This window comes from Arthrobacter sp. YA7-1 (genome assembly GCF_025960325.1).
GTDB lineage: Bacteria > Actinomycetota > Actinomycetes > Actinomycetales > Micrococcaceae > Arthrobacter > Arthrobacter bambusae_A.
This window is the reverse complement of sequence record NZ_CP110114.1, coordinates 3,545,875-3,658,643: the sequence shown is the minus strand read 5'-3', so window position 1 is coordinate 3,658,643 and position 112,769 is coordinate 3,545,875. Positions and strand designations below refer to the sequence as shown.

Here is a 112,769-nt window from a genome sequence, read left to right as displayed (position 1 = left end):
GTGGTGGCGAGCGACCGAATCAGCGCCTACGACCACGTCTTGAGCAGCGAGATCCCGGACAAGGGCCGGGTACTCACCCAGCTGAGCCTGTGGTGGTTCGAACAGCTTGGCGTGGAGCACCACGTCCTGGCGTCCACGGCCGCCGAGGGAGTGCCCACGGAAGTCGAGGGCCGCGCGATGATCTGCAAACGGTTGGAGATGTTCCCCGTGGAATGCATCGCGCGCGGGTACCTCACTGGCTCAGGCCTGGCCGAGTACCGCCAATCGGGCACGGTCTGCGACATCCCCCTCCCGGAAGGCCTGGTTGACGGCTCGCGCCTTGATCACGCCATCTTCACGCCTTCTGCCAAGGCTGAAGTCGGCGAGCACGACGAGAACATCACCTACGACGACGTCGTCGCGATGGTGGGCGACGATATCGCCGCGCGCCTGAGCGAACTCACTTTGAAGATCTACACCCGAGCGGAAGAGATCGCCCGGGGCCGAGGCATCATCCTGGCCGACACGAAGGTTGAGTTCGGCATCGACGTCACCACGGGCGTCATCACCCTGGGCGATGAGGTCCTCACGCCGGATTCCTCACGTTTCTGGGACGCGTCCACGTACGAGCCAGGCAAGGCGCAGCCGTCGTTCGACAAGCAGTTTGTGCGTGACTGGCTGACTTCCGCTGAATCGGGCTGGGACCGCTCAAGTGACGCCCCGCCGCCCGCGCTGCCGGCCGACGTCGTCGAGAAGACGCGTGCCCGCTATGTCGAGGCCTACGAAAAGCTGACCGGGCGGACTTTCGTCTGACTGGCAGTTGTTGTCGTTTAGACGCGTCTAAACGACAACAACTGCGAGGTAGTTGGGTTCGCTAGCTTGCGCGGGAAGACTGCGCGCTGCCGCCATGGCCCGACGCCGCCCGACGTTCCGCGAGCCGGATCTCCAGCACGGAGTCCATGGCCTGCTGGACGCGGTCTGCCGCTCCGGCAGCAGTGAAGTCGCGTTGGGCTTCTTCGAGATGGACCAGTGCGTCGGTGTTTTCACCGGCGGCCTTGAGGGCCTTGCCGAGGAGGAAAGCGACTTCGCCTGCAGTGTGCCGGGCGAGGACGTCGCGGTCCGCGTGGATTTCACGCAACTTGGTGATGGCGGCAGGGATGTCGCCCGTCAGGTAGAGCCAGCGGGCGCGGATGAAGGCGACTTCCAGCTGGTCGGTCTTGTTTCCGCCAACAATCGACAGGGCGAGTTCGGCACGTTCGATGGCCGAGAGCGTCTCCGGCTCCACGATTCCCGAGGAGAGCCGGACTGCCGCCGATGCCTTGTTGAAGCGCGCCCACAGCTCAATATCATTGGCGGGGGAGAGCAGCTTCGCGGCACGCTCGTGATGCTTGATGCCTTCCACGTAGTCGTGCCGCATGAAGGCCACGTTTCCCACCACCCAGGCCACTTCTCCTGCGAGCTGCGACATCGAATGGTCGTCCATCTGGTTGTTCATTGCCTGGCAATACGTCCAGGCCTCGTCCAACCTGCCGCTCTCGGCCAATGCTCCGATCAGCGCCCGGTGCGCACCGATGATCAACGTTGAGCCTTTGGGCAGCTGCTCGGACAACCTCACGGCTTCCTTGGCGTGCTCGACGGCGGTGGCCAGCTGCCCTTGTCCGTGGCAGACAGCGGCAAGCATCTGCCGGGCACGGACGCCCAGGCCGGCGGATTCCGTAGCCATGGGATGTTCCAGGAGATGCTGGATGATCTGCTGGCATTCCTTCAACTGCCCTTGCTTCATGAGGCATTCCGCCTGCATGTAGGTCATGTTCCACCAGGCGCTGGTGTTCTTTGCCTCGAGCGCGATTTGGGCGGCGGTTGAGGCATGGCTTGCTGCAAGCGGGTAGTCCCTGAGGTCCCAGGCTTGCCGGGCGTACAGCCCCGCGAGCACGTATTCGGCGTCACTGACGGATACGGGCTGGCTCCAGGCTTCCAGGGCTTTTGGTGCCAGTTCCAGGCGGCGGGCGAGTTCTTCAATGACTTCGGCCGTGGGCTCCCGCCGGCCGGTTTCGAGAAGTGAAATGTAGCTGGGTGAGTAAAGGTCCCTGCCCAATTCAGCCTGGGTCAGCCCACGTTCGAGCCGTTCGGCACGGAGCTTTTCTCCGAATCCGTTCCCCACAGGTTCCTCCTAGAGGCTTGTCTTTGCGCTGTCTTTACGCCTAAAGCTTGACAGTCGCTGTGGAAAACATTTTACAATGAATGTCAACAGGGACCGCGTAATTTCCGTAACGAATCCGACTCGCATTGAGGAAAAATTATGTTGAAGAAGATTGCTGCAGCAGTGGCCTTGGCCGGCGCTCTTGCATTCTCCGCCGCGGCGCCAGCCGTGGTTTCCGCAGCCCCTGTGGCAGACACCGTCAGCACGGTGCTCAGCATTGGTAACTGGCCTGACCCGATGAGGGTCTCGCAGGCTATCGGTAACTGGCCGGACCCGATGGGCGTGGTCTCCCAAGCTATCGGTAACTGGCCCGATCCCATGCGGGTCTCGCAGGCTATCGGTAACTGGCCCGATCCCGTGTAGGTGAGGCTCGACGGCGGCTCCCGGAGGTCCTGGTAGCCGCTGGATAATTCAAATGAAGTGAAGAAGTCCCCGGTTGTCAGAAATCGACACACCGGGGATTTCTTTTGCGCGACGAGCCGCCCGGGCCGTGATATATCCCCCGAGTCATTGTGTCGGGGTTGTTAACAACACTTGTCTCTAAACCCTGGGCAGCTGAGGAAAACCGGTCAGGGGAATGTTTTTTGAGATTTTCGGGAGGACGGAAAGGCTCGTTAAATAAAGTAGAAGGCCTTCCGAGTGGAAGGCCTTCTACCATTTGGTCGGGATGACAGGATTTGAACCTGCGACCTCTTCGTCCCGAACGAAGCGCGCTACCAAGCTGCGCTACATCCCGATCCGCTGCGAAAGCAACTGTTCAAGAATAGCCGATCCCTCCCCGGATGCGAAATCGAGAGGCGCCCCTGAGGGAACGGCAGCGTCAGACCAGCGAGTCCTTCCAGGCGCCGTGCAAGCGGGCGAAACGTCCGCCGCCGCCGATGAGCTCGGCCGGCGTGCCGTCCTCCACGATGAGTCCCTCGTGCACCACCAGCACCCGGTCCGCGGTCTCCACCGTGGACAGCCGGTGGGCGATGATGATGGCGGTCCGCTCGGAGTCCGTGCCGGACAACAAGCTGCTCAGGCCGGCCTGCACCAGCCGTTCGGACGGGATATCAAGCGATGATGTCGCCTCGTCGAGGATGAGTACTGCCGGTGCCGCGATGAACGCCCGGGCGAAGCCGATCAATTGTCGTTGCCCGGCTGAGACCCGGCCACCGCGCTTGTTGACGTCGGTGTCGTATCCGTCCGGCAGTGCCGAGATGAAGTCGTGTGCGCCCACTGCCCTGGCAGCTTCTTCAATCTCCGCACGGGTGGCTCCAGGCCGTCCCAAGGCGATGTTGTCCGCGACCGAGCCGCTAAAGAGGAAGGCCTCCTGGGTGACCATCACGACGGCGCGGCGCAGGTCCGCCGTCGAGAGCTCCCTGAGGTCGACGCCGTCGAGGGTCAAGGATCCTTCGGTGACGTCGTAGAAGCGGGCGATGAGCTTGGCGAAGGTCGATTTGCCTGCGCCGGTCTGTCCGACAAGCGCTATGGTCTGTCCGGCGGGAATGTGAAGGTCAAGTTTGGGAACAACCACCTTGCCGTTGCCGTAGCCGAACTCCACGCCGCGGAAGTCGATGTCGCCGCGGGCATGGGGCAAGGGCACGGGGTTCTTGGGCGGCCGGACGGTGGGGACTTCTTCGAGCAGGCCCGAGACCTTCTCCAGCGCAGCCTGGGCGCTCTGGAAGGAGTTGTAGAACATGGCCATCTGGTCCACGGGCTGGAAGAAGCGCTTCGTTGAAAGGATCAGTGCCAGGAGCACGCCCACTGCCAAGTCTCCAGAGAGTACCCGGAAGCCGCCGAACAACAGGACCACTGCCACGCACACGTTGCCGATCAGGACCAGGCCCGGTTGGAAGATGCCATTGAGGTTGATGGAGCGGACCGTGACTTTTCGGTAGTCCTCGGAGAGTTCGGCGTAGCGTTGGGCGTTCTCGGGTTCCTTGCGGAATGCCTTGATGGCCCGGATGCCGGTCATGGTCTCCACAAAGTGCACAATCAGCCTCGCCGATACCACCCGCGATTCGCGGAAGGCGATCTGCGAGTGCTTCTGGTACCAACGGGCCAGGAAGTATGCGGGTACGCCCGTGGCGAGCATGAGCAGCCCGCTGCGCCAGTCGAGCGCAAATACCGTAAATGCCGTGAAGAGCATGAACAGGATCCCGGAAGCCAGGGAGCTGACGCCCGAATCGAGGAGTTCACGCAGCGCTTCAAGGTCCGAGGTCTGGCGTGCGATGATCCGGCCCGAGGTGTACTTCTCGTGGAACTCCAGGCTGAGCCGTTGGGTGTGCCGGAAGACCCGCAGCCGAAGATCAAGCAGCATGGATTGGCTCAGCTTCGCCGTGGAAGTCACGTACAGGGCCGTCAACACCGCCGTGGCGACAGCCGCCGTCAGATACAGGACACCGGCTTGGACCACCGGCATGTTGTTCCCGGCGAGCAGCGCGGGCAGTGCGTGGTCAATGCCGAAAGCGATGATTGCAGGCCCGGCCACCCGCGTGGCCTGCGAAAGCACCACCATGCCGAGCGTGAGCCAGAACCGCAACCGCACCGGGCGGATGAGGGACCCCAGCAAGACGACCGACCGCCGTCGTACTGCTTTGCTGTCGCTGCGGCTCAGGTGGGCGTTGTCTTCATTGGCGGTTCCGAACGTGCTCATCGGCGTCCCTCCCCGGCTTGGTCCATGTGCTGTTCCGAATCCAACTCGTGTTCCAGCTCGTCGAGTTCAAGGTCGAGGTCCTTCGGACCAGCGTCGAGGCTCGCGATCACATAGCGGTAGTGTGCGTTGTTGGCCAACAGTTCCGTATGGGTCCCGACGGCGGTGATGCTTCCGTTTTCGAGCAGCGCCACGCGGTCGGCCAGGGCAACGGTCGACGGCCTGTGCGCGACGATCAGCGTGGTGGTGTCCCGGAGAACTTCGCGGAGCCTGGCCGTCACGAGTTCCTCGGTGTTCACATCCAGGGCCGAGAGCGGATCATCCAGCACGAGGATCTTGGGCTTGGCTGCGATGGCCCGGGCAAGCGCGATCCGCTGCCGCTGACCGCCGGAAAGGCTCAGGCCTTCCTCTCCGATGAGGGTCCCGACGCCGTCGGGCAGCGAATAGGCGAAATGCGCCTGTGCGACGTCGAGCGCTTCTTCAAGGGCTTCCTCGGACGTGTCGGGGGCGCCGAGCAGCACGTTGTCCCGCACTGAGCTGGAAAACAGGGTGGTGTCCTCGAAGGCGACCGCCACGACGGACCTCAGCTGCTCGACGCTGAAGTCGCGGACATCCACGCCGTCGATGGTCACTGCCCCTTCGCTCACGTCATAGAGCCGGGGGACCAGCTGGAGCAGGGCGCTCTTTCCGCTGCCGGTAATGCCCACGAGGGCCATGGTTTCGCCGGGCCTGATGTCCAGGGTGATGTCGTGCAGGAGCCGTGAGCCGTCGTCGAAACCGAACGCGGCGCCCTTGAAGCTCAATGCCCCGCGCAGTTCCTTGGGTGTCCTGGGGTTCGCCGGACTGGTGATCGTATTGGGCGTGTCCATGACCTCGAAGTGGCGGTCGAGGGCGGTCTTTGCGGTCAAGGCCATGGCCAGGAGGGTCCCCGAGAATTCAACCGGTGCCGCCACAACCGCCGCGGTGCCGAAGAACGCTACGAGGGAACCGATGCTGAGTTGGCCCGTGGAGACGAGCAGGACGCCCGCCACGAGCCCGACGCCGAGCGCCAGCTCGGGCAGCAGCGTCACCACCAGCGTGAAGGTGGCTTGGTGCTTGGCCTTGGCGATCTCGGTCTGCCTCAGCTCCTCGGCCTGCTCGTTGAAGTTCTCCAGCGCTTCGCGGCTGCGGCCGAACGCCTTGAGTACGCGGATGCCGTGAACGGACTCCTCAACCGTGGTGGCGAGGTCGCCGGCCTGGTCCTGGCTCAGCCGGGTGACCTGGCTGAAGCGGCGGCGGAAGCGGAAGGAATAGATCATGATGGGCACGGCGGCGGCGAGGAAGATCAAAGCCAGCTGCCAGCTCATCGCGAACATCACCCCGACGCCGATCACCACCGTCAAGGTAGTCACCACCAGCATGATCGCGCCGAACGCCATCCAACGCCGGAGGAAGTTCAAGTCCGTCATGGCGCGGGACAGGAGCTGCCCGGAACCCCAACGGTCGTGGAAGGAAACGGTGAGATCCTGCAGATGCCCGTAGAGGGACACCCGCATCCTCGATTCCACGGTGGTTGCGGGATTGATGACGAACTGCCGCCGCAGCGCCACAAGCCCGGCTTCTGCGATGCCGAGTGCCAGAACCACGGCCGCGGCGATCCAGACGGCGTTGGTGGGGCCGCCGGGGTGGAGGGAACCGTTGATCAGTACCCGCAGCACCTGCGGGATGGCAAGCGCCATGATGCTGGCCAGCAACGCGCTGACCAACCCCATGAAAAGCCTGGGGAGGATCGGTTTGACGTGTGGGTAGAGACGTTTGATCGAGGTGAAGAATGAAGTCTGTTTGGCCATGCCCGCTTCTCAACAGCTTTGTCCCGGCGTTCCGCGCCTTCCCGGCGCGACGCACGGAGGTAGTTTCCTGTAGCAACTACCCTATGTCATCGCGTAACGGGATTCACAGCACCATTGCGTTCCGTGATAGGAGGCATTGGGAACGGCTCCGCGCCGGACATGCCCGGCTTTCGAGTGCCTGCCCGCCCCCGGACATGCCCAGCTTTGAAAGCCAAGGGTGGACATAATGCTGTTATGTCCACCCTTGGCGCGAAGCGTTGCGCATGCTCATTGGTGCCGGGCGGACATGTCCGTCCTTGGCGCGAAGCGTTGCGCATGCTCGGTGGTGGGCGATGGCTAGCGGCGGGCCGTGAGTGTCAGCAGTACCGCCTCAGGCTTGCACGCTATGCGGACCGGGGCGAAGCGTGAGGTGCCGATGCCGCCTGAGACGTTGACCGGCGTCGTGCGTCCGTCGTTTTCCCAGTCGTGCAGGCCCTTGGCGCGCCAGGTGGGGAGATCGCAATTGGCAACCACGGCGCCGTAACCGGGGATGCAGATCTGGCCGCCGTGGGTGTGTCCGGCGAGGATGAGGTCTGCTGAGTCGTTCGTGAAGTGGTCCAGGACCCGTTGGTAGGGCGCGTGGATCACGGCAACGCGCAGGTGCGGGCGGGAGTCCTGTCCGGCAGTGCCGCGTGGCCAGCCGGCGTAGCGCTCCCGGTTCAGATGGGGGTCGTCGACTCCGGAGAAATCGAAGCGGATCCCGTTGATGGGCAGGGACTGGTGCCTGTTGGTGAGGTCGATCCAGCCGGACATCCCGAATCCCGAACGAAGCCGCGGCCAGTCAAGCTCCACCGGGTTGTTCTTGACGCGCGAGGGTCCGAGGAAGTACGCGGTCGGGTTCTTGAACCGGGGGGCGTAGTAGTCGTTGGAGCCGGGGACAAAGACACCGGGGAACTTCAACAGTGGCCGCAACGCATCCAGCAGCGGCACGACGGCGTGCGGGTGGCTGAGATTGTCACCCGTGTTCACCACGAGGTCAGGTTCAAGCGCAGCGAGCGAACGCAGCCATTCGGCCTTCTTGCGTTGGCTCGGGACGAAATGGATGTCGCTTATGTGCAACACCCGGAGGGGAGCCGAGCCTGCCGGCAGGATGGGAAGGGTTTCCTCCCGGAGAACGAACTGGTTCTTCTCCCAGAGGCCATAGGCAAAGCCCGCTACGCCGGCGGTTGCACCCGCCCCTGCGGCGACGGCAAAGCCGCGTCCGATGCTTCGGACGCGGCTTGCCAGCGATGCAATGACGGGCTTGGAGCCGTTAGCCATTCTTTTTTCCATTGCCGTTTCCGTTGCTGCTCGGCTGGGTGGTCGGAGTCGTGTTCCCCGGAATGGTGTTGTTCGGAGTGGTGTTGCTCGGGGTCGACGTCCGGTACCCGGGTGGATCCGTCAAGTTCGACGGCGGAGCCGGGAACGGATTGGTGCCATAGGCGGGTGCAATCTGGGACATGTAATTGGAGAACTGCGGCCCGGCGAGCATGTAACCGTCAACGCCCTTGTAGAACTTTCCGTTGATGGTGACATTCTGACCTGGCCGTTGCTGGTTGCCCAGCGGATCGCCGAACCATGTCGCGGTCGCAAGGCCAGAGGTGTAACCGACGACCCAGGTGGAGCTGTTGGTGTCATTCGTGCCGGTCTTGGCCGCGACGGGAAACGTAGTCTTGGTGGAGATTCGGGGCTGGATCAGCGAACCGGAACCCTTGTTAAGTACCTCTTGCATCGCAAGGGCCACCCCGTGGGCCACCTCAGGGGTGACCGCGCTCTTGCAGCTCGTGGACTGGGCCGGCAGCTTGGCGCCCGTCTGGTCGGTTACCGAAGTGATGGCGATCGGCTCGCAGTACTGGCCGTTGTTGGCAAACGTGGCGAAGGCGCTGGCCATCGTCAAGGGCGCGGTCTGGGTGGAACCGATCAGGTTACCCAGCGTGGTCATGGGAACCTTGGGATTCGGGTCGCCAGTACTTGCGTTGGGGAGGCCACCGTGGATGCCAACAGCATCGACGATCTTCTGGATGCCGCACAGGTCAACCCTTGCCGCCGTAGCAAATGTGATCGTGTTGATGGAGTTGGCCAACCCATCCTCCACGGTCATAGGTTTGTAGTAGCCGCCTTCGTCGTTCTGAAGATCATAGGTTCCGTTGGTGCTGTCGTACCAACCGACTGTTGGAGCGGGGCAGGTGTTTTTCCACGGGAAGTTCTGCGGGTACCGCCGGACGGTGCCGTCCAGCACGGTGTTCATGGACTTGCCCTCGTTCAACCATTCGGCGAAGGTAAAGGGCTTCATGGTGGAACCGGGCTGGAAACCACCCAAGCCGTTGAGGTCGTTGCCGTTGGCATCGAGCTTGTCCACGTTGAAGTTCTGCTCGGCCTGGAATTTCCCATCAGCCGGTAGCCACACCGTGTTTTGGGCCATGGAAACGATCTTGCCGCTGCCCGGTTGAACCGAAACCAAGGAAGCGCCCCACTTGTCCGGGTTGGCACCAGCGGATGCATCAACCGCGGCTTGGGCGACGTTCTGGGCCTTGGGATCGAGAGTGGTCTGGATGGTGAGGCCGCCGCGTGCGACGCGGTTTTCGCGTTCGTCCGGAGTCGCGCCGTAGGCCGGGTTGTTGTAGAGCAAGTGCAACACGTAGTCGCAGAAATACGGTGCCATAGCCGCGTACGCGCAGCCTTGGCGAGGCTGCGTGACCTTGGTGGTTACCGGCGTCGCGATCGCGGCGTCGTAGTCAGCTTTCTTGATCTTTCCCTGGTCAAGCATGAGGCCCAGCACCAAGTCGCGACGCTGTTTCGCGTGGTCCGGGTTGGTGACCGGGTCGTAGTAGGACGGGCTGTTGACGACGCCGGCCAGCAAGGCGGCCTGCGGCAACGTGAGGTCCTTGGCGCTGGTGCTGAAGAAGAGCCTTGAGGCGGCCTCGATGCCGTAGGCATCCTTGTTGAAGAAGACGATGTTGAGGTAGCCCTCAAGGATCTGCTGCTTGGAGAACTTCTTCTCCAGGGCGATGGCCAGCTTCATTTCCCGGAGCTTGTCGCCGACGCCTTTGTTGACGCCATTGAGCTTGACATCGGCCGACTGGCCCTGGGACACGAGGGATTCGTTAATGACGTTGTTCACGTACTGCTGGGTGATGGTGGAAGCGCCCTGCTTCTGGCCGCGCGCTGTGCTGACAATGGCGCGCATGATGCCGGTGGCGTCGATGCCGCCGTGCTCATAGAAGCGGCTGTCCTCGACCGACACGATCGCGTCTTTGATGAAGGGGCTCATCTGGTCGAGCGAGACCCGTGTGCGGTTCTCAGAGTAGACCGAGGCGATCTGGCTGCCATCCGCGGCCAGGATGGTGGTCGCCTGGCTGGGCGGGTTCACGGTAAGTTCCGCCGGCAGTGTATCGAAGAACTGGATGGACCCACTCGCCGCACTGCCTGAGACCGCGGCCGCGGGGACGAGCAAGCCCGCCACCAGGACACCACAAATAGCGCTCACACCGAGGAATCCGAGGATCTTTCCAAGAGTGGTGGCAGTGTCGAATAGAGGGTTCCTACGAGTCACCATGTTCACCACTTTACCGGCAAGGGCTAGTCTTTCTTTCATGACCAAATGGGAGTACGCGACGATTCCGCTCATCATTCACGCTACAAAGCAGATCCTGGACCAGTGGGGAGAGGACGGCTGGGAGCTCGTCCAGGTTGTCCCCGGACCCGATGGAAACGGACTTGTTGCATACTTGAAGAGGGAGAAGCAGTAACAATGACAACCCCCGCAGAAGCCACAGTTGGCGCGGATTCCACAGCTCCGGCATCCGCCGTCGAGCAGCGCCTTGCCGAACTGGGACTGACCCTGCCGGCTGTAGCCGCTCCAGTGGCCGCCTACGTTCCGGCCATCGTCTCCGGCAACCACGTCTACACTTCCGGACAACTGCCCTTCATTAACGGCAAACTCGAAGCTACGGGCAAAGTCTCCAGCGGCGAGGAAGGCCTTTCGGAAGAGCCCACGGTGTCTCCGGAAGACGCGCAGATGTATGCAGGCGTTTGCGCGGTCAATGCCTTGGCTGCCGTCAAGAGCGTCATCGGAGACCTCGACCGCATCACGCGCATCGTGAAGGTCGTCGGCTTCGTGGCCTCCGATGCCTCCTTCACCGGCCAGCCCGGTGTTATCAATGGTGCATCCGAGCTCCTCGGGCGTGTCTTCGGCGACAAAGGGCAGCACGCGCGTTCCGCCGTCGGCGTTGCAGTCCTTCCGCTCGACTCTCCCGTCGAGGTCGAGTTGATCGCTGAATTCAGCTAAGGAACCGGTTCACTCAATTGCCACAACTTGCCCGACGCCTGTTTGCGTTACCCCCTGAATTAGAAGGGGCAGCACGGAACTGGCTTGAGCTCGGCGAACGGGCCCCCCGCGCCGCGCGCTTCGCATCATCTGTTGTCCTGCTCCGCGATTCGCCTACCGGCCTGGAAACGTGGATGGGTTACCGTCCCGGTTCCTCGCCGTTGGGTGTTGTCGCGTTTCCCGGCGGATCGCTGGAACCCAGCGACGACGACGCCCTCGGCTGGCTCGGCCCCTCGCCCCAGCATTGGGCTGACGCGCTGGGAACCGCCGACGTCGGACTTGCCCGCCGCCACGTGGTGGGCGCCATCCGCGAGCTGTTCGAGGAAACCGGCGTGTTGCTGGCCGGTCCCGACTTGTCCTCCACGGTCGAGGCAACCTCGACTCCCGAGTGGATGAAGGCGCGCGAGGCCGTAGCTGCCCAGGACAAGTCGTTCACGGATGTCCTGGCCAAGCGTGGCTTGTCGCTCCGGACGGACCTGCTCAAGCCGCTCGTCAACTGGCTCAGCCCGGACTTTGCGCATCGGCGCTTCAACACGCGATACTTCGCAGCGACTCTTCCTGTGAACCAACAGCCTTCGCTGCTGGCGAGCAAAGGTGTCTGGGGGCGCTGGGTATGCGTTTCCAAACTCATGGCCGATCGCGAGACCACTGAGCTTGGGGACGAAGTCGGCCAGGAAAACACGGTCGGTTTGTCATTGGGCCAATTGCTGGTGCCCGGCTCGGAGATCATTCTCGAAAAGATGGCTGCCGCCCAAGGCTGCATCGCGTACCTCAGCTACAAACGCAAGCCGCATATGTACCAGCCGCGGCTCATTGAAGAGGATGGCGCGCTCATGCTCGAAGTCGAAGCCGCCCGCACGGTTTCAGGGGAGCCGCAGCGGGAGCGCTGACGACGACGACCTGCGACGCTGGCGATACGAAAAATGCCTGGCGACTCCGGAATTCCGGAGTCGCCAGGCATTTTCTGTGTCGCTAGAAATTACCGGGAGCGCTGGCGGAGGCGCTGCATGTCCAGGATGACTACCGCGCGGGCTTCCAGGCGGAGCCAACCGCGCTGGACGAACTCGGCGAGGGCCTTGTTGACCGTCTCGCGGGAAGCTCCGACCAACTGGGCCAGTTCTTCCTGGGTGAGTTCGTGGGCCACCAGGACGCCGTCGGTCGCGGGCCGGCCGAAGCGGTCGGCGAGATCCAGCAGGGCCTTGGCGACGCGGCCCGGGACGTCCGAGAACACGAGGTCGGACAGGGAGTCGTTGGTGCGGCGCAGGCGTCGGGCGAGTGCCTGCAGCAACTGCGCGGAAACCTCGGGACGAGTGCGCAGCAGGGCGTTGAGGCTTTCGTTCTTCAGGCCGGCCAGTCGCGTCTCGGAAACGGCCGTAGCCGTTGCGGTGCGCGGGCTCGGGTCGAACAGGGCCATTTCGCCGAAGAGCTCGCCCGGGCCCAGGATGGCCAGCAGGGATTCGCGGCCATCCGGAGAGGTGCGGCCGAGCTTAACCTTGCCGGACACGATGAAGTACAGCTGGTCACCCTGATCTCCCTCGCGGAAGACAGACGCTCCGCGTGAAAGGTCCACCTCTGTGAGTTCGTCCGTCAGCAGACGGAAAGCGTCGTCGTCAAGGGTGGCGAAGAGGGGTGCGCGGCGCAATACCTCGATATCCATGAAATCTCCTGAGTAAAAGTTCGGCTGGGGCGCTTCAGCCATTGTTTCAGAATTTTGTCGCGTCTGTGACGTACTTGGCAGCCGAAACGCCCGAAATCACGCGGAACAGGCTCAAAATCGGGCCCCAACCCTCTGGGACTGCTCCGCTGGGCGGGGGCTTCGCCACCTGGACGACCGCCTGCTTCCGAAGGGAAGCTGTCAGTCTGTGCAACTACAATTGGGGCTTACTCGGCTGTGAGGAGCATTGGTGTTCGGCTTGACCATCTTGGACCTGGCGTTGATTTTGACGCTTCTTTCCTACCTGATCTACGGACTGCGCAACGGCTTCTTCGTGACGCTCGGTGGAATCGCAGGCTTCGCCGTGGGCGCAATGGCTGCCTTTATCGCGGTTCCGCTCGTCGGCGACTGGGTAAAGGACAGCGGTTGGAGGCTGACCGCCATTATCGGCTCGGCTGTGGTGCTCATTGTCCTGGGGCACGGGCTTGGCACCTGGATCGGTCAAAAGGTCCGCAAGGCCGTGCGCATCCAGCCCTTGCACGCACTCGACCGTCTGCTGGGTGGTTTTGTCAGCCTGGTTGTCGCGGCACTGGTCATGTCCCTGTTGGCGTTCAGCATCGGTTCCCTGGGTGTGCCCTTCGTTTCGCAGCAGCTGGCAGGTTCCAAGGTGATCCGCTTCATCGACACCATGACGCCAACGCCCGTCAAGGCAAGCGTCGCGCAACTGCGTTCCACGGTCATGGGCAACGGGATTCCGCAGCTCATCGAGGGCATCGGCCCCGTGGCGCCCGTCCCGATTCCGAACACCAGCACGGACACTCCCGCACTCAACAATGCGGCCCATTCCGTGCTGAAGATTGCCGGTACGGCCTACCAATGCGGTCAAAACCAGACGGGCTCCGGCTTCGTCGTCTCCCCTGGCCGTGTGGTGACCAACGCGCATGTCGTGGCTGGTGTGTCGCAGCCCGTGGTGGAAATCCCCGACGGCGGTGCGTTGCCAGGCCGTGTGGTCTACTTCGACAGCCAGCGCGACCTGGCCGTAGTCGCCGTCGACGGGCTCCCGACGGCGCCTCTCCAGTTGATCGCCGACCTTCCGGCCGGTTCGCCCGCGGCCTTCGCCGGCTACCCCCACGGTGGTCCGTTCCAGTCCAAACCGGCTGCGGTGGAGGGAATCTCGACCCTGCTGGTCCCGGACATCTATGGCAACAACCCGTCCCCGGAACAGGTCTACAAGATTGCGGGAGACGTGCAGCCGGGCAACTCGGGCGGTCCGCTGCTGACGACCCAGGGGCAGGTTGCCGGCGTGGTCTTCGCCAAGACCACTTCGGATGTGGCAGTGGGCTACGCCCTCACCATGGACGAGCTCTCGCCGGTGGCCCAGCAAGCATCATCCCTGAGCGCGGCAGTGTCTTCGGGGCAGTGCACCAAGAAGTAGCCCTGCCCACCAAGGGACATGCTCTGCGTTTGATTTGAGCATTGGACATATTGCGTTTATGTCCAGTGCTGGCCGCGAAGAATGAGCATGTCCCCCGGGATGAGGCGGACATGTCCAGCCTTGGGCGTGAAGAGTGGGCATGTCCCGAGGGGAAGTGCGCACACAGGGTGCCCCCCCAAGCAACCCCGCTCCGTTCGAGGGACTAGACCGCGGTGGCGAGGTAGTCGATGGCCAGCTTGTAGCCCTGAACTCCTGCGCCGACGATCACCGCCGAGCACACCGGGGACAGGTAGGAGTGGTGCCGGAATTCCTCGCGCTGGTGCACGTTGGTGATGTGGACCTCGACGGCGGGAAGCTGCACTGCCGCAAGCGCGTCCCGCAGTGCCACGGAAGTGTGCGTGTATGCTCCCGCGTTGATGACGATCCCGACGGCGGTTCCGCGTGCGCCGTGGATGGCGTCCAGGAGGTCGCCCTCGTGGTTTGACTGGACGCAGTCCACGGTGAAGCCGTTGGCCTCCGCGGCTGCCATGGCGAGCTGTTCGACGTCGGCCAACGTGGAGGTGCCGTACTTTTCCGGCTCGCGCGTGCCCAGCAGGTTCAGGTTGGGGCCGTTCAGGACGAGGATGGTGCCGCGACCGGCTGCGGTGGCGGTGGGAGCTTCAGTCATAACTCCCAATCTATCGGTGCGCCGAGGCTGCTTGGCGTTTCTTACGCCGCCGGGCTTGCGCCGCCCGGCTTACGCCGCCGGGTTTACGCCGCCCGGCTGCGTCCCTCCCATATGCAGCGTAAGAAACACCAAACAGCAACTACACAGCCGTGATCCGGAGCAGCAGCGCGTGTTCCGGATTCAGGACCGGCATGGGAAGCCCCACCTCAGCAAGGAAGCGGCCACTTGCCTCAGCCCCGGACGGCAGCCATGCCGGCGGCCGCACCTGGGTGAACGTGCGGGCATAGTCGGCGTCGCCGGGGGCCGGGAAAATGGCCTGAACCATGTAGGAACGCTCGGGATCGAGGCCCGGAACGGCCACGCGCCCGGGTTGTTCGGCAAACGACGTCCGGGTGCTGACGACGGCGAACAGCGCGGAGCCGCCGTCGTCGGAGACCACGCCGTGCACCATCAGCGAGTCGTCCGGGACGTCTGCACGCACCATCCGCCCGCTGTGGACGAGCCCGCGGTGCTCCTTGTACAGGCCGATGAAGCGCTTGAGTTCCTCGCGTTCGGCGCCCTGGACCTGCCGGACATCCCATTCCATGCCGAAATGCCCGAACATCGCAGTGATGGCGCGGAAGGAGAGATCGTGCGTCCGGGCCGTGGTGTGCGAGGTGGTGGGTCCGATGTGCCCGCCCACCAGTTCCGGCGGAACCACGACGCCGGTCCAGCGCTGGATGGTCTGCCTCTCGAGGGCGTCGTTGCAGTCCGATCCCCAGATCCGGTCGGTCCGCTCAAGGATGCCGAGGTCCACCCGGGCACCGCCGGAAGAGCAGCTTTCGATTTCGACGCCGGGGTGGGCTTTGCGGAGCTCGTCGAAGAGCCGGTAGGCGGCCAGGGTTTGCCCATGTACGGAGGCCCGGCCTGCATGGCCGTGCTCGCTGAGGTCCCGGTTCTGGTCCCACTTGAGGTACTTGATGTTGTTTTCCCGAAGCAGCGCGTCGATCCGGTCGAAGACGTATCGCCAGGCTGCGGGGTTGACGAGGTCGATGATGTGCTGGTGCCGCCATTCCAGGGGAAGGCGGCCGCCGTCCTTGTGGGAGAGGGCTGCGGGGCCCACGATCCAGTCGGGGTGCGATCGTGCAACATCGGAATCCAGGTTGATCATTTCCGGTTCCACCCAGAGTCCGAACTCCATGCCCTGCGAATTCACGGCCTCGATGAGCGGCGTCAGCCCATCTGGCCAAAGGGTTCGGTCAACGTACCAGTCGCCCAGGCCCGCATGGTCGTCGCGGCGGCCGCGGAACCAGCCGTCGTCGAGCACGAAGCGCTCAACGCCCAGTTCCGCCGCGGACTCCGCGAGCTCCAGCAGGGTGTCCAGCCGGTGGTCGAAGTACACGGCCTCCCAGGTGTTGAGGACCACAGGGCGGGGCTTGCCGGCGGGGAGCCCCGTGGAAGCCGCGGGAACGACATGATGCGGGCGGGACCGGAACCAGCTGTAGAAAGCTTCGCTGATGCCGTCCAGTCCGCGGTCCGAGTAGGCGGCAAATAGTGCGGGCGTGGTGTAGCTTTCGCCGGGCTGGAGCACTATTTCGGCCGGGCCCAGGAGCTCGGAACCGCCGATCATGGTGCGGCCATCGGCCACGGTGTCGGCGAATTGTTCGTGGTTGCCGCTCCATGCCAAGTGCGTGGCCCAGACCTTCCCGTGGCGGTTCCCGAATCCGGCAGTACCCGCCGCGAAAAGCAGCGAGGAATCGTGCCCAGTGCGGCCATGGCGTCCCGTGCGCACCCACGTCCCTTGTTGGACGGGCCGGCGCTGCGGGTGCCGTTCGCGGCACCAGCGGCCGGTGAGGTCCAGGAGTTCGACGGCGTCCGGCCCCACCGGGAGGACGGTGGCCAGTTCGTCGAGCTGGAAAGGGGACGTGCCGTCGTTGACGGCGGTGTGGCGCAGTTCGAGAAGGCCTCCCGGGTGAAGGGTGAGGCCGGACGTCACGGTGATTCCGGCGTCGGGATCCTGCTGGACAATCACTGCAGAGGCGGCCGCGGCAGTGGCGACGGCGGTGCTGCTGTCAACCTGTACGTCCACCACGCGAAGCCGGAGCGAAAAGTCCAGTCCGGGGACGCCATCGGCGGTTCGCTGGCCGCGCAGGCCCGGGCGGCCTTGCCATGCTGAGGAAGCTTGGGGGAGGAGCGCGGCCGGGACAGTCACGTCGATGGCGGAGTGGGGGATGGGTCCGCCCAGGATGGCGAGGTCGGGGAGCGTGCTGCCGAGATCGGCACCCCAGTGGATGACTTCAGCCTCTCCGTCATCGAAACTGAGCACCAGGCTTGTGCCGGCGGAACGGAGGTGGAGCGGGTCCATGGGCTGTTCGCTTTCAGGGAGTCGTGTGTCGCGATGGAGGGGATGGAGAGTCCGGACGCCGCCGTCAAAGGAGTGAAAGCGGCGGCGCCCGGACTGCTTGGGGGGCTGCGGCGTTGCTGATCAGGATAGCGGGAGCCCGGCCGCTGATGGGCTCCCGCCAGGGGACTATTTCGAGAAGAGGGCGTTGACTTGGTCGTTCGCAGCTGAGAGGGAGCTTGCCGGTGCCTTGCCTGCGATGACGGCGTCCATGGCGGGCTTCATGATGCCCGCGACCTTGGCGGCGTTGTCCGTGATGGGAAGCAGGAAGGTGGACTTGTCCTTCACGTGCTGCGTGAAGGCAGTGACGTCGATACCCTTTGCCTTGAAGGCTGCGGCGGCTTTGTCGGTGGAGGACTTGATCGCGGGGAAGACAACGGCCTTGGCGGCTACGACGTCCTGGCAGGCAGAGGAGCCAAGGTACTCGACCCACTTGATGGAGGCGTCCTTCTTCTTGGTCCCGGCCCAGATGGAGTCGGCCAGGCCGTTGAACATGGAGGCGCTCTTGCCGTCAACTCCCGCGGGTGTGGGGGCGATGCCGAGGTCGATGCCCTTGTACCCCTTGTACTGGCCGATCATCCAGTCGCCGTTGGCGTTGATGGCGGCCTTGCCGGCGCCGAAGGCGTCGGGTGCGTTGGCGCCGACCGTGGTTTCGAGCTTGGGCATGTAGCCCTTCTGGGCAAGGGAAGCCCACCAAGCGATGGTGTCCTGGACGCGCTTGTCGTCGTAGTTGAAGTGCGAGCCCCAAGGGGTCTTGTCCGTGGCGCTCCAGCCCGTGGTGGCCGAGAGGAAGCTCCACTGGGTCTGTCCGGCGTTTTCGGCGTCGGAGCCCGGCAGGCCAAGTCCATACACCGCGACGTTGTTCTTGTCGAAGCCCGGTTCGTCGCCGCGCTTGCCGTTCTTGTCGACGGTGAGGTGGGCGATGGCCTTCTCATAGCTTCCGCCGTCCTGCGGGTTCCAGGTCAGGGCGGCCATCTGCTCAGGCGAGAGACCGGCGTCGGCGGCCATCTTCTTGTTGTAGAAGAGGCCAACGGTGTCCCAGTCCTTCGGAAGGCCGTAACGCTTGCCATCTTGGCCCACCCAGAGGTCCGCAAGGCCTGCGTTGTACTGGGTGAGGTCCACCTTGTCGTTGGACACTGCGTCATCGAGCGCGACGAGCTGTTTGGTCTTGATGAAGTCCGGGTACTTGGAAAGGTGGTCGGTGAAAACATCGGGGGCGGTGCCGGAGGCCATTCCGTTGGTGATCTTGCCCCAGTAGTCATCCCAGCCCGTCTGGGTGATCTTGACGGTGATATCCGGGTTGGTCTTGTGGAAGTCGTCTGCGCACTGCTGGTAGGCGGGAAGCTGGTTGGAGTCCCAGAGCCAGTAGCTGATCTCTCCCTTGGCGGAGTCGGCGCTGCTGGCTCCTCCGCTTCCGCAAGCGGAGAGGGCGAGGGTGGCCACAGCGGCAGCGGCGACGGCGCCGAGTACTTTCTTTTTCATGATGGGTCCTTTCGGGTGGGGAAGGGCGGGCGCACGGCATGGACCGGCCCCTGGTGGAGAGGTGATGGCGGGAAGGATTACTTGGTGCCGCTGAAGCCGATCGAGTTGACGATCTTCTTGCCGAAGATCGAGAACAGGATGAGCACTGGAAGGGCGGAGACGAGGGTCGCGGCCATGAGGCCGGACCAGTCCGGGGCGCCTTGCGGGGACTGTGATTTGAAGACGCCCAGTCCCACCGTGAGCACTCGTGATTCCTCGGAGGTCCCGACCAGGAGGGGCCAGAAATATTCGTTCCACTGGCCCATGAACGTGAGCAGGGCGAGTGTCGCGATGGGTGCGGCGGCGTTGGGCATGACGATTTGGAAGAAGATCCGCCAGTGCTTCGCGCCGTCGAGCATCGCGGCTTCCTCCACCTCCCGGGACATGTTGAGGAAGAACTGCCGCATGAAGAAAATCGCGAAGGGGGTCATGAACAGATAAGGCAGGACCAATCCGAGCATTGAGTTGAGGAGGCCGAGGTTTTTCACGAGGAGGAAGTTCGGCAGTGCCGTGAAGATCGGCGGGACCAGCATGGTGCCAAGGAAAAGGGTGAAGACGCCGTCGCGTCCCTTCCAACGCAACCGTGCGAAGGCATAGGCGGCCATTGAGCTGAAGAATACGGCGCCCGCGGTGGTGATGCTTGAGAACAGCAGTGAGTTCAACAGATATTGCCAAAAGTTGATGGAGGCCCCGGAGCCGCCCTCGGCGATGGCTTCGGAAGCGGTCTGGAGGCCGAAGACGCGCTTGAAGGCGCCAAGGCTGAAATCGGCGGGGAGGAGGCTTGCCGAGTTGGACGCAAGCGAGCCGTTGGTGGAGAAGGCGGTGCGGAGAACCCAGTAAAAGGGCAGCACGCTCACGGCAATGGCGATGGCAAGCAGCACCCAGGCGCTTGTGCGGCGCCAGTTGAACGGACGACGGCGGGCGGCTGCCTTGGGGGAGGAAAGGGTGGTCATGTTGTGTCCTTAGTCCAGGTCCGACTGGTTGCCGCGGAGGAACTTCATCTGGATGAAGGCCACGATTGCCAGGATGAGGAAGAGGATCACGGCGAGGGCCGAGCCATATCCGAAGTCTTGCTCGTTGAAGGCGCGCTGGTAGATGTAGTACTGCAGCACGCGGGTTGCGTTGACGGGGCCGCCCTGGGTGGTGACGGCAACGGTGTCAAAGACCTGGAAGGAACCGATGACGGTCACCACGAGCACCAGGACCAGAACGGGCCGCAGCAGCGGGAGGGTGATCCGCCAGAAGGTGCTGAACGCCTTGGACCCGTCGATGCTGGCGGCTTCGTACACCGTGTTGGGGATGGCTTGCAGTCCGGCGAAGATCAGCAGCGCGGTGTAACCCATATGGCGCCAGGTGTTGATGAGCGCCTGCGTGGGGATGGCCCATTCCTCACTGCCGAAGAAGGCAACGCGGGGCAGTCCGAACCACTCGATGAACTGGTTCACGATGCCGATCTGGTAGTCGAGCATCCAGAACCACAGAAGCGCGGCGATGACGTTCGCCATGAGGTACGGAAGCAGGAGCGCCCCGCGGATGAGGGTTGACTTGGCGACCCGGTGCATGAGGATTGCGAGGCCGAGGGCCAGGAGCGTCTGGAGCACGATATTGATGACGACGTATTCCGACGTGACCCCGAGGGCATTCCAGAAAAGAGGGTCCTTCGCGATCTGTTGGTAGTTCTTGACGCCGATCCATTCGGGGTCTCCGAGGATGCTGTACTCGGTGAAGCTCAGGTAGATGCCGCGGATGGTCGGCACCAGGTAGAAGAGCAGGAAGCCGACCATCGCCGGGGCGATGAACAGGAGCGCGATCTTGAGGTCCCCGATGCCGCGGAAGCCTGCAGCGGGCTTTCCCCTTTTATGCGGTTTCCGTGATTTCCGCGAGTTCCCGGGTTTTCCGGAAGCCGAAAGCTCCGGATCAGGATGTTTGGTGAGGGTGGTCATCTTCGACCCTTCGTGAGTGTGACATGGCTAACATCTGCCCTGAATCTACACGAGTAGATCTGAAGTGGTCAAGCAAGTCTGTGAAGTTTTGTTCGAATATTTTGGATTTATTGCGTTTTGTTGACTCGAGTAGATCCCAGTGATTCACTGGCCTGAGTCACTCGTCGAGCCCCTCCCGGCGCGGCGGGGGCATTCTGAAGCCACCTACATGAATCGAAGGGCTAACAATGACGTTTTCTATGGGAGTAGTAGGCCTTGGCCAGTTCGGCGGCCAATTTGCCCACCTCTTCAAGCTCCACCCCGGGGTTTCCGCGGTCTACGCCGTGGACGAACTCCCCGAACGGGCGTCGAAAGCTGTGGAACAGCTGGGGCTGGACGGCACCATGGCAAGTTTCGACGAATTGCTGGCCTCCGACGTCGACGCCGTCGCCATCTTCACGCAGCGCTGGACGCACGGGCCGTTGGTGATCAAGGCGCTGCGCGCCGGAAAACACGTCTATTCGGCTGTTCCGATGGCAATCTCCGAGGAGCAGATCGCCGGAATCATCGAAGCCGTGCGTGAGACCAAGCTTGTCTACGCCATGGGAGAGACCAGCTTCTACAACCCCGCCACCGTCTATGCCCGCAAGCAGCACGCCGCCGGCAAGTTCGGCCGCATCTTCTACACCGAAGGCGATTACGTCCACGACATGGACCTGGGCTTCTACGAGGCCTACCAGTACAGCGGCGGCGAAAACTGGAAAGCAACCGCCAGCTACCCGCCCATGCTGTACCCCACCCACGCGATCGGCGGCGTACTGGGCGCCATGCCGGGCCACGCCGTGAGCGTCAGCTGCATCGGCGTCAAGGACGATCGCGGCGACGGCGTCTTCGACAAGGGCGTCAGCATGTTCGACAATGACTTCTCCAACGCCACGGCGCTTTTCGAAATGAACGACGGCGGCGCGATGCGCACCAACGAGATGCGCCGCGTGGGCTACCCCTCGCATATCCGCGAATCGCGCTTCCGCTTCTTCGGCACCGAGGCAAGCTTCGAGCAGCTGGCCACCACGACGTTGTGGCAGGACAAGGAGGGGGTACTCGACATCTCGGACCAGGTGGAGACCAAGCCGAGCATGTCGCCCGATGACCCCTCGTTGGCGGACGTCGCGCCCGAACTTCGTGGCGCTTTCATCTCCGGCCTCGCTCCGGTGCACGACGCCGCCAGGCTGCCCGTTGAATTCGAGGGAGCTCCGAACGGGCACGAAGGCAGCCATCAGTTCCTGGTGGACGACTTCGTCACGGCCGTGAACAAGCGACGCCTTCCGCCTGTCAACGCGTGGGTGGCGGCCCGCTACACGCTCCCCGGCGTCGTGGCGCACGAATCGGCGCTCCGCGGCGGCGAACGGCTCCCCATCCGCGATTTCGGAGATGCTCCGGAGGCTTTGTAGCTAGCATGATCCAATGACTACTTCGGCAGTGCACACCCCGCGCGGACCGGTGACGCGCAAGGACGTGGCCCGGTACGCCGGGGTGAGCACCGCCGTGGTGAGCTATGTGGTGAACGGCGGCCCCAAGAAGGTGGCGCCCGCGACGGAAGCGAAAGTCCAGGAGGCCATCCGGATCCTGGGATACCGGCCGAATGCCGCCGCACGCGCGCTCAAAATGGGGTCCAGCCAAACCTTGGGCCTCGTGATCCCGGATTCCAGCAACCCGTTCTGGGCGCTGTTGGGACATGCGGTGGAAGTAGCTGCCGCCGGGCGCGGATATGCCTTGTTGCTGACGAATTCCGACAACCAGCTGGACTCAGAACGCCGCCACATCCGCAACCTCGCCGCCCGGCAGGTTGATGGAGTGGTCCTGGCCAGCGTCATGTTTGAACCCGACTTCGTGGAGCTTGTTGACGCGGAAATCCCCTCGGTCCTGCTGAACCACGCCTCGATCGCTCCTGGATTCAACAGCGTAGGCGTGGACCTTGAAGCCGGAGCCCGCCTGGCGGTGGAACATTTGATCGGCCATGGCCACACCAACATCGGACTCGCCATGGGGATCACGGCCGACGACGAGGCCGACGGGCGCGAGCAGGGTTGGCGGCGGGCGCTCGAAGCTGCCGGGCTCCCTGTCGGGCCGCTGGCACGTGGCGGGTTCGACCGGCCCGGGGGCTACGCTGCCGGACAACTCCTCCTGGCCGCGGACAAACGTCCGACGGCGATCTTCGCCAGCTCCGATATGCAGGCAATCGGGGTTCTGCGGGCAATCCGCGAGGCCGGGCTGTCCGTTCCCGACGATATTGCCGTGGCGTCCTTCGACGGTTCGGTGGAGGCCGAGTACAGCTGGCCGGCCCTGACCACTGTGGAGCAGCCGGTATGGGACATGGCGGAGGCCGCCGTGTCGGCGCTGGTGGGCGAGAACCGAAACGAACCGCCGCAGCACAGGGTCTTCCCCACGCAGTTGCGGATCCGGCAATCGTGCGGGTGCCCGTAGCCGGTTCCCAGCCCAACTGAGTCGCAGTTGTTGTCGTTTTGAGGGCTCATAACGACAACAACTGCGAGCTAGTTGGGTCTCCCACTGGCTAAGGTGCGGCGATCCGGAGCTTCCCCACGCCGTCGGCGAGGATGCGCCGGGCATCCTCGCCGAGCTGCGAGTCCGTCACAAGCACGTCGGCATCCTCCAGCTGGGCGATCGAGGCGATGCCAACGGTTCCCCACTTGCTGTGATCCGCCAGGACAACCACGTTGCGGGCCGCACTGATGAAGGCCCGGTTGGTTTCGGCTTCCTGCAGGTTCGGCGTGGTGAATCCGGCGTCCGCATCCATGCCGTGGACACCCAGGAACAGGGTGTCCAGGTGCAATTGCTTCAGCGCGGCCGTGGCGATGGGGCCTACCAAAGCGTCCGACGGCGTGCGCTCGCCGCCCGTCACGATGACCGGGAAACCCTCCCGGGAACCTGAGGCGTTGTGGAAGAGATCCGCGATCCTGATGGAGTTCGTCACCACCGTGATCCGCGGGCCTTCCAGCAGTACCTTGGCGAGTTCGTAGGTGGTGGTTCCGGCGCTCAGGCCCACGGCCATCCCCTCATGGACCAAGGTGGCCGCCTCGATCGCGATCGCGTGCTTCTCCTCGATCAACTGGGTGGATTTCAGCTCAAAGCCGGGTTCATGCGTCCGGGCATCGCCGGGTATCTTGGCGCCGCCGTGGATGCGCTCGACGAGTCCGGACTCCTCCAGCGACTCGATGTCGCGCCGAACGGTCATGGCCGAGACTCCCAGCAGTTGCGCGAGATCCGAGACGCGGACAACCCGTTCGCGCTGGACGGCGTCGACAATGGCGGTGTGGCGGGCTGCCTGAAGCATCGGAGCCTTTCTGGAGGGACGGCGGGTGGCTAGGCGGGAGTGGCGACGACGGCGACGCCCCCGGCAGTAAGGTTCAGCGTACCTCCGGTGGGCGTCCCGCTCAGGAGTTCGACGCCGTCGAGCGGCACCTGCGCGTCCTGTGCACTGTGGTTGATGACGAAGGTCCAGTCCTTGGTGCCGTTGCTCCTGCGGACGATTTCCACGTCTTCGGGAGGCCGGACGCCCAGGACCGGCTCCGCCCCGGCGTCCGAGCAAAGGAGCTGGACCAGTTCTGCCAGCCCCTCGCGGCCCAGGCTCGTGGCCACGTAGTAGGCGGCGCCGCGTCCGGTGGAACCCGCCCGGCGGGTCACCGCCGGAGAACCGTCGACGCCGGACCCGCCCGCGGCTGCACCGCCGTCGAACGTGGCAAGAACCTCCGCCCCGGTTGCCTTCCCCAGCTCGCTCCAGACCGTCCCGGCGCCGAAGCGGCTCAAGCCCACGGCATCGCCCGAGCGCAGGGGGAAGAATTCCTCCATGCTCACGCCCAACAGTTCGGAGAAGGCCCCTGGATAACCGCCGCCGTTGACCGGGTCCATCCGGATGTGGTCGTTCTCGTCGACGATTCCGGAGAAATAGGTGATCACGAGGGTTCCGCCGGCTTCGACATATTCGTGGAGCTTCGCGGCGGCCTCGTCCGTGACGAGGTAAAGCATGGGCGCGATCACCAATTTGTAGCCGGAAAGGTCGTCGGTGCTTTGCCGGATATCGGTGGTGACGCCTGCCCGGTAGAGGGCGTCATGCCAGCGCCGCGTTTCCGGGAGGTTCCGGGCGTCCTCGCTGGGGTGCGAGTCCAGTTCGCTGCCCCAGCGGGCGTCGGTGTCGTGGATGATGCAGGCGTCGGCCTGGACGGTGGAGCCGGCCACCTCGGAAATGCTCCCGAGCGCACGGCCCAGCTCCACCACTTCGCGCCACACTTTGCTGTCGCGGCCGGCATGGGGGACCAATCCGGAGTGGTACTTTTCGGCCCCGGCGCGGGAGGCGCGCCATTGGAAGAACAAGACTCCGTCGGTTCCGCGGGCCACGTGCTGCAGGGAGTTGCGCAGCATTTCTCCCGGCGCTTTCGCCACATTGCGGGGTTGCCAGTTGACTGCCGAGGTGGAGTGTTCCATCAGGAGCCAGGGTTTGCCCAGCGCCCACCCGCGGGTGAGGTCGGCCGTCATGGCCAGGTCCTGGAAGTTCCGTTCGTCGGCGGCAATCAGGTAATGGTCATTGGACACCACATCCATGTGCCCGGACCAGCGCCAGTAATCAACAGGAGCGTTCAGGCCCATGTTGAAGCCCATGAAATTGGTGGTCACGGGGTGCTTCGAATGCGCCCTGATGATGTCTGCCTCTGCGATGAAGCATTCAAGGAGGGCGTCGGAGGAGAACCTCGCGAAATCCAGTTGCTGCGTGGGGTTCACCCACGTTCCCGAGCGGCGCGGGGGCAGGATCTCGGCCCAGTCGTAGTAATGCTGGGACCAGAAGGCCGTGCCCCAGGCCTCGTTGAGCGCGTCAAGGCTGCCGTACCTGGCCTGGAGCCATTCCTGGAAGCCACGCTCCGCGTGGGGGCCGAAATCCGGCTGGTTGTGGCAGCCGTATTCGTTGTGGACATGCCACATCACGACGGCGGGGTGCCCGGCGTAGCGCTGCACGATCGCCGTCGTCAGGGCTGCTGCCGCCCGGCGATAGTCGGGTGAGCAGGCCGCGAAGGCTTGCCGCGAACCGTAACTTTGCCGGACGCCGTCGGCATCCACCGGGAGAGAATCGGGGTACTTGCGGCTGAACCACGGCGGGGGAGATGCGCTCGCGTTCGCGAGATCCACACTGATCCCGTTGCCGTGGAGCAGGTCCAGGATCCTGTCCAGCCAGCCGAATTCGTACCGGCCTTCTTCGGGCTCCAGAAGCGCCCAACTGAAGATGCCGACACTGACCAGGTTCACCCCCGCTTCCTTCATGAGGGCGACGTCGTGTTTCCAGACCTCTTCGGGCCATTGTTCGGGGTTGTAGTCGCCGCCGAACGCGATGCGGCCGCCCAGCTTGTCGACGATGTAGTCCATTGCCATACGTTTTATCCTTTGCTGGAACCGAGCGTGAGACCGGCCACGAATTGGCGCTGCAGCACGAGGTAGATGATCAGGGTGGGTATCACGGTGATGGTGGCGCCAGCCGCCAGCAGGTTGTAGTTGCTGAGGAACTCGCCCTGCAGGTTATTGATGGCGGTGGTGATCGGCAGCCGGTTTCCACTTTGGATGAAGAGCAGCGGCCAGAAGAAGTCGTTGTAGATGAAGATGACTTCCAGGGTTCCGAGCGCCGCGAGTGCGGGGCGGCACAGCGGCAGGATGATGTTCCAGTACTGCCTCCAGATCCCGGCGCCGTCCACCAGGGCGGCCTCGGTCAGGTCGGACGAGAGGGCCTTCATGTAGTTGGAGAGCACGAAAGTGCAGAAACCGATCTGGAACGCCGTGTCCACGGCAATCACCGAGATGTAGGTGTTGAGCAGGTTGCCGGAATCGCTGAAGGAGTAGGGCAGCGTGACATGTTTGAACATCTCGAACAACGGGGCCGCAAGGACCTGCGGGGGCAGCAGGTTGCCGGCCGTGAACATGATCAGGAGGGTGACGTTGAACTTCCAGCTCACCCGGGAAACGGCGAATGCCATCATCGAGGCGAAGAACAAGGTCAGGAGCACCGAGGGCACGGTGATGATCACCGAGTTCAGGAGGTACTTCGAGAATCCGCCTTGGGTCCATGCCGTGATGAAGTTGTCGAAATTGAAGGTGCCGCCAAGGCTGAAGTAGCCGTATTTGTCCGTATCCGCTTTGGGACGCAAGGCTGTGAACAAGGACCAACCCAACGGAATCAGCCACATGATTGCCATGACGGTCAGGAAGATATGTGTCCCGTAGTGGCGCTTGCCGGAATTCCGGCTTGTGCCTGAGGCTGCTGGTGTGCGCGGGATGGGATTGGCGAGGGTGCTCATGCCTTGCTCTCCTTGCCGAAGGTGCGGATGAGGTAGAAGACGATGGGGATCAGCGAGATGACCAGGAGAATCACCGCGAGGGACGAGCCCACTCCGATCACCTGGCCTTCGCCGATCAGGTTCTGGATCACCAGGGCGCTGATCAGTTCAAGGCCGTTGGTCCCTCGGTTGATCACGTACACAATGTCGAAGGCACGGAGCGACTCGATGATCGTGATGACCACGATCACGATGTTCACGGGGCGCATTGCCGGGAAGACGATGCGGAAGAACGTCTGCGCCGCATTGGCGCCGTCGATCGACGCGGCTTCCCGCAGCGAGGGGTCCACGCCCTTGAGCCCGGCCAAATACAGGATCATCACGTAGCCCGCGTGACGCCAGGTGGCCGCAATCATGGCCGCCCAGATATTGACATTGGAATCGCCGAACCAGTCCACGGCCTGAGGCGTGCCCGCCGTGCCCAGGAGGTAGTTCAGGAGTCCGCTGTCCCGGTTGTAGAACAGCTGCCAGATGATGCCGATGAGGGCCAGGGACAACATGACGGGTGTGAAGAAGATGCTCTGGTAGATCTTGCTGCCGCGGATCTTCTGGTCCAGGAGCACGGCCAGCAGCAGGCCAAGGGGTGTCGCGATCAGGGCCAGGAAGACGAGCCACAGGACGTTGTGCTGGATCGCGGGCCAGAACGGGGGATAGTCCTGGACCACATAGCGGTAGTTGTCGGCTCCTGCGGCCTTGATGTCCTTCAGGTCCAGGCCGTTCCAGCGGGTGAAGCTCAGCGCGATGGAGAAGAGCGTGGGCAGCCAGACCAGCAGCAGTTGGATCAGGGTTGGCAGGCCCACCATGATCGCGAGGATGAATTTGTCACGGCGGGTGAGGCGGCGGACTTTGCCCGCTTTGCCGGTCCGCCTGCCGGCGCCGGGCTGGCTTTTGCCGGCCATGGTTCGCCCGGCCGCGCCGGGCTCGCTGTCCGGGGCGGCCGGTTTCTCGGCGGTAGTACTCATGGGGATTCCTTCAGCTACTGGGCTGCGTAAAGGGTCTTGGCCTGCGCTTCAAGGTTCTTGACGTCCACGGTGCCGTCCTTGATGAAGGACTGCAGCGCGGGAATCATCACGTTGTTGGCCATGGCAGGGAGGGCGTCCCGGTCCAGGAATTGGCTGATGTACTTGGCATTGGCGATGGTGTCCGCGCACTTCTTGTTCAGCGGGGTGAACTTCGAGGTGTCGGCGCCCTTGACGGTGGCGATATTGGAGCCGTCCACGGCTGAGTAGGCGTTCTGGCCTTCGGCGGATCCCATGAACGCCAGGAAGTCGTGCGCCGCTTTGTTGTCGCCGCCCTTCTTGGAGAGGAGCAATCCGTCGATGGGGGCTTCGACTGCGTCGGTGCCTTCCACTGCGATTTCCGGGAAGGGGAAGAAATCGATGTCCGCCAGCACGGCGGGATCCGTGAATTGCTGGGTCACGAAGGAACCCAACAGGTACATGCCGGTCTTCTTGGCTTCGAGGGCCTTGGCCGCGTCCTGCCACGTCTGGCCGAGGGCTGCAGGATCCTGGAACGGGAGAAGGGCCTTCCACGTGTCGAAGACGTCGCTGACCTTCTTCTGGTCCCAGCTTTCCTTGTGGGCGGTCAAGTCCACGTGGAATTGGTAGCCATTGAGGCGCATGTTGATGTAGTCGAAGGTGCCCATGGCCGGCCAGCCGTCCTTGTCCGCGAAGCCGATGGGGATGATGCCGTCGGACTTCATCTTGGTGGCCAAGGTCTTCAGCTCATCGAACGTCTTGGGGACTGCGTAGCCCTTTTCTGCCCAGAAGCTCTTCCGGTAGAAGAAGCCCCACGGGTAGTTGTAGTTAGGGACGAGATACATCTTGCCGTCGGGCCCGGTGGAGGCCTTCTTCATCGCGTCGGAAAAGTTGCTGCCGATCGTTGCCCACACGTCGTCCACGGGAGCCAGGAGGCCCTTGCCCGCGTAGTACTGCATGCGGTAGCCGGCGAACCAAGTGAAGGCATCGTCGGGGCTGCCCTGGAGGTAGGAGTTGATCTTGTTCTGGAAGTCGTTGTGCGGGACGACGTTGGTGGCCACAGTGATGCCGGACTTCTTGGTGAAGGCATCGGTGACGGCTTTGTAGGCGGCCTTGGGAACATCGTCGGAAGAGCCCGAGCCGAAGGTCAGGCTGTTCGAGGAGGCTCCCGGAGCTGGGCCGGATCCGCCGGTGCAAGCGGCCAGCAGCGGAATGCCGGCGAGACCGGCAGCACCGATACCGAGCGTTTTCAGGATGGTGCGGCGTCCAGGGCCAGCATTGTGGGCCGACTGGAACGGGTCAAGATTCGCTGCCATGTTCTCTCCCTTGAAAGCGTGGTGCTTGTGAGTTTTCTCACGTAGAACTCGACTATAACCGCTCAAAAGAGAACATGAAAGAACTAAATATAACATTCTTGCGACAGGGGGTTTTAAGACAAAAGCGGCGGTCCTCGTGGGAGAGGACCGCCGCTTTTGCTTCGGGGCTCGGCGCCGGGTGGTTCGGCGCAGTGCCTACTTCTTCAGGGACTCGGCGATCTGGGTCATGATCGTCGGATCGGAGAGGGTGGTGGCGTCGCCGGCTTCGCGGCCTTCTGCGACGTCCTTGAGGAGGCGGCGCATGATCTTCCCGGACCTGGTTTTGGGCAGTTCGGGTACCACGAGGATGTGCCTGGGCTTGGCGATGGGGCCGATTTCCTTGCCTACGTGGTTGCGGAGCTCGGCGACGGTGGAGTCGCCGCTGTCCTGTCCCGACGGGGCGGACTCACGCAGGATCACGAACGCGACGACGGCTTGGCCGGTGGTTTCGTCGGAGGCTCCGACGACGGCGGCTTCGGCCACCCAGGGGTGCGAGACGAGGGCGGACTCGATTTCAGTGGTGGAGAGCCGGTGTCCGGAGACGTTCATCACGTCATCCACCCGGCCCAGGAGCCACACGTCGCCGTCGTCGTCCTTCTTGGCCCCGTCGCCGGCGAAGTACATGCCCTCGAAGCGGGACCAGTAGGTGTCCTTGAACCGTTCCGGATCGCCCCAGATGCCGCGCAGCATCGCGGGCCACGGTTCGCGGACCACGAGGTAGCCGCCGTGCCCGTCCGGGACGGACTCGCCGGACTCGTCCACGACGTCGATCGCGATGCCCGGCAGCGGGACTTGCGCGGAGCCCGGCTTGGTCGCGGTCACGCCCGGCAGGGGCGCGATCATCTGGGCGCCGGTTTCGGTCTGCCACCAGGTGTCCACGATCGGGGCGGGGTGTTCCTTCTTTTCGCCGTTCTTGCCGGCGTTGCCGCCGATGACGTCCCGGTACCACATCCAGGCCTCGGGGTTGATGGGCTCACCCACCGAGCCCAGGACCCGGATCGAGGACAGGTCGTACTTGCCCGGGATGTCCCGGCCCCACTTCATGAACGTCCGGATCGCCGTCGGGGCGGTGTAGAGGATGGAGACCTTGTACTTTTCCACGATTTCCCACCAGCGGCCCTGGTGCGGGGAGTCCGGGGTGCCTTCGTACATGACCTGGGTAGCGCCGTTGACCAGCGGTGCGTAGGCGACGTACGAGTGGCCGGTGACCCATCCGACGTCGGCGGTGCACCAGAACACATCCGTCTCGGGGTGCAGGTCGAAGACAGCCTTGTGGGTGTACGCGGTCTGGGTGAGGTAGCCGCCGGTGGTGTGCAGGATGCCCTTGGGCTTGCCCGTGGTCCCGGACGTGTAGAGGATGAACAGCGGGTGTTCGGCGTCATGCCCGACGGCGGTGTGCTCGCCGGAGGCGGCGCCGACCGTGTCCTCCCACCACTGGTCCCTACCCTCGTGCCAGTCCACCGGCTCGCCGTTGCGCTTGACCACCACGACGTTCCGGACCGAGTGGCCTTCTTTGGCGAGGGCCTGGTCCACGGCCGGCTTGAGCGGGCTGGGCTTGCCGCGCCGGTAGGTGCCGTCGGCGGTGACCACGAGCTTGGCCTCGGCGTCATCGATCCTGGAGCGCAAGGCATCGGCGGAGAAGCCGCCGAACACCACCGAGTGCACGGCCCCGATCCGGGCGCAGGCCAGCATCGTGATCACGGCTTCGGGGATCATCGGAAGGTACACGGCCACCCGGTCACCCTTGGCCAAGCCGAGGGACTCGAAGGCGTTCGCGGCCTTCTTCACCTCGTCGGTGAGCTGGGCGTAGGTGTAGGAACGGGTGTCGCCGGGTTCGCCTTCGAAGTGGATGGCCACCCGGTCCCCGAGCCCGTTCTCGACGTGCCGGTCCAGGGCGTTGTATGCGGCGTTGACCTGTCCGCCGACGAACCACTTCGCGAACGGCGGGTTGGACCAGTCCAGGGCTTCGGTGAAGTCCGTGTCCCAGTCCAGAAGTTCCCGGGCCTGCTTCGCCCAGAACGCGGGACGGTCCGCACTCGCTTCCTCATAGACTTCGGCCCGGACTACCGCGTTGGCCGCGAACTCAGGGGTGGGTGCGAACTTCCGGTTTTCGTGGAGAAGGTTTTCGAGGGCATCGCCGTTGCCTGCCTCGTCGGATCCGGTTGCAGCGGTGGTCGTCGATCCATTGGCGTCCTGGGACATGTGAACCTCTTCATTCATCGATCTCTGCCGCGCGGGTGTCCCGTGGCGAGGCCGACCCAATCGCGCCAAAAGTGCACGGCGTTGGGCTGCGGCGCCTCACGGGATTCCGCAAAGAGCTTTTCCGGAACCCACCTTAGCGTTTTGAGGCCACAACAAGTGTCTGCGGTCACATTCTGGACCGTGCGGGACATCGGATCCGCGCCGAACGGCGCCGAAGGCTCCAGGCCGGGCTCCCAACGCGGGCCAATATTACGGTGCGGCATCCCAGCCTCCGTCCCGCGCCAACTAGTGGACTGTCAGACGGGTGGCATAGGCTGAAGAAGTCTCGAGACGCGAAACTTGCCGCCCGGTCCGGCCCGGAAAATACCGGGTGCAGCCTTGGGCGGCAGCGTCCGGAACACCGCCGTACTAAGGAGATTTTGCACATGAACCAGACGAGCCAAGGTCCGAAAAGCGGTGCGCAAGCGCCCGGATCGGCCCCTGATGCAGCTGCTGGATCCGGGGCGCCAGTGCCCGGCAGCTTGACCTCCCCGAAGTACCAGGCCGTCCTGGGTCCGTTCACTATCCGGGACGTGACCGTTTTCGGTTCCGCCTTGCTCATGTTTGTGGGGTCCCTCCTGCCGATGTTTGGCGGGCGCTACAACCTGTGGAACTTGAACAACCTTTTCTTTCTGGCTCTGGGCATCCTTCTTCCCCTGGTTGTTGCCGCTTTGTTCGTTTCCCGGCGCCTGCAGCCGGGGAACGTTGTGCGAATCGGTTCCCTTTCTACTGACCAGTTCGCTTCCGTCGTGGCGTCGTTCGCCCTGACCCTGTTCTTCCTGTCCGCGGCAGGCGCGTTCACCGTGTTCGTGCTCGTCGGACTCATCGGCTCGGCAGGTCTTCTGGCTGCGACGGTCCTGGCTCCCCACTTGCCGCTCCTCCGCGACGACTTCAAGGACCGGGCCGAACAGCCCGCCCACGTTGTGGCCCGCGAATCGGCCATTCCAACGCGCAAGCCTGCCGTGCCGAAGCCGGCCAAGCCTGAACCGGCCAAGCCTGAACCGGCACCTGCCGGCCTGGCACCCGTTGAGGTCCCGGCCGTTGCACCCGCCGAGCCCGCCGCCACCGGGGCGGCCGCCGTCGTACGTCCAGAGCCCGCCGCCACCGAGGCGGCCGCCGTCGTACGTCCAGAGCCCGCCGAGCCCGCAGTTGCCGACGGCGGGCGGGATGCGCAGGCGTCCGCGCCCGAGGAACCCAAGCACCTGCCCGCTGCCACCATGGCGACGCCGATCGTCGGCGGCGCAGAGACGGGAGCCGGGGCTGCCACCCAGTACATCGGCACGGTCGATCAGCCCCGGAAACACGAGCCCATCGGCGCCACCGTTGATCCGGCCGCGCGAAGGGACGAATCCGAACACGACGCCCGGTACGAGGCATTCTGGTTCGCCGTGGCCCATCCCCGCGTCGTTGTCGACGAGCACACAGGAATCCCTGCCTTCACCATCGAACCGGGCGCGTGGGTATTGGCCCTCGAAGACCGCGGCCAGGAATTCCTCGTACAGGATACTGACGGCAAAGTGGGCGTTCTGCGCGACCTCAGCCACATCGAACGCGGCTAGCCGGGCCGGCCGTGGACACCGTCGTCGAAACCCCGCTGGCTTTGAAGCGGCGTGCGCGCAAAATCAACAAGGCGCTTGCTGAGCTTTATCCCTACGCCCACGCTGAGCTTGATTTCCGGAACCCGTTCGAGCTGGTCGTGGCTACGGTGCTGTCCGCCCAGACCACCGATGTGCTGGTCAACCAGGTAACGAAAATCCTGTTCGCACGCTATCCGGATGCCCGGAGCATGGCCGAGGCCGAGATTGCCGAGCTGGAAGCGATCCTGCAGCCCACCGGTTTCTTCCGTGCCAAGGCGAAGAACGTCCTGGCGCTCAGCACACGCTTGGTGGACGAGTTCGACGGCGAGGTTCCCGGACGGCTGGAAGATCTGGTGACGCTTCCCGGCGTCGGTCGCAAAACGGCGAACGTGGTGCTCGGCAACGCCTTCGGGGTTCCCGGAATCACTGTGGACACTCATTTCGGCAGGCTGGCGCGCAGGTTTGGCTGGACGGCGTCCGAGGATCCGGTGAAGATCGAGTTCGATGTCGCGGAGCTGTTCGAGCCCAGGGACTGGACCATGCTGTCCCACCGCGTCGTTTTCCATGGCCGGAGGGTTTGCCATGCGCGCCGGCCAGCGTGCGGAGCGTGTGCGGTGGCCAATTGGTGCCCGAGTTACGGCGAAGGCGAAAAGGATCCCGTCAAAGCCGCCAAGTTGCTCAAGTACGAACTGGCCCCGGGCAACGAAGCGCTTCTCGCGAAGCTGCTTGCCGAGACGCATCGCGCGGCGGAGATTCGGATGGAATCGCAAAGGAGACCTGCATGACCGCGCTCGAGGATCTCGTCAGCCTGATCACCAGGATTGATTCCGGCCTCCATCCTGGCCCGGATCCGCGGATTGCAGCTGCAACTGTCGATCCGGACAAGGCTCGGAAAGCGGCCGTGCTCATGCTCTTCGGAGTCCTGGACGACGTCCCCGCCCAATCCGGGAAGCCCGTGGCCCCGGCGGATCTGGACGTCTTGCTCCTGGAACGCGCCCACACCCTGGACGACCATCCGGGACAGGTGGCGTTCCCGGGCGGCAGCATCGACCCCGGCGATGAGTCGGCCGTGGCGGCGGCCCTCAGGGAAGCGGTGGAGGAGACCGGACTGGACAGCGGAGGCGTGCAGGTGCTCGGTGTCATGCCGGAACTTGGCCTGATCCGCAGCAATTTTGTGGTCACCCCGGTCCTGGCGTGGTGGGCGTCGCCCTCGCCCGTGAGGGTGGTGGACTACGGCGAGTCCGCCCAAGTGTTCCGAGTTCCGGTGCGCGATCTGCTCGATCCCGACAACCGATACACCGGAACGCTGACGAGGCTGGGCAGGACTTTCTCGAGCCCGGTGTTCCAAGTCAACGGAGTCGTGGTCTGGGGATTCACCGGGATGGTGCTCAGCGGCCTGTTTGACGCCTTGGGCTGGACTGTTCCGTGGGACCCGGAGCGCCTGCTCGAAATCGAGATCTAGTCTCCCGCCGTAGCAGGCAGGACGCCGAGTGGGGCCTCCGACCGCTGCGCCGGGGGGCTATGCCGCGCGTCGGGCTGTCTTGGAGTGATCCACAACGATGCCCGTGGCGGCATTCTCCCGAACGGCGTTGATGCCGGCCACTACGGCCTTCAGGTGTTTGAACCGCGGCGATTCCGCTACCAGGGTTCCATCGGCAGCCGTCAGCCGAAACCGGTAACCGTCCTCGCCGTCTTTGAGAATCTCGAATCGTCCAGCCATCGTTGCTGTTCCCCCTTGGATACTGCCTCGCATAGTGATCCGCACAGCACAGTGACCTGCGCAGCGGGTGCGTCTTTGCACTGTGGCACTTCTCACGTCGAACGCCACAAGGCGAGACTATCGAGAACAAAGGGGAGTGCTGAAGTTACTTTGGGGTACATTACTTGCCCGGGTCATGCCGGGTTCGTTTCCGCCATATGACTCGCTTTCGGGACCACCTGCGGTTATGGTTCCGGGCTTCAAAAGATCAGGGCACGCCTTGGCGCCGGCACCGGATACTCGGCGATCGCCATGCGGAACTCTTCCTCTGCGTTGAGCCGCCGCCGGACCTCCATCGATTCCAGCCTTTGGGCGTCTTCAGCGTCAATTCCCGGGCTTTTTGCCAGTTCCCTGATCCATTCGCCGGCCACGACGGCGTCATGCTGCTCGCCCAACAACCGCTGCAGACCGATGGCGGGCTGAATCACCCCTGAGGCGTGATGGCTGAAGGCGTCCGCGACTGCTTCCGCCGAGTAGCGGAGGCACTTGACGTCCTTGCGCGCCTGGTGGAGTGCTGCGTTGCGCACCTGCGCGTCGCTGTTGCCCTCCTGCTCCGCGAGGCTCTGCTGCAACCGCTCCCACCGGGCCTGGAGGCGCTCCGCGAGGTCCGCCGTCGGGTGCTTGTATTCCCTTGCCGTGGGCACTTCCAACAGCGCCGCCCTTGCGGCCCTCACGGTGCGTTTGCTGCGCTTGCGCCCGCCAAGGGAAGCAGCCAGCCGTGCGCTGGACGCTTCCAGTTCCTCCACGGCCAGGCGCACGGTCCCGGGGCTCTTCCACGAGTCCTTTGTGTCCAGGGACAGCCGTATTCTCTGTGCAAGGACATAGGCATCCCTGGACTCGCCGAGCGACGTTGCGAGCCAACTGACTTCCCCCCGGGCCGTCCGGGGGAGACGAGGGATCATGCCGCGATAGCAGCTGAGCACTGAACGGAGCCGGCGAAGGGCAAGCCTGGCGTTGTGTACGGCCTCCGGGTCGGCCGCTGCGATCAGCGGCAATTGTCCTTCCAGCTCTGTCAGTTGGAAGGCGATGTATGCAGCCAGCGGTGCCTGGCCTTTGTGTCCCACGGGGCAATCGTCCTCTGCTGCTGCGCCCGGGGCAATAGCGCCGATTACTTCGCTTTGTCGTAGGAATCGACGACGGCAACACTCACCGGAAATTCGACCGGAACCCGCCCGAACAGCAGTTCCTTCGCTGCGGCCGCGGCCTCTTCGATGGCCTTGATGCACGCTTCCACCGACTCCGTAGGCGCGTGGACCATGACCTCGTCATGCAGGAAGAACACGAGTTCCCCGGCAGGCAGGCCGCAGGCACGTGCGGTGCGCAGCCGCCGTCGAAGTTCGGCAAGCCAGCACGACGCCCAGTCCGCCGCGGAACCTTGCACCACGAAGTTCCTCGTGAAACGTCCCCGCGAGCGCGCGATGCTGTCCGCGCGCCGCTGCTCTTCCGCCGTCGTGGATTGCTGGCTGCGGACCCAGCGTTCCGACGGCGGCGGGCTGCTGCGTCCCAATCTTGAGGTCACGGTGCGGCCGCCTTCGCCGTCGCGGGCTGCCTGTTCGACGAAGCCGACTGCCCGGGGATACGTCCGGGTCAGCTGTGGCATGAGGCGTCCGGATTCGCCCGTGGTAGCGCCGTAAATTGCACCGAGCAGGGCGATCTTGGCCTTCGAGCGGTCGCCACCGAAACCCTGGGCGGCTATACCGGCGTACAAGTCCTTGTCCCGTGCGGCCTCGGCCATTTTCGAGTCCTGAGCAAGCGCCACCAGAACCCGGGGCTCGAGCTGGGAGGCGTCTGCGACGATCAATTTGTGCCCCGGGTCGGCGTGAACCGCACCCCGGATCTGGCGCGGAATCTGCAATGCCCCGCCGCCCCGGGACGCCCAACGACCGGAAACCACGCCCCCCACGACGTACTCGGGCCGGAACCGCCCTTCGCTCACCCAGGCGTCCAGCCATGACCAGCCGTTGGCAGCGAACAAGCGGGAGAGCTTCTTGTACTCCAGCAGCGGCTCGATGGCCGGATGCTTCGATTCCTTGAGCTCCCACTGGCGGGTGGTTTTTACTTCGATGCCGTTCCGGTGCAGGGCACGCATGAGGTCCTGCGGTGAATCCGGATTCAACTTCGGGGACTGGAGAATCCCGCGAAGCTCGTTGCAGAGCGCCTCCAGCCTGGCTGGCCGGTGCCCGGCGGGAGGCCGGGGACCCAGGTGGCGTTCAAGGATCTCTTCGTGCAGCGTCTCCTGCCACGGCACGCCCGTGAACTGCATTTCTGCGGCGATCATGGCGCCGGCGGATTCGGCCGCCAGCAGCAGTTTCAGTCGGTGCTGCCGGCCTTCTTCCTTGGAGGCCTGGCCGAGCGCATGTTGCTGGGCCGCGAATTCGGCACGGATCTCGTTCAGGCCTGGCTGGGTGCTGCGCGGGACCAGGTCGTCGAACAGCGCGTCCTGATCGGCGGGTGGCGGGGGTGGCTGGAGGATGCGCGGCGGAACCGGCATTTCGTCGTCTTGCGTGAGCTTTTCCGCGCTGCGGGCATAGTCCGTGTGGGCCGTGAACTCGGAGTGGACCAGGATGGCGCGGCAGAGTGTGAGGTCGTGGCAGCGCTCCAGTTCCACCCCGGCCTGGAGCATCGCCGGGTACCAATCCTGGGTCCGGTTCCAGACCCAGCGCGGACGACTTTTCTCCAACACGCTGACGACGTCGGCCAGATCGGCCTTTCGCACGACGCGCGGCTCTGTGACGGCTACTCCGGCCGCATCGCTTTCCTGAATGGCTGCGCCGTCTGGATGGGCGGCGAGCAGCAGGTACATGCTGACAATTCTGCCTTGTGATTCCGTGGAACCCTGCACTTTGCGGACAGTTGCCGTCCGCGATACTTCCGTCAGCGATACTTCTGTCCGGGGTGGCGGGGTGGCGGGGTGGCGGGGTGGCGGGGTGGCGGGGTGGCGGGGTGGCGGGGTGGCGGGGTGGCGGGGTGGCGGGGTTCGCGGTGGTGCGGTTCGAACGAGGACTCCTCGTCCACAGGCGTTGTTGCCGTTGCTTATCCACATAGGCCGATACGGGCCTTCACTGCCCGCGGCGAAACGGAGAGAGTGGCTTCATGAGCGGGCAACATCTGGAGCGGAACCACGGCACCAATCGCGGCTCGTCGGTGCTTCAACGCCGCGGCCCCGGATCCGGTGGATCCGGGGGTCGCGCCCGATCCGGGGGATCCGGTCCACCGCCAGGGCCGGAGCAAGGCCCGGCACCTGGCCCGTCTCATGGAGAGCCGTGGGTTCCTGCCGATTCCAGCGAAGTCCTTCTCGTGACAGGAAACGTCCGGCTTCAAGCTGAAACCGAAAGGATCGCTGCCGCTGTCGGTGCGAGTCTCCGGACAGTCGTCGATTTATCGGCCGCGCTGCCCATGTGGGACACCGCGGGAATGGTGCTTCTCGGCAGCGACGTCCGCGAGCTTCCGCCCCGTCGTCGTGCGCCTTCAGTCTTGCTGGGCCTCGACGGTGAAGGGGATTCTTTGTGGCAATTGGGGGCGGCGCTGGGGGCCGAACGCGTGGCAGTCTTGCCGGAAGCGGCAGCCTGGTTGGCCGAGCACCTCGGCCGGTCCCCTGACCCGGACCCCGGAGGATTGTTGCTCGGGGTGACAGGAGGGTGCGGCGGTGCGGGCGCGTCCACGGCTGCGGTGTGGCTGGCTCAGGAAGCGGCGGTCCATGGAATACGGACGCTGCTGGTCGATGGCGATCCCCGGGGAGGGGGGCTTGAGCTTTACCTGGCTGCCGAAGATGCGCCGGGACTGCGCTGGCCCGATCTTGCAGGTGCCAGCGGGAGCATCGGCACCGGGCAGCTAAGCGACTCCCTGCCTATAGCCGGAGGATTCTCCTTCTTGTCTTGGCCAGGCAGTCGCGACCGTTTCCTGGACGTGGAGCCCGGCGCTGTCGCGGCTGTCCTCGATGCGGCGAGACGCGGATTTGAATTGGTCATTGTCGACATCGGTCGCGGAACAGAATCGCTTGGCTGCTTCGCCTGGGAGTGCGACAGGATCCTTATGGTGGCACCGGCTCAACTCCGCGCAGCAGTCGCCGCTGCCAAGCTTCTCCAGGATCTGCCGCCTGTTGACACAGCCTTGGTGATCCGTGGAACGGCCGGTTCGGCCTTGGACGGACCCTTCGTAGCCGATTCGCTGGGTCTGCCCCTTAACGGCGTGCTCCCCGAACTCCGCGGTACGGCCGCGGCGGCGGAGCTCGGACGCCTTCTGGAATTCGGCAAACGGAAGGCCGTGCGTCGCTTTGCGGAATCCGTCCTTCACCTACTCGACGACGGAGCAGCATGAGTGCTTCTGCCTTCCCCAGCGGCGGGCGCTGGCGCAATACCAGGCTCTTGGACGCCGCGTTGCTTGAAACCGTGCGGGAAACCGTCATGGCCGACGCCGGACCGGTCACTCCGTCGCGAGTGGCCGCGGCCGTCCATGCGACGGGCCGGCTCCTCGGAACCGCAGGGGCGCTTGCCGCCGTTGAATCGATCAGCGCCGAATTGAGCGGACTTGGACCTCTCCAACAGCTTGCCCGCGATGCCTCAGTGACGGACATCTTCGTGAATGGCCCGGACTCGGTGTGGTTCGATCGCGGTAAGGGGCTGGAACGGGCCCACGTGCATTTCGACGGTGAACCCCAGATCCGTGCCTTGGCATCCCGGCTGGTGGCGGCCGGTGGGCGTCGTTTGGACGACGGTTCGCCCTGCGTTGACGTCCGTCTCGTCGGTGGATACCGGGTGCACGCCGTACTGCCTCCGATTTCCACTGAGGGAACTTTGTTGTCCGTGCGGATCCGGCGCGAGGAGGTCTTCTCCATGGACGAGCTGCGTACGGGAGGCATGTTCGCAGCACCGGTCCAGCAGGTGCTGCACGCGATGGTTGACCGCAGGTTGAGCTTCCTGATCAGCGGTGCCACGGGTTCCGGGAAGACCACGTTGCTGTCCACGATGCTCGGCTTGAGCAGCCCGCATGATCGGCTTGTCCTGCTTGAAGACGCTTCCGAGCTGAATCCCGTGCACCCGCACGTGGTTTCCCTTGAATCGAGGCACGGAAACCTTGAAGGCGGGGGCGCACTCGACCTCGGCGAACTCGTTCGGCAGGCGCTGCGGATGCGGCCGGACCGGTTGGTCGTGGGCGAGTGCCGCGGCGCTGAAGTACGTGAGCTGTTGACGGCACTCAATACCGGCCACACTGGCGGCGGTGGCACCATCCACGCAAACACTGCCGCAGCAGTCCCTGCCAGGCTCGTGGCGTTGGGCGCGCTCGCAGGCTTGAGCCGGGAAGCCGTTCAACTGCAGCTTTCAACGGCGTTGGATGCAGTAGTCCACGTCGAGCGGACGCCTGCCGGCCGGCGAGTTTCCTGTATTGGGGTGCTGTCGGAAAACGGGTCCGCCCCATCCGTGGTGCCTGCTGTTGAGCTGCGGGCGGGTGCTGCGGTTCCCGGTCCTGCGTGGCGGGATTTCGCGGCTCGCCTTGGCCTGGATCCCGGGCTCCTGCTTGCTTCCCAAGGACCGAATCCCCGCCCGGATCACCTGGGGGCGGAGCATCTTGGAGTGGATCACCTTGGAGGCGCCGCGTGAGCGGATTCCTGGTTCTCGTCCTGGCGGCCGCTTCTTGGGTGACCTTCCAACCGTCTTGGCGGCTTGGCAGACGGGTCCTGCGCGCTCTACCTCATGCTCCCTCGGTTGTGGCTGGGCCCAGGCCCGCGACGCGCACGCCCCGAGGACAGTCTCGCCCGGACACGTTGCCGCTCACGGTACTCGTGCAGCAGTTGGCCGCACTCCTCCGGGGAGGCCGTTCGACGTCGAGGCTCTGGGAGGAACTCTGGATGGTTCATGGGGACAGGGACCACCGCACTGGCTCGGGCGACCCCGGGGGTTTCAATGCGCGAGGAAAGGCGCGAGGAAAGGACCCGGGACTACCCAAGCTGTCGTCTGGGTCTCTTCAAGTTCTCGCGGCGGCGAGGGCGGCCTCGATGATCGGAACGTCGGTCGCCGAAGCCATACGAACGTCTGCAGCGAAGGATCTCAAGGGCGGGAATCCCGCGGAACGCCGAATCTGGGGAGAACTTGCCGCCTGCTTGGACGTTGCGGAGGCGAGCGGTTGTCCCTTGGCCGACGTGCTGACGCGATTTTCCGCCCAACTTGAGGCCGAGGACGACGCCGGTGATGCGCGCCAGACTGCCCTGGCCGGCCCGAAAGCCACCGTGCGCCTCCTGACATGGTTGCCGGTATTTGGCTTGGGGTTGGGCATGCTGCTCGGGACGGATCCAGTGGGGGTCCTGTTGGCCAACGGGGTCGGATTGGCGGCGCTGGCGGCTGGGGGCGTCCTGACCGTCGCCGGCAGAATATGGTCATCCCGGCTGGTGCATGCCGCGGTGGGCGGTAACTGATGGGCCTGGCTTTGCCTGCCATCGCAGTGGCCCTGCTATTGACCTTCGCGGCAATCCTTGGGCTGGCGGATCAGGGAAGAACCCGGCGGTGTGCAGCCTTGCGGATGCTTCGCGAATCATCAGGGAACAACGGCCCACTCAAGAACGCACGGAGAGGCGAGGCGTTGGGCCCGCACCCGAATCCCGAGGGCCAGGAAGGCTTGCGCAATGTGCCGATGATCCTTGAGCTCGTGGCCGCCATGCTCGACTCAGGGGCGGGGCTCGGACGGGCCCTTGACTTGATCGCCGCATGCGCGTCCCCGCAGCTCAGCCGCACGCTGAGCACGGTGGTTGCCGCCCTCGAGATCGGAACTGACTGGGAGACCGCGTGGCGGAGTTCGGGTCAGCAGTGCGCTGAAGCGCGCAAGCTCAAGGACGCGCTCGCCTTCGCCGCCTTGACTGGCGCGCCATCCTCGGCCATCCTCTATGCCCAGGCGGCACGACTGCGGCGTGAACAGTTCAGGATGGCGGAAAAGCGTGCTGCAGCGCTCGGGGTGAAACTCGTGATCCCCTTGGGTCTTTGTTCCCTGCCCGCCTTCATCTGCCTTGGCGTCGTCCCCGTGCTCTTGGCAATGCTTCCGTCAGGGGGCTAATCCGCGGCCCCTACCGCGCGCATGGTCAGCCCAGCATTGACGAGTTCGCGGGCCGCAAGCCGTAATTCTTCGGCTCGCGCTGTCAATGTGGTTTTAGGCATGCCACTATTCTCAGGCTCACCATGGCTGGTGTCGATCCATAGGGGTGGTCAGGCATTCCACAAGCGGTATAGCGCGAGCCCAGAGTCGCGTGAATGCGAATGTCGAAAGATTTACCCCTAGCGGTACTTGTTCGGCCACGGACAGGCTGGAAAGGTAGCAGTCCCGGCGTTGGTGTTGCAATGCCAGCATTCCATTTCCGGAAACGGTCGCCTTCGGGGGCGTCGGGGCGGCGAAGGTAACACTCAACCCGACCCTGCTCGGAAAGTTCACGCAGTCTCTTCTGTCGTCGCCGAGAGAGGATCAAATACATCATGCCCAGCATCACCACGTAGACGGCGGCGCTTAGTGCCGCCCCTTCCAACGCAAGCCCGGACAGAACTCCGATGAGAAAGTAACTGCTACCGCCGGCCACAAAGAAAAGCGCTACGTATCAACGGCGGCGCTTCTCGGCCATATCTGACTGTAAAGGACCACTAGCCCATACGAATAGGGGCGAGATGGTCGCTCCGCGCGAACGTTCATCAAGGGGGCTTCCCCTCCACAGAAAGGTCAGGAGCGAGTTTTCCACTTAGGAGAGTTGGGGCCTTTCGAAGCCGCGAGACGGACGGAAGAGTCGGAGTATGTCCGGCAGCCAAGCCGGCCCGCAGAAAGGAACCTGAAATGAACGCAACCATCAACACCGCCCGGCCCGGCAGGCCCCTCGCCCAGGCAATCCCTTTTCCGCCGGAGGCCGAGATCCTTGAACTGTTCCCGGGCTCGCCGGGACACAACCCCGTCCAGATGCCTACCCATCCGCGTTCCACCGCTGAAACAGACCGCGACGACTCTTCCGTTCCGAAACGGTCGAAGAAGCGGGTCGTGGGGTCCGAGCTTGGCATGGCAACGGCCGAGTATGCCATCGCCACGCTTGCTGCTGTGGGCTTCGCCGGGCTCTTGGTGGTCATCCTTCGCAGCGAGGAAGTACGTGGCTTCCTTCTGAACCTCATTCGTAGCGCGCTCTCCCTGCCATGACAAGGCAGCGGGGTTCAAGGCAATGCGCCGAGACTTCGATCAGACGGGCCGCTCCGGGGAAAAAGGTTGATGGCCGGGCGAGCCACCGTCGGAAAGAGGCCTTCCCTGAGGGGGACTACGGTGCGGTCACTGCGGAATTTGCCGTGGCGTTGCCTGCTGTCCTGCTTCTATTGGCCTTGCTTCTCGCAGGATCGGCCGCGGGAATTACCCAGCTGCGCCTGGAAGAAGCTGCCAGGGCGGGAGCGCGGGCCCTCGCCCGCGGAGATAGCCATGCCGCCGTGGACGGAATCGTTCGAAGACTGGCAGGAGATTCCGCGTCGGCCGCCGTTGCGGAAGACGGCAAATGGATCACGGTCACAGTATCTGCCCGCGTGGTCGGGCCTTTTGGCTCGCTCATCCCCTGGAGTCTTTCAGCGACTGCGTCGGCGAGGGGAGAGGCACCGCAACCATCAGCATCCACCGCGCCTCTCTTCAAGGTCGGAGACGGCGTTGTGGACTTCAGAGGTGCTGTGCCGATGGAGAGGCTCCAAACCGCTGTGGAAGAGGTCGCGGCGTGAGGGCAGGTAGTGCCCGCGTCGGCGATGGCGATCGCTTTGCGGAAAGCGGTTCGGGAACCATCCTGGCTGTTGCTCTGGGCCTCGTTGTGTTGGCCTGCCTGGCGGCGGCGTTGACCCTTTCCCATGCTATGACGATGGCCCACCGGGCAGCGTCTGCCGCCGATCTTGCTGCGCTCGCGGGAGCCGACGCCGCCCGCGGACTGACAGCCGGAGATCCTTGCGTGGTCGCCAGCGAAACGGCCGCGCGGCACGGAGCTTCGTTGTCGGCTTGCACAGTACTCGGAGGTGGGATCGTGGAAATCCGGACGAAGCTGGACCGCGGCGCAGTCTTCGGGACCGCGACAGGCCGCTCCCGGGCCGGGCCGCCGCCCTAGACCGCGTCCCGCAGCAGCACGTCGATCAGCGTGACCGCAGCGTCCTTGTCCAGGGGATTGTTCTTGTTGCCGCATTTGGGGGACTGGACGCAGGAAGGGCATCCGGAGTCACATTCGCAGGCTTTGATGGCGTCCCTTGTGGCGGTCAACCACACTTTGGCTTTCTCGAAGCCACGCTCGGCGAATCCGGCCCCGCCGGGATGGCCGTCGTAGACAAAGATCGTAGGGACTCCGGTGTCGGCGTGGAGCGCTGTTGAAACACCGCCGATATCCCAGCGGTCACTTGAAGCGACCAGCGGAAGGAGTCCGATGGCGGCGTGCTCGGCGGCGTGGAGCGCACCCGGGAACTGCGCCTCGATAAGGCCCGCGCCGGTCAGTGAACGGTTGTGAACCACAAACCATACCGCCTTGGTGAAGAGATCCCTGGCCCCGAGTTCCAGCGGTTCTTCCCCCAAAACCTCGTTGGAAATCAGTGCCTTACGTTGGAAGGAGACCACCTGTGTTGTTACCTTCACTTCGCCGAAGTGGACTGCGATATCCCCCCATTCCATGGTCCGGAGGGATTGCAGGACCTCGATCTGGGTCACATCGCGCGCGGTCGTGTAGTAGTCGGGGTTCGTTCGGCGAACCACCACGCAATGGTCTTCTTCGTTCAGTTCCTCGACCAGGTAACTGTCCCCTTGGTGCACATAGATCGCCCCTGTATGCGCCTGGTAATGCGTCTGTGGCGAGTCCATGGTGCCCAGCAGGGAGCCAGTGTCGGAGTCCACGATGCTCACGGGGCCACCGCCGTCTGCGCGGAGGTTCACCATGGCCGCTGCGCTCTCGGGATGGGTCCAGAACCAGCCCGCGGGCCGTTTCCTCAGGTAACCCTGCTCCACCAGCTGATTCAGGAGGGACTCGGATGTTGGCCCGAACAGGCCGAGTTCGGCCACGCCGATGGGGAGCTCAGCCGCTGCCGCACACAGATGGGGGCCGAGCACGTAAGGGTTTCCTGGATCGAAAACGGTGGCCTCGACCGACACATCAAAGATCGCCTCCGGATGGTTGACGAGGTAGGTGTCCAAGGGATCATCGCTGGCCACGAATGCGGCAATGGCGTCCTGGCCCGCTCGGCCGGCCCGTCCGATCTGTTGGAACAGGGAAGCCCTCGTCCCGGGCCAGCCGGCCACCAGCACTGCGTCCAGTCCGGATATGTCGATACCGAGCTCCAATGCGGACGTGCTGGAGACCCCAAGCAGCTCGCCGGAACGCAAGGCCTTCTCCAAAGCCCGTCTCTCCTCGGGAAGATAACCGGAGCGGTAGGCGGCAACCCGTTGCGGCAGGCTCGGGTCCACCTCATCGAGGAGGCGCTTGGTGATGGACGATATTGTTTCCGCGCCGCGCCTGGATTTGATGAAGGCGATGGTCCGCACACGGGAGGACACCAGATTGGCCAGCAAGTCCGCGGTCTCGGCCACAGCGGTCCTGCGGGAATTCGCCCCGTTTTCGCCCTTCAGGTCGGTCAGCGCAGGTTCCCAGAAAGCCACAGTGGTGGAGCCATGCGGTGAACAGTCCTCGGAAACTTCACGGACGGGAGTGCCGATGAGCCGGGAAAATGACGTCCCAGGGTCTGAAGCCGTCGCCGACGCCGCAATGAACACCGGTTCGGGAAAGGAGGTGCCGGCACCGTAGTAGGCGCAGATTCGCCGGAGCCTGCGCATGAGGTTGGCGACGTGCGACCCGAACACACCCCGGTAGCTGTGGGCCTCGTCCACGATGACGTATCGCAACCTGCGGAAGAAGCGGGCCCACCACGTGTGGTTGGGCAGGATCCCGAAGTGCAGCATGTCAGGGTTGGCGAGGATGAAGTTGGCATGATCGCGGATCCAGCGGCGCTGGGACTGGTCGGTATCGCCGTCGTACGTTTCCGCCCGGACGGTAGGGAGCCTGAGCGCGCGGATCGCTGCGAGCTGGTCGGCTGCAAGCGCTTTGGTGGGCGAGAGATACAAGGTGACGGCACCGTCGTCGTGGATCTTGCCCGGCTCGGACAGCACCCGCAGCTCGGAACGATGGATCGCGTCGAGGGCGGGGAGCTGGTAGGCAAGCGACTTCCCGGAGGCGGTCCCGGTGGCGATGACGACGTTCTGGCCCGAGTGGGCGAGCTCCGCTGCTTCGATCTGGTGCCGGTACGGTTCGTGGATGCCCAAGGTTCCGTAGGCGGCAACCACATCGGGATGAGCCCAGCCCGGCCATGCCTCATGGACAGCCTGGCGCGCCGGAATAGTGCGGACATGTCGCAACTGCTCCGGGTCCGGGCTCCTGCCCAGAAGGGAGATCATCGATTCAGTTGCGTTCACCTGAACATTCTGTCATCGGAACGGAACCCAACGGTTGCCGGTCCAGCCGCGGACCCGCTGCGGGCAGCTCCCGGCGCCGAAGGCCGGCTACGCGACGGACAGGTCGGTCTCGTCGACCGGCTTGGTGGACATCATGAGCACCTGGCTCACATGCTTCCAGCCAAGGTGGGAGTAGAGATGCTGTCCGTCCAGAGAAGCCAGGAGGAGGCCGCTTTCAACATCGTGTTGAAATGCCTGCGCGGCGAGGGCCTTCATGATGAAACTGCCCAGTCCCCGGCGCTGGTAATTGGGCTCGGTGACGATCTTGTCGAACACCGCCGTCTGCCTGACCACGAATACCTGGCCGCTGGCCGCGACCTCTTCACCGGCATGGACCACCGCATAGTGGACGCCCTTGCTCTCGGAAGTCGTGAGCTTCAGGTCGTCATCCGAGAGCCACGGATCTTCCGCATCCTGCGTCCCCATGTCCACGATCATCATGGTCTGGGAATCGGAGGTGATGTTCAGCCCGTTTTCGCGCGCCAACTGGGTATAGCGCGCGACGTCGTTCGTGAGGATCGTCAGGATACGGGTTTCCGCCTGGGCGGTCTTGGCAGCCAGCGCGGCGAACTCGGCGTCGGAGGGGTCGTGCGCAAAGAATTCCCAGTCGCCGGTTTTGTCCGCACGCAGTGCTGCCGGGAACCGGCCTTCCTTACGCGTTTCGTAGCTTCGGGACCCCGACCAGCCAGCCACCCAGACTTCGAGCAGCTCAGCGATGTCTTCAACCAAGGCGTCGTGACTCATGTAGAGAGACTATGCCAGAGGTCTGGGAATCAACAGGGCCGGTCAGTAACAGCTCCATTAACACTTTGGGCAGCCGGAAAGCGGCTCGGCGCACGGGTTTGGGGCCACCAAGTACCCTTAAATACGTGGCTTTGAACAGAATTGTGCTCTTCTATGGCTTTACCCCGATCGCGGACCCGGACGCCGTTCGGCTCTGGCAGCGTGCCCTGTGCGAGAAGCTCGGCCTGACCGGGCGCATCCTTATTTCGCGGGACGGCATCAACGCCACAGTCGGTGGGGAACTCAACAACGTCAAGCAGTATGTGAAGACCACCAAGGAATACAAGGGTTTCCACGATATCGACTTCAAATGGTCCGAAGGCGGAGCGGCCGACTTTCCGAGGCTCAGCGTCAAGGTGCGGGATGAAATCGTTTCCTTCGGTGCCCCCGGGGAACTGAAGGTTGATGCGAACGGCGTCGTCGGCGGTGGCACCCACCTTCAGCCTGAACAGCTCCATGCACTCCTGGAGGAAAAGAAGGCAAGTGGGCAGGAAGTAAAGTTCTTCGACGGGCGCAACGCCTTCGAAGCCCAGATCGGCAAGTTCAAGGACGCAATCGTCCCCGACGTCGCCACCACCCACGACTTCATCAAGGAACTCGACTCGGGTAAATACGACGACCTCAAGGACCAGCCTGTGGTCACCTACTGCACCGGCGGCATCCGTTGCGAAGTCCTGTCCAGCCTCATGGTGAACCGCGGCTTCAAGGAGGTTTACCAACTCGACGGCGGGATTGTCCGTTACGGCGAAACCTACAAGGACCAAGGGCTGTGGGAAGGCTCCCTGTACGTTTTCGACAAGCGCATGCACCTGGAATTCAGTGAGGAAGCCAAGACCATCGGCCAGTGCGTCCGCTGCCAGGCACCCACCAACAAGTTTGAGAACTGTTCCAACCTGAGCTGCCGCAACCTCACTCTGTATTGCGCGGAATGTGCGTCGAGCCCGGAAACGTTGCGTTGCCCGGAAGGCTGCGCCGCCTAGCTCCGGTCAGATCCGGCTCACCCGGTACGCGAAGTCCGCCGGAGAATGGGCGGTGATCGTCATTCCCAGGACGGCGTCCTTCTCCAGCTGCAGGACTTTGACCCGTGTGGTGCCGCACCGCAACATCACCCCGACGAGGACGTCGCTTCCGTTTCGAACGGTGAAATCGGCACTGCGGGCACCACGGCACGCCAGCGTCACCGCATACGTTCCCCCGGGAAGCCGTCCGGAAGGACATCCTGCGCCCACGACTTCAGGGCGCGCGCCCACCCCATAAGCCGACTCTACGCCAGGCCGAAACCTCGAACGAAGGGGGCAGCTACGAAGCCGGCACCAGTTGGTACGCGTAGATCACGGGAGCGTCCACGCTGCTTGCGCTGATGCTCACAGGACCGGTCGAGGGAATCTTGATACGGGACGTCTCGCGGCTGCCAAAGCAGGCTGCCCCGGCCTCGGTAATCCGGGTACCACCCGAGGAAACGTCGAAGAAGGCCTTGCCACCGCCGTCGCACGCAACAGTCAAAATGTAGCTTCCCGCAGCGACGCTGGCGAAGTTCTTGACCAAGGGATCGCGGTTCGGGATTTTTCCAGAGTCCTCCAAGACCACTCCGGCCACCGAGGGCATGGTGGTCGCCTTCCACGCGGGGACGTCGGCGTTGGAGACAGATCTCCCGGAGGAGCACGCCGTCACCGCAAGGATGCCTGCGCCAAGGACCAGAAATGCAGCGCGACGCCAAATGGAGGGGTGAAATGCCATGATTCAACGCTACCTGCTGGATCGGCTCCCCGCCGACGTCGCAGCCGACGCAGCCGCCGGACCGACGAATGCGCGCACGACGCCGCCCAGCCGCTGCCCCCAATAGACTTGCACGGTGACTGATCCCGCAACGCCCGCCACCTTTGGGACCGCCCCCACCACCCTCGACGCTCCCCGCAGCGACCTTCCCGCGCTGCTCACAGCGCTCGCCGAAGACCTGCGACACGTCGGCTACACCGTGGACGGAGTGGCAGGGCTGCTGGGACAGTCCGCCCACGCGGCCCTCGCCCGGGACCAGCTCATCCCCGCACTCATCGTCACCGAACCGGCTGACTCCGCCGGAAACCCGGCGACGGACCCGGCGAAAGCCGCGCTCGCCGTCGTCGTGCGCTTGTGGCTTCTCGCCGTCCCCCAAACCGAAGCCGAGCTCGACGCCGCCCTGCCGCGCGTCCGCACCTCGGGTTTGGTGGAGCTTGGTTTGGTGGAGAAGAACGACGGCGGTGCTGTCGCCGCCAAGGTGGATTTGCGGCCGTACGGTTGGGAGGGCGACTCCGGAGCAGACAACAGCGGAAGCGGCGGCGCTGAACTGTGGGTTTCCAGTGATCTCGCCGCCCACCAGCAGCCCGGTGTGCTTCGGCACGACCATGTGCTGGGCATCGGGCAGGCCTCCACCACCCTTGTCCAGACCACCATCCGGCGGCACTCGAAACGCGCCCTGGACCTCGGGACGGGTTGCGGAATCCAGACCTTCCACCTCCTGCACCACAGCGAGCACGTCACGGCGACGGACATCTCCGAGCGGGCCCTCGCGTTCACCCGTTTCAACCTGATGCTCAATGCCGAGGCCCTGCACCTTGACCCGGCCAATCTCGAGTCCCGCGTGAGCTTGCGGCTGGGTTCGCTCCTGGAACCCGTGGCAGGCGAGACTTTCGATCTAGTGGTGTCCAATCCGCCTTTCGTGATTACCCCGCGAAGTGTCGGCGAGCAATCTTCGGATCAGTTCACGTACCGCGACGGCGGCCTCCCCGGCGACGACATCGTCGCCAACCTCGTCCGCACGCTGCCCGACGTCCTCGCCCCCGGCGGCACGGCGCAGATGCTCGGCAATTGGGAGATCCCTGCGGGCAGCGGCTGGACCGAACGGCCTTCGTCGTGGCTCGCCGGGTCCGGCACCGAGGCGTGGTTCATCCAGAGGGAACAGGTGAGCCCCGAGCTGTACGCGGAGACCTGGCTGCAGGACGCCTCCGAGGGGCGCGACCGCGAGCTCTACCGTGCTGCCTATGCCGCCTACCTGGAGGATTTCGCCTCCCGCAATGTGGAGGCAATTGGCTTCGGAATGATCTGGCTGCGGCGGCCCGAGGCCCTGCGTCCGGGAGCTGCGCCCACCCGATTCGAAGAAATCACCTACCCCATCGAGCAACCGATCGGCCCGCACCTTGCCGCCGCCGTCGAACGCGCCGACTGGCTGGACGCCCACGAGCTCTCCGAGGCCCACCTGGTGGTGGCCGAGGACGTGACCGAGGAACGCCACCAGCGTCCCGGCGCCGAGCACCCCGGCGTCATCCTGTTGCGCCAAGGCGCGGGCCTCCGCAGGACGAACCTGTTGAGCACCGAGCTGGCCGGCTTCGTGTCGGCATGTGACGGCGAATTGTCCGTCCGCCAGCTGATCGGCGCCCTGGCCGCCCTGCTGGGTGGAGGGGAGGACTTCGACGACGACGCGTTCCGCACCGGGTTGCTCTCCGATGTGGGGAACCTGGTCCGCGACGGCTTCCTGCTCCCCGCGGCGTAGGGCGCTTGCGGCGGTACCGGCGGATAAACTGTTTCGGTGAATGAAGACAATGGGGTATCCACCGGGCTGGCATCCGCGAAGCGCCGGAAACGGCCCGGCAAGACGGTGGAGATCACCGACCCCAAAGCGATCCGTGCGCTGGCCCACGCGGCCCGGCTTGAGGTCATCTCGGAACTGTATTCCACGCAGTTGAGCCGTACGGCCACCGAGCTCGCCGCGCAGACCGGGCTCACGCCGAGCGCCATGAGCTACCACCTGCGGGCGCTCCAGAAGTGGGGGATCGTGACTGCCGCAGACAACGAAGGCGATGCCCGCGAACGCCGTTGGAAGGCTGCGGGTTCGGACTTCACCATCAAATCCGGCGGCAACGCTCCGAGCCCGGAGATCGCCGTCGTCGAACTTGAACTGGACGCCTTCCGGCGTCGGGCTACGGCCTTCACCCGGGCCCGTGGTGAGCGGCGCCTGCGCGGCGAGGCCGCGAACGAGGCAGCCGCCATGGTGCTGTCCAGCGATCTGCTGTACCTGACTCCCGACCAGCGGACGGATCTCAAGGCCAAGTTCCAAGACCTCATCAGGTCATATGACCTCGAAGATCCCACCCGGATTCCCGAAGGAGCGGTACGAATCGCTACGATGTGGTCAATGATTCCGGACGACCGGACCCCGACCTCAACCTAGCCCAAACCCACTGTTCCTCCACAGCACTTGTGCACATGGAAACGCACGATTCTGCAAAATATGGTGAACTAGGCCAATATGGGCACGAGCCCAAGCAATTCATTTTTCTGTAGGAGAACCGTGCCCAGCAAGGCAAAAACCGGCAAGAAACTCGTGATCGTGGAGTCTCCGGCCAAGAGCAAGACCATCGCCAAGTACCTGGGCGAGGGCTTCATTGTCGAGGCCTCGATCGGCCACATCCGCGACCTCCCGCAGCCCTCGGACCTCCCTGCAGAACTGAAGAAGACCTCGGTGGGCAAGTTCGCCGTCGACATCGAGAACGACTTCAAACCGTATTACGTGGTGTCCCCGGACAAGAAGAAAAAGGTTGCCGAACTCAAGGCCCAGCTGAAAGACGCTGACGCGCTCTATCTCGCAACCGATGGGGACCGCGAGGGCGAGGCCATCGCGTGGCACCTCCTGGAGGTCCTGAAGCCCAAGGTTCCCGTCTACCGCATGACGTTCGGTGAAATCACCAAGGAAGCCATCCACCGCGCCATGGACAACCTGCGCGACGTCGACAGCGCCCTCGTCGACGCCCAGGAAACGCGCCGCATCCTGGACCGTCTGTACGGTTACGAGATCTCCCCGGTGCTGTGGCGCAAGGTTGCCCGCGGACTGTCGGCCGGCCGCGTCCAGTCGGTCGTGACCCGCATGGTGGTTGACCGCGAACGCGAACGCATGGCGTTCAAATCCGCATCATACTGGGACCTGACCGGCCAGTTCGGTACCGGCTCCGCGACGTTCAAGGCCAAGCTCGCCGCCGTGGACGGCGCGAAGGTAGCCAGCGGCCGTGACTTCAACGACGACGGCGTCCTCACCTCCGCGAACGCAGTGCACCTCAACGAGGAACTCGCGACGTCGTTGGCCGCCGGGCTCGAGAACGCGGACTTCCGCGTCCGCTCGGTCGACACCAAGCCGTACACGCGCCGTCCCGCCGCGCCGTTCACGACGTCGACCCTTCAGCAGGAAGCCGGCCGCAAGCTGCGCTTCACCTCCAAGAGCACCATGCAGATCGCCCAGCGCCTGTATGAAAACGGCTACATCACCTATATGCGTACGGACTCGTCCGCCTTGAGCGACGAAGCCCTCACGGCCGCACGCCGCCAGGCCTCCGAACTGTACGGTCCCGAGTACGTGCCGCTGTCTCCGCGCGTCTACGCCAATAGGGCCGCAAACGCGCAGGAAGCCCACGAGGCGATCCGCCCCGCGGGTGACTCCTTCCGCACCCCGGCCCAGGTGGCCAACCACCTGACCGGAGACGCTTTCCGGCTCTACGAACTCATCTGGAAGCGCACCATCGCGTCCCAGATGGGCGACGCCAAGGGCTCCACCGCCACCATCCGCCTCGGCGCAGTGGCAAACGACGGACGCGACGCCGAATTCTCGGCCTCCGGCACTGTCATCACCTTCCCGGGCTTTCTGGCGGCCTACGAAGAAGGCAAGGACGAGAGCCGCGGCGACGACGACTCCGACGAAGCCCGGCGCCTTCCCAACGTGGCCAAAGATGATTCCCTCACGGCTTCGGACATCGTTGCTGTTGGCCACGACACCTCGCCACCGCCGCGGTACACGGAAGCCTCGCTGACTGCGGAGCTGGAAAAGCGCGGCATTGGCCGTCCTTCCACCTACGCATCCACGATCTCCACCATTCAGGACCGCGGCTACGTCCGGAAGCAGGGGTCTGCGCTGGTTCCCAGCTGGATCGCCTTCTCGGTGATCCGCCTGCTGGAGCAGCACTTCACCGACTACGTGGACTACGAATTCACGGCGGACATGGAAGGCGACCTGGACAAGATCGCCAACGGCCAGGCCGTCGGTGCAGCTTGGCTCAAGCACTTCTACTACGGTGAAGACGCCGATCCTGGCCTCCTGAGCATCGTCAACAACCTCGGTGAAATCGATGCTCGCGAGATCAACTCCGTGCCGATCGCCGAGGGCATTACGCTGCGCGTCGGCAAGTTCGGCCCGTACTTGGAAAGCTCGATCCCTACCGTCGACCCCAAGACCGGCGAAGTCGTGGAGTCTGCGCGAGCCAACGTCCCCGAGGACCTCGCGCCGGACGAGCTGACCGCGGCAAAGGCCGTAGAGCTCATGGAAACGGCTGCCCCTGAGGAACGTGTCCTGGGCGCGGATCCGCACACCGGGCACACCGTGGTAGCCAAGAACGGCCGCTACGGGGCCTATGTCACCGAGATCATCCCGGAAATGACCGAAGAGCAGCTGGCCAACCAGCCGGTGGAGTATTACAAGAACGGCAAACCGAAGCCGCCGAAGAAGCCCGTCAAGGCCAAGCCGCGCACGGGATCTCTGTTCAAGTCAATGACGGTTGACTCGATCTCGCTCGACGAAGCCCTGCAGCTCATGAGCCTGCCTCGTGTCCTCGGCGCAGACGCCGACGGCAACCCGATCACGGTGCAGAACGGCCGCTTCGGGCCGTACCTGAAGAAGGGCACGGACTCCCGTTCCATCGGATCCGAGGAAGAGATCTTCACGATCACCTTGGAACAGGCACTGGAAATCTACTCCCAGCCGAAGCAGCGTGGTGCGCGTGCTGCCGTGCCGCCGCTGGCCGAGTTCGGTCCGGACCCGGTTTCGGAGAAGAACATCGTGGTGAAGGAAGGCCGTTTCGGGCCGTACATCACCGACGGCGTCACCAACATCACCGTTCCGCGCGCCACGTCCTTGGAAGAGCTGACCCGGGAACAGGCAATCGAGCTCCTTGCCGAGAAGCGCGCCAAAGGCCCGGTCAAGCGGACCACCACGGCCCGGAAGGCGCCTGCGAAGAGGGCCACGGCGAAGAAGTAGTTCTGCTTGCCGAAATCGTGGGTGCGGGCCGAGGACTACGTTCCGGAACGCAGCGTACGGCCCGCACCCACGATCTCGCCACCGGACGGCGGCCCGGGCGGACCGGGAATTGCTTCCGGCAGGGGAACCGTGATCGAGTGGAACCATGACAGATCAGCCGGCAGCCCCGGAATCCTTGCCCTTGAACGACCTTGAGTCCAAGCTCGCAAAGTCCGGGCAGCCCGACGCAAACCCTGTGGACGTCATCCTGGCCTTCCTGAACAACGAGGTCTACATCCTGAGCACCGACTCCTTGGACAAGCCTGACGCCGCGGTGGAGCCGCTTGTCCTCGCCAACTCCGAGGGCCAGCCGGTCCTCGCCGTGTTCAGCCACCCGAGCCGGGTGGAATCGCACTTCCTTGAGGCCGCACCCAACGTCCTGGGCACCCACGGCTCGGCGATCCTGGACAGCATCGGCGACGAGCTGGGCCTGGTGATCAACCCCGGCAGCGAGCACGGCTTCGAGATGGGTCCGGAAGGCATCGCCAACGTCCGCCGCGACTTCACCCGCGCGGACGAAGCCGAGGAAGCAACGGGCGAAGCCACCGCCCCTGCCGCAGATGCACCCGTCGACGGACCCCGGGACTAATTGCCTAGCCGACGGCACGAATCGGCAGTCGTACTTGCTTCACACGCTTCGAATCGGGGAATAATGGCAGAATGCGTCTTGGCGTCCTAGACATCGGTTCCAACACCGTCCATTTGCTTTTGGTGGATGCGCATCCGGGAGCACGTCCGGTCGCATTTGCCTCCCACAAGCGACCGCTTTCGCTGGTTCAGTTCCTGGACGCCGACGGCAACATCAACGACGCCGGACAACACGAGTTGATCGAGTTCGTCCTCGAAGCCTGGGAGTTCGCAGCCCGCCACAAGGCCGAGGACCTCCTGGCTTTTTGTACCTCGGCCATCCGCGAAGCCACCAACGGCGTCGAGGTCCTCGCCCGGGTGAAGCACGAAACCACCGTGACCCTGCAGGAACTGACCGGCAGTGAAGAAGCCTCCATGACGTTCTTCGCGGTTCGACGCTGGTACGGTTGGGGCGCCGGACCGATCCTGGACCTCGACATCGGCGGTGGGTCCTTCGAAATGGCGTTCGGCCAGGATGAACTGCCCGAACTCGCGGTGTCAGTGCCGCTTGGCGCCAGCCGCTTGACGAGGGACTGGCTCCACAATGACCCGCCCACGGCCAAAAGCGTCAAAGAGCTGCGCAAGTACATCCGGCACACGCTCAAGCCGGTCGTGCGCGAGTTCAAGCAATTGGGCCGGGCCAACCTGGTGGCCGGAACCTCCAAGACCTTCCGTTCGCTTGCACGCATCGCAGGTGCGGCCCCCAGTGGCGCCGGGCCCTACGTCAAGCGCGAACTCCACGCCACGGACTTGGGGCTGTGGGCGCAGCGGATCTCGGCCATGACCGTCGAGGACCGGCTGTACCTCCCGGGCGTCTCGGATGCACGGGCGGCGCAGATCCTTGCGGGTGCCCTCGTCGCCGAGGCCGCATTGGAATTGTTCGAGTTTCCCAGCATGGAGATCTGCCCCTGGGCCTTGCGCGAGGGATTGATCCTCCGCCGGCTCGACCAGTTGATCTTCGATGGCCCGCTGGCCCCGGCCCCGCATGTCGGGCTCGGAGGCGCGGTACCCGTGCCACGCCTGGGCGCCAACACCGGAAAGGCCGCGCCCGCGGCAGTATCCATACCAATCCCCATCGCCGGGAGGCAGGCCAACTAACATGAGCACCGACGTCGAGCACTCCGAAGAAGACACGCCGAGGATCCCGGTGGCGCTATCCAGCGCTTCGGTCTATCCTCTCAGCGTCCATGACGCTTTTGCCGTGGCCCAGGACCTGGGGTACGACGGCGTCGAGGTGATGGTGACCAACAACGCCACCAGCCAGAACCCGGATGCCCTCATCCAGCTAAGCCATCGCTACGACCAGCAAATCGTCTCCATCCACGCGCCCACCCTGCTGCTGACCCAGCAGGTTTGGGGTCCGGCGTGGAACAAGATCGAGATGTCCTGCCAGATGGCGCGCGAAGTCGGCTGCAACACCGTGGTGGTCCACCCGCCGTTCCGGTGGCAGTCGAACTATGCGGAGAACTTCGCTGCCGGCGTGCGCGAAATCGCGGCGATGTACCAAGTGCACATCGCCGTAGAGAACATGTACCCGTGGCGTGTGCGCGGCCGGGAGGCGCTCGCTTACCTTCCGCACTGGGATCCGATGGGCCAGGATTACGACGACGTCACCTGGGACTTCTCGCACGCCGCCACCGCGGGTGCCAACAGCCTGGAGGCGATCCAGGCGCTCGGGAGCAAGCTGCGGCACGTCCACCTCACAGATGGTTCGGGCTCGGGCAAGGACGAGCACCTGATCCCCGGTTACGGCACCCAACAGTGCGCCGAGGCGCTGCAGTATCTCGCTTCCAGTGGATTCGAGGGCACCGTGGTTGCCGAGATTTCGACACGCAAGGCCAAGGCTGCCGGTGAACGCGAGGAGTGGCTTGCCGAGACGCTGCGCTTCGCCCGCCAGCACTTGGGGGCGCCGCTCGTGGGAGCCTTTGAGATCTAGGTTCCTTAAACGAGAAAGCACCGGCGGTCGATACGGGAAAATGGGGGGAAACCCGTTCGACCACCGGTGCTTGTGGCGGACATCCCCATGCCCGCCTCATCACTCGCACCCTCAATGAGGTAATTACTAAGCTACGGATCGATGTTGGGTGCAGCCTGCGATAACCTTGGGAACCAGCTGGGAATCCTGGCTTGTTCGAACAGCTTCCGAAATCCGTTCGGCAGCGGGGTGGCCGAACTGGCATCATGGAGCCATGAGCAACCGAATCGCATTCCTTGGCTGTGGGTCCATGAACGAGGCCATCCTGGGTGGCCTGCTGGCTGCCGGAACGGACCCGTCGGACGTCGTCGCCACTGTGCGTCGCGCAGAACGTGCGGCGGAACTAGCTGAGCGCCACCATGTCATGACGATTGCCGGAGCCGAGGAACCAGACAACAACAAGCTGGCCACGAAGGGCGCTTCGGTTGTCATCCTGGGCGTCAAGCCTGCGGGCATTGCCGATCTTGCCCGGGAAATCTCACCAGCGCTGGCCAAGAACACCATTGTGATCAGCGTTGCCGCAGCCGTGTCCATCGCCCAGCTGGAAGCTGCCCTGCCGGCGGGCCAGCCGGTCATCCGCACGATGCCCAACACGCCCGCCAAGCTCGGCCGCGGGGTAGTCTCTGTTTCGCCCGGAACCAACTGCACCCCCGCGCAGCTCCAGCAGGCCAAGGACATCCTCGCCGCCGCAGGCACCGTGGTGGAAATCCCCGAGGAACAGGTGGATGCCCTCTCCGCCATCAGCGGCTCCGGCCCCGCGTACGCGTTCTACCTCGCAGAAGCAATGGCTGCCGCCGGCGTCGAGCTTGGCCTGGATCCCGAGCTCTCCCTCAAGATTTCCCGCGAGACCGTGGCGGGCGCCGGTTTCATGCTCGCTGAGCCCGGAGCCGACCCCACCGCGCTGCGCATTGCCGTGACCAGCCCCAACGGCACCACCGAACGCGCCATCGCTGCGTTCAACGACGGCGGGATACCTGCGATCATCGCCGACGGAGCCCGCGCCGCGGCCGCCCGGGCAGCGGAAATCACACAGCAGCTCGCTTAGTCCTACTTACGGTGCTCACGAGGACGGTGGCTACGGCCGCGCCGCGAACCGTTCCAGCAGGTCCACGTGGCCGGACACAATCAGCATGTCGCGGCCGGAAACCTTCGTGTCCGGTCGGGCGTAGGTGAAGTCCTCGCCCGGGGATTTCACGCCAACAATGGTCACGCCGTATTTCGAACGGACCTTGGACTCATCCAGCGTGAAGCCCACCGTTTCCTTGGGCGGGTACATTTTCACGATGGCGAAATCGTCGTCGAACTCGATGAAGTCCAGCATGCGCCCGGAGACCAGGTGTGCCGCACGGACTCCGGCGTCGGCCTCGGGGTAGATGACATGGTTGGCGCCGATGCGGGTGAGGATCTTGCCGTGGGAGGCGGTGATCGCTTTCACCCAGAGGTGTTCGATTCCCAGGTCCACGAGGTTCACCGTGATGAGCACCGAGGATTCGATCGACGTTCCCACGCCCACCACGGCAGAGCTGAATTCCTGCGCGCCAAGCTGGCGGAGGGCATCGATGTTGGTGGCGTCCGCTTCGACCACATGCGTCAGCACCGAGGCCCAGTTCTGGACGAGCGTGCGGTCGCGCTCGATGGCCAGGACTTCGCGTCCTTGCTTGACGAGCTGCTCGGCAGTGGCCGCACCGAATCGGCCCAAGCCGATCACCAGCACGGGCGCGTTGTGCGCCGGCCGGTTGGGGACGCCTGATGAATTAGCCAATGATCGGCCTCTCTTCCGGATAGTGGAATAGCTGCCTGCGCTGGCGGAGGGCCAAGGCGGAGGCAAGGGTAATGGTGCCGATGCGGCCGGCGAACATGAGGGCGGCGAGGATGTAAACCCCCGACGGCGGGAGTTCGGCGCTGAGGTTCGTGCTGAGGCCTACGGTTGCAAAGGCTGAAATGGTTTCGAAGAGTACCCGGTCCAAACTGGCGCCGCTGATGGCCAGAAGCAAGAATGCGGCCGCGCACACCAAGGTGGCGCCGGCGACGATCACCGAGATAGCTACCCGCATGGTGCCCTCGGGAATCGTACGGCCATAGACCTTGACGTCCTGATCGCCCCGGGCCTCAGCGACGATGGCGAGGAACATGACCGCGACGGTGGTCACCTTGATGCCGCCCGCCGTCGATGCCGAACCGCCGCCGGCGAACATGAGCGCGTCCGACAGCAGCCTGGTGGTGGCGTCCATGTGGCTCTGGTCAACCAGGTTGAAGCCGCCGGAGCGCGTCATGACCGAGGCGAAAATGGAATGCGTGATCTTGTCGCCGACACTCATGTTGGCGATGGTGTTGGTGTTGTCCCACTCCATCAGGGCCCACAGGACTGCGCCGGCAATGAGGAGGATCAAGGAAACCTGGATGGTCAGCTTGGTGTGGAGGCTCCACTTCTTCCAATTGAGGCCGTGCCGCCGAAGCACCAGCATCACCGGGAAGCCGAGGCTGCCGAGGAACACTCCCAGCATGAGCGGCACAAGAATCCACAGATCGGTCTCGTACGGCACGATTCCGTCGGAATGGGGCGTGAACCCGGCATTGTTGAAGGAAGAAATCGAGTAGAAGATTCCGTGCCAGACTGCCTGCCAGAAGTCCTCTCCGAGTGTCAGGAACCGCGGAATCATCGCGATGGCCAGGATCGCCTCGATCGTCACGGACGTCGAGATGACGATCCGCAACAACGTACCCACTTCGCCCAGGCGTCCGGCGTTGTTCATGGCCTCCTGGGCGATGAGCTTGCCCCTCACACCCAGCCGTTTGCTGACCATGAGCGCCAGGAGCGATGCGAGTGTCAGGGTTCCCAACCCACCCACGAAGATGCCCACCAGAATCACGAGCTGGCCGAAGAACGTCCAGTGCGTCGCCGTCGACACAACCGTCAGACCGGTCACACAGACACTGGAAACAGCGGTGAACAAGGCCTGGTGGATGGGAGTGACCGAACCGTCCGCCGATGCCGCGGGCAGGGAAAGCAGGCCGGTGAACAGCAGAATCGCGAAGACATATGCCGTCAGCGCCAACCGGGCCGGTGAGGAGTTGGCGATGTTGTCGATGAAGTCGCGGATGCCCGTGAAAATCCACAGGCTTCCCCGCTCCGGCTGGACGGTTTGCCAGCTGGCCGGGTCTCGGGACCTCGACTGGCTCTGGGTCATGGCGGTGCTGTTCGCTTCTGGTCGATTGATTCTGCTTTCCTGAGTAGTAAACCACTAATCGCTCGCCGTCACGGGCAGTGCGCTCCCGCCGCTCGGGTAGCCTGTCATTGATGACTTCCTGGGCAGGCCTCCGTCCCTCCCCGCTGCCAACGACGGTGGCGTGGGATCCCGCCATGACCGCGTACAATTTCGGTCCCTCGCATCCGATGGCCCCCGAGCGGCTCGAACTCACGGCCAGGCTCGCCGCGGCACTCGGACTCTTCGACCTCGAGCATGTGTCCGTCCAAGCGCCCGGGGTCGCGTCCGACGTCGAACTCCTGGCTGTGCACAGTGCCGAATATGTCGCCGCGGTGCGGCGCGCAAGCGACGATCCAACGACGCCGGACCCGGAACGCGGGCTTGGCACCGACGATGATCCGGCCTTTGCCGGGATGCACGAAGCCAGCGCCCGGCTGGCCGGCGGATCGTTGCTCGCGGCCGAGGCGGTCCTGTCCGGTACAGCGGTCCGCGCCGTCAACTTCGGTGGCGGCATGCATCATGCGTCCCGTGAGCGGGCCAGCGGCTTCTGTATCTATAACGACGCCGCCCTCGCCGTGCAGAGGCTGCTCGACGGCGGTGTCCGCCGGGTCGCGTACATCGACGTCGATGCCCACCACGGCGACGGCACCCAGAGCATCTTCTGGAACGACCCCAGGGTCCTGACGATTTCCCTGCACGAGAGCGGGCTCTCGTTGTTCCCAGGAACGGGATTCGCCAACGAGATCGGCGGCCAGGACGCGCTGGGCACGGCCGTCAACGTGGCCTTGCCCGCATGGACCGGCGACGCCGGGTGGTTGCGCGCCTTCCATGCCGTAGTACCGCAACTTGTGCAGGCCTTCGAACCGGAAGTCATCGTGAGCCAGCATGGCTGCGACTCCCACAAACTCGATCCCCTCACCCACCTCAACCTCAGCGTGGACGGCCAACGCGAGGCGGCCACCGCCGTCGCGGGCCTTGCTGGCCGGTTTTGCGAGAACCGCTGGATCGCCACCGGGGGAGGAGGTTACGACATCACGGGAGTGGTGCCGCGCACGTGGAGCCATTTGATAGGCATCGTGGCCCAACACCCCGTCCGGCTCACGGCTCCGGTTCCGGAGGCTTTCCGGAGCTATGTCCAGGAAAAGTACGGCGAAGCGGTACCGGAATTCATGGGCGACGGCGTCGACACTTGGTGGCGTTCGTGGGAGGTCGGGTACGACCCCGCGGATGCCGTGGACCGCACGATCATCGCCACCCGCAAGGAGATTTTCCCGCTCTACGGACTGGATCCCTGGTTCGACTGATGCGTGTTCGACCAGCTGGCGTAAGACCGAGGGCAACGCCACGCGCATATGCGAAATAGTTGATGCCTTTTGGCGTATATGTCGCTAGGGTGGGAGGCATGGTGACTGACGACGTATTTGCCGTCATTGCTGAGGCAACCCGGCGTGACATTCTGGTTTCCCTCCGCTCTGGGGATAAGGCTGTGGGGGAACTGGTGGAGGAGCTCGCCGCGAGCCAGCCCACCATTTCAAAGCATTTGAAGGTACTCCGCGAGGCGGATCTCGTCAGCATGCGCGCACAGGGGCAAAAACGCTATTACGCGTTGAACCCGAAGCCGCTCGCAGGTGTTGCGAGCTGGCTGGAGACGTTCGACGTCGGTCCCGCGAAGCCCGCGGCCGAAGCCGCGACGCCGGCGCGCAGCCCCCGCCCACGTGCGGCGGGCCAGCCGGAAGCAGCGGGCCAGGGCACTGCGAAGAAGCAGCCCGACAGCGAGCCGCTGGGCACGTCTCCGGCGACCACCGACGTCGAGCGCTCGCCTGAAACCGTTCCCGCCTCGGGAGCTGTTGCCTCCGCCGCAGGAATCGACGACACCAGGCCGCAGCAGATCGGCCGTACGGTTGGCCGTGCCGCCACCAAGGCTGCGGACCTCTTGGCGAACCTGCCGAACCTGCCCAACCTGCCGAAGTTCGGGCGGAAGAAGTAGAAGCAAGCCGGGGTGATCGCGGTCAGGCCCTGGCCGATGTTTCCTGGAAACAGCGCTTTTCGCGGTCCTCTGCCCTCAGCGCTGCCCGGTCGTAATCGGTTCGGATGGAGACTGCCGCGCGACTAATGCGAGCATGACGGGATTGTATGCAGACCCGCCGCTCGGCGCAGAAGTTGTAGGGAGTCACATGGATTCGAGGCTGGAAGCAGTCCGGGACACCGTCTTGGCACGGAACCCGGGCGAGCTGGAATTTCACCAGGCCGTCACCGAGGTCTTTGAAAGCCTCGGCCCGGTACACGACAGGCACCCGGAATTCCTGGAGGGCGCCGTCCTTGAGCGCCTGTGCGAACCGGAACGCCAAATCATCTTCCGCGTCCCGTGGACCGACGACGCCGGACGCGTTCACGTCAACCGTGGTTTCCGCGTCGAGTTCAATTCAGCCTTGGGCCCCTACAAGGGCGGACTGCGCTTCCACCCCTCCGTCTACTTGGGGATCGTCAAGTTCCTCGGTTTCGAGCAAATCTTCAAGAATGCCCTGACAGGCATGCCTATCGGTGGCGGCAAGGGGGGCTCGGACTTCGATCCCCGAGGCCGCTCCGACGCCGAAATCATGCGCTTTTGCCAGTCCTTCATGACCGAGCTGTACCGCCACATCGGCGAATACACGGACGTTCCCGCCGGCGACATCGGCGTGGGAGGCCGCGAGATCGGCTATCTGTTCGGCCAGTACAAGCGCATCACCAACCGCTACGAGTCAGGGGTGCTGACGGGCAAGGGCATGTCGTGGGGCGGCTCCTTGGTCCGTCCGGAAGCGACTGGTTTCGGTACGGTCATCTTTGCGCAAGAGATGCTCAAGACCCGGGGCCAGTCCTTCGATGGCCAACGCGTCGTGGTCTCCGGTTCGGGCAACGTGGCCATCTACGCCATCGCCAAAGCCCAGGCACTTGGCGCCACGGTGGTCGCCTGTTCAGATTCCGCGGGCTACGTGGTTGACGAGGCCGGCATCGACGTCGCGCTGCTCCGCCAGATCAAGGAAGTCGAAAGGGGCCGCCTCACGGAATACGCGGAGCGCCGCCGGGGCGCAAATTATGTGGCCGACGGCTCGGTCTGGGACGTCAACGGCACCGTTGCGCTGCCGTGCGCGACGCAGAACGAGCTCGACGGCGACGCTGCAGCCAAGCTCGTCAGCAACGGTCTGCTGGCCGTCGCCGAAGGCGCCAACATGCCCTCCACCCGTGAAGCCGTTGCCGTCTTCCAGGACGCGGGCATCCTGTTTGCCCCGGGCAAGGCAGCCAACGCCGGCGGCGTGGCGACGTCGGCGTTGGAGATGCAGCAGAACGCCAGCCGCGATTCCTGGTCCTTCGAATACACCGAAGCACGCCTTACGGAAATCATGGTGGGCATCCACGATCGTTGTGCCGCAACCGCGGAGGAATATGGCGCGCCGGGCAACTATGTCCTGGGTGCCAACATCGGCGGCTTCGTGAAGGTCGCGGACGCCATGTTGGCACAGGGCCTCATCTAGCCCACCCACCCAACTAACTCGCATTTGTTGTCGTTTTGACGCCTCAAAACGACACTTACTGCGAGTTAGTTGGGGAGGGCCGCCCTAGGTTAGGTGCCCAGGAGGCGCACGTGGTCCGGGGTGAGTTCCGAGATCCTGGTGACTCCGAGCAGGGCCATGGTGCGGGCCATGTCCTTCTCCAGGATCTGGATGGTGCGGTCCACGCCGGCGCGCCCGCCGGCCATGAGCCCGTAGAGGTACGCCCGGCCGATCAACGTGAAGTCGGCGCCGAGGGCCAGGGCCGCCACGATGTCGGCGCCGCTCATGATGCCCGTGTCCAGGATGACGGCTGCGTCGCTGTTGTCCGCCTTCAGTGCTGCGGAGACCTCCGGAACGAGGTGCAGAGGAATCGGTGCCCGGTCCAGCTGGCGCCCGCCGTGGTTGGAGATCACGACGCCGTCCGCGCCGTGGTCCACCACCTTGCGGGCATCTTCCACCGTCTGAATGCCCTTGACCACGAGCTTGCCCTTCCAGGTTTCGCGCAGCCAGTCCAGGTCATCGAAGGTCAGGGTGGGGTCGAACATGGAGTTGATGAGCTCGGCCACGGTGCCCGTATAGCGGGAGAGCGAGGCGAAGGTCAGCGGCTCGTGCGTGAGGAAGTTGAACCACCAGGCGGGCCTGTACGAGGCATCCAGGACGGTTTTCACGGTGAGTGCCGGCGGAATGGTCATGCCGTTGCGGACGTCCCGCAGCCGGGCACCCGCGACGGCGGTGTCCACCGTGACCATGAGGGTATCGTTTCCGGCCTTTGCGGCGCGCTCGATCAGTTCCAGGGAACGGTCCCTGTTTGTCCACAGGTACAGCTGGAACCAGTTGCGGCCGTTCGGGGCCGCCGCGGCCACGTCCTCGATGGAGGCCGTGCCCATCGTGGAGAGGGTGTAGGGAATACCAGCGGCTTCGGCCGCCTGCGAACCCGCGTACTCACCTTCCGACTGCATCATGCGAGTGAACCCCGTGGGCGCGATGCCGAACGGAAGCCTGGATTCCTTGCCCAGGATCTTGGTCCTGAGATCAATCCTGGAGACGTCGCGCAGGATCCCCGGCCGGAACTCGATGTCCTGGAACGCCTGGCGGGCCCGGCGAAGGGTGATCTCCGCCTCCGCCGCACCGTCCGTGTAGTCGAACGGCGCCTGCGGAGTGCGGCGCTTGGCCATGTCCCGCAGTTCCCAAATGGTGGATGCGCGGCGCAACTTCGCAGCGCTGCTGAACTCTGGCTTCTTGAACTTCATGAGCGGCGCCAGGTCCGCGTACCTGGGAACCCGGCGCTTGAGTGCAGCGGGACGCCCGACGTCGGCGGGTGCGTTTGCGGGGACCCCAAAGGAAGGTGCGCTGCTCGGCTGGACGGTCTGCGTCATGGTGCTGTCTCCCGTGTGCTTGTGTGGTTAGACCACACTCTAGGCTATGTGGTCCAACCACATCAACTATTATTTATCCATGCGAACGCACGAGCTCGTCCTGAGTTGGATCGAAAAGCAATTGTCCGATGGGCACTTGGTCCTTGGTGGGCGGCTCCCCGCCGAGCGGGCGCTGGCCGAACAATTGGAAGTATCCCGGACCTCCGTCCGCGAAGCCATCCGGATCCTGGAGGCCATGGGCTTGGTACGGGCAGGTGTCGGTTCTGGCAAGGACGCAGGGACGGTGGTCATCGCGGAACCGGCCACGGCGCTCGGCTCCGCGCTACGCCTCCACGTGGCCACGCAGCATTTGCCGGTCGCTGACATCGTGGAAACCCGGGTCCTGCTCGAGTCGTGGGCGGTGTCCCGCGCCAAGGCCGACGCCCCGGAACTCGAGGAAGCAGCGAGGCTCCTGGACGAAATGGACGCAAGCCCCGCCGTCGACGATTTCCTCGCCTTGGATGTCGCCTTCCACTTGGCGCTGGCGGAAGCTGCGGGGAATACGGTGGTGAGCACCATCATGGGCTCGCTCCGCGAAGCGATCGAGGGATACGCCGCGGCGCTGACGGCGAACCTGCCGGATTGGGACAGCACCGCCCATCGCCTGCGGTCCGAGCACCGCGCCATTTTGGACGCGGTCAACGACGGCGACGGCGGCCGGGCGGCCACGCTCGTTGCCGCGCACATCGAGGGGTACTACAGGGAGGCGGGGCTGGGGAAGGCCCCGGTGGAAACTAGGCCTTGACAGGTCCGGTGCTTCCCCTGAGCTCAATCCGCGGCGGGAAGTAGTTCGTGGGGGAGACGGCGTCGTTGGTCTGGATCTGCTCGCGCATGCGGCGCCACGCAAGGTCGCCGAGGTCGGAGATCGGCACGGCGGCGGTAGTCAGCGGAGGCATGGTGTACCGGGCGAAGGGCATGTCGTCGAAGCCGGTGAGCGACAAGTCTTCCGGCACGCGGATCCCGCGCTGGCTCAGTCCGCTCAAGAGGCCCATCGCGGCGACGTCGTTGAAGACGAGGATTCCGGTGGCGCCGCACGAGGCGACGGCATCGCTCGACTCGAAACCGGCGTCGAACGTGTTGCCTCCAGGAATGAACTGCAATTCGACGTTCGGGAACTCGGCGGTGAACTTCTCGAGCCCGCGCAGGCGCTGCACGTTTGACGCGCTGCGGTCCGGTCCTGTCAGGTACGCCAGTTTGCGATGGCCCAGCTCAACCAAGTGGGCGGCAAGTTCCTGGATGCCTTGGCCGTAATCCACCACGAGGCTGGGAGTGGGTACAGACTCGGTGGTCCGGTTGATGAGGACGAGCGGATAGAGCGAGGGAGCGAGTTCTTCCAGTTCGGCGTCGCTCATGCGGGGGGCGCACAGAACGACGCCGTCGCATCGCCTCCGGGCTTCCCCGGCCAGGATCGCTTCTTCGCTGGAGACTTCGGACGAGTCCGCTATCAGCACGCGGTAGCCGTCGCGGGCGGCCGCAATGCTCAGCCCGCGGAGAATGGCCTGGAACGTGGGGTTGGACAGGTCCGGCACCACGATTCCGATAGTGTCCGTTTTTCCGAGGGCCAGGCTGCGGCCAACCGGGTTTGGCTTGTACTTCAGCTCCGAAGCGGCTGCGCGCACGCGGGCGGCAATGTCGGCGTCCACGGTGGTGTTACCGTTCATGACGCGGGAAACGGTGGCATGCGAAACGCCGGCCATGGATGCCACATCTGCGATGCCCACCCGCCGGGTGTTCCTTCTGCCTGGCATGGTTTCCTTCCTGGAGTTGGGGCCGCGCTGTTCCCAGCTCCCCGGGGACGTTTGTCCTGAGGTGAAGTTTATAGTGCGTGGGGAAACGGTTTCCCTTGATGTCGTTGCATTTCGATTTGCGGGCATCCGGAGCCTGGCGCTATGGTTTCGCTATGACTAACCGTTGGTATGCGTATTTTTCGTTGGCTCTGGAGGGGCCCGCGTCTAACTGACACGCATCCAACTTTCCTTCAGAGCCAACAGGGCAGAGATCATTCTCTGCCCTTCGCCATTTCCAGGCGGGCTCTGAGCAGGGTCCGCACCTCTTTCGGAACAGGACCCCTTTCATGACCAGCATCGCTGCAGAGCCCACCACAGTAAGTGCCGACGTCGAGAATACCGGCGCGCAGTCGACGTCGAACCTGCGCGTCAGCCGCTTCGAGCCGCTCCCCACGCCGCAGGAAATCATCACGGAACTGCCGCTTGACGCGAGGGCCTCCGCCGTCGTCGAGCGCGGACGCGATGGAGTCCGCGCCATCATGGACGGCGTGGACGATCGGCTCCTGGTGATTGTTGGCCCGTGCTCCATCCACGATCCGAAGGCGGGCCTGGAATACGCACGCAGGCTGGTCAGCCAGGCGGAGAAGCACAAGGAAGACCTGCTCATCGTCATGCGGGCGTACTTCGAGAAGCCGCGCACCACGGTGGGCTGGAAGGGCCTCATCAACGATCCCCACCTGGACGGCAGCCACGACATCGCGGCCGGGCTCCGGGCGGCACGTGGCTTCCTCCAGCAAGTCACAGCCTTGGGCCTGCCGACCGCCACCGAGTTCCTGGAACCCATCAGCCCGCAATACATGGCCGACCTCGTGGCGTGGGGCGCCATCGGTGCGAGGACCACCGAGAGCCAGATCCACCGTCAGCTCGCCTCCGGACTGTCCATGCCCATCGGCTTCAAGAACGGGACCGACGGCGACCTCCAAGTCGCGATCGATGCCTGCGGTGCTTCCGCGGCACCCCAGGCGTTCCTGGGGATCGACGGCGACGGTCGCGCCGCGCTGGTGGCGACGTCGGGCAACCCCGACGCGCATGTAATCCTGCGCGGTGGCCGCAAGGGTCCGAACTACGCCGCCGACCAGGTGGCTGCTGCCTCGAAGAAGCTCGCGGCGAAGGGGCTGAACCCGCGTCTGATCGTTGACGCGAGCCATGCCAACAGCGGCAAGAGCCACCATCGCCAGGCGGAAGTCGCGTTGGAGATCGGCGCGCAGGTGGAAAATGACGTTGCTTCGCCGATCGCAGGCGTCATGCTGGAAAGCTTCCTTGTCGGTGGGGCGCAGAACCTGGATGTGGAGCGGCAGTCGGCTGGGGAACAGGAGCTGGTGTACGGCCAGAGCGTCACCGATGCCTGCATGGAGTGGGACATCACGGTGTCCGTCCTGAACCAGCTGGCCGCCTCGGCGCGCAAGCGTCGGATGGCTGGTTCCAACTAGGGAGATCCTCGTCTCCAGTTCGCCGAAAGACTTTCACTTTGGTACCAGCAGCCTCTAGAGTATCTAGCACATGGTTGTTTGATGGCTCAGCATCGGCACACCAGGTAATGAATGCTGGGGTTCGCCGCTAACCGCTGAGAGCAAAGGAATATGGAGAAATGTCCGCAGAGACTAACTTCTCGAACGCGCGTTTCATGACCGTGGCTGAAGTTGCCGAAGTCCTCCGGGTTTCCAAAATGACCGTGTACCGTCTGGTTCACTCGGGAGAATTGCCGGCCGTCCGATTCGGACGATCATTCCGTGTCCCCGAGGAAGCTGTGAGCCAGTACCTCAAGGGCGCGGTTGTCGACGGACACTCGGAGACCGCTTGAGTCCTGCCTGGTTCCCGAAAGGGCCGGCGGTCATTGGGTGCCCCCGATAAGCGGTACCCTGTTAAGGAACGTTTTACGTCATTGTAAGAATCTGTCAGTTGTAAAGTCTGTTGCTCAGTTCAAGGACCTCACCCAGCAGACAGAGTCTCAATCTAGTTTGGTAAGGAACTTACGTGGGTTCAGTTATTAAGAAGCGCCGCAAGCGTATGGCCAAGAAGAAGCACCGCAAACTGCTTCGCAAGACCCGCCACCAGCGTCGCAATAAGAAGTAGAGATACTTCCTCCAGCGTGAATGCCCGTTGCCTCCCGAGGCGGCGGGCATTTTTGCGTCCACGCCCCGGTAACGCCCGCTCACGTATGTGAGCGGGGGTTGCCGGGGAGGCGGGTATATGTGAGCGGGGGTTAGCCCCGCGGGCCGCGGAACTTGGAGAAACCCCGCCACAAACCGTAGACGGCGCCTCCGACAGTCGCGGCCTTGAGGCCGAGCGTCGCTGCCCGACGGCCGGAACGGAAGTCATAAACAGGCCAGTTGTTCTCCCGCGCGTGGCGGCGCAACCGGGAATCTGGATTGATGCACACCGGGTGGCCCACCAAAGTGAGGAGCGGGATGTCGTTATGTGAATCGCTGTAGGCCCAGCATCGCTTCAGGTCCAGGCCTTCTTCGTCCGCTACGCGCCGCACAGCCACGGCTTTGGCAGGCCCGTGGAGGATCTCGCCCACCAACCTGCCCGTATAGGCACCGTCTTCAACCTCGCCCACGGTACCCAGGGCGCCGGTCAGGCCGAGCCGCGTGGAGATGACGGTGGCAACCTCGATGGGCGTCGCGGTCACGAGCCAGACCTTCCGGCCAACCCGCAGGTGCTGTTCCGCCAAGGCCTTGGTACCCGGCCAGATCCGCGACTCGATCATCTCGTCATAGACCTCTTCGCCCAGCTCCCTGATGTCGGACACCTTGATGCCGGCGGCGAGGACCAACGCGGAATCCCGGACGGAATGGACATCCTCCATTTTTTCGCCCCGCAGCACGAACTTGAACTGCTTCCAGGCAAAACCCGCGGCCTGGGAGAGCGTGAAGGCCTTGCGTTCGTACATTTTGCGGGCGACATGGAAGAGGCTGGCACCCTTCATGAGGGTGTTGTCGACGTCGAAGAATGCGGCTTCGCCGTGTTGCTGCGTTGCAGCCGGCGCGGTGGCCACAACGGCGTTCTTCTCGACGGGCATGCCATGAGTCTAGTCAATCGCCCGGCCTCCTGCCGTTCGCGACGGCTCCGTCGACGCGGAAGCGATACCGTTGAACCATGCCAAATCCCGACGTCGTACTCCTCACCAAAGCTGACTGCCACCTTTGCGCCGAGGCGCGTGACGCCGTCGAACGCGTGACCTCAAGCCTCGGGCTCACGTGGACGGAACAATCGATCGACACCGACCCGGTACTGCGCGAGCGCTACGCCGAGGAGATCCCCGTGCTCTTCGTGGACGGAATCCAGCGGGATTTCTGGAAAATCGATGAGGCACGGTTGGTACGGCTCCTGAAGAAGGCCATCGCAGCCTGAACATGCGTGCGGTGCTTTGTTGGCAATAGAGTGGGAAAACAAAGCGACGCAATGGAGAAGAACGTGACTGCGCTGGAACCGTCCGCCGAAGCTGTTCCCGGGGACAAGGACTCTGCGGCGAAGCAGATACCGCCCGCGGCTGTGGCCCGGATGACGCTTTACCTGCGCGCCCTGAACTCCCTGCTGGGCGAAGGCGTGGAGCGGGTTTCTTCCGAAGCGTTGGCCGAGGCGTCGGGAGTCAGCTCGTCCACTTTGCGCAAGGACCTCTCCTATGTCGGCTCCTATGGAACGCGTGGCGTGGGATACGAGGTCCAGTACCTGAGCCGTCACATCGCTGCGGCGCTCGGCCTGACCCACGACTGGAAAGTGGCCATTGTGGGCGCCGGCAACCTCGGCAAGGCCTTGGCACGATACGGCGGATTCGAGTCCCGAGGTTTCGACGTCGTGGCAATCCTCGACGCCGATCCCATGGTCATCGGGAACGAAGTCGGCTGGCTGCGGGTCAGCGACGCCGCCAATCTTGAAGCGGTCCTTCAGCGGACCGGCACCAACATGGTTGTCCTGGCCCTTCCCGCCGCGGTGGCACAGGACGTCTGCGACCGGGTGATCAGCGCGGGCATCCGCAGCATCCTGAGCTTTGCTCCGGTGCTGCTGCAGGTGCCGCCTTACGTGAACCTGCGCAAAGTGGACATGGCCACTGAGCTTCAGATCCTGGCGTACCACGCACAACGGGCACAGACCCCGGGCCAGGCCATTTAGGCCGAGCCGGGTCTGCGCCCGTTGTTGGTTTCTTAGCTATAGGCCTATCGGCCGTACGGCGCTGTGCTTATCGGCCGTACGGCGGCTGGCCGTAGGGGTTGGCGAACGGCTGGGCCTTCCGGAAATAGGGTGCCGAAGCCGGCAAATACAGCAGCACGATCGCGGCGATGCCCAGGAGGATGGTGATGGTGCCCATGCCGAGCTGGGTCAGCCCGAACAGGGAAATTGCGGCAAAGACCGTGCCCAGGATGCGGGCCCAGTTCTTGCCTTTGCGGACCTTGAACGCAACCAGCGCGTAGAGCCCGGCAAAGACCACCGAGAAAATAACCAGGAAGGTGATCGCAATGCTGATGAAGGTGCTCGTGTCGACGCCGGAAGCGTTGTTTCCCTGCGCCGCCAAGGCCTGATCGAACATGCTCCTGCCTGCAGGCGAGTTCAGCGTCGCGATAGTGAAGGGAATGCCGATCAAGGTCAGTACACCGGCGGCAATCATGAGCCAGAAGGAGATGTTGACCAACTGGGGGACTCCGGAGGTCGCAGCAGGCTGCTGGCTCGGCCACGTGGTGGGGCCGCCCTGCCCGTACTGCGGGACGGGAGACTGGCCGTACTGCGGATGCTGAGGTGCCTGCTGCCCGTACTGCGGAGCCTGCTGCCCATACTGGGGCGCGGAAGGCTGGCCGTACTGGGGCGCGGAAGGCTGGCCGTACTGCGGTGCGGAGGGTTGGCCGTAAGGGGGCTGCTGACCCTGCTGCGGTGACTGCTGGCCGTATTGCGGCGTCTGCTGGCCGTACTGCGGAGCTTGCTGCCCGTATTGCGGCTGCTGACCCGGCTGGGGTGCCTGTTGCCCGTATTTCGGCTGCTCAGGTGTGGGATTTTCGCCCGGAGTGGACGGCGGGTACGGAGGGGTGCTCATGGCATTCCTTTGCGTGTCGACTGCAGATACGGCTGCCGGGTGCATCGTGCCCTGCCCCCAGCTCGGCTTAATCCCACCGTACCCCGACGGCGCGGCGCTGATGAGGATTCGTGCCAAGAATTCTGGCTTGACGCGGTCCGGCGGATCTCCCGCGAATCCTAGGGGGACAAAGGGAAGGCCGCGGGGTCCTCCGAGGACCTGCCGCGGCCTTCAGCCGTGGTTCTGCGGTGTTGTTAGACGAAATGCTTCCGGGACTCCGGAAGCCACATCAGGACGGCGGCCGCGACGGCTACTGCCGATCCGATGAAGTTGAGGTTGAGGGTAACCACTTGGAGCAAAAGGGAAATTACCGCAAACGCTCCCAGGATGGTCAGGACCAGTCGCGCCCAGCGCGAGCCTTCCTTGAGCCGAATGGCAATGAAGACGTAAAGGGCTGCGAAGACCAGGCTGAAAATCAGGCCCACAATGCCCGCGCCCACCATCATCCCGCCGAAGACATCGCGCAACGTGAAGATGTTGATGAAGCTGGCAAGAACACCCAAAGCGGCAGCCGCGACCCACAACCAGTAGGAGATGGACAGTTGTTGCGGCACTCCGGTGGTGTCCCGGAAGCGCTGCGCGACGTTGTTGAAGTGGAGTCCGAAAGTGTTCCGCGCCGGCGCCGCGTAGCCGAGCCCTGCCGGCGGGGCGGCGTTGGGACCTGCCGGCGCGCCAAAGGCGGGCTGACCCGGCTGCTGGTAGCCGGGGGCGGGCTGCTGGTAGGACGGGGGTGCTTGGTAGGAGGGAGGTGGCTGGTATCCCCGCGGAGGCTGGTAACCCGCAGGAGGGACATTGCCGGGCTGCGGTGGCTGGGCTCCGGGCTGCTGGGGCTGCGGAGCTTCGTTTGGGTTACTCATGGCTTCACTTTAGACCTGAGGTTTAAGGATTCATAGGAAATTCTTGGCTAATTCGCCGCTAAGCATCGGCTTTTCCGAGAACAATGGGCGGGTGATTCCGCAAGCAAAAAAACGGCGCCTCCGGGGCAGCACACGGGATCGCGTGCAGCCCCGAAGGCGCTGGTCAGTCCGGAAAAACGGTGGACTAGGCGGCAGGTGCGATGAAGGCCAGTTCGAGGTTGATGACAACCTTGTCGCTGACCAGCACGCCGCCGGCTTCGAGCACAGCGTTCCAGGTCAAGCCGAAGTCCTTGCGGCTGATGGTGGTCTCACCGGAGACGCCCGCGCGGGTGTTGCCGAACGGGTCAACGGCGACGCCGTTGAACTCGGTCTCGATGGTGACCTCTTTGGAAACGCCCTTGATGGTCAGATCGCCCACGAGGTCGAAGCTGTCGCCATTGGCCTTGACGTGGCGGGAGACGAAGGTGATCTCGGGGAACTTCTCCACGTCGAAGAAGTCTTCGCCCTTCACGTGGCCGTCGCGGTTGGCGTCGCCCGAGTCGAAGCTGGCGGTCGCGATGGTTGCGGCGACCTTGGAGTCGGCCAGGCTGCTGCCGAGGTCAAGGGTCGCTTCGGCTTCGGTGAACTGGCCGCGGACCTTGCTGATGCCTGCGTGGCGGACGGTGAAGCCGATCTCGCTGTGGGAGTTGTCGAGGGTCCAGACGCCGGTGGTGACGTTTGCGGGAAGGGTCATGGGGTTCTCCTTGGGAAGGTGTGATCGTAGCTTCATCGGTCGTTCGGCGATACTTAGTTGAAGTATCAACCGAACCTTGTGTCCAGTATAAACATGCAAATGCATCTTTTATTCCACCTTCAGGGAACATTCTGAAGAAACTTTCAGTTCTACGAAACGTAGAAGATTTCAGATCGCCCGCCTTCTTTGAGAAACTGGTAAACATGCCCCAAGCAACTGTCCATCTGCTCCGCCATGGCGAGGTCTACAATCCCGACGGCATTCTGTACGGCAGACTGCCCGAATTCCACCTCTCCGAACGCGGCCGCGAGATGGCCAAGATGCTCGCTGACCACTTCGCTGCCCGCGTCGCACAGGGGGCGAACATCGTCTACCTTGTCTCCTCACCATTGACCCGCGCGCAGGAAACCGCCCTGCCCACTTCCCAAGCGTTGGACCTCCAGATCCACACGGAACCGCGGATCATCGAAGCCGAGAACCACTTCGAGGGGCTCAAGGCCAACATCTCCGAATTCATCAAGCCCAAGCACTGGATCGAGTACCGCAACCCGCTGCGTCCGTCCTGGGGCGAGTCCTACCAGGCCCAGGTGACCCGCATGCGGGCCGCCGTCGAGGACGCCCGGCTGAAGGCGATCGAACTTGGCGGCGACGGCGCGGAAGCCATCCTCGTCAGCCATCAGCTTCCCATCTACGCCACGCGCCTCAGCGCCGAGGGCCGCCGCCTGTGGCACGATCCGCGCAAGCGCGAGTGCACGCTGACGTCCCTGACTTCCCTGGTGTTCGACGACGGCAAGGTTGCGCGGGTGGAGTACAGCGAGCCCGCCGCCGTGCTGCTGCCTGGTGCCGCCAGGACCCCCGGAGCATGACAATGGACCGCAACACCACCAGCCGCAAGACCAGCGGCCAGAAGCTCAATGCAGCGCTGACCTCGCGACGTGGCTTCCTCGCCGTTGGGGGAGTGGCACTCTCTGCGCTGACCATGGGCCTGTCCGCCTGTGCCCAGGAAGACGCCCTGGCCCAGCAAGCCAAAGCGGGCGACAACAAGAACTACGTCGCCGGGGACGGCTCGGTGACCGAATTCGCCAAAGCGGACCGCAAGGCCGCCGTCGGGATCAAGGGCACTTTGTTCGACGGAACTGCCGTGACCCCGCAGGACCTGCTTGGCAAGGTAACCGTCCTCAACTTCTGGTTCGCCGCATGTGCGCCGTGCCGGGTTGAAGCGCCGATTCTCGAGGAACTGCACCAGGAGTTCAAGAGCAAGGGCGTCCAGTTCTACGGTGTGAACCTCCGGGACGAGAAGGCCACGGCCGACGCGTTCGACCAGACGTTCAAGCTCACGTACCCCAGCTTCAACGACAAAGACGGCGCCGTGCTGCTGTCCGTCTCCGGCATTGTGCCTCCCGGTGCGGTGCCCACCACCCTGGTCCTGGACAAAGAAGGCAAGGTTGCCGCCCGCGTCCTGGGCGAGATCGACAAGAGCACGCTCAAGGCACTCATCACCACCGCGGTTGCCGAGTAGGTGGCCCCGACAGCGTGAACAGTCCTTTCGCCGAGACCATCCTGAGCGGTTCCTTGCTGCTGGCCATTCCCGTGGCTTTGCTGGCAGGACTCGTGTCTTTCCTGTCGCCGTGCGTCCTGCCTTTGGTGCCTGGCTACCTTGGCTACGTGACCGGGCTGACCGGCGTCGACCTCCAGAAGCAAAGGCGCGGGCGCATGCTCGCCGGAATCGGCCTGTTCGTCCTCGGATTCTCCGTGATTTTTGTCCTGCTCGGTGGCGCCTTCGGCCAATTGGGCACCCTCATCACCGGCCCGCAGAACGCGTGGGTCACTCAATTGCTGGGCGTGTTGGTGATCATCATGGGAGTCGTCTTCCTGGGTGGCTTCGGCTGGTTGCAGCGTGACGCCAAAATCCACGCCAAGCCGCCTGCCGGGCTGTGGGGTGCCCCGCTGCTGGGCATCACGTTCGGACTCGGCTGGGCTCCCTGCATTGGCCCCACCTATTCCGCAGTCCAGTTGCTGAGCCTTTCCGGGGGATCGTCCGCGGCGAAGGGGGCCCTCCTGGCGTTTGTCTATAGTCTTGGCCTTGGCATTCCCTTCCTGTTGATAGCCCTCGCGGTCCGCCGGGGGATGGGTGTGATGTCCTTCTTCCGCAAGCACCGCCTGGCCATCCAGCGCATTGGCGGGGGCATCTTGATCCTCCTGGGAATCCTGATGGCCACGGGAGTGTGGGGCGCCTGGGTCACCGGGCTGCAGTACTGGTTCCAAACCGATGTGAAGTTGCCGATCTGATGAGCGAGCCCGTGCAAGGTAAAAAGAAGTCCAACAAGTCCGCCAGCAAGCCTGCCGGAGCTGACAAGGCGATCAATAAGGCCAAGGCCGAGGCAGCACTGCCTGTCCTGGGGATCATAGGCATGCTGCGCTGGGCCTGGACCCAGCTGACCAGCATGCGTACTGCGCTGTTCCTGCTGCTGCTCCTCGCCGTCGCGGCGGTTCCCGGCTCGCTCTTCCCGCAGCGGCCGGCGAACCCTTCGATCGTGACGCAGTACATCAGCGACCACCCGGACTACGGCAAGCTCCTGGACTCGGTGCAGCTATACGACGTGTACTCCTCGGCCTGGTTCTCGGCGATCTACATCCTCCTGTTCATCTCCCTCATCGGCTGTGTGACACCCCGGGCCATCGCCCACTACAAGGCAATGCGCTCGCAGCCGCCGCGGACCCCCAAGCGTCTCTCCCGCCTCCCGGAATACGGCACGCTGGTGCTGCCCGCCGACGCCGGGATCCCGGCGTCGAAGGCTATCGCGGACGCCGCCGCCGTGCTGAAGAAGCGCCGCTACCGCGTGGAGGTGCGCGACGCCGACGGCGCCATGCCCTCCCTCGGCGCCGAGCGGGGCTTCCTCAAGGAAGTGGGCAACCTGGTGTTCCACGCTTCGCTGATCGGAGTGTTGGTTTCGGTGGCGGTCGGCGGACTGTTCGGCTACAGCGGCCAGCGCATCCTCGTTGAGGGCGATACCTTCGTCAACACCTTGGTGGGCTATGACCAATTCAGCCCGGGCACCAACTTCCAGAGCAGCTGGCTGCAGCCGTACTCCATCCAGCTGGACAAGTTCGACGTCCAGTTCGACCGGGAATCGCCGGCGCACTTCGGCCAGCCGATCGACTTCACGGCGGACGTCACCACCAAGGAAACCCCGGACTCGCCCGCCAAGAAGCAGGTCCTCAAGGTCAACGATCCCGTCTCCCTCGGCGACACCAGCATTTACCTCACGGGCAACGGCTACGCTCCCGTAGTCACCGTCCGCGACGGCGCCGGCAACATCGCCATGCAGGGGCCGGTGGTAGCCAAGCTTCAAGGTGACAACTACTACTCGTCGGTGGTCATCAAGGTTCCCGATGCCAAGCCCGATCAGCTCGGCTTCGCGGGGTTCTTCCTGCCCACGGCGATGGTGACGGACAAGGGTCTCGCCTACAGCGGCGATCCTTCGCTCATCAACCCGCAGTTGAACCTCAACTCGTACTACGGCGACCTTGGCCTGAACAATGGTGCCCCGCAGAACGTCTTCGAGCTCGACGTCGCAAAGCTGACCCCGCTCAACGGCCGGGGAATGGCTAACAAGGCCATCGCGATCGCGCCCGGAGGCACGTACACGCTTCCGGACGGCAAGGGCAGCATCACTTTCGACGGCGTCAAGAAGTACGTTGGCGTCGACATCCACCACAATCCCGGGCAGGCCACCGCGCTCGTGTTCGCCCTGTTGGCGGTCGCCGGATTGATTCTCTCCCTCTACCTGAACCGCCGCCGCGTCTGGGTCCGCACCGGAACCCACGAGGACGGGCGCACAATGGTAGAGTACGGCCTTCTTGCCCGCGGCGAGGACCATAGGCTCGCCGGCGAAGCTGCCGCGATCCGCGAACTGCTGCAACGAGAATGGCTGCTCACCACCGAACAGTCCACCGAAACCGTTTCTTCCTCAACCTCGAAGGACCAGTAATGCTCCCCATCAACGAAACCATGGGCCAGTACAGCGAGCTTTTCATGCTGCTCGCGGCCGGTACCTACACGGTGGCGTTCATCGCTTTCGCGTGGGACCTCGCCAAGAGCAGCAAGATGCTGAAAGCGGTGGACCTGAAAGCGGCCTCTTCGGTGGCAGCCGAGGTCAAGGTTCCGGTCGCCGCCGGCCGTGCCGGTGGAAACGACGTCGGGGGACCTGCGGGCCGTACCGAGCGCCCGACGTCGGCGATCACCTCCGTCAGCCAGACCGCCGGCGGTGACATGAAGTACGCCGCCGAGCGCCGCATTCCGGCCCGCGTTGCGGTGGCAGTGGCGATCATCGGCGTGGTCATCCACGGTGCCGGGGTCATCACCCGTGCGCTCGGCGCAGGCCGCGTGCCGTGGGGAAACATGTACGAGTTCCTGACCACCGGCGCTTTCCTGGTGGTGGCTGTCTTCCTGCTCTCGCTCATCCGCCGCGACCTGCGCTTCCTGGGCACCTTCGTGCTCGGCCTCGCCGTGATCATGATGGTGGCGGCATCGGTGACGTACTGGACCCCGGTGGGCCACCTGGTTCCGGCGCTCCAAAGCTACTGGCTGGTCATCCACGTTTCCATCGCAGTCATGTCCGCGTCCTTGTTCACCTTGACATTCGCCATGTCAGCCCTGCAGCTGCTGCAATCACACCGCCAGAAGACCTTGGCTGCCGGCGGTGTGGACAGGCTGGGCTTCATGCGGCTCGTACCGAACGCGTTGAGCCTGGAAAACCTGTCCTACCGCATCAACACCGTGGGATTCGTGGGTTGGACCTTCACCCTCATGTTCGGCGCCATCTGGGCCGAGAAAGCCTGGGGCCGCTTCTGGGGTTGGGACACGAAGGAAGTCTGGACGTTCGTCATCTGGGTGGTCTATGCCGGATACTTGCACGCACGCGCCACCCGCGGCTGGACAGGAACCCGCGCAGCCTGGTTGTCGATTGCGGGCTACCTGTGCGTGATCTTCAACTTCACCGTGGTCAACGTGTTCTTCAACGGCCTGCACTCGTACTCGGGGCTCCCGCAGTAAGTTCAACGTGCTGAAGTCCGCGGGCCGGGTCCGCGGGCATCAGTTGACGCCCGCTCGTGCCATCGCTCAGGGAACGTCAGCTGTTGACGTCGCCGCTGTCGTCGGCCTTGGACTCGCCCTTGAGCTTGCGTTCCTTCGCTTCGAGCTCGGCCTTGAGCTTCTTCAGCCGTTCGGCTTCTGCCTGCTTGCGACGGCGGGCCTCGAGGTTGCGGAGAAAGTCGGGGTCGTCGTCGGGTGCAGTGGGGTGGCTCGCGGGCTGCGGGGCGGGGCCGATGTTGTACGGGCGGCCGATGAGGAACCAAAGAACCGCGCCGAGAACCGGCAGCAGGATCATCACCACGATCCACGCGGTTTTGGAAATCCCGCGGGTGGCGCGGCGGTCGGTGCGGATGGCATCCACCAGCCCATAGACGAATACGAGCAGGACGGCCACAACTGCAACAACGCGGAGCATAACGTCAAGTCTAGTCTCCGCGCGGTCCGGTGATAGCTGCGCGCACAGAGTGCGATCAGGCTGTGAGGCTAAACTTGATCCGTGGCTTTCCTCAAATACTCCCTGATCCGCTTGGCGCTCTTCGTGCCGCTCTTCGTCCTCTTTGCCCTGTTGCACACGGGTTTGTTGCTGGCGGCTATTTTCGCGGGCCTTATCGCGTTCGCCATCAGTTACCTGTTTTTCAAGAAGCAGCGCGACGACGCCACGGCATCCATGCGCGAGCGTTTCTCCGGGCGGGCCAAGCCCATCCGCTCGGCGCTGGAGATCGAAGATGCCGCGATCGAGGACCGGCTGGTGGATGAAAACCCCGTAGTTACGGTCGAGAACGACCGACGCCCCAAAGAAGGCTAGAAGCCCATGTGAGCGGGGGTCGGCGAAAACCGGGCTATATGTGAGCGGGGGTCGGCGAAAACCGGGCTATATGTGAGCGGGGGTTAGAAGCCGTGGCTCAGGATGAGGCCCACGGAAAACAGCACGCTGTAGCCAAGGTTGATCAATCCGGTCTGCTTGAGCACCGGGATGAGGCTCTTTCGCTTCCGGCCGTTGACCATGAGCCATGCCGGCATGAGGCAGGCCGGGACCAACAGCAACACGATTAGCATCCAGGGCCTGGTGGGTGCGAGCACCACCACCAGCAGGATGGCGAGGGCCAGCATCAGGACGTAGCTCTCGCGGGCATGGCGGTCGCCCAGCCGCACGGCCAAGGTCCGCTTGCCCGCCAGCATGTCCGTGGGGATGTCGCGCACATTGTTGGCCATCAGTAGGGCGCACGCGATCAATCCGGTGCCAATCGCGCCGATGACAGCCGGAAGGCTCACTTGCCCCGCCTGCGTGTAGGTGGTGCCCAGTGTTGCCACCAGGCCGAAGAAGACAAACACAAACAGGTCGCCCAGGCCCAGATAGCCATAGGGGTTCTTGCCCCCGGTATATCCCCAGGCGGCGAGGACGCAGCCGATGCCCACCAGGATCAGCCACCAGCTCTGCGTGATGATCACCAGGACCAGGCCGAAAATCATGGCCAGGCCGAACGCGCCGAAGGCGGCCCACTTGACGTGGTCCGGCCGGGCAGCGCCGGAACCGACCAGCCGGAGCGGACCCACGCGGTCCTCATCGGTGCCACGGATCCCGTCCGAATAGTCGTTGGCATAGTTGACCCCGATCTGCAGCAGCAGCGCCACGAGGGCGGCGAGGATGGCATTCAAGAGCCGGAAAGATTGCAGCTCGTAGGCGGCCGCTGTGCCGATCAGCACCGGCGCGATCGCCGCCGGCAGGGTGCGCAGGCGGGCGCCTTGAATCCATTGTGCAGCTGTTGCCACGTTCAGTACCTCGTGTTGTTTCGCGTTGGGGAAGGCAAATGACGGTCAGGGAGGACCTATCTATTCTCCCTGATGCACCTCGGTGAGAAGCTCGATCATCGCCAGCCGGTCCGGCTTTCCATTGGGAAGCATGATGAGTCCATCCGTGGTGAGCACGGTTTTGGGAGCAAGGGTCCCTAGGGATTCCTGGCAGCGGGCCTTGTAGTCCGCGACGCTTTCCGGGGAGCTGTCCTCGACGGCAACATACGCTGCCACCGCCTGGCCCCACTCCCTGGAAGGCACCCCGGCCACGAAAGCCGCCGTGACGCCGTCGAACTTTTCAAGCTCCGCCTGGATGAACGCGGCGGAGGCTTTGACGCCGCCGGTGATGATGACGTCGTCGGCCCGTCCCAGCACCGTGAGCGTGCCGTCGGCGGCGAGCTCGCCAAGATCGTTGGTGCGATACCAGCGGGTGCCGTCCTCGTCGAAGAATGCCTCGGCACTTGCCTCGGGCGCGTCCAGGTAGCCGGAAGCCACGGTGTCGCCGCCCAGAAGGACCCGGCCGTCGCCGTCGAGCGTGACCCGAACGCCCTCCAGCGGGCTTCCGTCGTACACGCAACCGCCGCACGTCTCGGCGGAGCCATAGGTGGTCACGACCTTCAGCCCGGCCTGGCTGGCGGCGTCCAGCAGTGCGGTGGCCGCGGGAGCGCCGCCCAGGAGGATGGCATTGAAGCGGCGCAGGGCTGCGAGGGTCTGAGGCGACGGCGCGTCCAGGAGCCGCTGCAATTGCGTCGGTACCAGGGAGGTGAAGCGGATGGTGTCCGTCAGTTCCTCGGCGGCGGCGGTGAAGGCCTCCGGAGTGAAGCCGTTCGAGAGGTCCATGACCCACGGACGCGTGCCGGCGAAGAGCGAGCGGACCAGGACCTGGACTCCGGCAACGTACTGCAGCGGCAGGGCCAGGAGCCACTGGCCCTCACCACGGAGCGCGATGGCCGTGGCCATGGAAGAAGCAGCGAGCTCATCGACTGTCAGCACTGTGGCCTTGGGCGTGCCGGTGGACCCCGACGTGCGGACGACAACTGCAGCGTCCTCGAAACCGGGCGTTTCAACGGGGACGGCCACCGGGGTGCCGTCTTCCGCGACGACGATTTCGACGGCGGGTCCCTCGTCGTGGAGGGCCGCGGCCAGGGCTTTGAGAACGGGATCGATGTTCACGGGCGAGTCCTAGAAGTAGTACGGAAAGTTGGACCAGTCCGGATCGCGCTTCTCGAGGAAGGCTTCCTTGCCCTCGACGGCTTCGTCCGTCATGTAGGCCAGGCGCGTGGCCTCCCCGGCGAACACCTGCTGGCCGGCCAGGCCGTCGTCGGCGAGGTTGAAGGCGAACTTGAGCATGCGGATGGCCTGCGGGGATTGGCGCGCAATGTCCGCCGCGTACTCCAGGGCGACTTCCTCGAGGCGCTCGTGGTCCACGGCCTCGTTCACGGCACCCATGCGGACCATGTCCTCGGCGGAATACTCACGGGCCAGGAAGAAGATCTCGCGGGCGGCTTTCTGCCCGATCTGGCGGGCGAGCAGCGCCGAGCCGTAACCGGCGTCGAAACTTCCCACGGTGGCATCGGTCTGCTTGAACTTGCCGTGCTCGCGCGAGGCGATGGTGAGGTCGCTCACGACGTGAAGGGAGTGGCCGCCGCCTGCTGCCCAGCCGTTCACGACGGCGATGACCACCTTGGGCATGGTCCGCATGAGCCGCTGGACTTCCAGGATGTGCAGGCGGCCGGCTCGGGCGGGGTCGATGCTTTCCTGGGTCTCGCCGTCGGCATAGCGGTAACCGTCCCTGCCGCGGATCCGCTGATCGCCGCCGGAGCAGAAGGAATGGCCGCCGTCCTTGGGGGAGGGGCCGTTGCCGGTGAGAAGCACGGTGGCGACATCGGGAGTCATCCGGGCGTGGTCCATGGCACGGTAGAGCTCGTCAACCGTGCCGGGACGGAAGGCGTTGCGGACCTCCGGGCGGTTGAAGGCGATCCGGACCGTGGGAAGGTCCTTTGCCACATTCCCGTCCGCGTCCCGCTCGACCTGCCGGTGGTAGGTCATGTCCTGGAAATCGTCGAAACCGGACACTCTGCGCCAGCGGGACGGGTCAAAGACGTCGGATACCTTGGCGGGGAAGTCGTTGCTCACCCTCAGAGTCTAGTAATCCACTCAGCTGATGCAGAACTCGTTGCCTTCGGGATCCGCCATGGTGTGCCATTCGTGCGGTCCTTGCTTGGCCGTCCACAGGAATTTCGCGCCCCGCGCTTCCAACGCGGCACGGACCTCGTCCTTGTCCTGTCCGTTGAGGCGGACGTCCCAGTGGACGCGGTTCTTGACGGTCTTGTCCTCCGGAACGGTCTGGAACAGGAAGCGGCGGCGGGTGTCCTTGTCCCGGTCTTCTGCCGGGCCGATGGCCGCGCCGTCCTTCCACACGAGCTTGCCGTTGTGGGTGGTGGTCTCTTCCTCCGTGGCGAAGCCTTGATCCACCATGGACCGGATGAACGCCTCGTCCTGGGGCTCCACGATCCATTCGAGCGTCTCGGCCCACCAATCGGCCAGGGCGTGCGGATTCCTGCAGTCGATCACTACCTGAAAGTTCAGTGCCATGGACTGAAGCTAGGACGACGGCGCGTGGCCGGGGAAGCGCCTAGCGGACAGTTCCGGTCCGGGTTGCCCAACTAACTCGCAGTAAGTGTCGTTTTGGGCCTTGAAAACGACATCTACTGCGAGTCAGTTGGGTGGGCGGGCGTGGGGTGGGCTAGCCGCTGAGGAGTTGCGGCGGGATCGCGTAGATCAGCACGACGGCCAGAAGGTTCTTGGCGGCATGCACGAAGTAGGAGAACATGACGTTCTTGCCCGTCCAGACGTAGACGGCCACCAGGACCACGCCCATTCCGAGGTACGGGGCCAGCGCGGGAACCACCAAGCCCTCGCGTCCCACCACATGGATGGCGGCGAAGCACAGCACGGACAGGACACAACAAAGCCAAATATTGACTCGGCGGGACAGCTTGCCGATGAGCAGGTGCCGGAACAGGTACTCCTCCACGAAAGGACCCAACACCACCAGCAACGGCACCACGAACCATGGCGGCAGTTGCAGGACCAGCGACTGGAGGGTCAGCTGGTTCTGCGACTCCTTGGCCAATCCGGTAACTGTCACCAGGATGGCGGTGATCACCAGCATCGCGACGATGGACAGTGGAATCATGGCCAGCGTGAACCACGGACGTGTGGCCAGAATCAGGAAATCCCGGGCTATGACGCGCCACGCTGCCGCAACCGCGAAAAGGCCCACCGAAGCATAGAACCCGAGGTTGATGGCGAAGACGGCCGTGGCAGGGTCGGGGAAAATCTGTTGCACGAAAGCCGTCACGGGCGCGGTGGCGAGGCTCAGAACAGCGGCCAATGACACATAGAGTCCGAAAGCCGCGGCGTCCAAGCCCGTGAAACGGTATAGCCTGCCGGCTGGCGGAATGGTGCCCATATGTCCAGCTTAACGCCCCTGTTTGTTGCCCGCGTCACGGTCCGCGGAAATCACCGGGTACGATGGTTCTGCCGGATTTACCTTCGACGCTTCCGCGTTTTCGCAATTGATTCGACTCGCCAAGAGGTCGAAAGCTCGAATTGTTCTGTGCCAATGCGCGGGAAGCCAGGGCCGGCATCTACTCAACCCACAAGGAACAGCTGTGCCTCAAAAAACCACAACCGACCTTCAGCGTGAGCCGGGAACCCTGGCTGCGCCCAGTACCGCTACAACTTCCGCAAACCTCAGCGCCGAGGGCTACCAGAAGACCCTGAGCCGCCGCCACGTCACGATGATCGCGATGGGCGGCGCGATCGGCGTCGGGCTCTTCATGGGTGCGGGTGGACGCCTGGCCTCCACAGGTCCGGCACTGATTTTCTCCTACGCGATTGCCGGCGTCATCGCCTACCTGCTGATGCGGGCCCTCGGCGAACTGATCATGTACCGCCAGACGTCCGGCTCGTTCGTCAGCTACGCCGGAGAAATGTTCGGCAAGAAGGGCGCCTTCCTCTCCGGTTGGATGTACTTCATCAATTGGGCCATGACGGGCATCGCCGAGCTCATTGCCATCGGCCTCTACTTCCAGTTCTTCTTCCCGAACGTCCCCGTTGAACTGTCCGCCATCGCCGCGCTGGTGCTGCTGGTGGCCGTGAACCTGTTCAGCGTCAAGGCCTTCGGCGAGTTCGAATTCTGGGCGTCCTGCCTCAAGGTCGCCGCGATCCTGATCTTCCTGGCCGTGGGCACCTTCATGGTGGTCACGAACGCGCAGGTCGGCACCGGCCACGCCTCCGTGGGGAACCTCTTCGCAGCCGACGGCGGCATGTTCCCCAAGGGCGGACTGGTGATGATCCTGGTCCTGAACGCCGTGATCTTCGCTTACAACGCCATTGAACTGGTCGGCATTACCGCCGGCGAGATGCAGAACCCGGAACGCGAAGTGCCCAAGGCGATCCGCGCCGTCGTGATCCGCATTGTGGTCTTCTACGTCGGCTCCGTCACCCTGCTGGCTATGCTCCTGCCGTCGGACCAGTACCACGCGGGGACCTCCCCGTTCGTTACGGTCTTCGGCCAGATGGGCTTGCCGTGGATGGGCGACGTCATGAACATGATCGTCATCACCGCTGCGCTGTCCTCGTGCAACTCGGGCCTGTACTCGATCGGCCGCATCTTCCGCACCATGGCCAACAATGGACATGCCCCCAAGTGGCTCACCAAGATGTCCACCCGCCACGTGCCGTACGCGGCCATCCTGGCTATCGGCGCCGTGTATCTCGTGGGCATCCTGCTCAACATCTGGTTGGGCGGATCGCACGCCTTCGACCTCGCGCTGAACACCGCATCGATCGGCGTCATCTTCACGTGGGGCTCGATCTTCGCCAGCCAGATCGCGCTGCGCAAGAAGAAGGGCAACGTCTCCAGCCTCCCCATGCCGGGTTCGCCGTGGACCAGTTGGGCCGGCCTGATCGCCCTCTTGGCCATCACCGTGCTGATCGGCATGGACACCATGACGGACAAGGCCACGGGCGAGGTGTTCCTCCTGGGCCTCTGGACCCTGGCTACCATCCCGTTCTTCGCCCTGGTGCTGTGGCTTGGCTGGCAGAAGGTCAAGAACAACGAGCCGAAGAGCGAGCTTTTTAGCTAGTCCCCACCATCGATTGCTCCGTAACTGCCATTTTGAGCGCTCAGAACGGCACTTACGGAGCAATCGATTTAACCGGTCAGCCCTTCAGGTGTTTCGCGAAGTGGTCCTCGATCCGCTGCCAGGCTTCCGGAGCCGCGGCCGGATCGGGTTTGATGCCCATCACCCGCATCAACGGCCGCAGAGGCCGGGGTCCGACCGCAACGTCGTTCATGAAGGCGTGGCCCGCCGTCGGGAATTCCTTGACATCGTGCTCGATCCCGAGCGTCGTCAGGGCGGCCTCCAACTTCGCGGCCGCTCCCGGCATTGACCGGTCCTTGGCTCCGTAGTTGGCCACCACGGGGCAGGCGCCTTCCAAAGCCTGCTCCAGGTGCCGTGGCAATTGGCCATAGTTGACGGAGGCGGCGTCGAACTCGTCGTGGGCCATGAGCAGGGCGAAGGCGCCGCCCATGCAGAATCCGATGACCCCCACCTTTCCTGTGCACCGGGCATCGCTGCGGAGCCAGGAACGTGCCGTGGACACATCCGTGAATGCCCGCCCCGTGCCCGCGACCAGTGAGCGCATGGTTGCCACGAGGCAGCGCCTCGCGCCGCCGTCGCTGTAAAGGTCGACGGCGAGCGTCAAGTAACCGGCCGCGGCCAGCCGGTCCGCGTGCCTGTGCATCTCCTCGTCGAGGCCGAAGGCTTCATGGATGAGCACGACGCCGGGAAACGGTCCTTCGCCGTCGGGCTCGGCCAGGTAACCCCGCAGGGTCTTCGAGCCTCCTGCCAGCGCGCTTTGAGCGCTCAAGTCGATGTGCACCATGGTGCAATCCTGCCAGACCACGCGAATGTCTTCGCCGGAGGCTTTTGTCAGCGGTCGCCGTTAGGCTCGATGCATGGACCACAGCACCACGCTCAGCCACCACGTCAACGCCTCGCGGGAGAAAGTCTGGGCCGTCATTTCCGACATTCCGGGCTCGGCCAGGACCCTTTCCGGAGTCAAAGCCATACAGATGCTCAGCGAGGGACCCTATGGTGTGGGCACGCGGTGGAGGGAAACCCGCGCCATGATGGGCAGGGAGGAGACCGTGGAAATGCATGTTGCCGAGTGTGATCCTCCGCGCGCCACCACGGTCAAGGCCAGGCAGGGCGGCGCGGATTACACCACCCGCTTCACCCTCGAAGAGCGCGACGGCGGGACCGAGCTCGCGTTGTTCTTCGGCGCCGAAGTCCTCAAGCCGACATTCTTCAGCAGGGTCATGATGGCCGCGTTCGGAAAGCTCGGAATGAGCGTCACCCGCAAGGCGCTTGCGAAGGATCTCGTCGAGATCGCGGCGAAAGCGGAGACGCTCTGATGGCGGTTGCCAAGGTGACGGCACCCCGGATCTCCCCAATCAGGCTCGACGAGCTTCGCGACGACCCCACTCCGGACTTCCAGCGCGGGGAACGGTACGACGGCGTCCGCCTCACCCGCGCCGTGGCTGACGGAGCAGAGCTGAGCGGGGCGGACTTCATTGAGTGTGAATTCAATCAGGTCTCCTTCAACGAGGCACAACTGCGTGGCGCGACCTTCCGGGACTGCATCCTGAATGAGCCTTACGCCCCGGTGTTCACCGCTGCACGGACCTCGTGGCGTGAAGTGCAGATCAGCAACCCGCGGTGGGGTTCGGCGGAGATGTACGAGGGTGCCTGGCACTCAGTGAAGATCGACGGCGGCAAGCTGGACTTCCTGAACCTGCGTGGATCCAAGCTCATGGATGTGGTGATCACGGGCTGCATCATCAACGAACTCGACCTCGGGGCTTGCACCGCAACGAGGATGGTGCTCAAGGATTGCACCATCGGGACGCTGGATGTCTCAGGGGCCAAGCTCAAGGATGTGGATCTGCGTGGCTCGGACTTCCGGATGATCAACGGACTTGGTGGACTCTCCGGCGTCGTCATCGATGATTACCAGCTCACCCTGCTGGCACCCCTGTTGGCCGGACACCTGGGTATCCGGGTGATTTGAGTGAGGGGTGACCGCGGGGCCCTTGACCCGGTGACGGTTGACCGCGGCGCGGTGCCGTGTAATCTTTATAGAACGAACGGTCGGTAAATTATTCTCCGGCCCCGCTCCCTTCGCGAAGGATGTTCTCATGGTCGAGGCTTTTCTTGTTGGCGGTGCCCGCACCCCTGTAGGCCGTTATGGCGGCGCGCTTTCCGCGGTACGGCCTGATGACCTGGCAGCCCTTGTGGTCCGTGAAGCCGTGGCCCGTGCCGGCGTCGACCCCGACGCGATCGATGAAGTCATCCTTGGCAACGCCAACGGCGCCGGCGAGGAAAACCGCAATGTTGCCCGCATGGCAACCCTTCTCGCGGGACTGCCCCTCCACATCCCCGGAATCACGGTCAACCGCCTCTGCGCCTCCGGAATGAGCGCCATCATCATGGCCAGCCACATGATCAAGGCCGGCGCTGCGGACATCGTGGTGGCGGGCGGCGTCGAGTCGATGAGCCGGGCCCCCTGGGTGCAGGAGAAGCCCACCGCAGCCTTCGCCAAGCCGGGCCAGATCTTCGACACGTCGATTGGCTGGCGCTTCGCCAACCCCCTCTTCAGCAAGGGCGAGCTGTCCCGCGGCGGCAAGATGACGTATTCCATGCCGGAAACTGCCGAGGAAGTCGCCCGTGTGGACGGCATCTCCCGCGAGGACGCCGATGCCTTCGCCGTCCGCTCGCACGAACGCGCGCTCGCCGCCATTGCCGGCGGCCGGTTCAAGGAAGAGATCGTGCCGGTCACGGTGAAGACCCGCAAGGGCGAGACGATCGTGGACACCGACGAAGGCCCGCGTGAGGGAACCACCATGGAGGTCCTCGCCGGTCTCCGCCCAGTGGTCGCAGGCGGCTCCGTAGTCACGGCGGGCAACTCCTCCTCCCTCAACGACGGCGCGTCCGCCATCATCGTTGCCTCCGAGGCTGCCATCGAGAGGTTCGGCCTCACCCCGAGGGCCCGCATCATCGACGGCGGCTCGGCTGGCTGCGAACCGGAAATCATGGGCATCGGCCCCGTTCCGGCTTCCCAGAAGATCCTGGCCCGGTCCGGGCTCACGGTCGGGCACCTTGGCGCCGTCGAACTCAATGAAGCCTTCGCGACGCAATCGCTCGCGAGCATGCGGCGCTTGGGCCTGGATCCGGACATCGTCAACCTCGACGGCGGTGCGATCTCCCTGGGGCACCCGCTCGGTTCCAGCGGCTCGCGTATCGCGATCACCTTGCTGGGCCGCATGGAACGCGAGCTGGGCAGCGCCGACCGCAAGATCGGCCTCGCGACGATGTGCATCGGCGTCGGGCAGGGCGCGGCAATCCTCCTGGAAGGCGTGTAATGGCGTTGAATCCCGGGGAATTCGGAACCCTGCTCATTGAGGAGCGCGAGGACCGCGTCACCGTCCTGCTGAACCGGCCCGAGGTGCGTAACGCGATCGACCAGCAGATGGTGGATGAACTCCATCAGGTGTGCGATCACCTTGAACGCGAGCCGAAAATCCTGATCATTGCCGGCGTCGAAGGCGTTTTCGCGTCGGGTGCCGATATCGGCCAGTTGAGGGAACGCCGGCGCGACGACGCTTTGCGCGGCATCAACTCCACGATTTTCGTGCGGATCGCGAAGCTGCCCATGCCGGTCATCGCGGCCCTGGACGGCTATTGCCTGGGCGGCGGGGCCGAACTCGCCTACGCCGCGGACTTCCGCATCGGCACGCCCAGCCTGCGGATCGGCAACCCGGAAACCGGACTGGGCATCATGGCCGCGGCCGGTGCAACGTGGCGCCTCAAGGAACTCGTGGGGGAGCCGATTGCCAAGGAAATCCTCTTGGCGGGCGCCGTTCTCCGTGCCGAGGAAGCCCTGCGCATCAACCTCATCACCCAGATCCATGATGCCCCCGTGCTGATGGAAGCGGCCCACAACCTTGCCGACCGGATCGGCCGGCAGGACCCCCTGGCGGTCCGGATCACCAAATCCGTGTTCCACGCTCCGGCCGAAGCGCATCCCGTGATCGACACACTGGCCCAAGGCATGCTTTTCGAATCGCAGGCCAAGTTCGACCGCATGCAGGCGTTCCTGGACAAGAAGAGCGCCAAGCAATCCAGCGACAACCCGTCCAGCGACAACCCAGACAGGACCCGAAAATGACAGCAACGTCCGCCATCCCGCATGTTGTCGGTGTCCTGGGCGGTGGCCGCATGGGCGCCGGTATCGCCCACGCCTTCCTGATCAAGGGCGCCACCGTGATCGTCGTCGAACGCGACCACGAATCCGCCGCAGCCGCGCAAGGTCGCGTTGCCGAGGCGGTGGCCAAGTCCGTGGCCAGAGGCACCCTGACGGGAACCGCCGAAGAAGCCTTGTCCCGGTTCAGCACTTCTACCGACTACGACTCCTTTGTCCACTGCGGACTCGTCGTCGAAGCCGTGCCCGAGGACTACGAACTCAAGGTTGCGGCCCTCAAGGCTGTGGAGGAGCACCTCTCCGCTGACGCTTTCCTGGCCTCCAACACTTCGTCGCTCTCCGTGACCGGCCTCGCGTCGCAGCTCCGTAGGCCTGCCAATTTCGTGGGCCTGCACTTCTTCAACCCTGTCCCGGCTTCCACGCTCATCGAGGTGGTCCTGGCCAAGGAGACGTCGCCGGAGCTCGCCGCCACGGCGAAAAGCTGGACCGAGGCACTCGGCAAGACCGCCGTCGTCGTCAACGACGCACCCGGCTTTGCCTCCTCGCGGCTGGGTGTTGCTATCGCGCTCGAGGCGATGCGCATGGTTGAAGAAGGCGTGGCGTCTGCCGAGGACATCGACGCGGCCATGGTGCTCGGCTACAAGCACCCCACGGGACCGCTCAAGACCACGGACATCGTAGGCCTGGATGTGCGCCTGGGCATCGCCGAGTACCTGCATTCGACGCTGGGGGAGCGGTTCGCCCCGCCGCAGATCCTGCGCGACAAGGTTGCCCGCGGCGAACTGGGCCGCAAGACCGGCAAGGGATTCTTCAACTGGACTGACTAGCGCCTCGGGTCACCCAACTGACTCGCATTTAATGTCGTTTTGAGGCTCCAAAACGACAACAACTGCGAGTCACTTGGGCGCCCAACCGCTACTTGGGCGCCCAACCGCTACTTGGGCGCCCAACCGCGGTCCAGGAGTACGGCACTGACTTTCGCGACGGCGGACCGTGCGTCGTTCTCCATGTGCCGTTTTGAGATCCTCACCAAGTGCCATCCGGCACGGGCGAAATCCTCTTCGCGGGCGATGTCCCGGACTATCTGGGCCGGCTCGGAATGCGGCTCGCCGTCGTATTCGACCGCCACGCGGTGTTCGAGATAGCCCAGGTCCGGTTGACGCACGACGCCGGCACCTAGCTCAGTGGCTACGTTCAGCTGCGGTTCGGGCAGCCCGGCGTTTTCGAGTGCCAGCCGGAGCCGGGTTTCCGGGGCGGAGTCTGAGCCGATCCGTGCCTGTTCGAGAGCCAGGCGCGCTTTGCGGATTCCCGGCGTGCCTTTGTGCCGGTCCAGCATGTCGGCCAGCTGTTCCAACGTTGCGTACGGCTCCGTCCGGCCTTCAAACTCCGGCCGCGGGATCCGCACCAGATAATCGGCAACAACGGTCAATTCATCCACGGTCATCCTCCTGGACACATCGAGCCAGGTCCGGGTGCGCGTGGTGACCAGGAGGCCATCAAGGCTCGTGATTTCGTCGTCGAAGAACTGCCCTACATGCCCCACCACCCCGGTTCGCCGAGGAATGGCCATGGTGTCCGGACGTGAAATGTGAATGCGCGGATCATCCGTGCCGGGCAAAAATCCAGGGAACCGCCACAGGGCGAAAGCCGTGGCATGCGAAGCAGCCGAGAACTCGGTCACCGCAGTGAAAGGCCGGACGAAACCGACGTCCCTCGGCTGTCCTTGGACCAGTGACTGGTCTGGAATCCTGATGCCGCGGCTTGGCGAGGGCAGAGATTGGTGCCGCAACCGCCGTCGGCTCACACCGGCGTCGACCGCTTCTTGAAAGGTGAACGGGGCGTTCGCCAGCAGCGCCGGCAACGGTTGCGGGGTCTTCATCGCCTTATCGTTGCAAATCCTGGAACGCCATTTTGAGTTATCCACAGGCAATTGCCCCGGCACCCCAACTGACTCGCAGTTGTTGTCGTTTTCAGGCCCCATAACGACAACAACTGCGAGTCAGTTGGGTCGGTTAGGCTGGCTGGGTGACCCTCATTGCACCCGTGACCCTGGACGGTCGCTTCGTAACCCTGGAACCACTTAGCCCCGAGCACCACGACGGCTTGGTGGATGCTGCCAAAGACGGCGAGTTGTGGAAACTCTGGTACACCTCGGTCCCGACGCCGGAGGGCATGGCCGCGGAGATCGACCGCCGGCTCGGGCTGCAGGAGCAAGGATCCATGCTGCCGTTCGCCACGCGGTTGAAGGCGGACGGAAAGCTCATCGGCATGACCACCTACATGAACATCGACGCCGCCACTCCGCGCGTCGAGATCGGCTCCACCTGGAACGCGGCTTCGGCACAGGGCAGCGGGAGCAACCCGGACTCCAAGCTGTTGCTCCTGGGGCATGCCTTCGAAACCCTTGGCTGCCCCGCCGTCGAATTCCGGACGCACTGGCTCAACCACCAGTCCCGCGAGGCCATCGCACGGTTGGGCGCGAAGCAGGACGGCGTGCTGCGCAACCACTCGCGGACTGTGGACGGCGTGCTCCGCGACACCGTGGTGTTCTCGATCCTCGAACACGAGTGGCCCGCTGTCCGCACAGGCCTCGAATTCAGGCTCGCGAAGCGCCTCCCCAAGTAGCTCGCAGTTGATGTCGTTTTGAGCGCTCATAACGACATTAAGTGCGAGTTAGTTGGGTTAGCCCGAGCCACATCCCTCCTCCGGAAGCAGTCCCACATGGTCGAACAACTCATGGCCTTCGCGCTGACCTGCGTCGTCGTGGTCCTCGTTCCAGGACCCGATTTTGCCCTGGTGCTGAAAAACGCGCCCCGCGGACCTGGATCAGCGGCGACCACCGCGATCGGAATCATGGTCGGCAACACGATCCTTGCCCTTCTCGCCGTGCTCGGCGTCACGGCGCTCCTAAGCGCGTCGGAAGTCCTGGGCAACGTCATCAGGATCGCCGGCGCCGCCTACCTGCTTTACCTGGGGACCCGCGCCCTGCTTGAGGCCTTCGGACGCCCCCGGAATCTACCCATCGCGGCCCCTGGGCCCAGGCTTGGATTCCGAGGTAACTCACCATTCCTTCAAGGAATGGTGAGCAATCTGCTCAACCCCAAGGTCGCCGTCTTCTATCTATCCCTTTTCCCCCAATTCAATCTCGCACCGCTTCCCCCTCTGGGCCAGCACGCGTTGATGGCGGGCATCTTTCTGCTCACTGCGCTGGTTTGGTATGTCGCGCTGGTTCATGCGCTCAAGAGAATCTCCACGGCACTGGCCCGACCCCGCGTGAAGCGGATCATCACGGGTGGATCCGGCACGGTCCTGATCGGCGTCGGCGGGACGATCCTGACGAAGTCCCTGGTCGCCAGCTAACGGCCCGCCCTTCCTGGCAACGCTCGCTCACCTATATCCGCCTCCCCGGAAACCCTCGCTCACCTATCCTGCATGTGGTTAGCTGTCCGGTATGGATGGGATCTCAACCGCCGCCAAGCAGCGGGGCGTCCATTGGGACGGTGCGGTGAACGCCTGGCACATCGCCGGAAGCGTGTACCGGATGGGGCGGCGGGAATGGCTCACCGACGCCGGGTGGCAGCAAATGTACGACGCCGGCATCCGCACCGTGATCGACTTGCGGACTCTTCGTGAGCAGCAGCCCAGGGAGGTCGATCCCGAGGTTTCAGCGGAGGCGACCGCGCGTTTCGACATCGTCCATTGCCCCACCGAGGACCCGGAGGACAAGGAATTCACCGAGCTCTTTGGCCCGTATTTGAAGGACCCTGCCCACTACGCCGACTACGTACGGCTCTTCCCGGACAAGCTCGCCGCAGTTTTCAAGGCCATCGCCGCGGCACCCGACGGGGTGGTGGTGCACTGTGCGGCCGGGCGCGACCGTAGCGGGATCATCGCCGTGATGCTGCAGAATCTGGCAGGAGCGAGCGACGAGGAAATCGTGCGGGGTTATCAGCAGGGAATGCGTGGAATCAACGAGCGCCACCGGCACCATCGCGCCCCTCACGCCCATGATCCTTTCCTCGAGGAAGACGCCCTCGAAGCGATGTTGGCCGTACGCACGGCCAGCCTCCTGGAATTCGCGCATTCCCTTGACACCTTCGCCTTCCTACGGGCGAACGGCGTTTCCGGTGCGGAAGTTGCCGCCATCCGGGCCAAACTCAACGCTCCGGGGAGGTAGAAGGACGCCGCCCGAAGCGGCATCTAGTGTGCAGATAGGGCCTCTCATGTATTCTGGGGATATTACCGAACGGCCGGTCAGTAATTTGCGGTCGTTCTGTCCATTTCGTGCCCGTGCCTTGGAAGGACCCGTCGACGATGACCAGTACCGCAGTCGCTCCGGAAGCCACAACCGTTGAAACCGTGCCCAGTTTCGTCCAGGGCGAGTGGTGGACCCCCAGCGCCGACGCCACCGCCGGCGTGCCCGTCCGCGATGCCAGCACGGGCGAGATCCTCGCAACGGTCAACACCGACGGACTGGACCTTGCCGGCGTCGTGAACTACGGCCGCACGGTGGGCCAGCGCGAGCTCGGCAAGCTCACCTTCCATCAGCGCGCCCTCAAGCTCAAGGAACTCGCGCAGTACCTCAACGGCCGTCGCGAGGAGTTCTACACCTCGTCCTTCAAGACCGGCGCCACCAAGATCGACTCCATGGTGGACATCGACGGCGGCATCGGGGTGCTCTTCACCTTCGGATCGAAGGGCCGTCGCGAACTGCCGAACTCGCAGGTCGTGGTGGACGGTCCCATGGAAGTCCTGTCCAGGGACGGTTCCTTCGCCGGCGAGCACATTTACACCCGCATCCCGGGCGTCGCGGCTCAGATCAACGCCTTCAACTTCCCCGTGTGGGGAATGCTCGAGAAGTTCGCGCCCGCGTTCATCGCCGGCGTCCCCACCATCGTCAAGCCAGCCACCCCCACCGGTTACGTTGCCGCCGTCGTGGTCAAGGCAATCGTCGAGTCGGGCATCCTCCCGGAAGGCTCGCTGCAGCTCATCTCGGGATCCGCCCGCACCCTGCTGGACCACCTCGACTACCGCGACATTCTCGCCTTCACCGGCTCCGCCTCCACCGCCAACTCGCTGAAGTCCCACGTCAACGTGGTCCAGGGCGGCGTCCGCTTCACCTCGGAAACCGACTCCCTCAACGCCGCCATCCTCGGCCCCGACGCCGTGCCCGGCACCCCGGAGTTCGACGCGTTCATCAAGTCGGTCGTCACCGAAATGACGGTCAAAGCCGGCCAGAAGTGCACCTCGATCCGCCGCACCATTGTGCCCCAGGCCCTGGTGTCCGACGTCGTCGCCGCCATCGGTGCGCGGGTGGACGAGCGCGTCGTGGTCGGCGACCCCCGCGCAGAGGGCGTCACAATGGGCGCCCTCGCGTCCCTCGAGCAGCTCGCCGACGTCCGCGCCGCAGTGCAGTCAATGCTCGACGCCGGTGGTGAGCTTGCGTACGGGACGCTCGATTCGCCGTCGGTCACCTCGCTCGACGGCACCGTCGGTGTCGTGGAGGGTGGAGCGTTCATGTCTCCGGTCGTCCTGAGCTGGGCCGACGTGGACTCGGAAGCAGTCCACTCGCTCGAGGCATTCGGTCCGGTGTCTTCCGTGATCGGGTACTCGGACCTCGACGACGCCGTCCGCCTCGCCGCCCGCGGTGGCGGCTCCCTCGTGGCCTCCGTGTGCACCAACGATCCTGCGGTCGCCCGCGAATTGGTGACCGGAATCGCGGCGCACCACGGCCGCGTCCTGATGCTCAACCGCGAGGACGCCCGTTCGTCCACCGGGCATGGTTCGCCCGTGCCGCACCTGGTCCACGGCGGACCGGGCCGCGCCGGTGGCGGCGAGGAACTCGGTGGTATCCGCTCCGTCATGCACCACATGCAGCGCACCGCTATCCAGGGCTCGCCGAACATGCTCACCGCAGTGACCGGAGTCTGGCACGCAGGCGCGGACCGCAACTTCACAGTGGAGACGGAAGGTACGCACCCGTTCCGGAAGTCGCTTGCTACTCTGCGGATCGGTGACGCCGTGCGGTCCGAACTGCGGCAGGTCACCCTGGACGACATCACCGCCTTCGCCAACTCCACCGGCGACACCTTCTACGCCCACACCAACCAGGAAGCGGCCGAAGCCAACCCGTTCTTCCCGGGAATCGTGGCGCACGGCTACCTGCTGCTCAGCTGGGCCGCCGGATTGTTCGTGGAGCCGGCGCCGGGCCCGGTCCTGGCCAACTACGGCCTGGAGAACCTGCGCTTCATCACGCCCGTGGCCGCAGGGGATTCGATCCGCGTCACGCTCACGGCCAAGAAGATCACCCCCCGCGAGACCGACGAATACGGCGAGGTAGCCTGGGACGCTGTGCTGACCAACCAGAATGACGAAATCGTAGCCACCTACGACGTCCTGACCCTCGTCGAGAAGTAACCCCCTTCCGACGCCCGCTCACGTATGGGGGTGTTTGGCCGGACGCTCGCTCACTGTGCCTGCATACGTGGAACGCTCCCCAGCACTGGGGAGCGTTCCGTGTCTGAGGAGTTCTATTGCCCTGGGGCGCGGTATGCCGGGGTCTTCTTGGCCGCTTCGTCGAGATCCTCAACCGTCATGAGCGGCTTCAAATGCAGGCGCACTGCGCCAGTCGCATTGATCATGAGTGACAGGGCGGCGGCGCTAGCCGCGTCAGGGATTTCGAAGACCCCGACGACGTCGGTCTCGCCGAAAGCGTAGTAGAAACATTCGAGCGATCCGTCTACGGATTTGAGTGCATCGACCACAGCATCGCGGCGCTTGGTGCCGCCCTCGCGCAACAGCCCGTTGATTCCGTCGCCGACGTAGTTTGCTTCGAACAGATATTTCGTCATTGTCTTCCCGTCCCGTGATGTCCAGGACTCGGGCCTCCTGCGGTGCTCCCATCACCCGTTGAGGGAAGGTCCCGGAGTTGTTCCCCTGCGAGGGGGCTTTGCACATCGTAGGCCGAGGCTGCCGCCCTGACAACGGGCCAGACCAAAGTTTGCTCACGAGGTCTTTCCGATCGCGTGCGGCGTAAGATTTTTTGCGTAGGAGGTGGCGAAGTGAACCTAGCACTGAGAACAGCCACAACCGTCTTGCCCGTCGACGACGTGGACCGAGCCCGCAGCTTCTACGCAGAGAAACTCGGCCTCCCTCATCGCGGCATGACCTGGGATGGAAATGATTTGTTCGGCATCGATGGTGGTCCCATGCTGCAGTTGATGCCCATCAAGGACGGCATGCATTCATCGCACACTGCCCTTTCCTTTGAAGTCAGCGACATCGAGCGGACAGTCGACGAAATGGAGGCGAGCGGCGTCGAATTCCGGGATTATGATCTCCCCGAGCTCAAGACCGAACACCACATTTGTACTACCGACGCCGATCGTTGCGCCTGGTTCATGGACACGGAAAACAATGTCCTCTGCGTCCACGAAAGCTTGGGTATCCAGGCCGAATACCAGCTCTGAAAAGCATCACCGCACCACGCAGAACGCTCGCTCACTTTTTAGTGAGCGAGCGTTCTGCCAATTGGGGATATATGTGAGCGGGCGTCGGTTGAAAGGGCCGTATATGTGAGCGGGCGTCACAGGGGGAGGGCGCGGAGAGGGACGGAGGGGTGCCCCGGAACCGTCCTACGCCGAGGCGTGCAGGCCGTCGAACGCCATGGTGATGACGTCGTCGGCCAGGCGCTGCGGGGAGAGCGAGCCGCCCGGTTTGTACCACTCCACGATCGAGTTGATGGTGCCGAACAGGAGCCGGGTCACGGTGCGGGGATCGATGTCCTGGCGCAGCGTGCCTTCTTCTCGGGCGGCCGAGATCAGCGCGGCCACCTTGTGGTCGAAGGCACGACGCCGTTCCAGGGCGTCGCGCTCAATGTCGGTGTTGCCGCGGAGCCTCAGGAGCAACGTGACGAAAGGCAGCCGGTCCACCAATACGGCGATGGTCTGCCGGAGGACAAATTCCAAACGGGCATCCGCTGCCCCCGTCACAGCCTCGGGCTGTTCGAGGATGGCCTCGAGCCCACCGAGGGCGTGCTCAAGCGCGAGCTTCAGGAGGTCACCCTTGGACGGCACATGGTGGTAGATGGCCGACTTTGAGATTCCGAGGTTTTCGGCCAGAATGCCCATGGACGTGGCGTCGTAGCCGTGGCGGTTGAAGACGTCGACGGCGATGAGCAGCACTGATTGCTGGTCGTATCCGGGGCGTCCCCGCTTGGTTACTGTTTCACTAGGCATGCTGGCCATTTTCTCATGAACGTTCGGTTGATCCGTGTATCCGCCGGGCCGCGTTACCTCTTGGGTCGCATGTCATAGACGCGGCGCAGCTTGCCGTTGGAACGCTCGAGCGAACCCGGCTCCACGACGTCGACGACGCACGAAGAACCCACGTGGATCTTGATCTGCTCGCGCAAGGCGTGTGCCGCCGTCGTGCCCGCCTCGACGGAGACGTTCTCGCGGCGCTCAATCTTGACCGTGAGCGAATCCATGCGCTTGCCTTCGGGGCGGGTGAGCTCGAGCTGGAAGTGCGGGCTGAGCTCGGGGATGCGCAGGGCGATTTCCTCGATCTGCGAGGGGAAGAGGTTCACGCCGCGCAGGATGATCATGTCGTCGCTGCGGCCGGTGATGCGGCCCATGCGGCGGTGCGCGGGGCGGGCGGTGCCGGGCAGCAGGCGGGTGAGGTCCTTGGTGCGGTACCGGATGATCGGCAGAGCTTCCTTGGTGAGCGAGGTGAAGACGAGCTCGCCCGGTTCGCCGTCTGCCAGCACAGCACTTTCCCCGCGCGAGGGATCGAACGGATCGATGATCTCCGGCCGGAAGTGGTCCTCCCAGATGTGGCAGCCATCCTGGGTCTCCACGGCCTCGCCCGCTACGCCCGGGCCCATGACCTCGGAGAGCCCGTAGATGTCGCACGCTTTGATGTTCATGGTGGTTTCGAGCTCGTGCCGCATTTCCTCGGTCCACGGTTCGGCTCCGAGCACCGCGTACTTGAGCGAGGTCGACGCCGGATCGACACCCATGTGGACCATCGCGTCGGCGATCGTGAGCAGGTAGGTGGGCGTTGCCAGGATGGCATCCGGCTTGAAGTCCTGGATCAGCTGGATCTGGCGTTCGGTCTGGCCGCCGGACATCGGGATGACGGTGCACCCCAACGCTTCGGCACCCGCGTGGGCGCCGAGGCCGCCGGTGAACAGGCCGTAGCCGTAGGCGTTGTGGACCTTCATGCCGGGGCGGACTCCTGACGCCCGGAGCGAGCGGGCCACCAGGGTGGCCCAGTTGGCGAGGTCGTTTTTGGTGTACCCGACGACGGTCGGCCGGCCCGTGGTACCCGAGCTCGCGTGGATGCGCGCTACTTCGTCCTGGGGCACGGCGAACATGCCGAAGGGGTATTCCTGGCGGAGGTCTTCTTTGGTGGTGTACGGGAACTTGCCGAGATCGGACAGTTCGCGGAGGTCGGAAGGGTGGACGCCGGCGTCGTCGAACTTGCGCTTGTACAGCGGGACGCGGTCGTAGGCGTAGGACACGGTGTGCTGGAGGCGGCTGAGCTGCAGGGCCTCGAGTTCGTCGCGGGAGATGGTTTCTTCGCGATCCAGCTGTGCGGTGTGAAGCGGTGCGTCGGGAGCGGCGACGGTGTTCTGTGTCATGGTCTTCCTACTTCTTGGAGATGGTGCGGCTGCGGCCACGGAACTCGGCGATGAGCTCGCCATAGCTGCCCGGATCCTCGGGCGAGCCGACGGCGGCAGCTTGGCTTGCGTCGGCCGCGAAGATTTGGATGTCGTACAGGCCGCTGCGGCCGTTGTTGGCGCGGCGGTTCGCGACGGCGGTGATCACCTGGCCTTGATAGGCCGGCTTCAGGAAGTTGATGTCGACGCCGGCGGCGACGGTGATGGTGTCGGCTTCCGACGGCGAGGGGTTGGCCGGGTTGCATGCCAGGGCAAACGCTGAATCAGCGAAGGCGAAGATCATTCCGCCGTGGGCCATTCCGAAGCCGTTGAGCATTTCCTGCCGGAGTTTCATGCGGACGGTGGCGTGGCCGTCGTCGACCTTGAGTACCTCCAGTCCCATCCACTCGGAGGCGTAGTCGTTCTTGAGGATCTGGTGCTGCGCTGCGCCAGAAAGGGTGGTCTCAACCATGCGTCATTGCCTCCAGCTTTATTTACCGAATGTTCATTAGGTAATCCCAGTTTGCTTGAACTGTCAAGAGGTGACCGCTCGGCGGGCCCGATCCGGACCCCAAAAAACCCGACGTAGTAGCCTCGAGTCATGCCGCTCATCGAACTGCCCATCCGGACTGCGAGGCTCGTGCTTCGCCGATTCGAGGCCACTGACCTGGAGCGATTCCACGGCTACCAGTCACTGTCCGGGACTGCCAGGTTCCTGCTCCGGCAGGAATTGACCCTCACGCAGTCCATGGAAGCGCTCGGCCGTTACGCCAACTTCACCTTCGAGCAAGAGGGCGACTGGGTGTGCCTCGCCATAGAGCGCGCGGACTCGCCGGGGCTGCTTGGCGAAGTGGTCCTCAAGTGGCTGCCGGGCACGGGGCAGGCCGAAATCGGCTGGATCCTCGCTCCGGAAAGCCGGGGCCAGGGCTACGCCGCCGAGGCAGCCGAGGCCGTCCTCCGCCTGGGTTTTGAGAAGCTGATGTTCCACCGGATCGACGCCAAATTGGATGCCCTGAACACCTCGTCGTCGGGATTGTGCGAGCGGCTTGGGATGCGCCGGGAAGCCGAGCTTGTGGACAACTGGCATTACAAGGGCCAATGGTCCACTGAAGTCATCTACGCGATGCTCGATTCTGAGTGGCGCGCGCGGAAGTAGCGTCCGCTACCCGGACGAAGCGGGACTTACGCCGACATGCGCGAGAATAGCGGTACCGCCGGTGTTAAGGTGGGCTGAGCATAAGAGAGATGGGGATCTTGACGTGGGCGCATCGGGCGTGGCTGTAGTAATCGAGGATGACGATGACATCCGTGAGGTAGTCCATGCCGTCCTCGAGGCATCGGGCCTAGAGGTTTACGCGGCCGGAAACGGCATCGATGGCGTGGATGCCGTCCGCCGTCACAACCCCGACGTGATCACCTTGGACCTTGGCCTGCCGGACATTGACGGGATCGAGGTCACCCGTCGCGTCCGGGAGTTCAGCGACGCCTACATCATCATGCTCACTGCCCGCGCGCGCGAAGTGGACACCCTGCAAGGGCTGTCCGTCGGCGCCGACGACTTTGTCACCAAGCCCTTCCGCCCCCGCGAGCTCCTGGCCCGGGTTGAGACGCTCCTCCGCCGGCCCCGCGGCAGCAAGCTTTTGAGCGGTTCCGCGGGGAGCACGACGGCGGAGCTGCCGCCGGCCCAGGCGCTGAACTCGCCAACCGCACCCACAACCGTGATTTCGGGGGCTGAGCCATCAGGGCTGGAACACAACGGCCTCTTCCTCGACGTGGCCACGCGGACTACCCGGGTGGATAACGAAGAGGTGCAATTGACCCGCACCGAGTTCGACCTCCTTCAGGCCCTGATGGAGGCTGGACGCGTTGTCCGAAGCACTACTGGGCTTGCCCGCTGGCTCCATGCCAGGGAGTACGAAAACGGAGGCTACGTCAGCGAATCCGAAGAGCGTGCGATCCAGGTACACATCGCCAATCTGCGACGGAAACTCGGCGATTCGGCGCAGTCGCCGCGTTGGGTTGAAACCGTGCGCGGCGTCGGTTACCGGCTGGCAGCAAAGACATCCGAAAACTGAGCCAATCTTAAGCGAACCTTTAACGAGCCTCTTTACGCTGGGAATGTCAACTTCGGATTTTTACGGCTCAAAGGAGCACTGCATGAAAAAATTCGCCGCAACACTTCTCATGACGGGCGTGCTCGCTATTGGTGGATTTGTCAGCCCCGCCAACGCCGCCCCGAAGCACGACACCACGAGCACCACGAGCTCCACAGTAACGACGGTTAACACCGGCACTGTTGTCCACTACGCCTCGATCGGTTGGTGGCCCAACTAACTCACAGTAGATGCCGTTTTGGCGCCTCATAACGGCATCTACTGCCAGTTACTTGGGTAGACGCACATAGAGAACACCGCCCCGGATTCAGCGGCGCGCCTTAGCTCTCTGCATCCAGGGGGAGCCGGACTGAAACCGTGGTTCCCACGCCAAGGGCGGATTCGACATCGAGCCGGCCGGAATGGCGTTCCACAATGTCGTGGGCTATCGCCAAGCCAAGCCCGCTCCCGGGGATGGCCGCGGTGGAGGCGTTTGAGGCGCGGAAGAACCGCGTGAATACTTGCTCGATTTCCGTTTCCGGGATCCCGACGCCGGTGTCCTCCACGCTGACCACGACGCTGGGAACCGTGCCTGGGTCCGAGGTGATCCCGCTGCTGACCGCCACGTGGCCGCCGTCGGGCGTGAACTTGATCGCGTTGCTGATGATGTTGGCGAAGACCTGCTCGAGCTTGGCTTCATCGGCCTGGACAGTCACGGTTCCCGGCGCGTGCATCACGGTGAGGGACAGCGAACGGGAGTCAGCGAGCGGCTGCAACGTCGAGACAACAAGCCTGAGCAAGGTGCCCACATTCACGCGGCTCAACTGGAGATCGCCGGAAGTGTCCTGGTGCGAGACGGTGAGCATGTCTTCGATCAGCCGTCGGAGCCGCTCGGCATTTCGTGAAATGACGTCGACCATGCGCTCGACACCTGCGGGAAGAGGTCCGCCGGCGCCGCTGCGCATCATGTCCAGATAGGCCGTGATGGACGTCAAGGGAGTTCGAAGTTCGTGGTTCACCGTGGTGAGGAAGTCTGTCTTGGCCTGGTCGAGCTCCTGGAGCTTGTACATGACCTGCTGTTGCGCGCCGATCAGGTGGCTCTGCATCAGGCCATACGCCAAGTTCCCCGAGACGTGCTGGATCAGGCCTATTTCGGCGCGGGTCCATTCCTGCGCCGTGTCCGGGCGCGCGATCCAGATGACCCCCAGAACGAGATCTCCCTCGCCTACCGGCACCACAACAGACGCCGACGGCGCACCCGCGCCACCCGGCGCACCCGCGCCACCGGATTCACCCGCGGGAGCCCGTTTCGGCAGCGGCTGCACCTCCGCTTCCGCCCACAACCGTTCCGCGAGTTCGAACGTGGCGATGTCGCCGGTGAGTTCGCCCGGCAGGACTCCGGGTACCAGTCCCGGAGCGTTCCATTCGGCGCTGACTTGCGGCACCCGCGTGTCCGGGAACGTCGTGAACCAGACGTGTTCCGCGCCCAGGGCCTCGCCGATGCCCTTCACCAGATGCTGCGCTATCCGGTCCGGGTCAATGGTGGACCGGATCGCCGCGGACACCTTCCGCAGGCTCTCCCGCAGCGACTCGGCTTCCGAACGGCGGCGCGTGCGTTCGGCGGCCCGGGCTATCAGTACCAAGGCCCGGTGCACCCGAAATGCGGGAGGCTGGCCCCGATAGGTGAAATCAGCAATCGTCCACCCTTCCAGAGCCGTAACATCCAGCTCGTCTTCGGGATCCAGCAGGAGCAAGACCGGGGCGTCATTCCGGGGAAGGAACTCGCGGAGGTCGTTGTCCACCACCAGCACGTCGCTCTGTTCGCTTCTCAGCGCGGCAGCAAGTGAACCGGCGTCGTGCGCTGAACGAACCATGAACCCTGCTGCGGTGAGCGCCGCCACCGTCTCGGCAAGGCGTCCGGGATCAGGGTCAGCCACCAAGGCGCGGTTTGGTGCCGATGCGTCGTTAGTCAATCGACTGTCCACTACGCTCCTACTGTTTCGGTTCGGCCCCCATGGGAGAGCCTACTATCGAGGGCGCTACTTAAGCCCTGCTCCAGGCAGGAGTTCGACGGCGCCCAGCGAGTCCGCGACGAAGGCATAGTCCCACGCGCGCTCGCGCCACTGCACGTATCTTCCCGAGGCTCCGCCGTGTCCGCCGTCCATCTCGATCTTCATGACGATCGGCGCCGCGCCGGTGGTCTCTGAACGCAAGACCTGGACCCATTTGGCGGGTTCGACGTAGAGCACGCGGGTGTCGTTGAAGGACGTGACGGCTGCGATCCGCGGGTACGACACGGCGCGGATGTTCTCGTACGGGGTGTACGACTTCATGTATTGGTACACCTCAGGATCGGTGATGGGGTTGCCCCATTCCTCCCATTCGAGCGCGGAGAGCGGCAGCTCCGGATCCAGGATGGTGTTGAGCGCGTCCACGAACGGCACGGCCGCCACGATTGCCGCATACTTTTCCGGCGCAAGGTTGGCCACGGCGCCCATCAGCAGGCCGCCCGCGGAGCCACCCATCGCGGCGATCCGCTCCGGCGCCACCCAACCGGAGGACGCGAGCCAGTCCGTTGCCGCGATGAAGTCCGTGAAGGTGTTCTTCTTGTTGAGCTTCTTGCCGTCGTCGTACCAGCGCCGGCCGAGCTCGCCGCCGCCGCGGATGTGGGCGATCACCATGACGATTCCGCGGTCGAGGAGTGACAACCGGGCCACACCGAAGCCGGGATCCATGCTGACCTCGTACGAGCCGTAGCCGTAGACCAGGCCCGCGGCGCTCGAATCCTGCGCAAGGGAGGCGTGCCGCAGAACGGACAGCGGCACGCGCGTGCCGTCCGCCGCCGTCGCCCATTCCCGGGTGGCCACGTAGTCGGACGCAGTGTACCCGCCCAGCACGGGGCTTTCCTTCCGCAGCAGCAGTTCGCCTTGCGGCAGCGCGGCGGTGGGCAGCACGAAGTCGTACACCCGCGACGGCGTGAAGTAGGAGGTGTATCCGATGCGGATCACCGGCGCTTCATAGTCGGTTCCGCCCACACCAGCCGTGTACAGCTCCTCATCGAAGGCTGGCTCCACGGCGGCACCCTGGGCGGCGGTGCCCAGCCCGGCGAGCGGGAGCACCTGCACGCGTTCGATCGTGTCCTGCCGTACAGACACCACCAGATGCGTCGAGGTGACGCCCGCGCCGTTGACGCGAACGGCGTCGGAATGCCCGACGACGGTGCGCCAGTGCTGCTCGGCCAGCGGCTTGGCGAACTCGGCCGGGTCCGCGATGGACACCATCGAGTTGATGGCGTCCTTGTTGTGGGTCAGCAGGATGGTCTCGACACCCTCGAGGAGGAACGGCTCGGCCTCGTAAAGGATGTGCTCGTCCCGGGAAATCACGGTGGACAGGCCGGCGTCGAAGTCGTCGAAGCGGAGCAGGCGCGTCTCGCTGAATTCCGAGCAGCCGATGCTCAGCACGAGGTACCTCCGGTCGGAGGAGAGCTCGAACCCGAGCCACATGGCGACGTCGTCCTCTTGGTAGATGACCTCGTCCTCGCTGACGGGCGTGCCCAGGACGTGCGACTTCACTTGGTAGGGGCGCCAGGAATCGTCCACCACGGTGTAGAAGATCCGGGTGCCGTCGGGGGAGAAGGCCACGCCATAGAAGATGTTCTCAATGACGTCGGGCAGCGGTTCACCCGTGCGCAGGTCCTTGATGCGGAGCGTGAAGCGTTCCTCGCCGGAGTTGTCCACGGCGTAGGCATAAAGGTTGCCGTCCAGCGTCACGGCCGTGCCGCCAACGGAGAAGAACGGCTTGCCTTCCACCTCCGTGTTGCCGTCCAGCAACACTTCTTCACCCTGGAGTTCGACGCCGGGTTCCACCGCCGGCGGGGTCCAGTCCGCCACGGGATTGCCGGAGTTCGCAGCCCGGACGCGGCACTGGATGCCGTACTCCTTGCCTTCGACGGAGCGGGTGTAGTACCACCAACCGTCCTTGCGGCTGGGGACCGAAAGGTCGGTCTCCTGGGTACGCCCCTTGATTTCCTGGAAGATCGCCTCGCGCAGCGGTTCCTGGTGTGCGGTGATGGCTTCCTGGTAGGCCATTTCAGCCTTCAAGTGCTCAATGACCTCGGTGGATTCCTTGTCCCGCAGCCATTCGTAGTTGTCCACGAAAACATCGCCGTGGTGCTCGCGGGTGTGCGGCACCTTCTTGGCGACGGGGGCCGTTGGGCTGTCGACGTGGGATGGCTGGGCGGAACCGGAAGTCTGGGTCATCCTCTCAATATATAGAGGGCTTGCGACATCGGCGCCCGCGTTCGCTGCGGGGGTAGCGGCGTGCGGGTGGTCGTCGGCTTAGGTGCAGGTGAACTGGCCCGTCGTGGCTGTACCTGTCCAGGTGTTGCTGGTGCCGGGGACCGGGTACTGGTTCTGGACGGTCCAGGTCCAGGTGCCCGTGTGGGGCGAGATGGACGCTTTGTAGCTTGCGCCGCCGCTTTGTTTGCTGGTGCCCGTGAATACGGTGCTTCCGCCGCTGGAAACGGTGAAGACTCCTGTGAATCGCGGATCTGTTATCGCCCAGGACGTGACGGTGATGGTGAGGTTCGAACCTTGGCAGTTCGCGGTGACGGTTGCCGTGGATGCCGGGATCATGGCGGAGGAGACGGGGAGTGAAGCGCTGTCGGACCCATTGAACGCAGCCTGCGCGATACCGGGAGCGAAGATCAATACCGCAGCCGCCGCCAGGACCGCGGCGACGCGTCCGGACGCAGGCGTCCGCCCGGCGTCGGCGGTGCTCCGGCTTCTACGCAAGGTCGGCGGCTTTCTGTCGGGCCCGGTGGTCCATTCCATTCTTACGACTTTCACACGGTAAGGGCAGCGGATCCGGTTCGGTTCTTCGAAGGGGTTTTCATGCAACGCGGCGCATGGTGTGGCCGCCCAGGGCTTTTTCCAACTGCGGCTGGTGTTCGCGGACAAGTTCGCCGGCGTGGATTGCCGCGGTGTGGTCGGTCATGACCAGGGCGTGTTCGAGGCGGACGCAGTGCTGTTCCATCCGGAGCGCCCCGACCATTGAGGAACTGGTTTTCAGGCTGAGCACCGCGTCCATCGCGAGGTCGCTGTCGCCGCTGCTCAGGGCGTGGCTGATCTTGTCCACCCGCTGGGGCAACAGCCTGGCGTAGGCGGCCGCGAACTTCTCGGCGGCCTCCTTGCTCTTCATCTCCCGCGCCAGGCGCTTGAGGGGGCGTCGGTCGAAGGCCGGCAGGGGGCGCTGGGCAGCCCCGGCGTCCGCGTCGTCGTCGCCCTCGGGCTTTTTCCGCCAGATGGAGACGAGCACCATGACCACCATTGCCGCCGGAGCGCCGTACATCAGGACCTTCAGGACCACGGGATCACGAAGAGTGCGGATCGCGTTGCCGAGGTAGGGAACGGTGAAAACCTGGCGGTCAACCTGACCGCCGGCCAACGTCGCCGTCCAAGGGTCGGCGCCGTTGTTGGCGTCGCCCTTGGTGCGGACGGTGGCGGTGCCTTGGCTGTTCACTGCCAGGTCGATGATCCGGTGGGTTTCCACCCTTTGGTCCTCCACCGGAATGTGGTACGTGATGATGTCCCCGACCTTCAGGTCTTTGACTGCGACGGGAACCGTGACAACTACGTCTCCGGGGTTGATCAGCGGCGACATCGAGCCGGTGAGCATCGTGCTGGTCTGGTAGCCGAGGACGCGGGGCCCGACGGCGAGGAACAGGAACGCAGCGACGGAGGCTACCATCACCGTGGTCGTGATGACGTTGACCATGGCCCGGACAAACGTCGAGACCCGCTGGTGGCGGACCAGTGGTGCGGTCATGGCTGGGTCTCCGTTCCTGTGGAAGGCCCTCCGCCGTCGTTTTTCAGGGGGGCTCGACGGCGGAGGGCTGGCTGGGGTGGGGCGGCGTTACTGGGCGGTGGCGGTGCGCTGGGTGCCCGTGAAGGTGAACGCGATGGTGCTGCTCTGGCTCTGGAGGGTGTTGTCCGCGGTAGCGGGGAGGGTCAGGGTGACGCGCAGGTTGTCGGTGTGTCCGGCGGTGACCGAGGTCAGGTTGGCCAAGGCAACGTTGGCGCCGATGACGGGCCGGGAAGCGAGGACGCTGGTGGTGGTTCCGGTGCAGGTGTAGGTGTACGCGGGGGCGGTGCCGGCTTCGGTCCAGGGGACGGAGCAGGCATCGACAACAACCTGCAGGCCCATCGTCGTGTTGGTGTCCAGCAAGGAGGTGGGCGAGGCCGCGGTGGTCAGGGTGATTGCGGAGAGGTTCTGGTTGCTGGCTGCGTTGCTCAGGGTGGCCACGCGCTGGACGGTGTCGCCCGGGACCAGGCCGGAAGCGGCGACGCTGAGCCGGTTCGCGGTGCCTGTGGCGCCGAGGGCGATGCTCACGCTGCCGGAGGCGACGGTGTTGCTGGCCGAGGTGCTGGAGGTGAAGGCACCGTAGGTTCCCAGTCCCGCCACGCCGGCAGCAGTGCCGACCAGGGCCAGGGAAGCAATGACTTTACCGGAGGTGGTTTTCAGGTTGAGACCCATGATGATTTCCGTTTCTTGAAGCCCGTTGAGACCGGGATTTCACGGACTTTGCTGCCCGATGACCTCTACTTTCCGGCAGGAATTTTAGGAAGGCGCAAGGATTCCCCAAGCTTCCCTTCAAGATTAGTTAAATATTCAATCAAGATCTTTGCGAGTGTTGAGCGGGAGCTCAGTAACCATGTGCGGCCACATACTCCGGCAAGGTTCCGTCCCGCAGTGCCCCGGCCACTTGCCCGATCCCGGCGTAGTCAGGCACCACGATGGACTGCCCGTCCGGGGAAGTACCTGTGCCTGCCGTGGGCAGGGTGAAGAAGACGGAAGCGGCGGGATCCACCGTCCGGAGGGCGTAGGCCAGTCTCGCGACGGAAGCCGGATCGTATCCTTGGTCCACCGTGAGGTAGTTTGTGGCGAAGTTGACCAGGCCAAGGACGGCGGCCGGAGACTGGATTCCGCTCCTGAGCTTGCCCAGGAGTGCCCGAAGGAACGTTTGCTGGTTGCGGACGCGTTGGTAGTCTCCGTCCACGAACGAGTAGCGCTCGCGGACGAACTCCAAGGCAGCTTCCCCGTCCAAATGGTTGACGCCCGCAATAAAGGTGTGATGGGTGTCAAAGCTCGCGGTGAAGGGCAGCGTGACATTGACGTCGATTCCGCCGAGGGCATCCGTGAGGACCTTGAAGCCCTGGAAATCCAGCATGACGGTGTGGTCGATGTGCGTGCCCAACAGCGTCTCAACGGTCCGGACCACCAGGGGGATGCCTCCCACCTCCAAGCTGGCGTTGATTTTGGCTGCGCCATAGCCCGGGATGTTCACCCAGTTGTCGCGCATGATCGAAATGCCGTAGACCTTTTGCCGGTCCGATGGAACGTGGATCAGCATCAGGCAATCCGAACGTTGGTCCGCTGACTGGCCTGTTGTGACGGTCTGGTTGTTTTGGTCCCTCGCATTTGCCCGGCTGTCGCTGCCAATCACCAGGATGTTCATGGGGGTCGTGGGCAGCTCGGGGATTATCGGCGGTGCGGGTGCTGCAGCGGTTGGCGCGGGGGACTTAGTGGGGGACGGGGCACGGGTAGCCGTGGCGCCGGCGGAGGCGCTTGAGGGCGATGGCCCGGACGATGTCCTGACGGAGCCGGCGATGACTGCCGCCAGGACCACGACGAGCGCCAGCAGGACTGCGAGCCCCGCCGATAGCCACAGTCGCCGTCGTCTGTCCATGTCCGGAAAGTACCACTCAGCTGGGTTAAAAACGGCTCCGGGAAAGCCTCAATTCGGATACAAAAGCAGCCGCCGCGAAGTCCGTTTTGTCTCGACAAAATAACGTTCCAGGAGCACGATGAGAGGTAAATCTCTCGCCTTCACATGGGCCGGCTTTGCCGTGTCCTATCCGTTCCGCAATGGGGGGCTCTTTTGCCCACGGAACCGGACGCTATCCCTCCGAGCAAGGGAGGACCCTGCATGACCCCAACGTCGTGGCGCCGCACCGTATGCGGGGGAGGGGCAGCAGCTGCGAGCTGAAGTTCATAGGGAAGTTCAAGGAATCCGAGTCACCGTCAAACGACGCCATGGTCTCCGGCGCCTCAAAATTTCCAGGCTGATAACAGCCGGTCAGCAATGATTTTCCTAAGGAATGAGTCTTATGACTACTCATCCGAAACCCCTTCTATTGCCGCGCCTTCGAGCGCTCATGATTTTGCTCCTTGCCTTGGTCCTGCCGGTGGCACTCAGCGGCACAGCAGCAGCGGACAGTGGCAAATCCGCAAGGACGTGGACTGTCCAGGTCGGCTCCGAATCGTCGGACCAGGCCATCCAGGGGATGTCCTTCCTGCCGAAGAACATCTTCATCAATGCCGGCGACAAGGTCACCTGGGAGGCCAACTCGGCCGAAATCCACACGGTCACGTTCCTTGCCGCAGGGCAAACCATCGAGTCAACGCAACCTTTTGATCCTTTCAGCCCGCTCTATATCTCCGCGCAGGGCGGCGCGTCCTACGACGGGCACTCCTATTACAACTCCGGCGTGATGTCGAATGTCTCGGACAGTGGGTTCGCCGAAGTTGATTCCTACACCCTGACGTTCCCGGATGCCGGCGATTTCACGTATTACTGCCTGGTGCATGGCGCGGCCCAGAAGGGCACCGTGCATGTGAGGGCCAAAGGTACGGACTACCCGTACACCCAGGAGCAATACAACAACCGGGTAGATCGGGCTGAACGGGCCATCATCCGTGACGGCTACAAGCAATGGAGCGACGCCCGCGATCAGGCCAACGATCACACGGTCATTTCCGGAACCGACGACGGCGTCGCCATGGTCATGCGGTTCATCGAACCCAAAGTGGTCATTCACGTTGGTGAGAAAGTGAGCTTCGTCAACAACGGCATGGGCGAGCCGCACACGATCACTTTCGGTACCGAACCGGCCAATCCGTTCCCGCCGCTAGGCGATCCGACGAATTACACGGGCGGGCAGCTCAATTCTGGCCTTTTGCCGCCGGGCGTGACATTCACCGTGACATTCAACAAGGCAGGGGTGTACGACTACATCTGCGCGCTGCATGACTACTTTGGAATGGCCGGCAAGGTGGTGGTGAAGGACTGACCCCCTATTGTGAACGCAGAGAGGGGCTTGTTGGGCCGCCAGCGTCGTGCGCCCGCTGTATTCTGTACGCTTAGCTAAATTAGTAAGCACACTTAGGAAGTGAGTCTTTGCGCCATGTTGGACAGCCCTCATACGTACTCGAGTGCACTGGGCGCCCCCGGCTTTCTGGCCGGAACCTTCCTCTTTGACCCATCCTCGGGGAAAGCGGAATGGTCCGACGGGCTCTTCAATCTCCACGGCTACGAGCGAGGGGAAGTTGTGCCCACGCTTGAGCTGCTGATGTCCCACAAGCACCCGGATGACAGGCCGCCGGCCATGGAGATCCTGGCCCAGGTATTCCGCGAGGGCGGACACTTCTGCATTTACCACCGGATCATCGACGCGCAGGGACATGTCCGTCGTGTGCTGACGGCGGGGAATGCGCAACTGGGCCCGTCGGGAGCGGTCGCCGTCGAGGGGACCACGATCGACCTGACGTCCACGCTGCGGAGGGAAACCGAGCAGGCGGCGCGTGACGCCGTCGCGGGCGCCAACGCCACGCGGGGCGTCATCAACCAGGCGCGCGGCATCCTGATGGGGCGGTTGCTCCTTGACTCCGACGCCGCCTTCAAACTGCTCGTGAATTGCAGCAGCATGACGAACGTCAAGGTCGCAGTCCTGGCGTCGCACCTTGTACGCGTGGCGGACACCGACGAGGGGCCGGAAGCGATGGACGAGTTCATTCGCGTCCTCCAGGCTTGCGACCAGGCGGCGATAAACCGCGCGTTGGACCCGCAGTAAGACTTGGACCCGCAGTAGGAAGCCGGCCAGCGCAGCCATCGCCTCCCGCCCGGCAGCGTGGCAGTATGTTGTGAGTCAGGCTCGATGAGGGCGTCTCCGCGATAAGGAGCGACAGTCATGACCTACATCTACAGCTTCGCCGATGTCCAAGCGGCCGACGTCGCCGTGGCGGGCGGCAAGGGCGTCGGGCTGGGGAACCTGGTTCGCGCCGGGCTGCCGGTTCCTCCGGGTTTCGTGCTGGCCACTGCGGCGTATGGGACCTTCGTGGATGCCAATGGGATTCAGGCGCGCATCCAGGAGTTGGCGGCACTCACGTCCGAGACTGCACCGCAGGATTACGAGGACGCCTCGGCCGCAATCCGGGCCCTTTTCACCGGGGGCACCATGCCTGCCGCCATCGCCTACGAGCTCGCCGCCGCTTATGAGCGCCTCGGCGACGGCGGCGGGCCCGGCGGCCGCGAGTCCGCCGGCGCGCCCGTGGCGGTGCGCTCGTCCGCCACGGCGGAGGACCTTGCCTCGGCCAGCTTCGCCGGGCAACAGGAAACCTACCTCAACGTCCGCGGCGCGGAAGCACTGGATGCGGCCGTCATTGACTGCTGGTCTTCCCTGTGGACGGCGCGGGCCATGGCCTACCGGGACCGCGAAGGCATCGCACCGGGCGATGTCCGCCTCGCCGTCGTCGTCCAGCGGATGGTCGAGGCCGAGGCGGCAGGGGTCATGTTTACCGCCAATCCGGCCAACGGGCGGCGGGACCAGATTGCGATCAGTGCCGCGTGGGGCCTGGGGGAGTCCGTGGTCAGCGGAACCGTCACCACGGATGACCTTATTGTGGAAGCGGGAACCGGACGCGTACTCTCGCGCCGGACAGCCGACAAGGAAGTCATGACCGTCTACGCGGACCACGCGGCGGACCGCGGCTCCGGCGTCGTCCCGGACCAAGGCGTCCCGGATCAAGGAAGGACGACCGAGCAGCCGGTCCCGGCTCCGCTTCGGAACCGGGCCGTGCTCGACGACGGAGCTGCCGCCGCGCTGGCGCGTTACGGAACGCGGATTGCGGACTACTTCGGAACTCCGCAGGACATCGAATGGGCACGGGCAGACGGTGATTTCTTCATGCTGCAATCCCGGCCCATCACGGCACTGCCTGAACCCGTGGCTGACATTCCGGACACCTGGCCGCTGCCTTACCCGAAGGGGCTCTATTTCCGGGCGAGCATCGTGGAACAACTGCCGGATCCGCTCTCGCCCCTCTTCGCCGACCTCATTGACGGCTCGGTGACCCGCTCGCTCAAGGCCCTGATGAACGAAGCCGTGGGCAGCGAAGTCGTCAGGGACGGCGACGTCGGACTGCCCACCATCAACGGTTACGCCTATTACTACTACCGCACCATGGCACTGTGGCGAGTGATGGGCAAGGCGCCTGGAGCTGTGGTCGCCCTGGCCCGCGGCAAGGCCCACATGGGCATGACCGGTTGGCGGGAAT

The 112,769-nt window shown here is 64.2% G+C and carries 108 protein-coding genes and 1 tRNA gene (2 of these 109 only partly in view); 58 read left to right on the top strand and 51 right to left on the bottom strand.

What is annotated here, in order from left to right:
• Positions 1–792, top strand: the 3' portion of a protein-coding gene (locus OIT41_RS17135; protein ID WP_241710386.1) for a phosphoribosylaminoimidazolesuccinocarboxamide synthase. Its footprint begins 144 nt before the window's first position; only the last 792 of its 936 coding nucleotides appear in the window; its start codon lies off the left edge, out of view; its stop codon occupies positions 790–792.
• Between the two features lie 61 nt (positions 793–853).
• Here the strand turns inward: OIT41_RS17135 and OIT41_RS17130 are convergent, their stop codons facing one another.
• Positions 854–2,140: a helix-turn-helix domain-containing protein gene (locus OIT41_RS17130; protein ID WP_078107616.1), complete on the bottom strand. Its 1,287-nt coding sequence runs from the start codon at positions 2,138–2,140 to the stop codon at positions 854–856.
• Between the two features lie 138 nt (positions 2,141–2,278).
• Here OIT41_RS17130 and OIT41_RS17125 point away from each other — a divergent pair, with 138 nt between their 5' ends.
• Positions 2,279–2,542 (top strand): hypothetical protein, encoded by a 264-nt coding sequence (locus OIT41_RS17125; protein WP_059389476.1) that lies wholly within the window; start codon positions 2,279–2,281, stop codon positions 2,540–2,542.
• Between the two features lie 296 nt (positions 2,543–2,838).
• Here OIT41_RS17125 and OIT41_RS17120 read toward each other — a convergent pair.
• The 5 genes from OIT41_RS17120 to OIT41_RS17100 all read right to left on the bottom strand — a co-directional run bounded on the left by OIT41_RS17120 (position 2,839) and on the right by OIT41_RS17100 (position 10,217).
• Positions 2,839–2,915, bottom strand: a tRNA-Pro gene (locus OIT41_RS17120).
• An 84-nt stretch (positions 2,916–2,999) separates the two neighbouring features.
• Positions 3,000–4,817 (bottom strand): ABC transporter ATP-binding protein, encoded by a 1,818-nt coding sequence (locus OIT41_RS17115; RefSeq protein WP_241710387.1) that lies wholly within the window; start codon positions 4,815–4,817, stop codon positions 3,000–3,002.
• Complete coding sequence (locus OIT41_RS17110) at positions 4,814–6,643, bottom strand: ABC transporter ATP-binding protein (RefSeq protein WP_264636945.1); 1,830 nt, start codon at positions 6,641–6,643, stop codon at positions 4,814–4,816. Before OIT41_RS17110 ends, OIT41_RS17115 begins: the two co-directional genes overlap by 4 nt.
• 336 nt (positions 6,644–6,979) lie before the next feature.
• Complete coding sequence (locus OIT41_RS17105; RefSeq protein ID WP_264636944.1) at positions 6,980–7,942, bottom strand: metallophosphoesterase; 963 nt, start codon at positions 7,940–7,942, stop codon at positions 6,980–6,982.
• Positions 7,935–10,217 (bottom strand): transglycosylase domain-containing protein, encoded by a 2,283-nt coding sequence (locus OIT41_RS17100; protein ID WP_264636943.1) that lies wholly within the window; start codon positions 10,215–10,217, stop codon positions 7,935–7,937. The genes OIT41_RS17105 and OIT41_RS17100 overlap by 8 nt, the downstream gene beginning before the upstream one ends.
• Positions 10,218–10,254: 37 nt before the next feature.
• On the opposite strand from OIT41_RS17100, the gene OIT41_RS17095 reads away from it, so the two are divergent.
• Genes OIT41_RS17095 through OIT41_RS17085 form a run of 3 tightly spaced genes read left to right on the top strand, consistent with a single transcriptional unit; the run spans position 10,255 to position 11,878 of the window.
• Complete coding sequence (locus tag OIT41_RS17095) at positions 10,255–10,410, top strand: DUF4177 domain-containing protein (RefSeq protein WP_009359196.1); 156 nt, start codon at positions 10,255–10,257, stop codon at positions 10,408–10,410.
• A gap of 2 nt (positions 10,411–10,412) precedes the next feature.
• The gene (locus tag OIT41_RS17090) at positions 10,413–10,949 is read left to right on the top strand and encodes a RidA family protein (RefSeq protein WP_264636942.1); all 537 of its coding nucleotides are present in this window, start codon (positions 10,413–10,415) and stop codon (positions 10,947–10,949) included.
• Between the two features lie 17 nt (positions 10,950–10,966).
• Positions 10,967–11,878: an NUDIX hydrolase gene (locus OIT41_RS17085; RefSeq protein WP_264636941.1), complete on the top strand. Its 912-nt coding sequence runs from the start codon at positions 10,967–10,969 to the stop codon at positions 11,876–11,878.
• Between the two features lie 89 nt (positions 11,879–11,967).
• Here OIT41_RS17085 and OIT41_RS17080 read toward each other — a convergent pair whose 3' ends face one another.
• On the bottom strand, positions 11,968–12,645 hold the full coding sequence (locus OIT41_RS17080) for a Crp/Fnr family transcriptional regulator (RefSeq protein WP_011775987.1): 678 nt from the start codon (positions 12,643–12,645) through the stop codon (positions 11,968–11,970).
• A 247-nt stretch (positions 12,646–12,892) separates the two neighbouring features.
• Here OIT41_RS17080 and OIT41_RS17075 point away from each other — a divergent pair, with 247 nt between their 5' ends.
• Positions 12,893–14,077, top strand: a complete 1,185-nt coding sequence (locus OIT41_RS17075; protein WP_264636940.1) for a MarP family serine protease — start codon at positions 12,893–12,895, stop codon at positions 14,075–14,077.
• A 202-nt stretch (positions 14,078–14,279) separates the two neighbouring features.
• Here the strand turns inward: OIT41_RS17075 and aroQ are convergent, their stop codons facing one another.
• The 5 genes from aroQ to OIT41_RS17050 all read right to left on the bottom strand — a co-directional run bounded on the left by aroQ (position 14,280) and on the right by OIT41_RS17050 (position 20,588).
• Complete coding sequence (aroQ, locus tag OIT41_RS17070; protein WP_241710392.1) at positions 14,280–14,744, bottom strand: type II 3-dehydroquinate dehydratase; 465 nt, start codon at positions 14,742–14,744, stop codon at positions 14,280–14,282.
• A gap of 139 nt (positions 14,745–14,883) precedes the next feature.
• Positions 14,884–17,088, bottom strand: a complete 2,205-nt coding sequence (locus tag OIT41_RS17065; RefSeq protein ID WP_264636939.1) for an alpha-galactosidase — start codon at positions 17,086–17,088, stop codon at positions 14,884–14,886.
• 165 nt (positions 17,089–17,253) lie between these two features.
• Positions 17,254–18,606 carry an ABC transporter substrate-binding protein gene (locus OIT41_RS17060; protein ID WP_264636938.1) on the bottom strand — a complete coding sequence of 451 codons (1,353 nt, stop codon included), beginning with the start codon at positions 18,604–18,606 and terminating at the stop codon, positions 17,254–17,256.
• A gap of 77 nt (positions 18,607–18,683) precedes the next feature.
• Positions 18,684–19,598, bottom strand: a complete 915-nt coding sequence (locus OIT41_RS17055) for a carbohydrate ABC transporter permease (RefSeq protein WP_264636937.1) — start codon at positions 19,596–19,598, stop codon at positions 18,684–18,686.
• A gap of 9 nt (positions 19,599–19,607) precedes the next feature.
• The gene (locus OIT41_RS17050) at positions 19,608–20,588 is read right to left on the bottom strand and encodes a carbohydrate ABC transporter permease (protein ID WP_370873950.1); all 981 of its coding nucleotides are present in this window, start codon (positions 20,586–20,588) and stop codon (positions 19,608–19,610) included.
• A 227-nt stretch (positions 20,589–20,815) separates the two neighbouring features.
• On the opposite strand from OIT41_RS17050, the gene OIT41_RS17045 reads away from it, so the two are divergent.
• Positions 20,816–22,018: a Gfo/Idh/MocA family protein gene (locus OIT41_RS17045; RefSeq protein WP_264636936.1), complete on the top strand. Its 1,203-nt coding sequence runs from the start codon at positions 20,816–20,818 to the stop codon at positions 22,016–22,018.
• 13 nt (positions 22,019–22,031) lie between these two features.
• Positions 22,032–23,051, top strand: a complete 1,020-nt coding sequence (locus tag OIT41_RS17040; protein ID WP_078107629.1) for a LacI family DNA-binding transcriptional regulator — start codon at positions 22,032–22,034, stop codon at positions 23,049–23,051.
• 88 nt (positions 23,052–23,139) lie between these two features.
• Here the strand turns inward: OIT41_RS17040 and OIT41_RS17035 are convergent, their stop codons facing one another.
• The 6 genes from OIT41_RS17035 to acs all read right to left on the bottom strand — a co-directional run bounded on the left by OIT41_RS17035 (position 23,140) and on the right by acs (position 31,493).
• The gene (locus OIT41_RS17035; protein ID WP_264636935.1) at positions 23,140–23,919 is read right to left on the bottom strand and encodes a DeoR/GlpR family DNA-binding transcription regulator; all 780 of its coding nucleotides are present in this window, start codon (positions 23,917–23,919) and stop codon (positions 23,140–23,142) included.
• Between the two features lie 29 nt (positions 23,920–23,948).
• Positions 23,949–26,003 carry a beta-galactosidase gene (locus OIT41_RS17030; RefSeq protein ID WP_264636934.1) on the bottom strand — a complete coding sequence of 685 codons (2,055 nt, stop codon included), beginning with the start codon at positions 26,001–26,003 and terminating at the stop codon, positions 23,949–23,951.
• Positions 26,004–26,008: 5 nt separating this feature from the next.
• Entirely contained in the window at positions 26,009–26,920 is a 912-nt protein-coding gene (locus OIT41_RS17025; RefSeq protein ID WP_241709279.1) for a carbohydrate ABC transporter permease, read from the bottom strand.
• Positions 26,917–27,921 carry a carbohydrate ABC transporter permease gene (locus OIT41_RS17020; protein WP_241709280.1) on the bottom strand — a complete coding sequence of 335 codons (1,005 nt, stop codon included), beginning with the start codon at positions 27,919–27,921 and terminating at the stop codon, positions 26,917–26,919. The genes OIT41_RS17025 and OIT41_RS17020 overlap by 4 nt, the downstream gene beginning before the upstream one ends.
• A 14-nt stretch (positions 27,922–27,935) precedes the next feature.
• Positions 27,936–29,252 (bottom strand): ABC transporter substrate-binding protein, encoded by a 1,317-nt coding sequence (locus OIT41_RS17015; protein ID WP_241709281.1) that lies wholly within the window; start codon positions 29,250–29,252, stop codon positions 27,936–27,938.
• Positions 29,253–29,447: 195 nt separating this feature from the next.
• Positions 29,448–31,493: an acetate--CoA ligase gene (gene acs, locus OIT41_RS17010; protein ID WP_264636933.1), complete on the bottom strand. Its 2,046-nt coding sequence runs from the start codon at positions 31,491–31,493 to the stop codon at positions 29,448–29,450.
• A gap of 425 nt (positions 31,494–31,918) precedes the next feature.
• On the opposite strand from acs, the gene OIT41_RS17005 reads away from it, so the two are divergent.
• Genes OIT41_RS17005 through OIT41_RS16995 form a run of 3 tightly spaced genes read left to right on the top strand, consistent with a single transcriptional unit; the run spans position 31,919 to position 34,571 of the window.
• Positions 31,919–33,091: a hypothetical protein gene (locus OIT41_RS17005; RefSeq protein WP_264636932.1), complete on the top strand. Its 1,173-nt coding sequence runs from the start codon at positions 31,919–31,921 to the stop codon at positions 33,089–33,091.
• A gap of 11 nt (positions 33,092–33,102) precedes the next feature.
• On the top strand, positions 33,103–33,894 hold the full coding sequence (gene nth / locus OIT41_RS17000) for an endonuclease III (protein WP_264636931.1): 792 nt from the start codon (positions 33,103–33,105) through the stop codon (positions 33,892–33,894).
• Entirely contained in the window at positions 33,891–34,571 is a 681-nt protein-coding gene (locus OIT41_RS16995; protein ID WP_241709285.1) for an NUDIX hydrolase, read from the top strand. Before nth ends, OIT41_RS16995 begins: the two co-directional genes overlap by 4 nt.
• 57 nt (positions 34,572–34,628) lie before the next feature.
• On the opposite strand, the gene OIT41_RS16990 is transcribed toward OIT41_RS16995, so the two are convergent.
• From OIT41_RS16990 to OIT41_RS16980, 3 genes are all read right to left on the bottom strand, one after another.
• Positions 34,629–34,829: a YegP family protein gene (locus OIT41_RS16990; RefSeq protein ID WP_078107639.1), complete on the bottom strand. Its 201-nt coding sequence runs from the start codon at positions 34,827–34,829 to the stop codon at positions 34,629–34,631.
• Positions 34,830–35,068: 239 nt separating this feature from the next.
• A complete protein-coding gene (locus OIT41_RS16985) occupies positions 35,069–35,932 on the bottom strand; it encodes a CHAD domain-containing protein (protein WP_264636930.1) in 864 nt (287 codons plus the stop codon).
• 44 nt (positions 35,933–35,976) lie between these two features.
• Positions 35,977–37,671, bottom strand: a complete 1,695-nt coding sequence (locus OIT41_RS16980) for a bifunctional 3'-5' exonuclease/DNA polymerase (RefSeq protein ID WP_264636929.1) — start codon at positions 37,669–37,671, stop codon at positions 35,977–35,979.
• A gap of 494 nt (positions 37,672–38,165) precedes the next feature.
• Between OIT41_RS16980 and ssd the strand changes: the two genes are divergently transcribed.
• The 7 genes from ssd (at position 38,166) to OIT41_RS16945 (ending at position 43,953) form a co-directional block, all read left to right on the top strand.
• The gene (ssd, locus tag OIT41_RS16975) at positions 38,166–39,185 is read left to right on the top strand and encodes a septum site-determining protein Ssd (protein ID WP_264636928.1); all 1,020 of its coding nucleotides are present in this window, start codon (positions 38,166–38,168) and stop codon (positions 39,183–39,185) included.
• Positions 39,182–40,465: a TadA family conjugal transfer-associated ATPase gene (locus OIT41_RS16970; protein WP_264636927.1), complete on the top strand. Its 1,284-nt coding sequence runs from the start codon at positions 39,182–39,184 to the stop codon at positions 40,463–40,465. The genes ssd and OIT41_RS16970 overlap by 4 nt, the downstream gene beginning before the upstream one ends.
• A 395-nt stretch (positions 40,466–40,860) precedes the next feature.
• Positions 40,861–41,277 (top strand): hypothetical protein, encoded by a 417-nt coding sequence (locus OIT41_RS20900; RefSeq protein WP_319801830.1) that lies wholly within the window; start codon positions 40,861–40,863, stop codon positions 41,275–41,277.
• Complete coding sequence (locus OIT41_RS16960; protein ID WP_264636925.1) at positions 41,277–41,909, top strand: type II secretion system F family protein; 633 nt, start codon at positions 41,277–41,279, stop codon at positions 41,907–41,909. The genes OIT41_RS20900 and OIT41_RS16960 overlap by 1 nt, the downstream gene beginning before the upstream one ends.
• A gap of 762 nt (positions 41,910–42,671) precedes the next feature.
• Positions 42,672–43,022, top strand: a complete 351-nt coding sequence (locus OIT41_RS16955; protein ID WP_264636924.1) for a DUF4244 domain-containing protein — start codon at positions 42,672–42,674, stop codon at positions 43,020–43,022.
• A gap of 143 nt (positions 43,023–43,165) precedes the next feature.
• Positions 43,166–43,579 carry a TadE family type IV pilus minor pilin gene (locus OIT41_RS16950; RefSeq protein ID WP_241709293.1) on the top strand — a complete coding sequence of 138 codons (414 nt, stop codon included), beginning with the start codon at positions 43,166–43,168 and terminating at the stop codon, positions 43,577–43,579.
• Positions 43,576–43,953, top strand: a complete 378-nt coding sequence (locus OIT41_RS16945; protein WP_241709294.1) for an Rv3654c family TadE-like protein — start codon at positions 43,576–43,578, stop codon at positions 43,951–43,953. Before OIT41_RS16950 ends, OIT41_RS16945 begins: the two co-directional genes overlap by 4 nt.
• On the opposite strand, the gene OIT41_RS16940 is transcribed toward OIT41_RS16945, so the two are convergent.
• Together OIT41_RS16940 and OIT41_RS16935 are read right to left on the bottom strand one after the other, a co-directional pair.
• Positions 43,950–46,274 carry a DEAD/DEAH box helicase gene (locus OIT41_RS16940; RefSeq protein WP_242598767.1) on the bottom strand — a complete coding sequence of 775 codons (2,325 nt, stop codon included), beginning with the start codon at positions 46,272–46,274 and terminating at the stop codon, positions 43,950–43,952. The two genes, OIT41_RS16945 and OIT41_RS16940, sit on opposite strands and share 4 nt — an antisense overlap.
• Positions 46,275–46,379: 105 nt before the next feature.
• Positions 46,380–47,075, bottom strand: coding sequence for a GNAT family N-acetyltransferase (locus OIT41_RS16935; protein ID WP_078107650.1), 696 nt, complete (start codon positions 47,073–47,075; stop codon positions 46,380–46,382).
• A gap of 125 nt (positions 47,076–47,200) precedes the next feature.
• Here OIT41_RS16935 and OIT41_RS16930 point away from each other — a divergent pair, with 125 nt between their 5' ends.
• Complete coding sequence (locus tag OIT41_RS16930) at positions 47,201–48,094, top strand: rhodanese-related sulfurtransferase (protein ID WP_078107651.1); 894 nt, start codon at positions 47,201–47,203, stop codon at positions 48,092–48,094.
• A gap of 6 nt (positions 48,095–48,100) precedes the next feature.
• On the opposite strand, the gene OIT41_RS16925 is transcribed toward OIT41_RS16930, so the two are convergent.
• Both OIT41_RS16925 and OIT41_RS16920 read right to left on the bottom strand, forming a co-directional pair.
• Positions 48,101–48,364: a hypothetical protein gene (locus OIT41_RS16925; RefSeq protein WP_241709296.1), complete on the bottom strand. Its 264-nt coding sequence runs from the start codon at positions 48,362–48,364 to the stop codon at positions 48,101–48,103.
• Positions 48,365–48,413: 49 nt separating this feature from the next.
• On the bottom strand, positions 48,414–48,851 hold the full coding sequence (locus tag OIT41_RS16920; RefSeq protein ID WP_241709297.1) for a hypothetical protein: 438 nt from the start codon (positions 48,849–48,851) through the stop codon (positions 48,414–48,416).
• Positions 48,852–48,966: 115 nt separating this feature from the next.
• Between OIT41_RS16920 and OIT41_RS16915 the strand changes: the two genes are divergently transcribed.
• The 7 genes from OIT41_RS16915 (at position 48,967) to proC (ending at position 57,851) form a co-directional block, all read left to right on the top strand.
• Positions 48,967–50,640 (top strand): methyltransferase, encoded by a 1,674-nt coding sequence (locus OIT41_RS16915; protein ID WP_241709298.1) that lies wholly within the window; start codon positions 48,967–48,969, stop codon positions 50,638–50,640.
• A gap of 36 nt (positions 50,641–50,676) precedes the next feature.
• Positions 50,677–51,318, top strand: coding sequence for an ArsR/SmtB family transcription factor (locus OIT41_RS16910; RefSeq protein WP_241709299.1), 642 nt, complete (start codon positions 50,677–50,679; stop codon positions 51,316–51,318).
• 120 nt (positions 51,319–51,438) lie between these two features.
• Complete coding sequence (topA, locus tag OIT41_RS16905) at positions 51,439–54,165, top strand: type I DNA topoisomerase (RefSeq protein WP_264636923.1); 2,727 nt, start codon at positions 51,439–51,441, stop codon at positions 54,163–54,165.
• A gap of 145 nt (positions 54,166–54,310) precedes the next feature.
• Positions 54,311–54,793: an SseB family protein gene (locus OIT41_RS16900; protein WP_241709301.1), complete on the top strand. Its 483-nt coding sequence runs from the start codon at positions 54,311–54,313 to the stop codon at positions 54,791–54,793.
• A 71-nt stretch (positions 54,794–54,864) separates the two neighbouring features.
• Positions 54,865–55,929 (top strand): Ppx/GppA phosphatase family protein, encoded by a 1,065-nt coding sequence (locus OIT41_RS16895; RefSeq protein ID WP_171983495.1) that lies wholly within the window; start codon positions 54,865–54,867, stop codon positions 55,927–55,929.
• Between the two features lies 1 nt (position 55,930).
• Positions 55,931–56,767: a sugar phosphate isomerase/epimerase family protein gene (locus tag OIT41_RS16890; protein WP_241709302.1), complete on the top strand. Its 837-nt coding sequence runs from the start codon at positions 55,931–55,933 to the stop codon at positions 56,765–56,767.
• Positions 56,768–57,020: 253 nt separating this feature from the next.
• A complete protein-coding gene (gene proC, locus OIT41_RS16885) occupies positions 57,021–57,851 on the top strand; it encodes a pyrroline-5-carboxylate reductase (protein WP_078107660.1) in 831 nt (276 codons plus the stop codon).
• 30 nt (positions 57,852–57,881) lie between these two features.
• On the opposite strand, the gene OIT41_RS16880 is transcribed toward proC, so the two are convergent.
• The gene (locus tag OIT41_RS16880; protein ID WP_171983496.1) at positions 57,882–58,520 is read right to left on the bottom strand and encodes a potassium channel family protein; all 639 of its coding nucleotides are present in this window, start codon (positions 58,518–58,520) and stop codon (positions 57,882–57,884) included.
• Positions 58,521–58,560: 40 nt separating this feature from the next.
• Positions 58,561–59,994, bottom strand: coding sequence for a TrkH family potassium uptake protein (locus OIT41_RS16875; protein ID WP_264636922.1), 1,434 nt, complete (start codon positions 59,992–59,994; stop codon positions 58,561–58,563).
• Positions 59,995–60,104: 110 nt separating this feature from the next.
• Here OIT41_RS16875 and OIT41_RS16870 point away from each other — a divergent pair, with 110 nt between their 5' ends.
• From OIT41_RS16870 to gdhA, 3 genes are all read left to right on the top strand, one after another.
• Positions 60,105–61,316 (top strand): acetoin utilization protein AcuC, encoded by a 1,212-nt coding sequence (locus OIT41_RS16870; protein ID WP_264636921.1) that lies wholly within the window; start codon positions 60,105–60,107, stop codon positions 61,314–61,316.
• A 98-nt stretch (positions 61,317–61,414) separates the two neighbouring features.
• Positions 61,415–61,999, top strand: coding sequence for an ArsR/SmtB family transcription factor (locus OIT41_RS16865; RefSeq protein WP_264636920.1), 585 nt, complete (start codon positions 61,415–61,417; stop codon positions 61,997–61,999).
• A gap of 187 nt (positions 62,000–62,186) precedes the next feature.
• Complete coding sequence (gdhA, locus tag OIT41_RS16860; protein ID WP_264636919.1) at positions 62,187–63,524, top strand: NADP-specific glutamate dehydrogenase; 1,338 nt, start codon at positions 62,187–62,189, stop codon at positions 63,522–63,524.
• An 89-nt stretch (positions 63,525–63,613) separates the two neighbouring features.
• On the opposite strand, the gene OIT41_RS16855 is transcribed toward gdhA, so the two are convergent.
• Positions 63,614–64,918, bottom strand: a complete 1,305-nt coding sequence (locus OIT41_RS16855; RefSeq protein ID WP_319801829.1) for an alpha-hydroxy acid oxidase — start codon at positions 64,916–64,918, stop codon at positions 63,614–63,616.
• 79 nt (positions 64,919–64,997) lie between these two features.
• On the opposite strand from OIT41_RS16855, the gene OIT41_RS16850 reads away from it, so the two are divergent.
• Positions 64,998–65,702 carry a FadR/GntR family transcriptional regulator gene (locus OIT41_RS16850; RefSeq protein ID WP_241709308.1) on the top strand — a complete coding sequence of 235 codons (705 nt, stop codon included), beginning with the start codon at positions 64,998–65,000 and terminating at the stop codon, positions 65,700–65,702.
• On the opposite strand, the gene OIT41_RS16845 is transcribed toward OIT41_RS16850, so the two are convergent.
• A complete protein-coding gene (locus OIT41_RS16845) occupies positions 65,692–66,705 on the bottom strand; it encodes a LacI family DNA-binding transcriptional regulator (protein WP_078107670.1) in 1,014 nt (337 codons plus the stop codon). The two genes, OIT41_RS16850 and OIT41_RS16845, sit on opposite strands and share 11 nt — an antisense overlap.
• Positions 66,706–67,031: 326 nt before the next feature.
• Here OIT41_RS16845 and OIT41_RS16840 point away from each other — a divergent pair, with 326 nt between their 5' ends.
• From OIT41_RS16840 to OIT41_RS16830, 3 genes are all read left to right on the top strand, one after another.
• The gene (locus tag OIT41_RS16840) at positions 67,032–68,174 is read left to right on the top strand and encodes a 3-deoxy-7-phosphoheptulonate synthase (protein WP_264636918.1); all 1,143 of its coding nucleotides are present in this window, start codon (positions 67,032–67,034) and stop codon (positions 68,172–68,174) included.
• 158 nt (positions 68,175–68,332) lie between these two features.
• A complete protein-coding gene (locus OIT41_RS16835) occupies positions 68,333–68,545 on the top strand; it encodes a helix-turn-helix domain-containing protein (RefSeq protein WP_078107672.1) in 213 nt (70 codons plus the stop codon).
• Positions 68,546–68,718: 173 nt separating this feature from the next.
• On the top strand, positions 68,719–68,817 hold the full coding sequence (locus OIT41_RS16830) for a 30S ribosomal protein bS22 (protein ID WP_003792170.1): 99 nt from the start codon (positions 68,719–68,721) through the stop codon (positions 68,815–68,817).
• Between the two features lie 130 nt (positions 68,818–68,947).
• On the opposite strand, the gene OIT41_RS16825 is transcribed toward OIT41_RS16830, so the two are convergent.
• Complete coding sequence (locus tag OIT41_RS16825; protein ID WP_241709310.1) at positions 68,948–69,766, bottom strand: HAD family hydrolase; 819 nt, start codon at positions 69,764–69,766, stop codon at positions 68,948–68,950.
• Positions 69,767–69,843: 77 nt separating this feature from the next.
• On the opposite strand from OIT41_RS16825, the gene OIT41_RS16820 reads away from it, so the two are divergent.
• Complete coding sequence (locus OIT41_RS16820) at positions 69,844–70,098, top strand: glutaredoxin family protein (protein WP_241709311.1); 255 nt, start codon at positions 69,844–69,846, stop codon at positions 70,096–70,098.
• Between the two features lie 51 nt (positions 70,099–70,149).
• Positions 70,150–70,857, top strand: a complete 708-nt coding sequence (locus OIT41_RS16815) for a redox-sensing transcriptional repressor Rex (RefSeq protein ID WP_078107676.1) — start codon at positions 70,150–70,152, stop codon at positions 70,855–70,857.
• A 67-nt stretch (positions 70,858–70,924) separates the two neighbouring features.
• On the opposite strand, the gene OIT41_RS16810 is transcribed toward OIT41_RS16815, so the two are convergent.
• From OIT41_RS16810 to OIT41_RS16800, 3 genes are all read right to left on the bottom strand, one after another.
• Positions 70,925–71,770 carry a hypothetical protein gene (locus OIT41_RS16810; RefSeq protein ID WP_264636917.1) on the bottom strand — a complete coding sequence of 282 codons (846 nt, stop codon included), beginning with the start codon at positions 71,768–71,770 and terminating at the stop codon, positions 70,925–70,927.
• Between the two features lie 233 nt (positions 71,771–72,003).
• Positions 72,004–72,666, bottom strand: a complete 663-nt coding sequence (locus tag OIT41_RS16805; protein WP_264636916.1) for a hypothetical protein — start codon at positions 72,664–72,666, stop codon at positions 72,004–72,006.
• A gap of 184 nt (positions 72,667–72,850) precedes the next feature.
• Positions 72,851–73,399, bottom strand: coding sequence for a YceI family protein (locus OIT41_RS16800; RefSeq protein ID WP_078107679.1), 549 nt, complete (start codon positions 73,397–73,399; stop codon positions 72,851–72,853).
• A gap of 203 nt (positions 73,400–73,602) precedes the next feature.
• Between OIT41_RS16800 and OIT41_RS16795 the strand changes: the two genes are divergently transcribed.
• From OIT41_RS16795 to ccsB, 5 genes are read left to right on the top strand one after another with little or no spacing between them, the layout of a single operon-like run.
• The gene (locus OIT41_RS16795; protein WP_241709315.1) at positions 73,603–74,265 is read left to right on the top strand and encodes a histidine phosphatase family protein; all 663 of its coding nucleotides are present in this window, start codon (positions 73,603–73,605) and stop codon (positions 74,263–74,265) included.
• A gap of 2 nt (positions 74,266–74,267) precedes the next feature.
• On the top strand, positions 74,268–74,918 hold the full coding sequence (locus OIT41_RS16790; RefSeq protein ID WP_139359661.1) for a TlpA family protein disulfide reductase: 651 nt from the start codon (positions 74,268–74,270) through the stop codon (positions 74,916–74,918).
• Between the two features lie 14 nt (positions 74,919–74,932).
• Positions 74,933–75,688, top strand: coding sequence for a cytochrome c biogenesis CcdA family protein (locus OIT41_RS16785; RefSeq protein ID WP_078107682.1), 756 nt, complete (start codon positions 74,933–74,935; stop codon positions 75,686–75,688).
• Positions 75,688–77,391, top strand: coding sequence for a cytochrome c biogenesis protein ResB (locus OIT41_RS16780; RefSeq protein ID WP_264636915.1), 1,704 nt, complete (start codon positions 75,688–75,690; stop codon positions 77,389–77,391). Before OIT41_RS16785 ends, OIT41_RS16780 begins: the two co-directional genes overlap by 1 nt.
• Entirely contained in the window at positions 77,391–78,455 is a 1,065-nt protein-coding gene (ccsB, locus tag OIT41_RS16775) for a c-type cytochrome biogenesis protein CcsB (protein WP_241709317.1), read from the top strand. Before OIT41_RS16780 ends, ccsB begins: the two co-directional genes overlap by 1 nt.
• 76 nt (positions 78,456–78,531) lie before the next feature.
• Here ccsB and OIT41_RS16770 read toward each other — a convergent pair whose 3' ends face one another.
• Positions 78,532–78,909, bottom strand: coding sequence for a PLD nuclease N-terminal domain-containing protein (locus OIT41_RS16770; protein WP_241709318.1), 378 nt, complete (start codon positions 78,907–78,909; stop codon positions 78,532–78,534).
• 81 nt (positions 78,910–78,990) lie between these two features.
• On the opposite strand from OIT41_RS16770, the gene OIT41_RS16765 reads away from it, so the two are divergent.
• Positions 78,991–79,299 carry a DUF4229 domain-containing protein gene (locus OIT41_RS16765; RefSeq protein WP_078107686.1) on the top strand — a complete coding sequence of 103 codons (309 nt, stop codon included), beginning with the start codon at positions 78,991–78,993 and terminating at the stop codon, positions 79,297–79,299.
• Positions 79,300–79,382: 83 nt separating this feature from the next.
• On the opposite strand, the gene OIT41_RS16760 is transcribed toward OIT41_RS16765, so the two are convergent.
• The 5 genes from OIT41_RS16760 to OIT41_RS16740 all read right to left on the bottom strand — a co-directional run bounded on the left by OIT41_RS16760 (position 79,383) and on the right by OIT41_RS16740 (position 83,760).
• Entirely contained in the window at positions 79,383–80,264 is an 882-nt protein-coding gene (locus OIT41_RS16760) for a 1,4-dihydroxy-2-naphthoate polyprenyltransferase (RefSeq protein WP_078107687.1), read from the bottom strand.
• 60 nt (positions 80,265–80,324) lie between these two features.
• Positions 80,325–81,458 carry an AMP-binding protein gene (locus tag OIT41_RS16755; protein ID WP_264636914.1) on the bottom strand — a complete coding sequence of 378 codons (1,134 nt, stop codon included), beginning with the start codon at positions 81,456–81,458 and terminating at the stop codon, positions 80,325–80,327.
• A 9-nt stretch (positions 81,459–81,467) separates the two neighbouring features.
• Positions 81,468–82,421, bottom strand: a complete 954-nt coding sequence (locus OIT41_RS16750) for a 1,4-dihydroxy-2-naphthoyl-CoA synthase (protein ID WP_264636913.1) — start codon at positions 82,419–82,421, stop codon at positions 81,468–81,470.
• Between the two features lie 21 nt (positions 82,422–82,442).
• Positions 82,443–82,880: a VOC family protein gene (locus OIT41_RS16745; protein WP_078107690.1), complete on the bottom strand. Its 438-nt coding sequence runs from the start codon at positions 82,878–82,880 to the stop codon at positions 82,443–82,445.
• A gap of 151 nt (positions 82,881–83,031) precedes the next feature.
• Complete coding sequence (locus tag OIT41_RS16740; RefSeq protein ID WP_264636912.1) at positions 83,032–83,760, bottom strand: CPBP family intramembrane glutamic endopeptidase; 729 nt, start codon at positions 83,758–83,760, stop codon at positions 83,032–83,034.
• 202 nt (positions 83,761–83,962) lie between these two features.
• Here OIT41_RS16740 and OIT41_RS16735 point away from each other — a divergent pair, with 202 nt between their 5' ends.
• The gene (locus OIT41_RS16735; protein WP_413542292.1) at positions 83,963–85,441 is read left to right on the top strand and encodes an amino acid permease; all 1,479 of its coding nucleotides are present in this window, start codon (positions 83,963–83,965) and stop codon (positions 85,439–85,441) included.
• A gap of 76 nt (positions 85,442–85,517) precedes the next feature.
• Here OIT41_RS16735 and OIT41_RS16730 read toward each other — a convergent pair whose 3' ends face one another.
• Positions 85,518–86,243, bottom strand: coding sequence for a dienelactone hydrolase family protein (locus tag OIT41_RS16730; protein WP_264636911.1), 726 nt, complete (start codon positions 86,241–86,243; stop codon positions 85,518–85,520).
• Between the two features lie 73 nt (positions 86,244–86,316).
• Here OIT41_RS16730 and OIT41_RS16725 point away from each other — a divergent pair, with 73 nt between their 5' ends.
• From OIT41_RS16725 to OIT41_RS16705, 5 genes are all read left to right on the top strand, one after another.
• A complete protein-coding gene (locus OIT41_RS16725) occupies positions 86,317–86,775 on the top strand; it encodes an SRPBCC family protein (RefSeq protein WP_241709326.1) in 459 nt (152 codons plus the stop codon).
• On the top strand, positions 86,775–87,431 hold the full coding sequence (locus tag OIT41_RS16720) for a pentapeptide repeat-containing protein (protein WP_264636910.1): 657 nt from the start codon (positions 86,775–86,777) through the stop codon (positions 87,429–87,431). The genes OIT41_RS16725 and OIT41_RS16720 overlap by 1 nt, the downstream gene beginning before the upstream one ends.
• Before the next feature lie 127 nt (positions 87,432–87,558).
• Positions 87,559–88,782: a thiolase family protein gene (locus OIT41_RS16715; protein ID WP_264636909.1), complete on the top strand. Its 1,224-nt coding sequence runs from the start codon at positions 87,559–87,561 to the stop codon at positions 88,780–88,782.
• Complete coding sequence (locus OIT41_RS16710) at positions 88,782–89,588, top strand: enoyl-CoA hydratase/isomerase family protein (protein ID WP_264636908.1); 807 nt, start codon at positions 88,782–88,784, stop codon at positions 89,586–89,588. Before OIT41_RS16715 ends, OIT41_RS16710 begins: the two co-directional genes overlap by 1 nt.
• Entirely contained in the window at positions 89,585–90,448 is an 864-nt protein-coding gene (locus OIT41_RS16705; protein ID WP_264636907.1) for a 3-hydroxyacyl-CoA dehydrogenase family protein, read from the top strand. The genes OIT41_RS16710 and OIT41_RS16705 overlap by 4 nt, the downstream gene beginning before the upstream one ends.
• A gap of 107 nt (positions 90,449–90,555) precedes the next feature.
• Here OIT41_RS16705 and OIT41_RS16700 read toward each other — a convergent pair whose 3' ends face one another.
• Complete coding sequence (locus OIT41_RS16700; protein ID WP_241709331.1) at positions 90,556–91,500, bottom strand: endonuclease domain-containing protein; 945 nt, start codon at positions 91,498–91,500, stop codon at positions 90,556–90,558.
• Between the two features lie 146 nt (positions 91,501–91,646).
• Between OIT41_RS16700 and OIT41_RS16695 the strand changes: the two genes are divergently transcribed.
• The 4 genes from OIT41_RS16695 to paaZ all read left to right on the top strand — a co-directional run bounded on the left by OIT41_RS16695 (position 91,647) and on the right by paaZ (position 96,038).
• On the top strand, positions 91,647–92,246 hold the full coding sequence (locus OIT41_RS16695; protein WP_264636906.1) for a GNAT family N-acetyltransferase: 600 nt from the start codon (positions 91,647–91,649) through the stop codon (positions 92,244–92,246).
• Positions 92,247–92,342: 96 nt separating this feature from the next.
• The gene (locus OIT41_RS16690; protein ID WP_264636905.1) at positions 92,343–92,981 is read left to right on the top strand and encodes a LysE family translocator; all 639 of its coding nucleotides are present in this window, start codon (positions 92,343–92,345) and stop codon (positions 92,979–92,981) included.
• 91 nt (positions 92,982–93,072) lie between these two features.
• Positions 93,073–93,798: a tyrosine-protein phosphatase gene (locus OIT41_RS16685; RefSeq protein ID WP_264636904.1), complete on the top strand. Its 726-nt coding sequence runs from the start codon at positions 93,073–93,075 to the stop codon at positions 93,796–93,798.
• A 137-nt stretch (positions 93,799–93,935) separates the two neighbouring features.
• Positions 93,936–96,038, top strand: a complete 2,103-nt coding sequence (paaZ, locus tag OIT41_RS16680; RefSeq protein WP_264636903.1) for a phenylacetic acid degradation bifunctional protein PaaZ — start codon at positions 93,936–93,938, stop codon at positions 96,036–96,038.
• 113 nt (positions 96,039–96,151) lie between these two features.
• Here paaZ and OIT41_RS16675 read toward each other — a convergent pair whose 3' ends face one another.
• The gene (locus tag OIT41_RS16675; RefSeq protein ID WP_078107704.1) at positions 96,152–96,472 is read right to left on the bottom strand and encodes a GYD domain-containing protein; all 321 of its coding nucleotides are present in this window, start codon (positions 96,470–96,472) and stop codon (positions 96,152–96,154) included.
• Between the two features lie 210 nt (positions 96,473–96,682).
• Here OIT41_RS16675 and OIT41_RS16670 point away from each other — a divergent pair, with 210 nt between their 5' ends.
• The gene (locus OIT41_RS16670) at positions 96,683–97,090 is read left to right on the top strand and encodes a VOC family protein (protein WP_241709336.1); all 408 of its coding nucleotides are present in this window, start codon (positions 96,683–96,685) and stop codon (positions 97,088–97,090) included.
• Between the two features lie 165 nt (positions 97,091–97,255).
• On the opposite strand, the gene OIT41_RS16665 is transcribed toward OIT41_RS16670, so the two are convergent.
• Genes OIT41_RS16665 through OIT41_RS16655 form a run of 3 tightly spaced genes read right to left on the bottom strand, consistent with a single transcriptional unit; the run spans position 97,256 to position 99,754 of the window.
• Positions 97,256–97,858 (bottom strand): TetR/AcrR family transcriptional regulator, encoded by a 603-nt coding sequence (locus OIT41_RS16665; RefSeq protein ID WP_078107744.1) that lies wholly within the window; start codon positions 97,856–97,858, stop codon positions 97,256–97,258.
• 53 nt (positions 97,859–97,911) lie between these two features.
• Positions 97,912–99,264: a phenylacetate--CoA ligase PaaK gene (gene paaK, locus OIT41_RS16660; RefSeq protein ID WP_264636902.1), complete on the bottom strand. Its 1,353-nt coding sequence runs from the start codon at positions 99,262–99,264 to the stop codon at positions 97,912–97,914.
• Between the two features lie 7 nt (positions 99,265–99,271).
• On the bottom strand, positions 99,272–99,754 hold the full coding sequence (locus tag OIT41_RS16655) for a hotdog fold thioesterase (RefSeq protein WP_264636901.1): 483 nt from the start codon (positions 99,752–99,754) through the stop codon (positions 99,272–99,274).
• A 129-nt stretch (positions 99,755–99,883) separates the two neighbouring features.
• Between OIT41_RS16655 and OIT41_RS16650 the strand changes: the two genes are divergently transcribed.
• From OIT41_RS16650 to OIT41_RS16640, 3 genes are all read left to right on the top strand, one after another.
• Positions 99,884–100,438 (top strand): GNAT family N-acetyltransferase, encoded by a 555-nt coding sequence (locus OIT41_RS16650; RefSeq protein ID WP_264636900.1) that lies wholly within the window; start codon positions 99,884–99,886, stop codon positions 100,436–100,438.
• A 118-nt stretch (positions 100,439–100,556) separates the two neighbouring features.
• Positions 100,557–101,357 carry a response regulator transcription factor gene (locus tag OIT41_RS16645; RefSeq protein WP_264636899.1) on the top strand — a complete coding sequence of 267 codons (801 nt, stop codon included), beginning with the start codon at positions 100,557–100,559 and terminating at the stop codon, positions 101,355–101,357.
• Between the two features lie 82 nt (positions 101,358–101,439).
• Positions 101,440–101,616 carry a hypothetical protein gene (locus tag OIT41_RS16640; RefSeq protein ID WP_264636898.1) on the top strand — a complete coding sequence of 59 codons (177 nt, stop codon included), beginning with the start codon at positions 101,440–101,442 and terminating at the stop codon, positions 101,614–101,616.
• Between the two features lie 100 nt (positions 101,617–101,716).
• Here OIT41_RS16640 and OIT41_RS16635 read toward each other — a convergent pair whose 3' ends face one another.
• The 6 genes from OIT41_RS16635 to OIT41_RS16610 form a co-directional block, all read right to left on the bottom strand.
• Positions 101,717–103,348 (bottom strand): GAF domain-containing sensor histidine kinase, encoded by a 1,632-nt coding sequence (locus OIT41_RS16635; protein WP_264636897.1) that lies wholly within the window; start codon positions 103,346–103,348, stop codon positions 101,717–101,719.
• A 66-nt stretch (positions 103,349–103,414) separates the two neighbouring features.
• Complete coding sequence (locus tag OIT41_RS16630) at positions 103,415–105,634, bottom strand: S9 family peptidase (RefSeq protein ID WP_264636896.1); 2,220 nt, start codon at positions 105,632–105,634, stop codon at positions 103,415–103,417.
• Between the two features lie 78 nt (positions 105,635–105,712).
• Positions 105,713–106,207: a hypothetical protein gene (locus OIT41_RS16625; protein ID WP_264636895.1), complete on the bottom strand. Its 495-nt coding sequence runs from the start codon at positions 106,205–106,207 to the stop codon at positions 105,713–105,715.
• Between the two features lie 58 nt (positions 106,208–106,265).
• Entirely contained in the window at positions 106,266–107,201 is a 936-nt protein-coding gene (locus OIT41_RS16620; protein ID WP_264636894.1) for a signal peptidase I, read from the bottom strand.
• A gap of 87 nt (positions 107,202–107,288) precedes the next feature.
• The gene (locus OIT41_RS16615; RefSeq protein ID WP_264636893.1) at positions 107,289–107,909 is read right to left on the bottom strand and encodes a CalY family protein; all 621 of its coding nucleotides are present in this window, start codon (positions 107,907–107,909) and stop codon (positions 107,289–107,291) included.
• A gap of 169 nt (positions 107,910–108,078) precedes the next feature.
• The gene (locus tag OIT41_RS16610; RefSeq protein ID WP_264636892.1) at positions 108,079–109,122 is read right to left on the bottom strand and encodes an LCP family protein; all 1,044 of its coding nucleotides are present in this window, start codon (positions 109,120–109,122) and stop codon (positions 108,079–108,081) included.
• Positions 109,123–109,543: 421 nt separating this feature from the next.
• On the opposite strand from OIT41_RS16610, the gene OIT41_RS16605 reads away from it, so the two are divergent.
• The 3 genes from OIT41_RS16605 to OIT41_RS16595 form a co-directional block, all read left to right on the top strand.
• Positions 109,544–110,506 carry a plastocyanin/azurin family copper-binding protein gene (locus tag OIT41_RS16605; RefSeq protein ID WP_264636891.1) on the top strand — a complete coding sequence of 321 codons (963 nt, stop codon included), beginning with the start codon at positions 109,544–109,546 and terminating at the stop codon, positions 110,504–110,506.
• Positions 110,507–110,620: 114 nt separating this feature from the next.
• Positions 110,621–111,286, top strand: a complete 666-nt coding sequence (locus tag OIT41_RS16600) for a PAS and ANTAR domain-containing protein (RefSeq protein WP_264636890.1) — start codon at positions 110,621–110,623, stop codon at positions 111,284–111,286.
• Between the two features lie 117 nt (positions 111,287–111,403).
• Positions 111,404–112,769 carry the start of a PEP/pyruvate-binding domain-containing protein gene (locus tag OIT41_RS16595; protein WP_264636889.1) on the top strand. The gene runs 1,409 nt beyond the window's last position, so the window shows 1,366 of its 2,775 coding nt (coding positions 1–1,366); its start codon is at positions 111,404–111,406; its stop codon lies off the right edge, out of view.

Excerpts from the sequence above, each read along its gene's own strand:
- OIT41_RS16690 (WP_264636905.1), top strand. The coding sequence starts at position 92,343 with ATGGTCGAACAACTCATGGCCTTCGCGCTGACCTGCGTCGTCGTGGTC.
- OIT41_RS16655 (WP_264636901.1), bottom strand. The coding sequence starts at position 99,754 with ATGGTTGAGACCACCCTTTCTGGCGCAGCGCAGCACCAGATCCTCAAG.
- OIT41_RS16980 (WP_264636929.1), bottom strand. The coding sequence starts at position 37,671 with ATGTACCTGCTGCTCGCCGCCCATCCAGACGGCGCAGCCATTCAGGAA.
- OIT41_RS17115 (WP_241710387.1), bottom strand. The coding sequence starts at position 4,817 with ATGAGCACGTTCGGAACCGCCAATGAAGACAACGCCCACCTGAGCCGC.
- OIT41_RS16805 (WP_264636916.1), bottom strand. The coding sequence starts at position 72,666 with ATGAGTAACCCAAACGAAGCTCCGCAGCCCCAGCAGCCCGGAGCCCAG.
- OIT41_RS16895 (WP_171983495.1), top strand. The coding sequence starts at position 54,865 with ATGCGTCTTGGCGTCCTAGACATCGGTTCCAACACCGTCCATTTGCTT.
- OIT41_RS16955 (WP_264636924.1), top strand. The coding sequence starts at position 42,672 with ATGAACGCAACCATCAACACCGCCCGGCCCGGCAGGCCCCTCGCCCAG.
- OIT41_RS17065 (WP_264636939.1), bottom strand. The coding sequence starts at position 17,088 with ATGGACCCGCTCCACCTCCGTTCCGCCGGCACAAGCCTGGTGCTCAGT.
- ccsB (WP_241709317.1), top strand. The coding sequence starts at position 77,391 with ATGCTCCCCATCAACGAAACCATGGGCCAGTACAGCGAGCTTTTCATG.
- OIT41_RS17040 (WP_078107629.1), top strand. The coding sequence starts at position 22,032 with ATGACTACTTCGGCAGTGCACACCCCGCGCGGACCGGTGACGCGCAAG.
- OIT41_RS17095 (WP_009359196.1), top strand. The coding sequence starts at position 10,255 with ATGACCAAATGGGAGTACGCGACGATTCCGCTCATCATTCACGCTACA.
- OIT41_RS17105 (WP_264636944.1), bottom strand. The coding sequence starts at position 7,942 with ATGGCTAACGGCTCCAAGCCCGTCATTGCATCGCTGGCAAGCCGCGTC.
- OIT41_RS16700 (WP_241709331.1), bottom strand. The coding sequence starts at position 91,500 with ATGAAGACCCCGCAACCGTTGCCGGCGCTGCTGGCGAACGCCCCGTTC.
- OIT41_RS16675 (WP_078107704.1), bottom strand. The coding sequence starts at position 96,472 with ATGACGAAATATCTGTTCGAAGCAAACTACGTCGGCGACGGAATCAAC.
- OIT41_RS16640 (WP_264636898.1), top strand. The coding sequence starts at position 101,440 with ATGAAAAAATTCGCCGCAACACTTCTCATGACGGGCGTGCTCGCTATT.
- OIT41_RS17015 (WP_241709281.1), bottom strand. The coding sequence starts at position 29,252 with ATGGCAGCGAATCTTGACCCGTTCCAGTCGGCCCACAATGCTGGCCCT.
- OIT41_RS16890 (WP_241709302.1), top strand. The coding sequence starts at position 55,931 with ATGAGCACCGACGTCGAGCACTCCGAAGAAGACACGCCGAGGATCCCG.
- OIT41_RS16845 (WP_078107670.1), bottom strand. The coding sequence starts at position 66,705 with ATGCCAGGCAGAAGGAACACCCGGCGGGTGGGCATCGCAGATGTGGCA.
- OIT41_RS16825 (WP_241709310.1), bottom strand. The coding sequence starts at position 69,766 with ATGCCCGTCGAGAAGAACGCCGTTGTGGCCACCGCGCCGGCTGCAACG.
- OIT41_RS16740 (WP_264636912.1), bottom strand. The coding sequence starts at position 83,760 with ATGGGCACCATTCCGCCAGCCGGCAGGCTATACCGTTTCACGGGCTTG.
- OIT41_RS16620 (WP_264636894.1), bottom strand. The coding sequence starts at position 107,201 with ATGACCGCACCACTGGTCCGCCACCAGCGGGTCTCGACGTTTGTCCGG.
- paaK (WP_264636902.1), bottom strand. The coding sequence starts at position 99,264 with ATGACACAGAACACCGTCGCCGCTCCCGACGCACCGCTTCACACCGCA.
- OIT41_RS17100 (WP_264636943.1), bottom strand. The coding sequence starts at position 10,217 with ATGGTGACTCGTAGGAACCCTCTATTCGACACTGCCACCACTCTTGGA.
- OIT41_RS16835 (WP_078107672.1), top strand. The coding sequence starts at position 68,333 with ATGTCCGCAGAGACTAACTTCTCGAACGCGCGTTTCATGACCGTGGCT.
- OIT41_RS16625 (WP_264636895.1), bottom strand. The coding sequence starts at position 106,207 with ATGGAATGGACCACCGGGCCCGACAGAAAGCCGCCGACCTTGCGTAGA.
- OIT41_RS16650 (WP_264636900.1), top strand. The coding sequence starts at position 99,884 with ATGCCGCTCATCGAACTGCCCATCCGGACTGCGAGGCTCGTGCTTCGC.
- OIT41_RS16815 (WP_078107676.1), top strand. The coding sequence starts at position 70,150 with ATGGAGAAGAACGTGACTGCGCTGGAACCGTCCGCCGAAGCTGTTCCC.
- OIT41_RS16795 (WP_241709315.1), top strand. The coding sequence starts at position 73,603 with ATGCCCCAAGCAACTGTCCATCTGCTCCGCCATGGCGAGGTCTACAAT.
- OIT41_RS17025 (WP_241709279.1), bottom strand. The coding sequence starts at position 26,920 with ATGAGCACCCTCGCCAATCCCATCCCGCGCACACCAGCAGCCTCAGGC.
- OIT41_RS16665 (WP_078107744.1), bottom strand. The coding sequence starts at position 97,858 with ATGCCTAGTGAAACAGTAACCAAGCGGGGACGCCCCGGATACGACCAG.
- OIT41_RS16935 (WP_078107650.1), bottom strand. The coding sequence starts at position 47,075 with ATGAGTCACGACGCCTTGGTTGAAGACATCGCTGAGCTGCTCGAAGTC.
- OIT41_RS17045 (WP_264636936.1), top strand. The coding sequence starts at position 20,816 with ATGACGTTTTCTATGGGAGTAGTAGGCCTTGGCCAGTTCGGCGGCCAA.
- OIT41_RS16630 (WP_264636896.1), bottom strand. The coding sequence starts at position 105,634 with ATGACCCAGACTTCCGGTTCCGCCCAGCCATCCCACGTCGACAGCCCA.
- OIT41_RS16780 (WP_264636915.1), top strand. The coding sequence starts at position 75,688 with ATGAGCGAGCCCGTGCAAGGTAAAAAGAAGTCCAACAAGTCCGCCAGC.
- OIT41_RS16770 (WP_241709318.1), bottom strand. The coding sequence starts at position 78,909 with ATGCTCCGCGTTGTTGCAGTTGTGGCCGTCCTGCTCGTATTCGTCTAT.
- OIT41_RS17110 (WP_264636945.1), bottom strand. The coding sequence starts at position 6,643 with ATGGCCAAACAGACTTCATTCTTCACCTCGATCAAACGTCTCTACCCA.
- OIT41_RS16710 (WP_264636908.1), top strand. The coding sequence starts at position 88,782 with ATGGCGTTGAATCCCGGGGAATTCGGAACCCTGCTCATTGAGGAGCGC.
- gdhA (WP_264636919.1), top strand. The coding sequence starts at position 62,187 with ATGGATTCGAGGCTGGAAGCAGTCCGGGACACCGTCTTGGCACGGAAC.
- OIT41_RS16790 (WP_139359661.1), top strand. The coding sequence starts at position 74,268 with ATGGACCGCAACACCACCAGCCGCAAGACCAGCGGCCAGAAGCTCAAT.
- paaZ (WP_264636903.1), top strand. The coding sequence starts at position 93,936 with ATGACCAGTACCGCAGTCGCTCCGGAAGCCACAACCGTTGAAACCGTG.
- OIT41_RS16600 (WP_264636890.1), top strand. The coding sequence starts at position 110,621 with ATGTTGGACAGCCCTCATACGTACTCGAGTGCACTGGGCGCCCCCGGC.
- OIT41_RS16850 (WP_241709308.1), top strand. The coding sequence starts at position 64,998 with ATGCGAACGCACGAGCTCGTCCTGAGTTGGATCGAAAAGCAATTGTCC.
- OIT41_RS16920 (WP_241709297.1), bottom strand. The coding sequence starts at position 48,851 with ATGGCATTTCACCCCTCCATTTGGCGTCGCGCTGCATTTCTGGTCCTT.
- OIT41_RS17125 (WP_059389476.1), top strand. The coding sequence starts at position 2,279 with ATGTTGAAGAAGATTGCTGCAGCAGTGGCCTTGGCCGGCGCTCTTGCA.
- OIT41_RS17050 (WP_370873950.1), bottom strand. The coding sequence starts at position 20,588 with ATGACCACCCTCACCAAACATCCTGATCCGGAGCTTTCGGCTTCCGGA.
- OIT41_RS16715 (WP_264636909.1), top strand. The coding sequence starts at position 87,559 with ATGGTCGAGGCTTTTCTTGTTGGCGGTGCCCGCACCCCTGTAGGCCGT.
- OIT41_RS17020 (WP_241709280.1), bottom strand. The coding sequence starts at position 27,921 with ATGAGTACTACCGCCGAGAAACCGGCCGCCCCGGACAGCGAGCCCGGC.
- OIT41_RS16970 (WP_264636927.1), top strand. The coding sequence starts at position 39,182 with ATGAGTGCTTCTGCCTTCCCCAGCGGCGGGCGCTGGCGCAATACCAGG.
- OIT41_RS16720 (WP_264636910.1), top strand. The coding sequence starts at position 86,775 with ATGGCGGTTGCCAAGGTGACGGCACCCCGGATCTCCCCAATCAGGCTC.
- acs (WP_264636933.1), bottom strand. The coding sequence starts at position 31,493 with ATGTCCCAGGACGCCAATGGATCGACGACCACCGCTGCAACCGGATCC.
- OIT41_RS16810 (WP_264636917.1), bottom strand. The coding sequence starts at position 71,770 with ATGAGCACCCCTCCGTACCCGCCGTCCACTCCGGGCGAAAATCCCACA.
- OIT41_RS17080 (WP_011775987.1), bottom strand. The coding sequence starts at position 12,645 with ATGGATATCGAGGTATTGCGCCGCGCACCCCTCTTCGCCACCCTTGAC.
- OIT41_RS17005 (WP_264636932.1), top strand. The coding sequence starts at position 31,919 with ATGAACCAGACGAGCCAAGGTCCGAAAAGCGGTGCGCAAGCGCCCGGA.
- OIT41_RS16900 (WP_241709301.1), top strand. The coding sequence starts at position 54,311 with ATGACAGATCAGCCGGCAGCCCCGGAATCCTTGCCCTTGAACGACCTT.
- OIT41_RS16615 (WP_264636893.1), bottom strand. The coding sequence starts at position 107,909 with ATGGGTCTCAACCTGAAAACCACCTCCGGTAAAGTCATTGCTTCCCTG.
- OIT41_RS16605 (WP_264636891.1), top strand. The coding sequence starts at position 109,544 with ATGACTACTCATCCGAAACCCCTTCTATTGCCGCGCCTTCGAGCGCTC.
- OIT41_RS17055 (WP_264636937.1), bottom strand. The coding sequence starts at position 19,598 with ATGACCACCCTTTCCTCCCCCAAGGCAGCCGCCCGCCGTCGTCCGTTC.
- OIT41_RS16705 (WP_264636907.1), top strand. The coding sequence starts at position 89,585 with ATGACAGCAACGTCCGCCATCCCGCATGTTGTCGGTGTCCTGGGCGGT.
- OIT41_RS17035 (WP_264636935.1), bottom strand. The coding sequence starts at position 23,919 with ATGCTTCAGGCAGCCCGCCACACCGCCATTGTCGACGCCGTCCAGCGC.
- OIT41_RS16960 (WP_264636925.1), top strand. The coding sequence starts at position 41,277 with ATGGGCCTGGCTTTGCCTGCCATCGCAGTGGCCCTGCTATTGACCTTC.
- OIT41_RS16870 (WP_264636921.1), top strand. The coding sequence starts at position 60,105 with ATGACTTCCTGGGCAGGCCTCCGTCCCTCCCCGCTGCCAACGACGGTG.
- OIT41_RS16820 (WP_241709311.1), top strand. The coding sequence starts at position 69,844 with ATGCCAAATCCCGACGTCGTACTCCTCACCAAAGCTGACTGCCACCTT.
- OIT41_RS16745 (WP_078107690.1), bottom strand. The coding sequence starts at position 82,880 with ATGGCACTGAACTTTCAGGTAGTGATCGACTGCAGGAATCCGCACGCC.
- OIT41_RS16800 (WP_078107679.1), bottom strand. The coding sequence starts at position 73,399 with ATGACCCTTCCCGCAAACGTCACCACCGGCGTCTGGACCCTCGACAAC.
- OIT41_RS16875 (WP_264636922.1), bottom strand. The coding sequence starts at position 59,994 with ATGACCCAGAGCCAGTCGAGGTCCCGAGACCCGGCCAGCTGGCAAACC.
- OIT41_RS16990 (WP_078107639.1), bottom strand. The coding sequence starts at position 34,829 with ATGGCTGGACGATTCGAGATTCTCAAAGACGGCGAGGACGGTTACCGG.
- OIT41_RS16855 (WP_319801829.1), bottom strand. The coding sequence starts at position 64,918 with ATGACGCAGACCGTCCAGCCGAGCAGCGCACCTTCCTTTGGGGTCCCC.
- OIT41_RS16610 (WP_264636892.1), bottom strand. The coding sequence starts at position 109,122 with ATGGACAGACGACGGCGACTGTGGCTATCGGCGGGGCTCGCAGTCCTG.
- OIT41_RS20900 (WP_319801830.1), top strand. The coding sequence starts at position 40,861 with ATGATCGGAACGTCGGTCGCCGAAGCCATACGAACGTCTGCAGCGAAG.
- proC (WP_078107660.1), top strand. The coding sequence starts at position 57,021 with ATGAGCAACCGAATCGCATTCCTTGGCTGTGGGTCCATGAACGAGGCC.
- OIT41_RS16865 (WP_264636920.1), top strand. The coding sequence starts at position 61,415 with ATGGTGACTGACGACGTATTTGCCGTCATTGCTGAGGCAACCCGGCGT.
- OIT41_RS17030 (WP_264636934.1), bottom strand. The coding sequence starts at position 26,003 with ATGGCAATGGACTACATCGTCGACAAGCTGGGCGGCCGCATCGCGTTC.
- OIT41_RS16730 (WP_264636911.1), bottom strand. The coding sequence starts at position 86,243 with ATGGTGCACATCGACTTGAGCGCTCAAAGCGCGCTGGCAGGAGGCTCG.
- aroQ (WP_241710392.1), bottom strand. The coding sequence starts at position 14,744 with ATGACTGAAGCTCCCACCGCCACCGCAGCCGGTCGCGGCACCATCCTC.
- OIT41_RS16840 (WP_264636918.1), top strand. The coding sequence starts at position 67,032 with ATGACCAGCATCGCTGCAGAGCCCACCACAGTAAGTGCCGACGTCGAG.
- OIT41_RS16995 (WP_241709285.1), top strand. The coding sequence starts at position 33,891 with ATGACCGCGCTCGAGGATCTCGTCAGCCTGATCACCAGGATTGATTCC.
- OIT41_RS16685 (WP_264636904.1), top strand. The coding sequence starts at position 93,073 with ATGGATGGGATCTCAACCGCCGCCAAGCAGCGGGGCGTCCATTGGGAC.
- OIT41_RS16940 (WP_242598767.1), bottom strand. The coding sequence starts at position 46,274 with ATGATCTCCCTTCTGGGCAGGAGCCCGGACCCGGAGCAGTTGCGACAT.
- OIT41_RS17090 (WP_264636942.1), top strand. The coding sequence starts at position 10,413 with ATGACAACCCCCGCAGAAGCCACAGTTGGCGCGGATTCCACAGCTCCG.
- OIT41_RS17060 (WP_264636938.1), bottom strand. The coding sequence starts at position 18,606 with ATGAAAAAGAAAGTACTCGGCGCCGTCGCCGCTGCCGCTGTGGCCACC.
- OIT41_RS16725 (WP_241709326.1), top strand. The coding sequence starts at position 86,317 with ATGGACCACAGCACCACGCTCAGCCACCACGTCAACGCCTCGCGGGAG.